Annotated in this window: 123 protein-coding genes, 1 tRNA gene and 8 pseudogenes (2 of these 132 only partly in view); 117 read left to right on the top strand and 15 right to left on the bottom strand. The window is 46.1% G+C overall.

From position 1 onward, the window contains the following. The 8 genes from rnpA to C7U56_RS16130 all read left to right on the top strand — a co-directional run. Window positions 1-81: the 3' end of a ribonuclease P protein component gene (rnpA, locus tag C7U56_RS09245; protein WP_107000958.1), read on the top strand. It extends 279 nt beyond the left edge of the window; only the last 81 of its 360 coding nucleotides appear in the window; its start codon lies off the left edge, out of view; the stop codon is at window positions 79-81. Further along, complete coding sequence (yidD, locus tag C7U56_RS09240; protein ID WP_107000957.1) at window positions 74-286, top strand: membrane protein insertion efficiency factor YidD; 213 nt, start codon at window positions 74-76, stop codon at window positions 284-286. The genes rnpA and yidD overlap by 8 nt, the downstream gene beginning before the upstream one ends. A 19-nt stretch (window positions 287-305) precedes the next feature. Then, window positions 306-1559, top strand: a complete 1254-nt coding sequence (locus C7U56_RS09235; RefSeq protein ID WP_333489788.1) for a YidC/Oxa1 family membrane protein insertase — start codon at window positions 306-308, stop codon at window positions 1557-1559. Window positions 1560-1573: 14 nt separating this feature from the next. Beyond that, complete coding sequence (gene jag / locus C7U56_RS09230; RefSeq protein WP_107000956.1) at window positions 1574-2242, top strand: RNA-binding cell elongation regulator Jag/EloR; 669 nt, start codon at window positions 1574-1576, stop codon at window positions 2240-2242. A 189-nt stretch (window positions 2243-2431) separates the two neighbouring features. Further along, on the top strand, window positions 2432-3811 hold the full coding sequence (mnmE, locus tag C7U56_RS09225; RefSeq protein WP_107000955.1) for a tRNA uridine-5-carboxymethylaminomethyl(34) synthesis GTPase MnmE: 1380 nt from the start codon (window positions 2432-2434) through the stop codon (window positions 3809-3811). Window positions 3812-4169: 358 nt separating this feature from the next. Continuing rightward, window positions 4170-6077 (top strand): tRNA uridine-5-carboxymethylaminomethyl(34) synthesis enzyme MnmG, encoded by a 1908-nt coding sequence (mnmG, locus tag C7U56_RS09220; RefSeq protein WP_107000954.1) that lies wholly within the window; start codon window positions 4170-4172, stop codon window positions 6075-6077. A gap of 260 nt (window positions 6078-6337) precedes the next feature. Next, window positions 6338-7105 carry a 16S rRNA (guanine(527)-N(7))-methyltransferase RsmG gene (gene rsmG, locus C7U56_RS09215; protein WP_107000953.1) on the top strand — a complete coding sequence of 256 codons (768 nt, stop codon included), beginning with the start codon at window positions 6338-6340 and terminating at the stop codon, window positions 7103-7105. A gap of 94 nt (window positions 7106-7199) precedes the next feature. After that, window positions 7200-7328: a hypothetical protein gene (locus C7U56_RS16130; protein WP_267895311.1), complete on the top strand. Its 129-nt coding sequence runs from the start codon at window positions 7200-7202 to the stop codon at window positions 7326-7328. A gap of 453 nt (window positions 7329-7781) precedes the next feature. Here C7U56_RS16130 and C7U56_RS09210 read toward each other — a convergent pair whose 3' ends face one another. Both C7U56_RS09210 and C7U56_RS09205 read right to left on the bottom strand, forming a co-directional pair. After that, window positions 7782-8732, bottom strand: coding sequence for an alpha/beta fold hydrolase (locus tag C7U56_RS09210; RefSeq protein ID WP_022358786.1), 951 nt, complete (start codon window positions 8730-8732; stop codon window positions 7782-7784). Between the two features lie 219 nt (window positions 8733-8951). Then, entirely contained in the window at window positions 8952-9155 is a 204-nt protein-coding gene (locus tag C7U56_RS09205) for a hypothetical protein (protein ID WP_107000952.1), read from the bottom strand. 294 nt (window positions 9156-9449) lie between these two features. Here C7U56_RS09205 and C7U56_RS09200 point away from each other — a divergent pair, with 294 nt between their 5' ends. The 18 genes and pseudogenes from C7U56_RS09200 to C7U56_RS09115 all read left to right on the top strand — a co-directional run bounded on the left by C7U56_RS09200 (window position 9450) and on the right by C7U56_RS09115 (window position 23374). Then, window positions 9450-9989 carry an HD domain-containing protein gene (locus C7U56_RS09200; RefSeq protein WP_233430227.1) on the top strand — a complete coding sequence of 180 codons (540 nt, stop codon included), beginning with the start codon at window positions 9450-9452 and terminating at the stop codon, window positions 9987-9989. A 158-nt stretch (window positions 9990-10147) separates the two neighbouring features. Further along, window positions 10148-10918, top strand: a complete 771-nt coding sequence (locus tag C7U56_RS09195; protein ID WP_107000951.1) for a ParA family protein — start codon at window positions 10148-10150, stop codon at window positions 10916-10918. Window positions 10919-10995: 77 nt separating this feature from the next. Next, complete coding sequence (locus tag C7U56_RS09190; RefSeq protein WP_233430226.1) at window positions 10996-12171, top strand: ParB/RepB/Spo0J family partition protein; 1176 nt, start codon at window positions 10996-10998, stop codon at window positions 12169-12171. 51 nt (window positions 12172-12222) lie between these two features. Beyond that, the gene (locus tag C7U56_RS09185; protein WP_107000950.1) at window positions 12223-12726 is read left to right on the top strand and encodes a DUF4446 family protein; all 504 of its coding nucleotides are present in this window, start codon (window positions 12223-12225) and stop codon (window positions 12724-12726) included. A gap of 74 nt (window positions 12727-12800) precedes the next feature. Then, window positions 12801-13679 carry a DUF3881 family protein gene (locus C7U56_RS09180; RefSeq protein ID WP_107000949.1) on the top strand — a complete coding sequence of 293 codons (879 nt, stop codon included), beginning with the start codon at window positions 12801-12803 and terminating at the stop codon, window positions 13677-13679. A 509-nt stretch (window positions 13680-14188) separates the two neighbouring features. Then, window positions 14189-14265 (top strand) — tRNA-Arg (locus C7U56_RS09175). Between the two features lie 569 nt (window positions 14266-14834). Next, window positions 14835-15038 carry a hypothetical protein gene (locus C7U56_RS09165; protein WP_223385014.1) on the top strand — a complete coding sequence of 68 codons (204 nt, stop codon included), beginning with the start codon at window positions 14835-14837 and terminating at the stop codon, window positions 15036-15038. After that, window positions 15035-15964 (top strand): DUF6017 domain-containing protein, encoded by a 930-nt coding sequence (locus C7U56_RS09160; RefSeq protein WP_002304312.1) that lies wholly within the window; start codon window positions 15035-15037, stop codon window positions 15962-15964. Before C7U56_RS09165 ends, C7U56_RS09160 begins: the two co-directional genes overlap by 4 nt. Window positions 15965-15970: 6 nt before the next feature. Further along, window positions 15971-16798 carry a ParA family protein gene (locus C7U56_RS09155; RefSeq protein WP_002304313.1) on the top strand — a complete coding sequence of 276 codons (828 nt, stop codon included), beginning with the start codon at window positions 15971-15973 and terminating at the stop codon, window positions 16796-16798. Next, window positions 16755-17681, top strand: coding sequence for a ParB/RepB/Spo0J family partition protein (locus tag C7U56_RS09150; RefSeq protein WP_002304314.1), 927 nt, complete (start codon window positions 16755-16757; stop codon window positions 17679-17681). Before C7U56_RS09155 ends, C7U56_RS09150 begins: the two co-directional genes overlap by 44 nt. Before the next feature lie 8 nt (window positions 17682-17689). Beyond that, on the top strand, window positions 17690-18217 hold the full coding sequence (locus C7U56_RS09145; RefSeq protein WP_002304315.1) for a hypothetical protein: 528 nt from the start codon (window positions 17690-17692) through the stop codon (window positions 18215-18217). Window positions 18218-18271: 54 nt separating this feature from the next. Next, complete coding sequence (locus tag C7U56_RS09140) at window positions 18272-18913, top strand: DUF3846 domain-containing protein (protein WP_002588969.1); 642 nt, start codon at window positions 18272-18274, stop codon at window positions 18911-18913. A 10-nt stretch (window positions 18914-18923) separates the two neighbouring features. Beyond that, window positions 18924-19235, top strand: coding sequence for a DUF5720 family protein (locus C7U56_RS09135; protein ID WP_002304317.1), 312 nt, complete (start codon window positions 18924-18926; stop codon window positions 19233-19235). A 36-nt stretch (window positions 19236-19271) separates the two neighbouring features. Continuing rightward, window positions 19272-19754: a PcfB family protein gene (locus C7U56_RS09130; protein WP_002304320.1), complete on the top strand. Its 483-nt coding sequence runs from the start codon at window positions 19272-19274 to the stop codon at window positions 19752-19754. Next, window positions 19754-20707, top strand: a pseudogene (locus tag C7U56_RS15980) (type IV secretory system conjugative DNA transfer family protein); the annotation flags it as partial. The gene C7U56_RS09130 and the pseudogene C7U56_RS15980, both read left to right, overlap by 1 nt. A 90-nt stretch (window positions 20708-20797) precedes the next feature. Next, window positions 20798-22678, top strand: coding sequence for a DUF4368 domain-containing protein (locus tag C7U56_RS15975; protein WP_233430225.1), 1881 nt, complete (start codon window positions 20798-20800; stop codon window positions 22676-22678). Window positions 22679-22704: 26 nt separating this feature from the next. Next, window positions 22705-23058, top strand: a complete 354-nt coding sequence (locus tag C7U56_RS09120) for a TnpV protein (protein WP_035394338.1) — start codon at window positions 22705-22707, stop codon at window positions 23056-23058. A gap of 16 nt (window positions 23059-23074) precedes the next feature. Next, complete coding sequence (locus C7U56_RS09115; RefSeq protein ID WP_005933668.1) at window positions 23075-23374, top strand: hypothetical protein; 300 nt, start codon at window positions 23075-23077, stop codon at window positions 23372-23374. A 27-nt stretch (window positions 23375-23401) separates the two neighbouring features. Here C7U56_RS09115 and C7U56_RS09110 read toward each other — a convergent pair whose 3' ends face one another. Further along, complete coding sequence (locus C7U56_RS09110; protein ID WP_005933665.1) at window positions 23402-23770, bottom strand: helix-turn-helix transcriptional regulator; 369 nt, start codon at window positions 23768-23770, stop codon at window positions 23402-23404. 144 nt (window positions 23771-23914) lie between these two features. On the opposite strand from C7U56_RS09110, the gene C7U56_RS09105 reads away from it, so the two are divergent. From C7U56_RS09105 to mobQ, 12 genes are all read left to right on the top strand, one after another. Next, complete coding sequence (locus tag C7U56_RS09105; RefSeq protein ID WP_005933662.1) at window positions 23915-24103, top strand: helix-turn-helix domain-containing protein; 189 nt, start codon at window positions 23915-23917, stop codon at window positions 24101-24103. Further along, window positions 24096-24788 carry a response regulator transcription factor gene (locus tag C7U56_RS09100; protein ID WP_007037412.1) on the top strand — a complete coding sequence of 231 codons (693 nt, stop codon included), beginning with the start codon at window positions 24096-24098 and terminating at the stop codon, window positions 24786-24788. Before C7U56_RS09105 ends, C7U56_RS09100 begins: the two co-directional genes overlap by 8 nt. Before the next feature lie 5 nt (window positions 24789-24793). After that, on the top strand, window positions 24794-25711 hold the full coding sequence (locus tag C7U56_RS09095; RefSeq protein WP_002596319.1) for a sensor histidine kinase: 918 nt from the start codon (window positions 24794-24796) through the stop codon (window positions 25709-25711). A 135-nt stretch (window positions 25712-25846) separates the two neighbouring features. Beyond that, the gene (locus C7U56_RS09090; RefSeq protein ID WP_002594743.1) at window positions 25847-26773 is read left to right on the top strand and encodes an ABC transporter ATP-binding protein; all 927 of its coding nucleotides are present in this window, start codon (window positions 25847-25849) and stop codon (window positions 26771-26773) included. After that, window positions 26766-27560: an ABC transporter permease gene (locus C7U56_RS09085; RefSeq protein WP_107000948.1), complete on the top strand. Its 795-nt coding sequence runs from the start codon at window positions 26766-26768 to the stop codon at window positions 27558-27560. Before C7U56_RS09090 ends, C7U56_RS09085 begins: the two co-directional genes overlap by 8 nt. A 12-nt stretch (window positions 27561-27572) precedes the next feature. After that, the gene (locus C7U56_RS09080) at window positions 27573-28388 is read left to right on the top strand and encodes an ABC transporter permease (protein WP_002596321.1); all 816 of its coding nucleotides are present in this window, start codon (window positions 27573-27575) and stop codon (window positions 28386-28388) included. A 5-nt stretch (window positions 28389-28393) separates the two neighbouring features. Further along, window positions 28394-28855 carry a hypothetical protein gene (locus C7U56_RS09075; protein ID WP_038259777.1) on the top strand — a complete coding sequence of 154 codons (462 nt, stop codon included), beginning with the start codon at window positions 28394-28396 and terminating at the stop codon, window positions 28853-28855. Window positions 28856-29308: 453 nt separating this feature from the next. After that, on the top strand, window positions 29309-29722 hold the full coding sequence (locus tag C7U56_RS09070) for an RNA polymerase sigma factor (protein WP_035394329.1): 414 nt from the start codon (window positions 29309-29311) through the stop codon (window positions 29720-29722). A gap of 103 nt (window positions 29723-29825) precedes the next feature. Further along, window positions 29826-30278: a hypothetical protein gene (locus C7U56_RS09065; protein ID WP_005933558.1), complete on the top strand. Its 453-nt coding sequence runs from the start codon at window positions 29826-29828 to the stop codon at window positions 30276-30278. A 10-nt stretch (window positions 30279-30288) separates the two neighbouring features. Continuing rightward, on the top strand, window positions 30289-30750 hold the full coding sequence (locus tag C7U56_RS09060; protein ID WP_035394327.1) for an RNA polymerase sigma factor: 462 nt from the start codon (window positions 30289-30291) through the stop codon (window positions 30748-30750). A 28-nt stretch (window positions 30751-30778) separates the two neighbouring features. Continuing rightward, window positions 30779-31069: a DUF3847 domain-containing protein gene (locus C7U56_RS09055; protein ID WP_107000947.1), complete on the top strand. Its 291-nt coding sequence runs from the start codon at window positions 30779-30781 to the stop codon at window positions 31067-31069. Between the two features lie 186 nt (window positions 31070-31255). Then, window positions 31256-32701 (top strand): MobQ family relaxase, encoded by a 1446-nt coding sequence (mobQ, locus tag C7U56_RS09050; RefSeq protein WP_007037415.1) that lies wholly within the window; start codon window positions 31256-31258, stop codon window positions 32699-32701. A 107-nt stretch (window positions 32702-32808) separates the two neighbouring features. Here mobQ and C7U56_RS09045 read toward each other — a convergent pair whose 3' ends face one another. Both C7U56_RS09045 and C7U56_RS09040 read right to left on the bottom strand, forming a co-directional pair. Next, window positions 32809-33099: a type II toxin-antitoxin system YafQ family toxin gene (locus C7U56_RS09045; RefSeq protein WP_002596328.1), complete on the bottom strand. Its 291-nt coding sequence runs from the start codon at window positions 33097-33099 to the stop codon at window positions 32809-32811. Continuing rightward, window positions 33096-33374 (bottom strand): type II toxin-antitoxin system RelB/DinJ family antitoxin, encoded by a 279-nt coding sequence (locus C7U56_RS09040; protein WP_005924829.1) that lies wholly within the window; start codon window positions 33372-33374, stop codon window positions 33096-33098. Before C7U56_RS09040 ends, C7U56_RS09045 begins: the two co-directional genes overlap by 4 nt. 126 nt (window positions 33375-33500) lie before the next feature. On the opposite strand from C7U56_RS09040, the gene C7U56_RS09035 reads away from it, so the two are divergent. The 47 genes and pseudogenes from C7U56_RS09035 to C7U56_RS08795 all read left to right on the top strand — a co-directional run bounded on the left by C7U56_RS09035 (window position 33501) and on the right by C7U56_RS08795 (window position 78808). After that, the gene (locus tag C7U56_RS09035) at window positions 33501-33899 is read left to right on the top strand and encodes a cysteine-rich VLP domain-containing protein (protein WP_005933550.1); all 399 of its coding nucleotides are present in this window, start codon (window positions 33501-33503) and stop codon (window positions 33897-33899) included. Between the two features lie 113 nt (window positions 33900-34012). After that, entirely contained in the window at window positions 34013-34762 is a 750-nt protein-coding gene (locus tag C7U56_RS09030; RefSeq protein WP_005933547.1) for a phage replisome organizer N-terminal domain-containing protein, read from the top strand. Next, window positions 34759-35622 (top strand): ATP-binding protein, encoded by an 864-nt coding sequence (locus C7U56_RS09025; protein ID WP_005933545.1) that lies wholly within the window; start codon window positions 34759-34761, stop codon window positions 35620-35622. The genes C7U56_RS09030 and C7U56_RS09025 overlap by 4 nt, the downstream gene beginning before the upstream one ends. A 64-nt stretch (window positions 35623-35686) precedes the next feature. Then, window positions 35687-35860 (top strand): transposon-encoded TnpW family protein, encoded by a 174-nt coding sequence (locus tag C7U56_RS09020; protein WP_015521917.1) that lies wholly within the window; start codon window positions 35687-35689, stop codon window positions 35858-35860. A 77-nt stretch (window positions 35861-35937) separates the two neighbouring features. Beyond that, window positions 35938-36303 (top strand): hypothetical protein, encoded by a 366-nt coding sequence (locus C7U56_RS09015; protein WP_107000946.1) that lies wholly within the window; start codon window positions 35938-35940, stop codon window positions 36301-36303. An 86-nt stretch (window positions 36304-36389) separates the two neighbouring features. Then, a pseudogene (locus tag C7U56_RS09010) lies at window positions 36390-37202 on the top strand (VirD4-like conjugal transfer protein, CD1115 family); the annotation flags it as partial. A gap of 12 nt (window positions 37203-37214) precedes the next feature. Next, entirely contained in the window at window positions 37215-37535 is a 321-nt protein-coding gene (locus tag C7U56_RS09005) for a hypothetical protein (RefSeq protein WP_002304332.1), read from the top strand. 5 nt (window positions 37536-37540) lie between these two features. Next, window positions 37541-37933: a helix-turn-helix domain-containing protein gene (locus C7U56_RS09000; protein ID WP_002304334.1), complete on the top strand. Its 393-nt coding sequence runs from the start codon at window positions 37541-37543 to the stop codon at window positions 37931-37933. An 83-nt stretch (window positions 37934-38016) separates the two neighbouring features. Further along, window positions 38017-38145 (top strand): annotated as a pseudogene (locus tag C7U56_RS08995) (Maff2 family mobile element protein); the annotation flags it as partial. Between the two features lie 175 nt (window positions 38146-38320). Continuing rightward, window positions 38321-38509, top strand: a complete 189-nt coding sequence (locus C7U56_RS15970; RefSeq protein ID WP_233430224.1) for a hypothetical protein — start codon at window positions 38321-38323, stop codon at window positions 38507-38509. A gap of 231 nt (window positions 38510-38740) precedes the next feature. Beyond that, complete coding sequence (locus C7U56_RS08985) at window positions 38741-39229, top strand: hypothetical protein (RefSeq protein ID WP_002569239.1); 489 nt, start codon at window positions 38741-38743, stop codon at window positions 39227-39229. Between the two features lie 627 nt (window positions 39230-39856). Continuing rightward, complete coding sequence (locus C7U56_RS08975; RefSeq protein WP_002594236.1) at window positions 39857-40252, top strand: plasmid mobilization protein; 396 nt, start codon at window positions 39857-39859, stop codon at window positions 40250-40252. Further along, window positions 40224-41849, top strand: a complete 1626-nt coding sequence (locus C7U56_RS08970) for a relaxase/mobilization nuclease domain-containing protein (RefSeq protein ID WP_002594235.1) — start codon at window positions 40224-40226, stop codon at window positions 41847-41849. Before C7U56_RS08975 ends, C7U56_RS08970 begins: the two co-directional genes overlap by 29 nt. After that, complete coding sequence (locus tag C7U56_RS08965; RefSeq protein ID WP_002594234.1) at window positions 41839-42225, top strand: cysteine-rich VLP domain-containing protein; 387 nt, start codon at window positions 41839-41841, stop codon at window positions 42223-42225. The genes C7U56_RS08970 and C7U56_RS08965 overlap by 11 nt, the downstream gene beginning before the upstream one ends. Before the next feature lie 130 nt (window positions 42226-42355). Beyond that, window positions 42356-43096 (top strand): replication initiator protein A, encoded by a 741-nt coding sequence (locus C7U56_RS08960; RefSeq protein WP_002594233.1) that lies wholly within the window; start codon window positions 42356-42358, stop codon window positions 43094-43096. Continuing rightward, window positions 43093-43947 carry an ATP-binding protein gene (locus C7U56_RS08955; protein WP_002594232.1) on the top strand — a complete coding sequence of 285 codons (855 nt, stop codon included), beginning with the start codon at window positions 43093-43095 and terminating at the stop codon, window positions 43945-43947. Before C7U56_RS08960 ends, C7U56_RS08955 begins: the two co-directional genes overlap by 4 nt. Then, window positions 43944-44138, top strand: coding sequence for a transposon-encoded TnpW family protein (locus C7U56_RS08950; protein WP_002594231.1), 195 nt, complete (start codon window positions 43944-43946; stop codon window positions 44136-44138). Before C7U56_RS08955 ends, C7U56_RS08950 begins: the two co-directional genes overlap by 4 nt. A gap of 127 nt (window positions 44139-44265) precedes the next feature. Next, window positions 44266-45891 carry a recombinase family protein gene (locus tag C7U56_RS08945; protein WP_002594230.1) on the top strand — a complete coding sequence of 542 codons (1626 nt, stop codon included), beginning with the start codon at window positions 44266-44268 and terminating at the stop codon, window positions 45889-45891. Between the two features lie 85 nt (window positions 45892-45976). Next, a pseudogene (locus tag C7U56_RS16225) lies at window positions 45977-46072 on the top strand (Maff2 family mobile element protein); the annotation flags it as partial. 25 nt (window positions 46073-46097) lie between these two features. Beyond that, window positions 46098-46964, top strand: a complete 867-nt coding sequence (locus C7U56_RS08935; RefSeq protein WP_002304374.1) for a VirB6/TrbL-like conjugal transfer protein, CD1112 family — start codon at window positions 46098-46100, stop codon at window positions 46962-46964. A 17-nt stretch (window positions 46965-46981) separates the two neighbouring features. Continuing rightward, window positions 46982-47416, top strand: coding sequence for a PrgI family protein (locus C7U56_RS08930; protein WP_002304375.1), 435 nt, complete (start codon window positions 46982-46984; stop codon window positions 47414-47416). Then, a complete protein-coding gene (locus C7U56_RS08925) occupies window positions 47376-49763 on the top strand; it encodes a VirB4-like conjugal transfer ATPase, CD1110 family (RefSeq protein ID WP_107000945.1) in 2388 nt (795 codons plus the stop codon). Before C7U56_RS08930 ends, C7U56_RS08925 begins: the two co-directional genes overlap by 41 nt. Window positions 49764-49766: 3 nt before the next feature. Then, on the top strand, window positions 49767-51503 hold the full coding sequence (locus C7U56_RS08920) for a C40 family peptidase (protein ID WP_002304377.1): 1737 nt from the start codon (window positions 49767-49769) through the stop codon (window positions 51501-51503). A gap of 14 nt (window positions 51504-51517) precedes the next feature. Continuing rightward, the gene (locus tag C7U56_RS08915; RefSeq protein ID WP_002304378.1) at window positions 51518-51775 is read left to right on the top strand and encodes a DUF4315 family protein; all 258 of its coding nucleotides are present in this window, start codon (window positions 51518-51520) and stop codon (window positions 51773-51775) included. Further along, on the top strand, window positions 51765-52448 hold the full coding sequence (locus tag C7U56_RS08910) for a DUF4366 domain-containing protein (RefSeq protein WP_002578950.1): 684 nt from the start codon (window positions 51765-51767) through the stop codon (window positions 52446-52448). The genes C7U56_RS08915 and C7U56_RS08910 overlap by 11 nt, the downstream gene beginning before the upstream one ends. 151 nt (window positions 52449-52599) lie before the next feature. Beyond that, entirely contained in the window at window positions 52600-53832 is a 1233-nt protein-coding gene (locus C7U56_RS08905; RefSeq protein WP_002304383.1) for an ATP-binding protein, read from the top strand. A gap of 177 nt (window positions 53833-54009) precedes the next feature. Continuing rightward, the gene (locus tag C7U56_RS08900) at window positions 54010-55461 is read left to right on the top strand and encodes a DNA topoisomerase (protein WP_107000944.1); all 1452 of its coding nucleotides are present in this window, start codon (window positions 54010-54012) and stop codon (window positions 55459-55461) included. Further along, entirely contained in the window at window positions 55458-57380 is a 1923-nt protein-coding gene (locus C7U56_RS08895) for a recombinase family protein (RefSeq protein WP_107000943.1), read from the top strand. The genes C7U56_RS08900 and C7U56_RS08895 overlap by 4 nt, the downstream gene beginning before the upstream one ends. Continuing rightward, window positions 57377-57760 carry a TnpV protein gene (locus C7U56_RS08890; protein WP_005930786.1) on the top strand — a complete coding sequence of 128 codons (384 nt, stop codon included), beginning with the start codon at window positions 57377-57379 and terminating at the stop codon, window positions 57758-57760. Before C7U56_RS08895 ends, C7U56_RS08890 begins: the two co-directional genes overlap by 4 nt. A gap of 109 nt (window positions 57761-57869) precedes the next feature. Beyond that, window positions 57870-58118, top strand: coding sequence for a hypothetical protein (locus C7U56_RS08885; RefSeq protein WP_005930789.1), 249 nt, complete (start codon window positions 57870-57872; stop codon window positions 58116-58118). Then, a complete protein-coding gene (locus tag C7U56_RS08880) occupies window positions 58096-58386 on the top strand; it encodes a hypothetical protein (RefSeq protein ID WP_005930793.1) in 291 nt (96 codons plus the stop codon). The genes C7U56_RS08885 and C7U56_RS08880 overlap by 23 nt, the downstream gene beginning before the upstream one ends. A gap of 264 nt (window positions 58387-58650) precedes the next feature. Further along, complete coding sequence (locus C7U56_RS08875) at window positions 58651-59220, top strand: DUF6560 family protein (protein ID WP_035393633.1); 570 nt, start codon at window positions 58651-58653, stop codon at window positions 59218-59220. Between the two features lie 287 nt (window positions 59221-59507). Further along, window positions 59508-60257 carry a hypothetical protein gene (locus C7U56_RS08870; protein WP_005930799.1) on the top strand — a complete coding sequence of 250 codons (750 nt, stop codon included), beginning with the start codon at window positions 59508-59510 and terminating at the stop codon, window positions 60255-60257. Between the two features lie 387 nt (window positions 60258-60644). Next, a complete protein-coding gene (locus C7U56_RS08865; RefSeq protein WP_025579931.1) occupies window positions 60645-61877 on the top strand; it encodes a plasmid recombination protein in 1233 nt (410 codons plus the stop codon). A 167-nt stretch (window positions 61878-62044) separates the two neighbouring features. Beyond that, window positions 62045-62554, top strand: coding sequence for a DUF5104 domain-containing protein (locus tag C7U56_RS08860; protein WP_008394495.1), 510 nt, complete (start codon window positions 62045-62047; stop codon window positions 62552-62554). A 273-nt stretch (window positions 62555-62827) separates the two neighbouring features. Then, complete coding sequence (locus C7U56_RS08855; RefSeq protein WP_008394496.1) at window positions 62828-63298, top strand: hypothetical protein; 471 nt, start codon at window positions 62828-62830, stop codon at window positions 63296-63298. 197 nt (window positions 63299-63495) lie between these two features. Next, on the top strand, window positions 63496-64134 hold the full coding sequence (locus C7U56_RS08850) for a CHC2 zinc finger domain-containing protein (RefSeq protein WP_107000942.1): 639 nt from the start codon (window positions 63496-63498) through the stop codon (window positions 64132-64134). Next, window positions 64058-65422: a virulence-associated E family protein gene (locus C7U56_RS08845; protein ID WP_029677266.1), complete on the top strand. Its 1365-nt coding sequence runs from the start codon at window positions 64058-64060 to the stop codon at window positions 65420-65422. The genes C7U56_RS08850 and C7U56_RS08845 overlap by 77 nt, the downstream gene beginning before the upstream one ends. Further along, on the top strand, window positions 65404-65868 hold the full coding sequence (locus C7U56_RS15960) for a transposon-encoded TnpW family protein (protein ID WP_233430223.1): 465 nt from the start codon (window positions 65404-65406) through the stop codon (window positions 65866-65868). The genes C7U56_RS08845 and C7U56_RS15960 overlap by 19 nt, the downstream gene beginning before the upstream one ends. A gap of 47 nt (window positions 65869-65915) precedes the next feature. Next, window positions 65916-66596, top strand: a pseudogene (locus C7U56_RS08830) (DNA topoisomerase); the annotation flags it as partial. Beyond that, window positions 66593-67438 carry an LPD16 domain-containing protein gene (locus C7U56_RS08825; RefSeq protein WP_002304387.1) on the top strand — a complete coding sequence of 282 codons (846 nt, stop codon included), beginning with the start codon at window positions 66593-66595 and terminating at the stop codon, window positions 67436-67438. The pseudogene C7U56_RS08830 and the gene C7U56_RS08825, both read left to right, overlap by 4 nt. Window positions 67439-67451: 13 nt before the next feature. Next, a complete protein-coding gene (locus C7U56_RS08820) occupies window positions 67452-68048 on the top strand; it encodes a YodL domain-containing protein (protein WP_002304389.1) in 597 nt (198 codons plus the stop codon). Beyond that, window positions 68045-68251 carry a transposon-transfer assisting family protein gene (locus C7U56_RS08815; RefSeq protein ID WP_002578948.1) on the top strand — a complete coding sequence of 69 codons (207 nt, stop codon included), beginning with the start codon at window positions 68045-68047 and terminating at the stop codon, window positions 68249-68251. Before C7U56_RS08820 ends, C7U56_RS08815 begins: the two co-directional genes overlap by 4 nt. An 18-nt stretch (window positions 68252-68269) precedes the next feature. Then, window positions 68270-76600, top strand: a complete 8331-nt coding sequence (locus C7U56_RS08810) for an LPD11 domain-containing protein (protein ID WP_002304391.1) — start codon at window positions 68270-68272, stop codon at window positions 76598-76600. Next, the gene (locus C7U56_RS08805; protein WP_002578947.1) at window positions 76600-76932 is read left to right on the top strand and encodes a plasmid mobilization protein; all 333 of its coding nucleotides are present in this window, start codon (window positions 76600-76602) and stop codon (window positions 76930-76932) included. Before C7U56_RS08810 ends, C7U56_RS08805 begins: the two co-directional genes overlap by 1 nt. A gap of 116 nt (window positions 76933-77048) precedes the next feature. Beyond that, window positions 77049-77333 carry a hypothetical protein gene (locus tag C7U56_RS08800; RefSeq protein ID WP_002578946.1) on the top strand — a complete coding sequence of 95 codons (285 nt, stop codon included), beginning with the start codon at window positions 77049-77051 and terminating at the stop codon, window positions 77331-77333. A 62-nt stretch (window positions 77334-77395) separates the two neighbouring features. Beyond that, window positions 77396-78808, top strand: coding sequence for a relaxase/mobilization nuclease domain-containing protein (locus tag C7U56_RS08795; RefSeq protein ID WP_002578945.1), 1413 nt, complete (start codon window positions 77396-77398; stop codon window positions 78806-78808). A 356-nt stretch (window positions 78809-79164) separates the two neighbouring features. Here the strand turns inward: C7U56_RS08795 and C7U56_RS08790 are convergent, their stop codons facing one another. The 4 genes from C7U56_RS08790 to C7U56_RS08765 form a co-directional block, all read right to left on the bottom strand. Then, on the bottom strand, window positions 79165-79449 hold the full coding sequence (locus tag C7U56_RS08790) for a topoisomerase C-terminal repeat-containing protein (protein ID WP_073459356.1): 285 nt from the start codon (window positions 79447-79449) through the stop codon (window positions 79165-79167). A gap of 145 nt (window positions 79450-79594) precedes the next feature. Next, window positions 79595-80332: a 23S rRNA (adenine(2058)-N(6))-methyltransferase Erm(B) gene (gene erm(B), locus C7U56_RS08780; RefSeq protein WP_002292226.1), complete on the bottom strand. Its 738-nt coding sequence runs from the start codon at window positions 80330-80332 to the stop codon at window positions 79595-79597. A 107-nt stretch (window positions 80333-80439) separates the two neighbouring features. Further along, window positions 80440-80823 carry a helix-turn-helix domain-containing protein gene (locus C7U56_RS08770; protein WP_099323097.1) on the bottom strand — a complete coding sequence of 128 codons (384 nt, stop codon included), beginning with the start codon at window positions 80821-80823 and terminating at the stop codon, window positions 80440-80442. Window positions 80824-80857: 34 nt separating this feature from the next. After that, entirely contained in the window at window positions 80858-81994 is a 1137-nt protein-coding gene (locus tag C7U56_RS08765) for a tyrosine-type recombinase/integrase (protein ID WP_002304408.1), read from the bottom strand. A 382-nt stretch (window positions 81995-82376) separates the two neighbouring features. Between C7U56_RS08765 and C7U56_RS08760 the strand changes: the two genes are divergently transcribed. Continuing rightward, entirely contained in the window at window positions 82377-82754 is a 378-nt protein-coding gene (locus C7U56_RS08760) for a helix-turn-helix domain-containing protein (RefSeq protein ID WP_002578940.1), read from the top strand. Between the two features lie 162 nt (window positions 82755-82916). Here the strand turns inward: C7U56_RS08760 and C7U56_RS08755 are convergent, their stop codons facing one another. Further along, window positions 82917-83471 carry an ImmA/IrrE family metallo-endopeptidase gene (locus C7U56_RS08755; RefSeq protein WP_002304410.1) on the bottom strand — a complete coding sequence of 185 codons (555 nt, stop codon included), beginning with the start codon at window positions 83469-83471 and terminating at the stop codon, window positions 82917-82919. A 51-nt stretch (window positions 83472-83522) separates the two neighbouring features. After that, a complete protein-coding gene (locus C7U56_RS08750) occupies window positions 83523-83972 on the bottom strand; it encodes a helix-turn-helix domain-containing protein (RefSeq protein WP_002304411.1) in 450 nt (149 codons plus the stop codon). Window positions 83973-84258: 286 nt separating this feature from the next. Between C7U56_RS08750 and C7U56_RS08745 the strand changes: the two genes are divergently transcribed. The 29 genes and pseudogenes from C7U56_RS08745 to C7U56_RS08600 all read left to right on the top strand — a co-directional run bounded on the left by C7U56_RS08745 (window position 84259) and on the right by C7U56_RS08600 (window position 105862). Next, a complete protein-coding gene (locus C7U56_RS08745; protein ID WP_002304412.1) occupies window positions 84259-84822 on the top strand; it encodes a hypothetical protein in 564 nt (187 codons plus the stop codon). A gap of 262 nt (window positions 84823-85084) precedes the next feature. Further along, window positions 85085-85390, top strand: a complete 306-nt coding sequence (locus C7U56_RS08740; RefSeq protein ID WP_002304413.1) for a helix-turn-helix transcriptional regulator — start codon at window positions 85085-85087, stop codon at window positions 85388-85390. A 517-nt stretch (window positions 85391-85907) separates the two neighbouring features. After that, window positions 85908-86312, top strand: coding sequence for a type II toxin-antitoxin system PemK/MazF family toxin (locus C7U56_RS08735; RefSeq protein WP_002304415.1), 405 nt, complete (start codon window positions 85908-85910; stop codon window positions 86310-86312). Window positions 86313-86342: 30 nt separating this feature from the next. Beyond that, window positions 86343-86555, top strand: a complete 213-nt coding sequence (locus C7U56_RS08730; RefSeq protein ID WP_477100006.1) for a helix-turn-helix domain-containing protein — start codon at window positions 86343-86345, stop codon at window positions 86553-86555. A gap of 117 nt (window positions 86556-86672) precedes the next feature. Continuing rightward, a complete protein-coding gene (locus C7U56_RS08725; RefSeq protein WP_002304420.1) occupies window positions 86673-87296 on the top strand; it encodes a helix-turn-helix domain-containing protein in 624 nt (207 codons plus the stop codon). Between the two features lie 4 nt (window positions 87297-87300). Beyond that, complete coding sequence (locus C7U56_RS08720) at window positions 87301-88674, top strand: site-specific integrase (protein ID WP_002304423.1); 1374 nt, start codon at window positions 87301-87303, stop codon at window positions 88672-88674. 85 nt (window positions 88675-88759) lie between these two features. Beyond that, window positions 88760-89065, top strand: coding sequence for a hypothetical protein (locus C7U56_RS08715; protein ID WP_002304425.1), 306 nt, complete (start codon window positions 88760-88762; stop codon window positions 89063-89065). 751 nt (window positions 89066-89816) lie between these two features. Further along, a complete protein-coding gene (locus C7U56_RS08710; protein ID WP_233430222.1) occupies window positions 89817-90263 on the top strand; it encodes a ParB/RepB/Spo0J family partition protein in 447 nt (148 codons plus the stop codon). 12 nt (window positions 90264-90275) lie between these two features. Then, window positions 90276-90692 carry a ParA family protein gene (locus C7U56_RS08705; RefSeq protein WP_477100004.1) on the top strand — a complete coding sequence of 139 codons (417 nt, stop codon included), beginning with the start codon at window positions 90276-90278 and terminating at the stop codon, window positions 90690-90692. Then, window positions 90677-90979 (top strand): annotated as a pseudogene (locus tag C7U56_RS08700) (NifB/NifX family molybdenum-iron cluster-binding protein); the annotation flags it as partial. The gene C7U56_RS08705 and the pseudogene C7U56_RS08700, both read left to right, overlap by 16 nt. A 264-nt stretch (window positions 90980-91243) precedes the next feature. After that, window positions 91244-91453: a DUF6219 family protein gene (locus tag C7U56_RS08695; protein ID WP_015516636.1), complete on the top strand. Its 210-nt coding sequence runs from the start codon at window positions 91244-91246 to the stop codon at window positions 91451-91453. Window positions 91454-91456: 3 nt separating this feature from the next. Continuing rightward, a complete protein-coding gene (gene bcp / locus C7U56_RS08690; protein WP_107000940.1) occupies window positions 91457-91912 on the top strand; it encodes a thioredoxin-dependent thiol peroxidase in 456 nt (151 codons plus the stop codon). Then, complete coding sequence (gene yaaA, locus C7U56_RS08685) at window positions 91912-92661, top strand: peroxide stress protein YaaA (RefSeq protein WP_107000939.1); 750 nt, start codon at window positions 91912-91914, stop codon at window positions 92659-92661. Before bcp ends, yaaA begins: the two co-directional genes overlap by 1 nt. A gap of 127 nt (window positions 92662-92788) precedes the next feature. Next, the gene (locus C7U56_RS08680) at window positions 92789-93196 is read left to right on the top strand and encodes a Fur family transcriptional regulator (RefSeq protein ID WP_107000938.1); all 408 of its coding nucleotides are present in this window, start codon (window positions 92789-92791) and stop codon (window positions 93194-93196) included. Next, window positions 93189-93638: pseudogene (locus tag C7U56_RS16385) on the top strand (flavin reductase family protein); the annotation flags it as partial. The gene C7U56_RS08680 and the pseudogene C7U56_RS16385, both read left to right, overlap by 8 nt. A gap of 60 nt (window positions 93639-93698) precedes the next feature. Continuing rightward, complete coding sequence (gene rbr, locus C7U56_RS16380) at window positions 93699-94370, top strand: rubrerythrin (protein WP_333489801.1); 672 nt, start codon at window positions 93699-93701, stop codon at window positions 94368-94370. Continuing rightward, a complete protein-coding gene (locus tag C7U56_RS08670; protein WP_366469736.1) occupies window positions 94354-94686 on the top strand; it encodes a Rossmann-fold NAD(P)-binding domain-containing protein in 333 nt (110 codons plus the stop codon). The genes rbr and C7U56_RS08670 overlap by 17 nt, the downstream gene beginning before the upstream one ends. Window positions 94687-94713: 27 nt before the next feature. Continuing rightward, entirely contained in the window at window positions 94714-95088 is a 375-nt protein-coding gene (locus C7U56_RS08665) for a desulfoferrodoxin family protein (RefSeq protein ID WP_107000936.1), read from the top strand. 90 nt (window positions 95089-95178) lie between these two features. After that, entirely contained in the window at window positions 95179-95337 is a 159-nt protein-coding gene (locus C7U56_RS08660) for a rubredoxin (RefSeq protein WP_107000935.1), read from the top strand. Between the two features lie 573 nt (window positions 95338-95910). Then, window positions 95911-96183 (top strand): annotated as a pseudogene (locus tag C7U56_RS08650) (antirestriction protein ArdA); the annotation flags it as partial. Window positions 96184-96299: 116 nt separating this feature from the next. Then, window positions 96300-97733 carry a phospholipase D family protein gene (locus tag C7U56_RS08645; RefSeq protein WP_107000934.1) on the top strand — a complete coding sequence of 478 codons (1434 nt, stop codon included), beginning with the start codon at window positions 96300-96302 and terminating at the stop codon, window positions 97731-97733. Between the two features lie 18 nt (window positions 97734-97751). Beyond that, window positions 97752-98423 carry a response regulator transcription factor gene (locus tag C7U56_RS08640; protein WP_107000933.1) on the top strand — a complete coding sequence of 224 codons (672 nt, stop codon included), beginning with the start codon at window positions 97752-97754 and terminating at the stop codon, window positions 98421-98423. Beyond that, the gene (locus C7U56_RS08635) at window positions 98423-99466 is read left to right on the top strand and encodes a HAMP domain-containing sensor histidine kinase (protein ID WP_107000932.1); all 1044 of its coding nucleotides are present in this window, start codon (window positions 98423-98425) and stop codon (window positions 99464-99466) included. The genes C7U56_RS08640 and C7U56_RS08635 overlap by 1 nt, the downstream gene beginning before the upstream one ends. Window positions 99467-99498: 32 nt before the next feature. Continuing rightward, window positions 99499-100560 (top strand): FUSC family protein, encoded by a 1062-nt coding sequence (locus C7U56_RS08630; protein ID WP_107000931.1) that lies wholly within the window; start codon window positions 99499-99501, stop codon window positions 100558-100560. Between the two features lie 120 nt (window positions 100561-100680). Beyond that, on the top strand, window positions 100681-100902 hold the full coding sequence (locus tag C7U56_RS08625) for a calreticulin (RefSeq protein ID WP_227589456.1): 222 nt from the start codon (window positions 100681-100683) through the stop codon (window positions 100900-100902). A gap of 151 nt (window positions 100903-101053) precedes the next feature. Continuing rightward, window positions 101054-102283, top strand: coding sequence for an ATP-binding protein (locus C7U56_RS08620; RefSeq protein ID WP_107000930.1), 1230 nt, complete (start codon window positions 101054-101056; stop codon window positions 102281-102283). Window positions 102284-102564: 281 nt separating this feature from the next. Further along, window positions 102565-104205 (top strand): hydroxylamine reductase, encoded by a 1641-nt coding sequence (gene hcp / locus C7U56_RS08610; protein WP_107000928.1) that lies wholly within the window; start codon window positions 102565-102567, stop codon window positions 104203-104205. Window positions 104206-104513: 308 nt separating this feature from the next. Continuing rightward, window positions 104514-104999 carry a YbaK/EbsC family protein gene (locus tag C7U56_RS08605; protein ID WP_107000927.1) on the top strand — a complete coding sequence of 162 codons (486 nt, stop codon included), beginning with the start codon at window positions 104514-104516 and terminating at the stop codon, window positions 104997-104999. A 26-nt stretch (window positions 105000-105025) separates the two neighbouring features. After that, window positions 105026-105862, top strand: coding sequence for a Tim44 domain-containing protein (locus C7U56_RS08600; RefSeq protein ID WP_107000926.1), 837 nt, complete (start codon window positions 105026-105028; stop codon window positions 105860-105862). Between the two features lie 129 nt (window positions 105863-105991). Here C7U56_RS08600 and C7U56_RS08595 read toward each other — a convergent pair whose 3' ends face one another. After that, complete coding sequence (locus C7U56_RS08595) at window positions 105992-106945, bottom strand: alpha/beta fold hydrolase (protein WP_107000925.1); 954 nt, start codon at window positions 106943-106945, stop codon at window positions 105992-105994. Window positions 106946-107016: 71 nt separating this feature from the next. Continuing rightward, on the bottom strand, window positions 107017-108825 hold the full coding sequence (locus C7U56_RS08590) for a bifunctional lysylphosphatidylglycerol flippase/synthetase MprF (protein ID WP_107000924.1): 1809 nt from the start codon (window positions 108823-108825) through the stop codon (window positions 107017-107019). A 489-nt stretch (window positions 108826-109314) separates the two neighbouring features. On the opposite strand from C7U56_RS08590, the gene C7U56_RS08585 reads away from it, so the two are divergent. Further along, window positions 109315-110505 (top strand): iron-containing alcohol dehydrogenase, encoded by a 1191-nt coding sequence (locus C7U56_RS08585; RefSeq protein ID WP_022359140.1) that lies wholly within the window; start codon window positions 109315-109317, stop codon window positions 110503-110505. A 189-nt stretch (window positions 110506-110694) separates the two neighbouring features. Here C7U56_RS08585 and C7U56_RS08580 read toward each other — a convergent pair whose 3' ends face one another. Then, window positions 110695-111984 (bottom strand): RelA/SpoT domain-containing protein, encoded by a 1290-nt coding sequence (locus tag C7U56_RS08580; RefSeq protein ID WP_107000923.1) that lies wholly within the window; start codon window positions 111982-111984, stop codon window positions 110695-110697. Between the two features lie 413 nt (window positions 111985-112397). Here C7U56_RS08580 and C7U56_RS08575 point away from each other — a divergent pair, with 413 nt between their 5' ends. Continuing rightward, window positions 112398-113381: a 3'-5' exonuclease gene (locus tag C7U56_RS08575; RefSeq protein WP_022359138.1), complete on the top strand. Its 984-nt coding sequence runs from the start codon at window positions 112398-112400 to the stop codon at window positions 113379-113381. A gap of 158 nt (window positions 113382-113539) precedes the next feature. Here C7U56_RS08575 and C7U56_RS16220 read toward each other — a convergent pair whose 3' ends face one another. Further along, window positions 113540-115343 carry the 3' portion of a TIGR01906 family membrane protein gene (locus C7U56_RS16220; RefSeq protein ID WP_338108858.1) on the bottom strand. It continues 566 nt past the right edge of the window, so 1804 of the gene's 2370 nt are visible here — the last part of the coding sequence; its start codon lies beyond the right edge, outside the window; it ends in the stop codon at window positions 113540-113542.

Here is a 115343-nt window from a genome sequence, read left to right as displayed (position 1 = left end):
TTCAAAAAAATTGAGAGTGCATACCTGCACTTATGCGGACTGCATAACATTCTGGAGAATCGAAGTGAGAATATTGATTAAGAAGATCTTGATAAAGATGATTCGGGGATATCAGCTCTATATTTCCCCTATGACAGGACCTCACTGCAAGTACACGCCGACGTGCTCGGAGTACGCCATCCAGGCACTTAAAAAGTACGGCGCTGTAAAAGGTATGATTTTGGCATGTAAGCGGATTCTTCGCTGTAATCCATTTGCAGAAGGCGGTTATGATCCAGTTCCGTAAAGGATGAGGAGGTAGTTCATTGGACGTTAGCGTTTTAGTTGCGACAAAGGCAGGTTCGATCATGGGACCGATCGCCAGCGTGTTTGGTTATATCATGGACTTTTTATTCCGGATTACCAGCAGCATGGGGATCATGAATATCGGTCTGTGTATCATCCTGTTTACCATTATCACAAAGTTACTGTTATTTCCTCTGACGATCAAACAGCAGGAATCGTCAAAACTTATGTCGCTTATGAACCCTGAAATCAAGGCGGTTCAGAATAGGTATAAGGGAAAAACCGATCAGGCATCGATGGCTAAACAACAGGTCGAGATGCAGGCAGTTTATGAGAAATATGGCTCGAATCCGATGGCAGGATGTCTGCCGATGGCGATTCAGCTTCCGATTATCTTCGCTTTGTACCGGGTTATCTACAACATTCCGGCATACGTACCGTCAGTACGTGTCTTTTTTGACAACGTAGCGAACCCGCTGATGGAGCAGCCGGATTACGTCAACAAGATTTCCGAGCTGGCAAGCGGTGTCGGCATGGCGGTGGACAAGGTAGACTACACCGTGGCAAACAAAGTCGTAGATATGTTATATAAGTTGACACCGGCTGGATGGGATACGCTGGAAAGTTTATTCCCGCAGATCTCTTCGACGATCGCAGAAAATGCGGGCAAGATTGAGCAGATGAACTATTTCTTCGGCATCAATCTGGCAACTCCGCCGTTTACCGGTTTTAACCACATCACGATCGCATGGATCATCCCGATCCTCGCAGGTCTGACCCAGTGGCTCTCCACCAAGCTGATTTCCAATTTACAGCAGGTGGATCAGGACGCGCCGGGCGCGAGCATGATGAACAGCATGATGATCACGATGCCGCTGATGTCCGTATTCTTCTGTTTCTCCCTGCCGTCCGCGATCGGTATCTACTGGGTCGTTCAGGGTGCATTCCAGCTCGTTCAGCAGCTGATCGTAAATGCACATATGAACAAGATCGATGTCGATGATCTGATCCGCCGCAACGTGGAGAAGATGAACAAGAAGAGAGCGAGAAAAGGTCTGCCGCCGGCCAATGTCAGCGAGAAGGCAAGCGTGAATTTAAAGGCGCTTCAGGCACGCGAGGATGCGGAAAGCAAGGCGAAAGAGGACAAGATCTCCCGCAATAAAAAGCAGATGGAGGCGTCTGAAGCATTTTACAATTCCGATCCGAAGCCGGGCAGTCTGGCTTCCAAGGCCAAGATGGTGCAGAAGTACAACGATAAGCACGCGAAAAAATAGAAGGAGGGCGCAGGATGGATATGATTACGGTTACCGCTAAGACAGTCGATGAGGCAGTAACAAAGGCACTGATTGAACTGGAAACCACCAGTGATAAATTAGAGTACGAAGTGGTCGAAAAAGGAAGCGCCGGATTTCTGGGGATCGGCGCGAAACCGGCGATCATCCGTGCTAAGAAAAAAGAGACGCTCGAGGATCGTGCGATCGACTTTTTAAGCCAGGTATTTGATGCGATGAACTTAGATGTGAAGATCGCAGCGGCTTTCAATGAGGAAGAGTGCGAGATGAACATTGACCTCTCCGGCGAGGACATGGGTATTTTGATCGGTAAGAGAGGTCAGACCCTGGATTCTCTCCAGTATCTGGTCAGCCTGGTTGTCAACAAGAAGAGCGAGAATTACGTCCGCGTGAAGCTCGATACCGAGAATTACCGCGAGAGACGGAAAGAGACGCTTGAGACACTGGCAAAGAACATTGCTTACAAGGTAAAGAGAACGAAACGTTCCGTATCTTTGGAGCCGATGAACCCGTATGAGAGACGGATCATTCATGCAGCGCTGCAGAATGACAAGTATGTCACCACCCGCAGCGAGGGCGAGGATCCGTTCCGGCATGTGATTATTTCGCTGAAGCGTGAGGGCAGACGCGAGAGAAGTGACGGGTATGGGAGATATGAGAAGTAAATAAGTATGACGAAGAAGGTCTGGAGGTATCTAGACCTTCTTTTTTGTGGGGGATCGAGCGCGAGAGGTTTATCGTGAAAACATGAAAAAAGAAATAAATATTAGACTAGATTTGTAAATAAAGATGGGAAAATGCTTCCATATGGTATAGAATAAGAAGATAAAAAGCAAGGAAGGATTTATATATATATGGTATATACAGATACAATCGCCGCGATCGCGACGGCGCTTTCGAGTTCGGGGATTGGGATTATCCGGATTAGCGGTTCGGACGCAGTTGCGGTGGCGGAGCGGATGTTTGAACCGGCGGTGGCGGGGAAGAGGCTTTCGGAGCAGAAAACGTATACGATTCATTATGGATATATTCGGGATGGAGAGGAACGGATCGATGAAGTGCTGCTTCTTTTGATGCGCGGTCCGCACAGTTATACGGCGGAGGACACGGTAGAGATTGACTGTCACGGAGGCGTGCTGGTGATGAAGCGGATTCTGGAGCTGGCGGTAAAATGTGGGGCGCGGCTGGCGGAACCAGGCGAATTTACGAAGCGGGCGTTTTTAAATGGCAGAATTGATCTTTCGCAGGCGGAAGCCGTGATCGATGTGATCCAGTCGAAAAATGAGTATGCGCTGCAGTCTTCGGTCAGCCAGTTGAGCGGTTCAATGTCGCGGAAAGTGCGGGAACTCCGCGAAAAACTAATCTATGAGATCGCCTTTATTGAGTCCGCACTTGATGATCCGGAGCATATTTCCCTGGACGGATACCCGGAGCGCCTTCGGGAGACGCTGCAGCCGATTGAGATGGAACTGGAGGCGTCGATCGGGACGTTTGACAACGGGCGTATCATGACGGAGGGGATCAAAACCGTGATCTTAGGTAAGCCGAATGCAGGAAAATCGTCCCTGATGAATGTACTGCTGGGAGAGGAGCGCGCGATTGTGACAGAGATCGCCGGTACGACACGCGATACGCTGGAGGAAAATATCCGTCTGCGCGGGCTTAGCTTAAATTTGATCGATACGGCGGGCATCCGGGAAACGGAGGATATCGTTGAAAAGATTGGCGTGGAACGGGCGAGAAAGATTGCGGATGAGGCAGATTTGATCTTGTATGTGGTCGATGGATCAAGGGAGCTGGATGAAAATGACCGTCAGATCCTCGATTTGATCCGGGGACGGAAGGTGATCGTCCTCTTAAATAAGACAGATCTGGAACCGGTTCTCACAGAAGAAGCGCTTCGCGAAGCGTGCGGGCAGGAAGTGATCCCGGTATCGGCGAAGGAACAGCAGGGAATTGATCGATTGGAGGAAAAAATTCAGACGATGTTCTTGCAGGGAAACCTGAATTTCAACGATCAGGTCATGCTGACAAACGTCCGTCACAAGACGGCGATGGAGCAGGCGCTGAAAAGCCTGCGTCTGGTCGAGACAAGCATCGACAATGCGATGCCGGAGGATTTTTTCTCGATTGATCTGATGGATGCCTATGAACATCTTGGAACGATCCTTGGGGAATCACTGGAAGAGGATCTGGTAAATGAAATTTTCAGCCATTTTTGTATGGGGAAATAGATCAATTTTTTTGCAAGGTTTCTTTCCTTGTGGTATGATAGGGTGGATCTGAAAACAAGAAAGAATATAAGGCGTTTGATCGAATTGAAATGTGCAGCTGCAGTAAAATCGGCTGCGAAACATACGGCGCATGAGCCGCAGCGTTTATCTCAGTCGAGAAGACTCCCACCTCTTCAGGTGGTGAGTAATAGCAAATTTGTCTCAGTGGAAGCCTTGTCTCCGACTGAGATAAACGCTCCGCGAGGATGCGCAGTGATTCTGTAAAGAATATGTCAGCTTACGCTGACCAGAATCACGCGCCAAGTCTCACGGACGTTCGACTTGAATAGAACACAGAGATAGAGAGGAAAGAGGAAACATGCCCTGTTTAACAGAAAATTATGATGTAGCGGTCGTCGGGGCGGGACACGCCGGCTGTGAGGCGGCGCTGGCAAGCGCGAGACTGGGACTCGAGACGATCGTGTTTACCGTCAGCGTGGACAGCATCGCCCTGATGCCGTGCAACCCGAATGTCGGCGGAAGCTCGAAGGGCCACTTGGTGCGCGAGCTGGATGCGCTCGGCGGCGAGATGGGAAAAAATATAGATAAAACCTTTATACAGTCCAAGATGCTCAACCAGTCTAAGGGACCGGCGGTGCATTCGCTCCGCGCGCAGGCGGACAAGCAGGAATACACCCGCCAGATGCGCCGTACCATGGAAAATACCGATCACCTGACGATCCGTCAGGGAGAGGTGGCAGAGCTGATCGTGGAAGAAGGTCAGATCAAAGGACTGAAAACGTACTCCGGCGCGACGTATTACTGCAAGGCGGTGGTGCTGGCAACGGGAACGTACCTGAAAGCGAGATGTATCTATGGTGATGTGAGCAATCCGACCGGACCGAATGGTCTGCAGGCGGCAAACCATCTGACAGATTCCCTGAAAAAGCTGGGAATCGAGATGTTCCGTTTCAAGACGGGCACACCGGCGCGTGTTGATAAGCGCAGCATCGATTTTTCTAAGATGGAAGAGCAGTTCGGCGATGAGAGGGTTGTGCCATTTTCTTTTTCCACAGATCCGGAGTCGGTGCAGAAGGAGCAGGTGTCCTGCTGGCTGACCTATACCAATGAGAAAACACATGAGATCATTCGCAACAACCTGGATCGATCGCCCCTCTTTTCGGGCGCGATCGAGGGAACAGGTCCGCGTTACTGTCCATCGATCGAGGATAAGGTGGTAAAATTTCCAGATAAGAACCGTCATCAGGTTTTTGTCGAGCCGGAGGGAATTTATACGAATGAAATGTATCTGGGCGGTATGTCCAGTTCCCTGCCGGAGGATGTGCAGTACGCGATGTACCGTACCGTGCCGGGACTCGAAAATGTAAAAATTGTTCGAAATGCATATGCAATTGAGTACGATTGTATCAATGCACGCCAGTTAAAGGCATCGCTGGAATTTAAGGAGATCCGGGGATTGTTCAGCGGCGGTCAGTTTAACGGAAGCTCCGGTTATGAGGAAGCGGCGGTACAGGGCTTTATGGCGGGTGTCAATGCGGCGCGCGAAGTGCTGGGAAAAGAACCGATCATCCTCGACCGTTCCCAGGCATATATCGGTGTCTTGATCGACGATCTGGTTACCAAAGAAAACCATGAACCGTACCGGATGATGACGTCGCGTGCGGAATACCGCCTGCTTTTGCGTCAGGACAACGCGGATCTGCGTCTTTCCCCGATCGGGCATGAGATTGGACTGGTCAGTGATGCGATGTATGAGCGTGTCCTCTGGAAAGAAAAAATGATCGAGGAAGAGGCAAAGCGTCTGGAGAAGATCAACATTGGCGCTGGAAAAGAAGTGCAGGAATTTTTAGAGCGCCACGGAAGCACCCCGCTCAAGACCGCGGCAACGCTGGCAGAGCTGGTACGCCGTCCGGAGTTAAGCTATGAAGCACTGGCAGAGCTGGATCCGAACCGTCCGGAACTTCCGGAAGATGTGATCGAGCAGATCAACATCAACATCAAGTATGACGGCTATATCCGCCGCCAGCTGCAGCAGGTTGCACAGTTCAAGAAGATGGAGAGCCGGAAGCTGGATGAAAACTTCGACTATTCCACGGTCGGAAGCCTGCGCCGTGAGGCAGTACAGAAATTAAATCTCTATAAACCGGCAAATATCGGTCAGGCATCCCGAATCGCGGGCGTGTCACCGGCGGATATTTCGGTGCTGCTGGTACACTTAGAGCAGAGCCGCCATGCGGGGCATGGGGAAGAGAAGAAAGAACTGTAAATATAGAAACGAGCGGATTCAGAGTTACTGTACACGGGCAGGCACTTTTGGAACCGAAAGTGCCGTAAGAAAACCTGGTGGCAGGAGGAATTTGCCGTATTTAAATGCGAAGCCACGGCAAATTCCGTTACTGGGCACGTATGCGTGAACAGTAACGAGTCAGAGACTGCATGGAAACAGGTAAACGCATTGCAGCAACTCAAAGTGTAAGATAGATAAGAACCTGAGAAAAAATAAAACATATCATGAAGGATATATTTATGGCAGAAGAAAATAAAGTAGAAAGCGGTGTGGTTCTGCCTCCGGCAGACTTTACCGAGCAGCTTCAGAAAGAAGCGCAGGAGATGGGCGTCACGTTAAATGAACACCAGATCAAGCAGTTCTACGATTACTATGAACTGTTGATTCATTGGAATACGATGGTGAATCTGACAGCGATCACGGAACAGAAGGAAGTTGTGACCAAACATTTTTCGGATAGTCTGGCACTTGTGAAAGCGGTACCGGATCTGGCAGAGAAAGAGTATACGTTGATCGATGTTGGAACGGGAGCTGGATTTCCGGGTATCCCGTTAAAGATTGCATTTCCAAATTTAAAGGTCACGCTTCTCGATTCTTTAAATAAGCGGATCAACTTTCTGAACGAGGTAATTCAGGCATTGGAACTGGAAAAAATTCAGGCGGTTCACGGACGGGCGGAGGATGCGGCACATGATAATGTTTCACGTGAAACATTTGATTTCTGCGTTTCACGCGCGGTGGCAAATCTGTCCACGCTGTCGGAATACTGCCTGCCATTTGTCAAGGTGGGAGGCTGGTTTGTACCGTACAAATCAGGCAAACTGGAGGAAGAGATGAAGACGGGAAAAGGTGCAATCCGCAAGCTGGGCGGCGAGCTGGAGGATGTGATTTCCTTCCACCTTGCCAATGAGGATGAGCGTAACCTGGTCCGGATTCGTAAGACAGAGAAGACGGGAAAGAAGTATCCGAGAAAAGCGGGAACGCCGTCGCGGGAGCCGTTGAAATAAAGCAATCAAAAGGTGGATAGAGAAAGACTGTATATGGAACACGTAGGGTATGCAGTCTTTCTTTTTCATATAGGCGGGGTTTAAACAAAAATGTATGACTGAACATTTGTCCTGGAAGATTGTGTTCCAGAAGCCGTATCAGGCATATGGCAGAGGAAATCTGGAGAAACAGGTAGAGGCGATGGCAGAGCTGGAAATAATAGGGAAAATTTATAAAATTTGAGTTTTCGTTACAGAATATAGTTTTTTGTGCGAAAGCCGAGGAGATCGAGTGGGAATAATGCAGAATAAAGAGGAGCATTCCGGGGGTTTTGTTTGTATATAGATAGTACGGCGGGACCTGGATGAAACATTAGGACCGTTCCTATCAAGAAGAAACAAACAAGGCGCACGGAAGGATGACGCTGTGAATATGAAAGATACTGGAAAAATGGTATCTGCATCATGGTAAGAGTATGAAAAAGCAATTTTTATGGAGATGTGGGAAAGAGAGAGTAACTGTTGACGGGGAGGCACTTTTGAAACCGAAAGTGCCGTAAGAAAACGCGGTGGCAGCAGGAATTTGCCGTATTTAAATGCGGCAAATTCCGTCACTGGGCACGTATGCGTGAACAGTAATAAGCTTCGTCCTATGACGAAAAAAACGCTCCGCGGTATGCATACTCATTATCCTTTTTTAAGAAAAAAACATATGGATCGCATCCATCACGGCATCCGGCTGTTCTAACTGCGGCAGATGTTTGGTCTTTGGGATGATAGAGGACTCGATTGCGGAATTATAAATCTTGTAATCCTGAATCGTCGCCTCGATCATCGGTTCCTCGGAACCGCCGATGATGAAGATGCTGTTGTCGATCTTCCTGAGAGCATTGGAAATATTGCACTTGGTATAGCGGCATTCAATACTGGAGAAGATCGCTTTCGGACATTCACCGAGATGTGCGGCTTCGTGGCTGCGGTCGATCTGAACCGGTTTTACGGTATACGGATTGTAAAAATATTTGGTGCGGAATGCCTCTTCGATCATAGAGCGGCTGCACGCAATGTGGTAAATGAGCGTTCCAGCCAGCGGGAGATCCAGAAGAAGCTTATAAAGCTTGGCATTTTTACCCGGAAGCTGACAACAGTCGGTAAGGCTGCTCGGGTTGATGAGCATGATCTGATCAAACAGTTCTGGAGAGTTGCTGCACGCCATGATAGACAGTGCAGCTGAATCACCGGTGGAGAGAATGTTGGTCCGATGTCCGATCTCAGATTTGATAAAATCACAGATCAGCTGGACAAACAGGTAATTTGTGTAGGTCAGGTTCGGCTTCTCGGAACGTCCGCAGCCGAGAAGGTCGAGCGTGTAGACGGTGTAGGAGCGGCTGAGCTGTTCGCGGATGGATTCCCACTCATAGCCGCTCGATGCAAAGTGCAGATCGTGAATCAACAGAAGCGGTTTGCCGGAACCGCATTTTGTATAGTAGATATTTCCCAGCCGCCATTTGTAGCAGAGAGAATTCTCTTCCCGGGTCAGACCGCGGGAGGTGGCAGAAAATTGAATATATTTATTTAAAAGTGCCAGTGAAACTGCGCCGCCGGCGGACAGCATCAGGCAGGTCATGATCTTGTTTTTTGTGTTCATATAGAAAGCTCCTTTTGAATCGAAAAATTAAACTCGAAAATATCTCATCAAGTAATTCTATTATACCATAAATACTAAATTCAGCTATCGCCTTTGGCTTGGCTTCATTAAGTATTTAGGTATGACTCGCACTAGGATCGAAAATGCATCGCTAAGTGTTCATATATATCATATGAACGTATTCTCACCCGTCCACTCACGAACCCGCGCTATCGCGCTCTACCGCCCTGCTTCGCATGGCTGTTCGTTCCTTAATGGCGCAAGAAAAGAATATGTCTGCTTCGCAGCCGCATTCTTTTCTTCTGCGCTCATTATATCACGATTCGCATCTTCGATGCTTACCGCTGCTGACGCAGCTATCGTGATCGCCATTTGCCGTTCGCCATAAATCTGCAAGCAGCTTTCTGGTTCACTTGCGCTCATTATATCATATTTTCCTGTATTACAGTTCAGCTATTTCCAGCGTGGTTTTCACAGAATATCTGTTCACAGATGTGTGCCCAAGTAACGGAATTTTGCCGATGCTTCGCATTTCAAATCGGAAAAATCTGCAACCAGAACGGTAGCGTTCGGAATTTTCAGTTCAGAAAATTTCTACCTGTGAACAGTTATGAATATGCCATTTTATGTAAACAAAATTTTATTGAAAATCGATATTAAATTCATTATAATGTTCACGTATCAAAAAATCAATCGATGGGGAAAGAAATGCGCGATATGATAAAGAAGGAAAATAAGTTATGCTTTCAGCATCGTATGGAACGGAAGACAGAGAAATCTTTTCAGTTGTCGGCGGGCAGGCAGCGGCTGCTGGCGGAAACGATACGCGAACTGAAGCAGGAAGGGCGCTTAGACGAGGAGAAGCTGGCGATGCAGCATGGTACGACATCCATTTACCGCCACAGCCTCAATGTTGCCTACACAAGCCTTTGGATGATGGAACGGTGGCAGATTCGCTTGGAACCAAAATCACTTGTGAGAGGGGCACTGCTGCATGATTATTTTTTGTATGACTGGCATCAGAAGGATTCCGCGCACCGCCTGCACGGCTTCCGTCACCCGAAAACAGCGCTTGGAAATGCACAGAGAGATTACCATTTAAATTGGAAGGAAAAAAATATCATCGCACGTCATATGTTTCCGCTGATACCGGTGCCGCCTCAGTGCCGCGAGGCATGGATTGTGTGTCTGGCAGATAAATGGTGTGCTCTGGGGGAGACGGTGGAGCCGATGTTTCACGTGAAACATTTTAAATGAAATTTTTCTAAAAAAGTAGGAAATGAGTTTTAAGTGTGTTATACTATTAGGCAAGACAAGAACGGGAAAAAGCTGGAAATCGCTGTGCGGATGCTTGCGGGAAGGCTTTTTCCTGTCTTTCATGTGAGATAAAACCGAGGAAATGGAAGGAATACGGTATGGGACGAACGATTGCGATTGCAAATCAGAAGGGCGGCGTAGGTAAAACGACAACGGCGATCAACCTGTCGGCATGCCTGGCAGAGGCGGGACAGAGGGTTCTGACGATCGATTTTGATCCGCAGGGAAATGCAACCACTGGTTTGGGATTGGAAAAAGAACAGATTGAAGATACAGTCTATGAGCTGCTTTTGGGCGATTGCACACTGGAGGACTGTCTGATGCGCGATGTTCAGGAAAATCTGGATGTTCTTCCTTCGGATTCGAATCTGGCAGGAGCTGAGATTGAACTTCTGGATGTGGAAAATAAAGAGTCGGTGTTAAACGGTTATCTGGAGACAATCCGCGATCAGTATGATTTTATTATCATCGACTGCCCGCCGTCGCTGAGTCTTTTGACGATCAATGCGCTGGTAGCGGCAGATACGGTGCTGGTGCCAATCCAGTGCGAATATTATGCGCTGGAAGGACTGAGCCAGGTACTCCGGACGATCGGTCTGGTCCGGAAAAAGATGAATCCGTCGCTGGAGCTGGAGGGCGTGGTATTTACCATGTATGATGCGAGAACGAATCTCTCCCTGCAGGTCGTAGAGAATGTAAAACAGAACTTAAATGAGCGGATTTACAAGACGATCATACCGAGAAATGTGCGACTGGCGGAGGCGCCGAGCCACGGAATGCCGATCAACCTGTACGACAGCCGTTCGACCGGTGCAGAGAGCTACCGTCTGCTGGCAGCAGAGGTGATCAGCCGGGGAGAAGAGCTGTAGGCAGGAAAATAACGGTGAAGTGAAATTCAGAAAGGATGCCTGCCGGGGGCGTCGGGAGGTTCGTGAGGAGGAAGGAAATGTCAAAGAGAACGGGGCTTGGCAGAGGACTGGGAGCTTTTTTTGGAAATGATTACGAGAATGCAGAAGCGGGAAAAAGCAGCGCAAAGCCATCGGATGAAGCCGGAAAAAAGACTTCCGTTCGTGAGACGGAACAGGAGATAGAGAAAAAGAGCCTGGAAGAGCTGGATATGGTGCTTCCGGGATCTAAAAAACAGAAAAAATCGGCGTCTGCCGGAAAGACAGCTGCGAAAACAGTGGGAAAAGGCAGCCGCGTGGGAGTTGCAAAGGCATCCGGAAAGACGACGGCAGAAGGAAAAACCCGCACAGCCGGGGAGACGGCGGCAAAATCGAAGACACAGACGGCAAAAGCGGAGCCGGTCGTAAAGATCGTTGAGGTGGAAAAAGAGAAATTTCTAAATATTTCGGAGATTGAGCCAAATGTCAGCCAGCCGCGTAAGATGTTTGATGAAGAACAGCTCGGAGAGCTGGCAGAATCCATCCGCCGTTACGGCGTGCTGCAGCCGCTTCTGGTTCAGAAAAAGGGCGATCGTTATGAGCTGATTGCCGGAGAGCGCCGGTGGAGAGCTGCCAAATTGGCAGGATTTCGGGAAGTTCCGGTGATCGTGCGCGAGTATACGAGACAGCAGACGATGGAGATCGCCCTGATCGAGAATGTACAGCGTGCAGATTTAAATCCGATTGAGGAGGCGAAAGCCTACCAGATGCTGATTCAGGAGTTTGGGCTGCGTCAGGAGGATGTGGCAGAGCGCGTAGCGAAGAACCGTGCGACGATCACGAACAGCATGCGTCTTTTGAAACTGGATGAGAGAGTGCAGGAGATGCTGATTCAGGACCGGCTTACCGGAGGTCATGCGAGAGCGCTTCTTTCGCTGGAAGATGGTGAAAAACAGTACCAGTTGGCGCTTAAAACAGTAGAAAATCATTTGAGCGTCCGCGAGGTCGAGCGTCTGGTGAAAGAGCTTTTGAAGCCGAAAAAGGCGAAAAAGAAAGCAGAGCCGGAACGCGATATGGAGGTCTTTTTCAAGGATCTGGAAGAGAAGCTGAAAGGAGTTATGGGAACGAAGGTTTCGATCAACCGCAAGGATAAGAATAAAGGTAGAATCGAGATCGAATACTATTCATCAGCGGAACTGGAACGTCTGATTGAGCTTTTGGAGTCATTAAGACAGTAATCACACAAAATTCGTCCCAGGGGACGGATGATGGGAAATGAGGAATGAAAGATGGAGAGCAGTATTTTTAGCGGGATTGGCATCGATCCGGGGGTTATCGTGATCGTTCTGGCGATCCTGACACTCATATCATTTATTGCATCCGTCATCTGTTTTTCGCAGTATAGGAAGTTGTATCGCAGATATGATATGTTTATGCGGGGAAAAGATGCGGAGACGCTCGAAGACACGATCATGGAACTGGTGGATGAGACCGAGTATCTGCGGGCAAAGGACGGAGATACAAAACGCCTGGTGGATTCGGTTGTCTCCAAGGCGCAGGCTGGATACCAGAAAACCGGTATTGTCAAGTACAATGCGTTTAAGGGCATGGGCGGCAATCTGAGTTTTGTCATTGCCATGCTGGATGATAACAACACGGGATTTGTGCTGAATTCTGTTCACAGCCGTGAAGGCTGTTACCTGTATCTGAAGGATGTCGTAGAGGGCAAGACCGAGGTGCTTTTAGGAAGTGAAGAGAAGGAAGCACTGGAGCGTGCGCTTGGGTATAAGTAAGGAAAATAAAGGATAGAAATGAGGCGGCTGTATGTATTGGCAGCAGCTGCGGATTGTAGTTAGAAGGAGTCAATATGCATCGTTTTTTGCGAGCTGCCGGATTTAGTATGTATCAGAAGAAGAAGGACATCCGTGCCCTGCTTCGCTGTCTGGCGAGAGAGGCAGGAACCTCCAGCTGTCTTCAGCTTGACAGGGAGACCGAATTATATGAGATCAAGACAGAAGTTGCGCCGGGGATCGGCGTGGCGATGTATGGGGAGCTGAATGAGCAGGATGAGATGGAGATAGAGTATTATTATCCCTATATCCTGAACGATGAGGTAACCTCGCGGGCAGAATGTTCCATTCAGCGTCATACGGAGAAGGAAACCTATGCAGGGCTTCTGGATGAGTATAAGGTAGGGCTTTCGCTGATCTTTTATCTCTTGAATCCGATCGAATACAGGGAGTGTTACCGGAAAGAGCGCGAGCGCTTACAGGTGACTTCGGTCAGCCTGGCAGGATTTGCCAATCGGGGCAAGGTGCTTCTTCCGATCAAAAAGACGGCGCTGCAGATTGAAAAAGCCAAAGTGGCGGCGAAAAACCGGGATGAACTTTTGGAAGCGGCAAAAAATGGCGACGAGGATGCGATGGAGTCCTTAACAATCGAGGATCTGGATCTCTATTCGATGGCATCGCGCCGGGCGACTAGAGAGGATATTTATTCGATCGTCGATACAACTTTTATGCCAAGCGGGATCGAGTGCGATCAGTATTCGATTTTAGGCGAGATCAAAGAGGTTATATGTAAGAAAAACCGGTTTACCGGCGAGGAAATCTATGATCTCAAGGTGGAATGCAACGATCTGTATTTCCGTGTGGGTATCAATAAGATGGACCTGCTTGGAGAACCGCTTCCGGGACGTCGGTTTAAAGGAAAAATATGGATGATGGGAACGGCTCATTTTGCGTAAAGGTCTATAAAAAATCGTCGGTTCCAAAAGTGCCTACCCGTGAACAGTTACACAGAAATTACATACGGAGCAGGCAGGAAGAGAAAATAGTTGCGGAACACATGAAAATGAATTATAATAAAATGCAGTATGAAAATACGATATATGTTTCACGTGAAACATATAAATCTCTGTAGCTCAGTAGGATAGAGTATTCGCCTCCTAAGGTAGAACCATGGCGGAACCTTTTTGAAGAAAAAGGGTAGCGTTTGAGGGTCACTTAAGGAAGCGAAATCTGAAAAATTAGAAGAGATAAGAAAGAGATAATTCATCACGAAAGTGATTGAGTTCATAAAGTTGGTCGCCGTGACCGAAAAGGCTGAAAAAGCCCGAAAATACGGCATTTGTTCCCATAGTTAAATGGATATAACAAGCGCCTCCTAAGGTTGCGTTACAACGGCCACCTCAAAAAAAACTAAATAAGGGATTGCAGTTCGACTTTGATCGGGCTATAATCATATATCAGACACGTCCATATAGCTCAGCTGGATAGAGCACACGCCTCCTAAGCGTGGGGTCGGAGGTTCAAATCCTCTTATGGACGCCAGTGAACAACGCCGAAAGCCTTTGTTTTCAAGGGTTTTCGGCTTTTCTTATATAAAAAGCTACGAAAAAGCTCTTTCACTGTATGAGATAAAATTCTACTCCAAAATTTGATTTTTGACAACCCCTCCAGAATCGAACGGTTGTTATAAGACAAAATCGCCAGCTAATTTTTAGCAGAAAACGGGCTGTTCTTGCTAATGAAAATGCCCTTCCTGCTAATCAGCCCCAAAATCGTGCCAAAAATCCAGCTAATCAAAAAAGGCGGATGTTTTGAATACCATGCAGTTATAGCAGATAAAATTAAATATCGTTATGTACATAGAGCGTCTATTTGCCCCGCATTGGGGATGGATAGGCGCTCTTTTTTTATGCCCAAACCCATGGGCAAATACAAGAGATTGGAGGTGTTTTATTTGAGCAAGCCTGTTTATACCGCAGACAAGCCGAGCGACTGTCATTACTGCTACTTCTGGACGAATGGCAGAAAGGGCTGCCGTCTGGGTAGAAATAATTGCTACTACTTAATCTCTTTGCCGCCGAAACCCAAGTCGGAATGTGATGGCTGTCCCTATGGGCGAGATCACCCGTGCATTGGTTGGTGTACGAAGAAGGTTATGCGTGAAGTGGGGCTTCGTTGATATGGATGTGTATGAACAGGAATACCGCTTCTACTATTTTGCCCGATGTCCTTACGAAAAGACGGATACGACTTTCCGCAGCATTCCGCTGACAACAGAAAGTTTTCCGCAGAAAGAAGGTGGTGAAGCCGTGTGAGTTTTGATTATTTTTACGGTCAGCAATCCGATCTATTCACATTCTATCGAGTTCCGAAGGTGTTGTTCACGAACGAGAGGTTCTGGAATATTTCTGCCGATGCCAAGATGCTGTATGGCATTTTGCTTGACCGCATGAGCCTGTCTGCCAAGAATGGTTGGATAGATAAAAACGGTAGAGTGTATATCATTTTTACAATCGACGAAGCGAAGATGGCTCTGAACTGTGCTGAACAAAAGGCTATCAAGCTGCTCAGTGAACTTGAGAAGAAAGCAGGATTGATTGAACGTAAGCGCCAGGGTTTGGGAAAGCCCAACCTGATCTATGTGAAGAACTTTATCTCTGCTGTGGATTCACAACTCTTGAATTGTGAAAATCACAATTCTGGAACAATGGAAATCACAACTCAAGAACTTCCGAAATCACAATGTAATAATACTGATATTAAAAATACTGAATTTAGTGATACTGATTCTATCTTTCCTTCCGGAAATGGTGGAATGATGGACGAGAATGACCGGTATCAAGAATACTTTGATTATTTCTCGGATCAGCTTAGTATGGATTTGTTGAAGAAGGATTACCCTTACGATTCCGAAATGCTGGATAACATTCTGGAGTTGATCGTTGAAACAGTTTGCACGAAGCGACCGTTGATTCGCATTGGTGCAGAGGAGCGTCCGGCAGAAATTGTCCGCAGTCGGTTTATGAAACTGAATGCCGAACACATTCGATATGTTATGGACTGCTTCAAGGAGAACACCACAAAGATTAGAAATATCCGTCAGTATATGCTGACTACGATATACAATGCGCCGACGACAATAGACACCTACTACGATGCTCTTGTTCGGCACGATATGTCACACGGATATTTGGAAGGAGGATTTAAGAAATTGAAAATGAAGCGAGAGGAAGGAGAGTGACGATAAATGTCGAAAAAAGCAACCATCATTGCGGTGGTCAATCAGAAAGGAGGCACTGGAAAGACCACCACCACCGAGAATCTGGGCGTTGGCTTGGCTCTTGAAGGAAAAAAGGTGCTTCTGGTAGACACCGATCCCCAGGCTTCCCTGACGGTCAGTTTGGGCAATCCCTGCCCGGATGATCTGTCTCCGACACTTTCCGATCTGATGGGAAAGATTATGATGGAAAACCCTATTACTCCCGATGAAGGGATTCTTCATCATCCGGAGGGCGTTGATTTGGTGCCGTCCAACATCGAACTCTCAGGTATGGAGGTAGCACTGGTCAATGCCATGAGCCGGGAAACCATTCTCCGGCAATACCTGGATACAGTCAAACAGAATTATGATTACATTCTTCTTGACTGTATGCCGTCTTTGGGTATGCTGACCGTCAATGCGTTGGCAGCTGCCGACAATGTGCTGATACCGGTTCAGGCAGCATACCTTCCTGCAAAGGGTCTGGAACAGCTGCTTGGAACCATCAACAAGGTCAAGAGGCAAATCAACCCGAAACTGAGGATTGAAGGGATTCTTCTGACGATGGTGGACAGCCGCACCAACTACTCCAAAGACATCAGCAATCTGATTCGGGAGAGCTACGGCGGAAAGCTGAAGGTTTACAAGACCGACATTCCCCGCTCTGTCCGTGCAGAGGAAATCAGCGCAGAGGGAACCAGTATCTTCAAGCATGATCCCAAAGGCAAAGTTGCCGAAGCCTATAAAATTCTGACGAAGGAGGTGTTAAACAATGCAGAAAAAAGGCGCAAACATCAGCTTGAAGGGGTACGATGATATTTTCTCCACCGATCAATCCAGAGCTGAAGCCCAGCAGGAGCGTGTGCAGGAAATTCCGCTTTCTGAGCTACACCCCTTTGAGGGACACCCCTTCCGTGTGGTTGATGATGAAGAAATGATGAAAACGGCAGAGAGCGTCCGAGATTTCGGAGTTCTCACTCCTGCGATTGTCCGTCCTGACCCCGACGGTGGTTATGAAATCGTTTCTGGTCACAGGCGGCACCGGGCATCGGAGCTTGCGGGTAAGGAAACCATGCCTGCGATTGTTCGTGACCTGGACGATGATGCAGCCATTATTTTGATGGTTGATGCGAATTTGCAGAGGGAGAGTATCCTGCCGAGTGAAAGAGCATTTGCTTATAAGATGAAGCTGGATGCGATTAAACATCAAGGTCAACGCACCGATTTAACTTCATCCCAAGTTGGGATGAAGTTGCAGGCAATGGATATAGTCGGTCAGGAGGCAGGAGAAAGCAGAAATCAGGTACACCGTTATATCCGTCTGACCGAACTGATTCCGGAACTGCTGGATATGGTAGATACGGGTCAGATCAAATTCAATCCTGCGGTGGAGCTTTCCTATCTGGCAAGTGAAGAACAGAAGGATTTTCTTTCTGCAATGGATTATGCTCAAGCAGCTCCTTCCCTTTCGCAAGCACAGCGAATTAAAAAGCTCGCACAGGAGGGCGAGTGTACGCTGGATGCGATGTGCGAGATTATGAATGAAATCAAGAAGGGAGAGCTGGACAGAGTAACCTTCAAAACGGATTCGTTGCGAAAATACTTCCCGAAGTCCTATACCAACAAGCAGATGGAGGATAAAATCATTCAGCTTTTGGAGCAATGGCAGAAAAAAAGAGAAAAATCAATGGAAAGGTAAGGTAAAAAATGTTTACACCCAAAAACATTCAGGGCGCTTTGGAAGAACTCTACGACCTTTGCGATCCTGATTATATGGTAGATATGCTCGTAAACTACAGTGAGGAGTTCGATGATATTTCTCCTGCGCTTCTGGCAAAGTCGTTTCAGAAAAATGCCGAGATGATTAGCGAGTATCGAGTATTGTCCTCTGCTGGTGAGGGTATCGACTATCAGGGAAAGGTACTTCTGAACAGCAGAGCCGTGCGGCTTCTGTCCTATGTAGAAGATATGAGCGGCGATGAAAAAGTTCGCACGATTCAGAGCAAGGAGCTGTGGTTAGCAGAAGATATGACATTCTATGTGGTGTCCTGTATGTCTACGATCACGATGGACAAGGAAGAAGCCATTTGTCTTAACGAACACCGCAGCGTGGTTACTACGGTGGAATGCGAGGACGATATTTTCTTCGACATGGGTTCCCTGATTTGCGAACTGGACGATATTTGCTTGTTCGAGCTTTTAGCCGATGTGGATGCGACTATTTATGAACTGTAACAGGTTCATGGATGGTCGCTTTTCTTATTTCCAAAGAAACGGAGGTATCGAAACTTGAAAGAATACGATGTGAAGATCACCGAAACCTTGGAGAAAACGGTTACGGTGCAAGCAGAATCTCACGATGCGGCAGAGGAACAGGTTAGAGCCGCTTATTACAATTCGGAGTACATTCTGGACTCCGAAAACTTTACCGGTGTTGCGTTCGGCACGACCGAGGAACGGGAGGTTCAGAAAGAACAGGCAGATACCATGAATGTGTTGCTGGTAAAGCCGTTCATGTATCCGCAGGCTGTGCAGATCGGCTGTGAGCTGGAGGATTTGCAGAAAGCCGTAGGTGGCGATATTGAGGCAACTTATCCGTTCAATGAGCCGGTTGCACTGGTGATGCACGACGAAGGTAAACTCGTAGGCAAAGAACTGAACCGTGCGCTGCGTGATGATGACGGCGATATTTATGACATTATCGCCGGTGATTTTCTGGTTGTGGGATTGGGCGAGGATGATTTTTGTTCTCTGTCCCCGGAACTGATGAAGCAGTTTGAGGAACACTTTCATCAGCCTGAGACTTTTGTACGCATGGGGCGCAGCATTATGGCGCTTCCCCTGCCGGATGACATGGTGAAGAAAGAAGATGCACCTGTCAAAGCTGATTCGGTTCCCCACAAAAGTAACCCTGACCGAGATGTTCTGTAAGGAGGTTCTTATGCAAAGAAATTCGACGATTGGAGAGCTGATGGAGCGAAAGCGGATTCAGGATGGTGCCAAGGAGTACCAGGGACATACCTATATGGACTTGGCACGATTTGATGACGCCACCAAGCACATGATTATTTTCGATGTGCTGACCGATGAATCGCCTGTCGGTTGGAAAGGCGAAAGAAATCGCCTGTATTTGAGCGATGTGGGTTATCAGAAGGCTCTGGATAACCAGAAAGCTGGCAATATCAAGATTATCAGCCATGCCGCAGTTGCCAAGGGCAATCTGTATTACGACCACAGAGATATGGCACGATAATCTGTTCACTCTACTGCTTGCAGGAGGTGATGAATCATGCAGGAAGAAGTTGAAAACAGAACAGTAAACCTGGCGATCAGCACAACCAAGCTGACGGGGCGCACTATCATTGCCGGTATCCGCAAGTATTTGCAGCACCGGGAAAAAGTGAAGATGAAAAAGGCACGAGACCCTGCCGTTCATGGAAAGCAATCCGTGAAACAGCTTTTGGGACAGAATCAGGGTGCTACGAATGTTGAGATCGACAAAGAGAGTATCCGTGATTTTGAAAAGCTCGCCAAGAAGTATGGCGTGGACTTTGCCGTAAGAAAAGATAAGTCCGTTGATCCTCCCCGGTTTCTTGTTTTTGTCCGTTCTAAAGATGCAGATGCTTTGGATGCAATCTGCAAGGAACATCAGGCAAGGGCATTAACCAAGAATGAAAAGCCGAGCGTTCTGGCGCAGCTGAAGAAGTTCAAGGAAATTGTCGCAGCGATTCCGAAGAAGGTTCGAGAGAAGAAACAGGAGCGTGATCTGTGATGGATAAGAGAAAAATGAAAAAGCTCCTGATTCTGAATTTACCGTATTTTCTGGTAGGGTTGTTCGCTACGAATTTAGGAGAAGCATGGAGATTGGCTGAGGGGGCAGATTCATCTGCGAAAATCCTCAGCTTTTTTCATGCCCTTCCGATAGCCCTGAACAATCCGTTTCCCAGCTTTCACCCGTTGGATTTGCTGATTGGTATTCTCTGCGGCGCAGGACTTCGGCTGGCTGTCTATCTAAAAGGCAAAAACGCAAAGAAGTACCGACACAATGTTGAGTACGGTTCTGCTCGTTGGGGAACGGCAAAAGATATTGAGCCGTTTATTGCACCAAAGTTCGAGGACAATGTGATCCTGACGAAAACGGAGCGGCTGATGATGAGCAATCGCCCGAAGAATCCTGCCAATGCCCGAAATAAGAATGTTCTGATTATCGGCGGTTCGGGTTCCGGTAAAACTCGCTTTTGGTTGAAGCCAAACCTTCTCCAGATGCACAGTTCCTATGTGGTCACTGACCCGAAAGGCAGCATCGTGATTGAGTGCGGCAACGCCCTTTTGAAGCATGGCTACACCATCAAGATTTTCAACACCATCAACTTTCAGAAGTCGATGCACTATAACCCATTTGCCTATATCCATTCAGAAAAAGACATTCTGAAACTGGTGACAACGCTGATTGCCAACACAAAGGGTGATGGAAAAGCCGGTGATGAGTTCTGGACGAAGGCGGAAACGCTGCTCTACTGTGCCTTGATCGGATATATCCACTATGAAGCTCCGGTTGAGGAACAGAATTTCTCCACCCTGATTGAGTTCCTGAACGCAATGGAGGTGCGGGAAGATGATGAGGAGTTCCAGAACCCGGTGGATCTGATGTTTGAAGCCCTGGAAAAGAAAAAGCCGAATCACTTTGCAGTCCGTCAGTATAAAAAATACAAGCTGGCTGCCGGTGATATATGCTCTAAGTGACTTCTTAATCATGATTGTGTCATGGTTAGTGAAGCAATCACTTAGAGCATTTTTGTTTCAGGAGGTACAGCTATGAGAAACGAAAAAATTACCCCACTGTACGAGCGCCTGAGCCGGGACGATGAGTTACAGGGCGAGAGCAATTCCATTTCCAATCAAAAGCAGATGTTAGAGGATTTTGCCCGCCGGAATGGGCTGCCAAACCCTACGCACTTTACCGATGATGGTATCTCAGGTACCCGTTTTGACCGTCCCGGATTTTTGGCGATGATGGAGGAAGTGGAGGCAGGGCGTGTAGAGGCAATCGTCATCAAGGACATGAGCCGGTTGGGGCGCGACTATCTAAAGGTCGGTCAAGTTATGGAGGTTTTGCGGCAGCGCGGAGTTCGGCTGATTGCGATCAATGATGGTGTGGACAGTCTGAAAGGTGATGACGATTTTACCCCGTTCCGCAACATCATGAATGAATTTTACGCCCGTGATACCAGCCGGAAAATCCGCTCTGTGTTTAAGTCAAAAGGCATGAGCGGTAAGCACCTGACAGGCACCGTGATTTACGGCTACTTGTGGGATGAAAACCGGGAACATTGGCTGGTAGATGAGGAAGCCGCCGAAGTGGTACGCCGTATCTTTTCCCTTACGCTGGAGGGATATGGGCCTTATCAGATTGCCTACAAATTATCCGCAGACCGGATTGAAATTCCTGTCGTACACCTTGCTCGCTTCAACGAGGGTGTGAACCGTTCAAAGCCGGTCAAAGACCCCTATGGATGGGGATCATCTACCATCGTGAACATTTTGAAAAAACGAGAGTATTTGGGGCACACCATCAATTTCAAGACCCGCAAGCACTTTAAGGACAAGAAAAGCCACTATGTTTCTGAGGACGAGTGGACGATCTTTGAGAATACCCATGAAGCCATTATCGACCAGCAGACCTTTGATCTGGTGCAGAAAATCCGCAGCAATGTACGGCGTTATCCAAACGGCTGGGGCGAAGCAGCTCCCCTCACAGGCTTACTCTATTGTGCCGATTGCGGCGGTAAGATGTATGTACACCGCACCAACAATGGCAAGCGGATTTCTCAATATACCTGTTCCAATTATACCAAAGTTCCGTGTGGGACACTATGCCCTACACAACATCGTATCAATGAGAGTGCTGTTCTGACATTGGTTTCCGACACACTCCGGGCTATCGCTGAATATTCGAGAAATGACCGGACGGAATTTATTCACACTGTTCAGGAGACGCAGGTTGCTCAACAGAGTGCCGATATATCGAAAAAGCGCAGGCATCTGGCTACTGCCCAAAAGAGAGCCGGAGAACTGGAAAAACTGATTTGCAAAATCTATGAGGATAACGCCCTCGGCAAGCTGCCGGATACACGATATAAGGCGCTTGATGCACAGTATGCCAAAGAGCAGGACGCACTTGAGATTGAAATTGCGGAGTTGGAAAAGGCTGTTACCGGCTATGAGCAGAGCCAGAAATCAGCAGAGAAATTTATAGCCCTGATTGATAAGTACGAGAATTTTGACACGCTGACAAATACCATGCTCAACGAGTTTGTAGAGAAAATCCTTGTCCATGAACGCTCCCGAAAAGGCAGTCAGGATACCACGCAGGAAATTGAAATCTACTTTAATTTTTTAGGACGCTATATTCCACCATCCTTACAGCCGGTTCCTTTAACCCCAGAGGAACAGGAAGAATTGCGGAAAAGAGAAGAACGCAAGGACAGGCTCCATCAGAACTATTTGAAGCGGAAAGCCAGCGGCGCACAGAAACGGTATGAGGACAAAATCAAGGCGAAGAAAAAAGCGGAAATGGACGCTAAGAAAGCCCTGATCCGGGCTGAGGATATGAAAAAAGGTGTTTTTTCTACTATCGGGCAGCTACCAAAAGAAGAACCGCGCAAAGGCAGCATAGCAGCCAGCGCAGCAGTCTAATCATCACGGAGCAAAGGAGCATGAATATGAGTAAGTTGACTTACATTCGTTGTGGAGATTATGATATACCCAACCTAAAACTTTCTGAACAGCCGGAAACTTCTATCGGCAAGTACGGCAGGATGCGAAAGTCCTACCTGAAGGAACACCGTCCTATTCTCTACAACCAACTGCTGATGAGCGAGAAACTGTATCCGCACCTGTTAGAGATTGATTGGACAGCGCAGGAGCGCGTGGACACCATGTTGCCTCACATGATGGAGGCTGCGGGTGTCACTGAGGAACTGAAAGCCTGTGATCCTATGCGCTGGGTAGGACTGATGAACACATTAACGGCACAGATTGAGGAAATTTTAATCAGGGAACTGATTTGCAGTTGAATGGGAGGTGTGGGAAATGCTGACCTTTGAAAAGGTTCTGGAAGTGTTTCAGGCATATCTGGATGATGATCCTCTGTATGAGGTGGTGCAGACCAGCCACGGTTATACATTGATGGCATGGGAACCTCACCGGAATGACTGGTACAGCGCCGAAATACAGAAAACTCCGGAGGATTTGCGAAACGCCTTGCTGGATACATACGCCAACTTTCTGGAAGATAAGATTACCGGAAATGACCGCGATCTGACTGTGACAGAAACCGGAGAAATCCAGCAGAGGTGCCGGGAACTTTGGGAAAAGTGCCGGGAAACTTGATATAGAAACGCCAGAAGGAGGCCGCGATTATGCGTCCTCCTTCTGCTTCGCAGTCTGTTCCATTTTGAGCGCCCCGTCTATGGCACCTTCGATAATCGGCAGGTATTCTTCAGGGCAAAGCTTCAGCTTGTGGCTGACTCGTTGCCGCTGTTCGCTTTCTTCCCGCATGATCTCCGGGTTAAAATACCGTTCCACGGGAAGTCCGCAGACCTTAATCAACTGGATCATCACAGGCAGGCTCGGAATCGCACCTTGATTCTCAATGTTGGCAAGATACCGCCATTCAATCCCAACCATTTCTGCCAATGTTTTTCGTGCCAGACGCTTTGCCTCTCGTGCGGCTTTGACATCTGCGCCGAAGGTTTCAAAACCGGGACAATCTTCAACTTTCGCCATATAACATCACCCAGTTACATTGTATAATTCATACTTTGCCTGTGGAATGTTGCTATATGCAGGTTGGTTGAAGTTTATAATTCACATTCCGTTTCTTGCATTGTTCGAGAAAGAGAACTATAATGTACTCTGTGGAGGTGCGAAATGGACTATATGACATTGAAAGAGGCCGCCGAGAAATGGGGCGTGACACCTCGTAGGGTAAATTATTATTGTGCCGGTGGGCGTATCCCCGGCGCTGTGAAAATGGCCGGTGTTTGGCTGCTCCCTAAAACTGCGGAGAAGCCGCTTGATGGCCGGACAAAACAAGGAAAGGAACTACGCCATGAATAAAATTTTGATTATAGATGATGACAGAGAACTGTGCGCTTTGATTAAACGCAGCGTACAATCGGAACATATAGAAGCCGATTTTTGTAATACCGGAAAAGAGGGCTTGCAGAAATTAAAAGAGCAGGAGTATCAGCTTGTGGTGCTGGATGTGATGATGCCCGGTATGGATGGCTTTGAAACGCTGGAAGAAATCCGCAAAGAGAACAGCCTGCCGATTTTGATGTTTACATCCAAAAATGACAGCATTTCTAAAGTGCGGGGCTTACGGGCCGGGGCGGACGATTATCTGACAAAACCGTTTGATATGGACGAACTGATTGCCCGTATTGCGTCCCTCATTCGCCGCTACACCCGCTTTAATCATCAAGCCGGAGCTGTGCAAAAACTGGATTTTGATGGATTGCAAATTGACCTTGAAAATCGTTCTGTTACGACGGAAAATGGCACTTTTGAACTTCCACCAAAGGAATTTGATCTGCTCCTGTACTGCGCAAAGCATCAAGGAAAAATTTTGACAAAACAGCAGATTTATGAGGAAGTTTGGGGCGAAGAATATTTCTATGATGACAGTAACATTATGGCGATTATCAGCCGGCTTCGTAAAAAATTAGAAGTCAATCCTTCAAGCCCAAAGTATATCCAAACGGTCAAAGGGATTGGCTACCGCTTTAATAAGGAGGTATAGCCAATATGGAAATCATCGTTTTCTTGTCCATTGTGATTGCTGTTGTGGCTGTGCTGACTTCCATCGTTCTCGTTCGGCGCGTAAAAAAACAAATCGCAGAAATGACCGATGTGCTGGTTGATGTGAAAAACGGAAATGGCAACCGGCGTATTCTGTCTGCAACAAATGAATTGACAGCACCTCTTGCCTATGAAATCAATGAGATTGTTGTGTCCTATGAAAGCAGACTTTCAACTGTACGGCAGACAGAAGAAACCAACCGCCAGCTTATGACGAGCCTTTCCCATGATGTTCGGACACCCCTTACCACTCTGATTGGGTATCTTGACGCTGCACACAAAGGACTGGTCACAGGAAAAGACCGGGATGATTATATTGAAACCGCCCGACGGAAAGCCCATGATCTGAAAGAATATATTGATGTGCTCTTTGACTGGTTCAAGTTAAATTCCAATGAGTTTGCTTTGGAAATCCAGAGCGTTGAGGCCGCAGAGCTGACAAGAAATATCCTGATTGACTGGATACCGATTTTTGAGGATAAACAGGTTGATTATGACATTGATATTCCCGAACAGCCTGTCCGGGTAAGATTGGATATGGACAGCTATATGAGGATCGTCAACAATCTCATTCAAAATGTAATCGCTCACAGCCATGCAGACAAAATCAAAATTGTCCTGTCAAAGAAGGAAAATAACATGGAGCTGCTGCTGGCGGATAATGGAGTAGGAATTGAGAAAGACGATTTGAAACACATATTTGAACGGCTTTATAAGTGTGATAAAGGACGCTCCGAAAAAGGAAGCGGACTTGGTCTTTCTATTGTCCATCAGCTTGTAGAAAAGATGGGTGGAAGCATAACAGTTGAAAGCTTTCCGGGAGAAGGAACTGAATTTATGTTGCTTTTTCCTTTGGAGATTTAAGCGGGTTCCCGTCTTTATGGCGGGAACCTTTGTCATTTTTGCCGGATTTCAAATTGCAAGGTTAATGCAAGGTTGCGGCAAGGTTAATGCAAGGTTGGCGTGATAGAATACCTTACAGAACAGGAGGTTTTGAATATGGATACAAATTACATCATTGAAACAAAAAATCTGACGAAGCAATATGGCTCACAAAAGAGTGTGGCTGACTTAAATATCCATGTGAAGCGTGGGAGAATTTATGGTCTGCTGGGCAGAAACGGAGCCGGAAAAACCACTACCATGAAAATGCTGTTGGGCTTAACGAAGCCGACTTCCGGGGAGGTCAAAATCTGGGGGAAACCCTTGCAGGGGAATGAAAAGAAATTGCTGCCCCGTATTGGTAGCTTGATTGAGTCTCCCGGCTTTTATCCCAATCTGACCGGCACAGAGAACCTGCGTATCTTTGCTACCCTGCGGGGCGTACCAAACAATCATGCCATCAAAGATGCTCTGGATCTGGTAGGACTGCCTTACAAAGATAAAAAGCTCTTTTCACAGTATTCTCTTGGTATGAAGCAGCGGCTTGCCATCGCCCTTGCCGTTATGCACGATCCAGAACTTTTAATTTTGGATGAGCCGATCAACGGTCTCGATCCTATCGGTATTGCAGAAGTACGCTCCTTTATTCGGGAGCTTTGCGACGCAAGAGGAAAAACCATTTTGATTTCCAGTCACATTCTTTCGGAGATTTCCTTGCTGGCTGACGATATTGGAATTATCGACCACGGCGCATTGCTGGAAGAAGAAAGCCTTGCTGAACTGGAGCAAAAAAGCAGTAAGCATATCCGGTTTACACTCTCTGATACTGCACAGGCGGCAAGAATTTTGGAACGCAATTTCCATGAAAACCATTTTTCCATACAGGACGACCACAATCTGCGCCTGCACAACCTTGATCTGCCTGTGGGGAAAATTGTAACTGCCTTTGTAGAAAACGGATTGGAGGTATCGGAGGCGCATACTTGTGAAGAAAGTCTTGAAGATTACTTCAAGCGTGTGACAGGGGGCGAAGGAATTGCTTAAACTAATCAAATGCGAATTTTTGAAATTAAAACGGAAGCCCTTGGTATTTATTTCTCTGCTGCTTTCTGTTTTCATGCCATTGGCTTATGCTTTCTTTCTGGCAGATGTAAACACTGATGTGGATGCTGTAAATGGAGTGATGTCCAGCCTGTTCCAGCTCAGTGCTTATTTGCTTTTGATGCCGCTCCTTGTGATACTGGCTTCCAATCTGCTGTTTGAGGAGCTGGACAATGACACACTAAAAAACCTTGTTACCATACCGATAAACAGAACCAAGTTGGTGCTGTCCAAGATGCTGGTTTTGCTATTGTTTGCCGTTGGCTTTATGGCAGTTGGAGGATTGGTAAATCTTGCGGTTTTGCTGTTTCAGGGCTGGGAGCCGGTTGGGTTTTGGACCTTGTTTGGCGTTGGGATAGAAGAAGGGCTGATTATGTGGGTAGGCGCACTTCCATGTATCCTGCTCGTTGTTCTTCTTAATAAAAACTATATCGTGTCGGTCGTGATTACCTTTTTCTATACGACTGCAAATTATATCCTTTTGATGAGCGATGCGTTCCTCACACAGCCTTTTGGTTTGAATATCGGAACCCTGTTTCCGGGACCGCTGGCTTTCCGCTGGACCTTCCAATTTTATGACCAAAGCCAGACCAGTGCGGAATTGGCAGACTTGTTGGAACGGATCAGTCCGTATTTTCTGAATGGTGTTCAGGTGTTCGGTGTGATTGTTGGGGAAGCCGTTGTATTTCTTGCGCTGATTGCGTTGGTTTACCGGCGCCAGGAAATCTAAGGGGGTGTAATTATGTGGAATTTATTAAAAGCAGAATTGCTCAAGCTACGCCGGTGCCAAATACTTTGGGTGGGGCTGGTGGCGCTTGCACTCTGTCCGTTGGTGCAATATGGGAGCCAGCTGATTGTGGAGGCGGAGTACCGAAATCCAAACTATGATTTTTCCACTCTGTTTGAGAATGTTGTCTGGGGCAATACGCAGATGTTTTTTCCGATTTCACTGGTGATGATTGGCAGCTGGCTGATTGACAGAGAATCCACCCATGATACGCTGAAAAACATCATGACAATTCCTGTTTCCATGCCGAAAATGCTGGGAGCTAAGCTCTTTTGGGTCGGGATTTTTGCAGTCCTGCTGGGAATATACAGCGTTGGCGTTACCTTGATTACTGGATTGACGGTTGGATTATCGGGACTGACAGTGGAAGTGTTTTTTCATGGAGGTACACAGATCGTGTTGGCAGCTCTGACGACCTATTTGGTCTGTATGCCGCTGATCTTGATTTTTGGGCAGATCCGAGGGGCATATCTGGGAGGTTCCATTCTGGCGTTTTTCCTTGGATATAGCATGCTGTTCTTCAAAGGCGGTATCCTTGCCAGCATCTATCCGTTTTCTGCTGCGCTGATTTTAGTGGGCTTTGACATGAGTGGATATGCCGGAACAACCACAGCCCCGAATCCTTTGCTGGCAGTCATTGGGGTTGGCATCATGGTTCTCTGGGCGGTGCTGTTGTTACTGATGTCCAGTAACAAAAAAGAAATAAAATCCCGTAAACAGGCAAATTCCAAGGGAAAAGGAAAGCGTGCTGTACGCAGGAAAGGAAGGTGATACCTGTGAAGAAAATAGTTCTATCATTATGCTTGATACTGTTGGGCGCTTCTGTGCTTTCCGGTTGTACAAAAGATGAAGTTCTCGATCAGTATAACAATATTGTTCAGTCTGCTGGTTCCATAGCACTTACCGGAAATTCATCCTTACAAGGTACGAAAGAAAAAGGAATTGATGATTATACAGGAAGCTATACAGCCAACTATGAGGATTTTTCAGATACAGAGTATTTGTTCGGCGGAACTTCCATAAAGCGTGAAGCGGGTAAGGATCTGTCTATTGACTGCGCGCTGGAGGTTACGGATGGAACTGCAAAAGTATTTTGGATTTCTGGAGCTGATGAAGAAGTCACTTTGCTTGAAACAACCGGAACATATAGTGATACAATTACACTCCCTGAAGGTGGAAACTATATCGGCATTGAATGTGAAAATTTCACTGGAAGCATTGAATTGAATATGGAGTAACATTCTGCCGGACGACGGCAAAAGAAAAAAAGCCGTCGTAAAGCAGACACATTTCCACGCGCCTATGAAGCGGTGGCTTTGATTTCAGAGCCGCCGTTTCTTTTCGTTTATCCTAAACCAACGACGACCTAACACCGTGTAAATCCACGGCGGCACATAGGAGGATGCCGCCGTGTCTATGTTTGCCTTTTTTCACAGTACCCATGACCTGCACCAGCTAAAAAAAGCCTGTTCCCAGCAGCGGAGCAATGCGGTCAGAAGTATGCACTATACCATGTAATTAAACAGCAAAATATATTCCATGACGCTCGTATGGCTTTATGCCGTCCGGGCGCTTTTTTGTCCCTATGGAGCCGGAACATCGGGTCAGCATGGCCCGAACTTTATCCCCGGTGCCGCGCCCCACCACCCCATTCAGATTTTCCCAAAAAAGTCTGAATGGAGGAAGGACAGATGGAAGTTACCATCAATTATAACGGACAAGCTGTGGCCGTGGAGGTCACGCTGGAAGTCTATGAATTTCTTGATCGGGCAGATCACAAAACGGAGAACCTGTTCCATGAACAGCGGCGGCATTGGGATGGCCGGGAGTTTGACGAGTACATCATTACCACCGAGGGTGTAGGAGCCTACGGCGAAACGCCGGAAGAATACCTTTGCCGCATGGAAACGCTACATGAGCTGATGGCAGTTCTGGACACCTGTACCGAGGCCCAGCGCCGCCGGTTCCTGCTCTATGCGCTTGACGGGCTGAGCCTTGCAGAGATCGGTGTGCTGTGCGGCTGCTCCAAAGTGGCTGTGTATCAAAGTGTGGAGGCGGTCAGAAAAAAATTTATAAATTTCTTTGAGAGCAGGCTTAACGAATGACCTGTTTTCTGGCTACCAAGTGAAAGGGATCATTTCCCTTATCTCAGCGAGGGGCGGACAGCGGACGAGCTGCCCGCCTCTCCGATTTTCAGGAGGTAAGCCTATGAAAACAATCAATCTGCGGTGGATGTATCCCCACTACCGGCATGACGAGTTTGTGGATGTTACGGACGAGGTATGGGCAGCGATGTATCAGGCCCAGCGGGAGATGGAGAACTATGAGCGTCGGAAAGTCTACCACCGCGCCTACTACTCTCTAGAGGCATACAGCTGGCTGGAAAATTACGCACTGGAACACAGCAGATCGCCGGAAGATATTTTGCTGGAACGAGAAGAAATGACCACCCGCCTGCACCTGATAGCAGCTCTGCCGGTGGCTCTGGCTCATGCCACTCCGACACAGGCCCGCCGTGTTCACGCCTACTACATTGCCGGTATCAAGCAGCCGGAAATCTCCCGGAGAGAGGGCGTCCACAGCAGCAAGGTCAGCGTTTCCATCCGTCGGGGTCTGCGGAATATGCGCCGCTGCTATGATGACCTTTTTCAAACAGAGTGAGGGCGTGCCTATGCAGACCATCAATCTCAAACAATATTATCCATTTTGCAAAGAGGACATTTTTGTGGAGGTGTCCGATGAGATCGTCGAAGCGTTTCTTCTGGATAAGAGAGCCGAGGCCGCCAGAGAACGCAAGATGTTCCGGTATAAGGCGTTTTACTCCCTCGATTGTAACGATGGAATCGAAAATGCTGCAATCGGCTGGGCGCAGCCATCGCCGGAGGATCATCTGATAGAAAAAGAAGAATTAGCCGAATACGAAGAACTGATACGGCGATTGTATGAAGCCATTTCTTCCCTGCCGCCTATGCAGGCTCGCCGTGTCCACGCCCGCTATATGCTGGGTATGAAAGTGAAAGATATTGCCGCAATGGAGGGTATCACACCATCACAGGCGGGAAAATCCATCCACGCTGCACTGCGGAGGCTGCGCCGGTACTTTGCGCGTCAGAAATGGACGGTCAATCTATAAGCGTTTCCAAAGAAAAGAGGTGCATGACATGAACGAAAAAATTACAGCCCAACCCCCAAAAGAAGAACGGCAGGAAGTCCTGAAGGAGATCCGGCAGCTTGAAAACCGCAAGAAGATTTTGGAGAACAAGCAACGAAACGAAGAACGCAGGGTTCGCACCCGCCGCCTGATTGAGCGCGGAGCCATTTTGGAGGGGATTTTCCCGCTGGCTTCCAGCCTTTCCGGCGCAGAGGTCAAAGCATTTCTGATTGCCCTGTCCTATCTTCCGGGGGCTGTGGAATTGACTGCAAACCTGCCAAAATCCGGGGATATGCCATAAGTCCCTTGTTTACAAGGGCGCACTTATACACCGTTGCCGGTGCTGTGCGCCCTGCCGGGGGCGTTGCGTACTTCGTCCGCGATGGGAAGCTACGCTCCCCAAACCCCTTGTGTGCTCTGCGCAGCCAAACACCCGCTTTGCGTTTGTCCGGCTCCACAGAGCCTGTTATCCCCTCACTGAAAGGAGGTGTTCCCCATAGATTTCTGTCATATCCCCGTCAGTATCATCAAGCGCAGCGCAGGCCGTTCAGCCGTTGCCGCAGCTGCTTACCGCAGTGGAACCAAGCTGACAAATGAATGGGACGGAATGATCCACGACTACACCCGGAAAGGCGGCATTGTCCATGCGGAGATCATGCTGCCTGCCCACGCCCCGCCGGAATTTGCAGACCGTTCTATCCTCTGGAACAGCGTGGAGCAAATCGAGAAAGCAAGAGACAGCCAGCTTGCCCGCGAGATTGAGGCAGCTTTACCCCGTGAACTGTCCGGCGAACAACAGCTTGCCCTTGTGCGTGCCTATGTGAAGGACAACTTTGTAGACAAAGGAATGTGCGCCGACTTTGCTATCCATGACAAGGGAACCGGCAACCCTCATGTCCATATCATGCTGACGCTCCGGCCGTTGAAAGAAAATGGACAGTGGGGCGCAAAGTGCCGCAAGGCATACGATCTGGACGAGAATGGACAGCGTATCCCGGATGGGAAAGGCGGCTGGAAAAATCATCGGGAGGATACGACCGACTGGAACGATAAAGGAAATGTGGAGATTTGGCGGGCAGCGTGGGCAGCCTACACCAACCGGGCACTGGAATCTGCCGGTAGACCGGAGCGTATTGACCACCGCAGCTACAAGCGGCAGGGCATTGATAAAATTCCCTCTGTCCATCTGGGGCCAGCTGCCAGCCAAATGGAAAAGCGCGGTATCCGCACCGACAAGGGGGAAGTAAACCGACAGATCGTCGCCGACAACAAGCTGCTGAAAGAAATCAAAGCTCGCATTACCCGTCTTTATCGCTGGTCGAAAGCGGAAGCGGAAAAACCACAAACGCAGCAAAGCAGCTTGACCGCCTTGTGGGAAGCCCAACAGCAGTTGAACGCTCCCCGCACCCGCACCGGCAAAATCCGGGCTTTGCAGGAAAGCGCTGCACTATTCAGCTTTTTGCAGGTAAACGGCATCCAGTCTATGCAGCAGCTTCATGAAAAAATCGCTGATATGAACAGCTGTTACTATGACCTGCGGGGAAAGATCGTCAAGGCTGAGCGCCGGATCGCCATTCTTACCGAACGCGGGGAGATGTGGGAACAGTACAACCAGTACAAGTCCATCCACAAGCAGCTTGCCAAAGTAAAACCGGAAAAACGGGAACAGTTTGAGCAGCGCCACAGCCGGGAACTGATCCTGTATGATGCAGCAGCCCGGTATCTGAAAGAACTGAAAGACAGCGGCGAGGGGATCACCCCGAAGGCATGGCAGCGGGAAATCGACCAGCTGGCCGCCGGAAAGCAGACGGACACGCTTGCCATGAAATCCATGCGGGAGGAGTTGAAAGCAGTGGAACGGCTCCGCAAAACCGCCGAGCAGCTGTCCCGACAGGAAAGGGACAAGTCTCACGACCGTGGGCCGGAGCGGTAAAGGCTACCGCGTTTTGGCGTACCCCTGTCAAGTGCGTCGCGTTTCACGACATACTTTTGCATACAGAAAAACCGTCGTACAGGTTTCCCCATACGGCGGCAGACTGTTTATTTGCCGAACAAGTCGCTGTGTGTGCCGGTGCGGGCCAGCGTCAGCACCAGAACATCATCCTCTATGCGATAGACAAGCAGCCAGTCCGGGAGAATATGACATTCCCGATGACCTGCCCAATCGCCGGACAGGTCATGGTCACGGTTCTTATCCGGCAGCGGTTCGCCCATTGCCAGCAATGCTACGACCTGCTCCAGCAGCTCAATCTTCAAGCCACGCTTGATGGCTCGTTTGTAGTCCTTTTTGAAACTGGTCGTGTACTTGACGGTATATTTGGTTTCTTTCATCTTTTCAGGTCAGCAAATAACTCGTCAAGGTCATTGTAGCCCTTTACAGACGGGTCTTTTGCAATCCTTTCCGCTTCCAGCATGGCAGCAACCGTTTCTTTGTTCGGCTGTTCCAGCCTTACTTCAAAGGGAATGCCGCCTTCACGAAGCGACTGGCGCACAAAGATGTTAAACGCCGTAGTCAGGTTCATGCCAAGTTCCGTAAACAGTGCGTCCGCCTGCGCTTTCAAATCTGCGTCCATGCGGATACTGATGTTTGTGGTATTTCCAGCCATACGATCAACCCCTTTCTGCTGGCAATTATAGTATATGCCATTTGCACGAAGAAAACAATACTTTGCACGAATATTTAACAATAAATTCATTCAAGGAGGTTACCTGCTTTATGAAAGAAATCATTTATGAAGAACAACAAGACTGAACCTATCCCTGTCATGGATTACCGCCAGTACCGCAGAGCGCGGAAACTGGTGCATGAGTGCTGCAACTACATTGCCGGAAACTGTATCGCCCTGGACGATGGGGAGGAATGTATCTGTGTCCAGTCCATTTCCTACTCCCTGTTGTGCAGGTGGTTTCGGGCGGCGGTATTGCCGCAGGATAAGGAACTGGAAACGGCGCTGTTCCACCGGCTGAATGCTAAGAAATGCGCCGTATGCGGGGCGCTGTTTACCCCCGGTTCTAACCGGGCTAAATACTGCCCGGAATGTGCCGCACGCATGAAGCGGATTAACGCCGCAAAGCGCAAGCGGAAACAACGGGAGAAATGTCACGCTTTAGGGGCTGAAAAACCCTTGTAAATCAAGGCTTTTTTTGAGGGTGTCAAAGGCAGTCTGATAGATTTATCCTCTGACCCCTAAAATAGCCTTAAAATGCGTACAGAATCCCAAAAGAACCCCTAAGGAGGAACCCTATGTCAGACAATCGAAAATATTATTACCTGAAACTCAAAGAAAACTATTTTGATGATGATTCCATCGTGCTGCTGGAAAGTATGCAGGACGGTGTGCTGTATTCCAACATTCTGCTCAAGCTGTACCTGAAATCGCTGAAACATGGCGGGCGGCTCCAGCTTGACGAGGACATCCCTTACACAGCGCAGATGATCGCTACCATTACCCGCCAGCAGATCGGCACTGTGGAGAGAGCCTTGCAGATCTTTTTGAAGCTGGGTCTTGTGGAAGTGCTGGACAGCGGCACATTCTACATGAGCAACATCGAACTTTTAATAGGCCAGTCCTCTACCGAGGCCGAGCGAAAGCGGGCTGCAAGGCTTCAAAATAAGGCTCTTTCTGCGCTCCGGACAAGTGGCGGACATTTGTCCGACATTCGTCCACCAGAGATAGAGATAGAGTTAGAGAAAGAGATAGAGATAAAGAGAGAGATAGAGAAGGTACGCCCTGAAACGGGGCACCCTTCCCACACCTATGGCCGTTACCAGAATGTTTTCCTGACGGATGAAGAACTGGCAGACTTGCAGGTCAGCTTTCCTGCTGTATGGGAACAGTACATCGAAAAGCTGTCCGAGTACATGGCTTCTACTGGCAAGCGTTATCAGAGCCATGCAGCGACCATCCGGCGTTGGGCCGGTGAGGACGCTAAAAAAACGGTCACACCCTCACGCAACCGGGATTACAGCGTAAAGGAGGATGAAACTGTATGATTGAGATTACCGCAGAAATCCGGGCATTCATCGACAAGGCAGCTGCCGGTGTGGAATTGGCTGAGGACGAGTATATAGACCCGTCAGACGGGCTCATTCACTGTAAGAAATGCGGCGGCCAGAGGCAGACCGTTGTGCCATGCTTCGGGAAATCCGGCTACTTTATGCCGCACTGCATCTGCCAGTGCCAGCGGGAGGCTGAGGAGCAGCGCAAGGCTGCTGAAGAACGGCAGCGCCGCATGGAGCGTATCAAACGCCGAAAGGCACAGGGCCTGCAAGACCGTTATCTGTACGACTACACATTTTCCAATGATAACAGGCAAAACCCATTGATGGACAAGGCTCATGCCTATGTGGAGAACTGGAAAGAGGCATATAAGAGCAATATCGGGCTTTTACTGTTTGGAGATGTGGGAACCGGCAAGTCTTTTTTCGCCGGATGTATTGCCAACGCTCTACTTGACCAGGATGTGCCGGTGCTGATGACGAACTTCCCCACCATTCTGAACCGCCTGACAGGGATGTTCTCTGAGGACAGGTCAGAGTTTATTGCCAGCTTTGACGAATATGACCTGCTTATCATTGACGATCTGGGTGTAGAGCGCAGTACCGAATATGCTATGGAGCAGATGTTTTTCGTCATCGACAGCCGCTATCGCAGCCGAAGACCCATGATTATCACAACAAACTTGAAACTGTCCGAGCTGAAAAATCCGCCTGATCTGGCCCACGCCCGTATCTATGACCGTATTTTGGAACGGTGTGCGCCGATCCTCTTTGACGGGAAGAATTTCCGGGAAGAAAATGCCGGTGTCACCCGACAGGCAGCAAAAGACATTGTAAACAGTAAGCACGATTGATTTTTTACCGGGCGGCACAGACCCGTTCGGAGAAAGGAGCGCTATGAACAAAGAACCCCGTACTATGCAGATGGCAGACGCCGCTGCTGCGGCCAGAGCGCCGGAAAACACGCCAGCGATGGTAAAGAAAATCGGCAAGACGACCTACAAGGTTCATGTCCATTTCAGCAATACCAGCACAGAAACCATGAGCGATAAAATCAAGCGTATGCTCAAAAATGAAATTCAGCAGATGTGACAGACTGATAAACTAAGCCGCCTTGTGCTAAACTGATGATGGTACGCACCAAAATTTTTGTCAAGGAGGACATGAAAATGCTTTACACAGAAAAAGAGAAACATGAAATTGAGCGAGTAAAGGAAGTCTTTGCGGAACATCTGCGGCAAAGCCCTGATTTTGAATTGCTCTGGTCGGACAAGGTGGGCTATGTCTGGCTGACGATTGGCGTAAATCCAGTCTATGTGGATACCGGTATCAGGATAGAATCTGCCGCCGATCTCTGCGGCAAGTGTTTGGATGATGTTGCTACGGATGTTTTATATATGACTGGCAACGATCATGCACTGGAAGCAGCCGACCCGCTGGAGTTAGCCGAAATCAAGCGGCGCTGGGAGCCATATATCAACCAGCTGCCAGACTATGCGTATCTCTGCAAAGACCTGCTGAACGGAAAAATGTAATCTATCAAACAAGGTGTCAGGAGCCATACAGTGCTTCTGGCACCTTTTTTGTGGATTTTTTGTGAATTTGATTAAAAAGTCCTTGACAATTTGTCTCTGGCAAGACCGCTAAGTCGATTTTGATTTCCTGCGGCGCTCGTCTGGCTCCTTTTGATATTCAGGAGGTCAGAGATGTGACTGCCTATGACGAGTTGCAGTTGGATACTCTCGGAGATAAGAAAACGGCGCTCTTTCTGATTATGTCAGATACGGATGCGACGTTTAATTTTTTGATCTCCATGATTTACACACAGCTGTTCAACTTGTTGTGCGAGAAAGCAGATGATGTGTACGGCGGCAGACTGCCGGTTCATGTGCGCTGCTTGATTGATGAGATGGCAAACATCGGTCAGATTCCCAATCTGGAAAAACTGGTAGCGACAATCCGAAGCCGTGAAATATCGGCTTGCCTTGTTCTCCAGGCACAATCACAGCTGAAAGCCATTTATAAAGACAATGCCGATACCATCATCGGCAACATGGATTCCCGAATTTTCCTGGGTGGTTCTGAGCCAACCACGCTCAAAGAACTGAATCAGGCATTGGGAAAAGAAACTATCGACACCTACAACACCTCCAACACCAGAGGTAACAGCCCGTCTTACGGCTTGAATTATCAGAAGTTAGGCAAAGACCTTGCGAGCGTAGATGAGCTTGCGGTTCTGGATGGCAGCAAGTGTATTTTGCAGTTGCGTGGTGTCAGACCGTTTCTTTCTGACAAGTACGATCTGACGCAGCACCCCAATTATAAGTACACATCAGACTTTGATAAGAGAAATGAGTTCAACATTGAGCAGTTTCTGAGTCGAAGGTTGAAGCTCAAGGCAGGTGATGAGTTTGTGGTAGTCGATGCGGATTAAGGAGGTTTCTGTTTGGAAAATCTGAAAACGGTATCTGCCCTGGTTAAGAACATCTTGGAACACGACCACAAGGCAAGAAATACCGACAATCATTTGTACCTGATGGTACTGGAACACTATTCCGGTCTGCGTGGCATCGACATTCATGCCATGACGGTTCCTGTGTTTTTGAAGGAACTGGATAGACGCAGCTTTCCGGGGTTTGAAACTGTCCGCAGAAGCAGACAGAAAGTGCAGGCAACCTACCCTGACCTTGCTCCCAGTGAAGCCGTAGGCAAGCGCAGAGCAAAAAATGAGGTTGTATATCGAGAATTTGCAGAAAGCGAGGTGTAAAAAAAATGACTTGGTGGATCACGGATACCTCTATTGGGCAGCGATTGAAGTTCGTTAGACGATTTCGCCGCCTTACCCAGAAAGAGCTTGGACTCCTGATGGGGTATTCCGAGAAAACAGCGGATGTCCGTATTGCTCAGTATGAGAAAAACGCTCGAACCCCTAATGCAGAAACCACAGCGAAACTCGCAGAGGTTCTGAAGGTTTCACCTGTCGTTTTTTCACCGACAATCTGTGCTTCTCGTGAAGATTTGTTGCAGTCAATGTATTGGCTGTTTCTTATGAAAGGTGGTGGTGATATATATGATTGTGAAACTGAATATGCAAGAAGCAGAATGGAACAGAAACTTGGCGTGATAACCGTCGAGGAGTTCCTTGAAAAGATTCTCGTAAACTAAGCCTTCCGTCCGGTTTTGATGCCGGTAGTACGGAGGGCTTTTTCTATTCTCAAAACAATTTCAAATTTTAGGAGGAAAATATTATGGCATTTTTCAATAGCGCAGTAACCGTTCTTCAGACTCTCGTTATCGCTCTGGGCGCAGGTCTTGGCATCTGGGGTGCAATCAATCTGCTTGAGGGCTACGGCAACGATAACCCCGGCGCAAATGCTCATGTGCGGTAAAGTAATAAAAAGATTTAGGTAGCCGCCTTAACTATTCCTAAATAAGATAATATGCACAGTATTTTCTCGTAAATAGAAAATAAATTATTGCATTTTACCAATTATTATGTTAAAATGACAATGTAACAAAGAGCTATGTATTTTTAAGGAAAGGGAGGAACTTATGAATTTAAGAAAATCTATTTTAGCACTTTCAGTAGTAGCTGGAATTGTAGCTGCTCCAATGACTGTATTTGCCGCTCATACTCATAGTTGGGGTTCTCCCCAGTACTATGGATATGAAGATGAAATGCCTGGTATATATGATGACTGGGATAAATGTGCGACACGTCATGTATATAATTACAAATAATGTTTAATTTGTGGAGAAGTAAGCATTTATGAAGTTGAGACGATTGAAATGTCTCACAAATGGGTGAATGGTGCATGTGTATATTGCAACAAAGGTTACGCGAAAGAGATAAATTAACATAGTATCATTACCGGCAAGTTTATAATCAAAAAATAGAAAGCATTGAGAATATTTCATAATTTCTTGAAAGTACTCTCAGTGCTTTCTTTGATAATATGAAAGGAGAAATAAATGCAAAAAAAACAACTTTCTGTATTAGTACTAATTATTTTATGCTTTTTATTAGGATGTAACAGAGAAACACCAAAAGATGAATCTCAACAAAATTATGAAGATGAATCTAATATTTCTAAAACAAATGGAGAAGAACTTGTAAATATAAACAGTGAATTGTTAGGTTCGACTCCTTTTGATATCCAAATCGATAAAACAGCATTGCAGACTAGAAAAGAAACAGAAACAGAAGTTACAATAAAGACAAATTTAACAGACTGGGGTTATACTGTTTCTTCTGAAAAAGGGAAAATATCTGATATAAATAAAAATTCATTCATATATATAGCACCTAAAGATGAGAGGGATGATACTATAAAAATACAATTATCGGACTATGAAAATGGCATATCATATGAATATACAATTCCACTTATTTTTGCGGGAAACAATGAACATTCTTTAGATAAATTCAAGGAAAATCTTTCAAGATTACCTAATAGTTAGTAAAGAGTCGATAGACTAAAGTACCACCATCCTCTTTTATTTCAACTGAATATCCATCCCGCCGCACCGCAGCGGCACATGAAGCAGTAAATCCGAAAAAGATTTGCTGCTTTTTTTGCGTCCATTTTTGGCAAATTTCCAAAAGTTCCGTATTAGACAGTGAAACCAAAAAAGGCTGCCATTTTTTTCAGACAGCGGGCAAAACGCAGCTTCCGAAACGCCTTATTGTCGGGAAAGACCGAGCCGCCGGAAAAGTTCTTGCCGGAAAGTCCGTCCATTCTGCTCTTTTGTGGTTTGTAGGGAGTAAGGGAAAAACGCCAGCCCGCAGCCTTTTATAAAAAAAGCTGGTTATAGATTTTCTGAAAAAGTGGCAGTAGCAAGTGAACGGCAGGCCGGCAGTTTCTTAGAGCAAGATTCTACCGAGGTGCCAAAATTCGCTTATCGCTCATTTTGCCCCTGCGGGAATCTTGTTGGGGAGTGCCTTCCCCAAACCCTGCTTATGCGGCTTGCGCCGCTGAAAAACCCCTCAAAATATTTTTCGGATTTTTCAAAAACAGTTCCGCTTCACACCCTGTTTTTCTCCTATTAGTGAGAGGACACCACGCACAGAAAGGAGGTCAACCACCTATGAAACGATACAACACGCCGCACCGCAGCCGGGTAGTCAAAACACGCATGACCGAGGAAGAATACGCCGAGTTTGCCCAGCGGCTTTCTGCTTACCACATGAGCCAAGCCGAGTTTATCCGGCAAGCCATAACCGGGGCAGCCATACGCCCCATCATAACCGTTTCCCCCATCAATGACGAGCTGCTTGCCGCTGTCGGGAAGCTGACCGCCGAATACGGGAGGATCGGCGGCAACTTAAACCAGATAGCCCGGACGCTGAACGAGTGGCACAGTCCCTATCCGCAGCTTGCCGGGGAGGTACGGGCGGCGGTTTCCGACCTTGCTGCCCTAAAGTTTGAAGTCTTGCAGAAAGTGGGTGACGCTGTTGGCAACATTCAAACATATCAGCTCTAAAAACGCCGACTATGGCGCAGCGGAAGCCTATCTCACATTTGAGCATGACGAGTTTACCATGAAAGCCACCCTTGATGAAAACGGGCGGCTGATACCGAGGGAGGATTACCGCATTTCTTCCCTCAACTGCGGGGGCGAGGATTTCGCTGTTGCCTGTATGCGAGCCAATCTCCGCTATGAGAAAAACCAAAAACGGGAAGATGTGAAAAGCCACCACTATATCATCAGCTTTGACCCACGGGACGGGACAGACAACGGCTTGACCGTAGACCGGGCGCAGGAGCTGGGCGAGCAGTTCTGCAAGGAGCATTTCCCCGGACACCAAGCCCTAATCTGCACCCACCCGGACGGGCATAACCACAGCGGGAATATCCATGTGCATATCGTCATCAACTCCCTGCGGATTTACGAAGTCCCGCTTCTGCCCTACATGGACAGACCAGCCGACACGCTGGAGGGCTGCAAGCACCGCTGCACCAACGCCGCTATGGAATATTTCAAGAGCGAAGTCATGGAAATGTGCCACCGGGAGGGGCTTTACCAAATCGACCTCTTGAACGGCAGCAAGGAACGGATAACCGAACGGGAATACTGGGCGGCAAAGAAAGGGCAGCTTGCCCTTGACAAAGAGAACGCCGCCAGAGAAGCCGCCGGACAGCCGACCAAGCCCACCAAGTTTGAAACGGACAAGGCGAAGCTGCGCCGGACGATACGGCAGGCACTTTCCCAAGCTGGCAGCTTTGACGAGTTTTCTTCCCTTTTGCTGCGGGAGGGTGTGACCGTCAAGGAGAGCCGGGGGCGGCTTTCCTACCTCACGCCGGACAGGACAAAGCCTATCACAGCCCGAAAGCTGGGGGACGATTTTGACAAGGCTGCTGTCCTTGCCCTGCTCACGCAGAACGCCCACAGAGCTGCCGAACAGACCAAAGCCATACCCGAATACCCTGCCGCAGTTAAAAAGCCGTTACAAGGGGAAAAAGCTGCAAAAACCACCCCGGCAGACAACACCTTGCAGCGCATGGTTGACCGGGAAGCCAAGCGAGCCGAGGGCAAGGGCGTGGGCTATGACCGCTGGGCGGCAAAGCACAACCTAAAGCAAATGGCAGCTACCGTTACCGCCTATCAGCAGTACGGCTTTTCCTCCCCGGAGGAACTGGACGAAGCCTGTTCTGCCGCCTATGCCGCCATGCAGGAAAGCCTTGCGTGGTTGAAGCAGGTGGAAAAGACGCTGAACGGGAAAAAGGAGCTGCAACGGCAGGTGCTTGCCTATTCCAAGACCCGCCCTGTCCGGGACGGGCTGAAACAGCAGAAAAACGCCAAAGCAAAAGCAGCCTACCGTCAGAAGCATGAAAGTGACTTTATCATAGCAGACGCAGCCGCCCGCTATTTCAGGGAGAACGGCATTTCCAAGCTGCCGAGCTATAAATCCCTGCAAGCAGAGATTGAAAGCCTTATCAAAGAGAAAAACAGCGGCTACAACGATTACCGGGCAAAACGGGAGGAGTACCGCCGCTTGCAGACTGTCAAGGGCAATATCGACCAGATTTTACGCCGGAGCGAGCCGCAGCGCAGAAAGGAGCAGAGCCATGAACGGTAATATCCCCCGCATGGACTACCGCCAGTACCGGGCAGCCCGCCGCCTTGTGCATGAGTGCTGCAACTATGACAGCGGGAACTGCCTGCTGTTGGAGGACGGCGAGCCTTGCGTGTGTGTACAGAGTATCAGCTATTCGCTGCTCTGCCGCTGGTTTACCGCCGCTGTCCTGCCCCTTGATGAAGCACTGGAAGCCGCCCTCTTGCGCCGGGGAAGCCGGAAACGCTGCGCTGTCTGCGGGGCGTTCTTCTTCCCAAAATCCAACCGGGGGAAATACTGCCCGGACTGCGCCGGACGCATGAAGCGGATAAACGCCGCCAAACGGAAGCGGAAACAAAGGGAGAAATGTCACGCTTTAGGGCATTTCAAACCCGCATAAATCAAGGCTTTTTTGGAGGGTGTCAAAGGGTGCGTGATACATTTATCCTTTTCCCTTAAAAACGCCCCCTAAAAGCGTAACAGAACCCACAGACAGACACCACAAGGAGGTGAACCCTATCGCTGATTATATGACCGCAGGAACGGAGCTGCCCGCTTACCTGCCTTACCCCCGTTTCCTGCTGGAAACAGACCTATCCCACACCGCAAGAGAGTTATATGCGCTGCTGTTAGACCGTTCCACCCTTTCGCAGAAGAACGGCTGGCAGGACAGCGAGGGACGGACATACATTGTCTACCCCATAGCAGAGATAGCGGAAATGCTGGATAAAGGCTGCACCACCATAAAGGGCGCACTGAACGAACTGGACGCTGCCGGGCTGCTGGAACGCAGACGGACGGGCTTTTCTGCCGCCAACCGTCTGTATGTGAAAGTGCCGCCTATCCCAGTGGTACAGTTTTCCGACCAACTGACGGACGGAAAACCGCCCCTCATAAGGGCGGGAAACCGACCAACTGACAGCCGGAAAACTGACCTTATGACGGTCGGAAAACCGTCCCCTAACCAAACTAATATAAACAACCTAATAGAGAGCCAAACAAAAGGAGCGAGTGAGGGGCAGCCCCCCGCCGCTTATGGCAGATATAAAAATGTATTTCTTTCTGACACAGAACTTTTGGAGCTGGAACAGGACTTCCCCGGCAAGTGGGAGTATTACCTTGACCGCCTTTCCTGCCACATCGCTTCCACCGGGAAGCAGTACCAGAGCCATGCAGCCACCATTTACAAGTGGGCGCAGGAGGACGCTGCCAAAGAGAAGCCAAAGAAAGGCATACCGGACTATTCATTCAAGGAGGGAGAAAGCCTATGACCGATACAATCCACAACACCATACTGCCTATGACCGACACCACAGCCGAGCCGGAGGATTACACCGGGGAGGACGGGCTTTTATACTGCGGCAAATGCCGGAAACCCAAAGAAGCCTATTTCCCGGAGGGCAAGACCTTTTTCGGGCGTGACCGCCACCCGTCAGAGTGCGACTGCCAGCGGGCAGCCCGTAAGGAACGGGAAGCCGCCGAGAAGCGGCGCAGCCACCTTGAAACGGTGGAACGGCTGAAACGGCAGGGCTTTACAGACAAGACCATGCAGGACTGGACATTTGCCAACGATAACGGCAGCTGCCCGCAGATGAAGAACGCCGCCGGATATGTGGCACGCTGGGAACAGATAAAGGACGGGAACTACGGGCTGCTCTTGTGGGGCAGGGTAGGCACTGGGAAAAGCTATTTTGCCGGGTGTATTGCAAACGCCCTCATGGAGCAGGAAGTCCCGGTGTGCATGACAAACTTTGCAGCAATATTAAACGACCTTGCCGCCAGCTTTGCGGGCAGGAACGAATATATTTCCCGCCTTTGCAGCTTCCCCCTGCTCATCATTGACGATTTTGGAATGGAGCGTGGCACAGAATACGGTCTGGAACAGGTCTACAATGTGATTGACAGCCGCTACCGGAGCAGGAAGCCGCTGATTGTGACGACCAACCTCACGCTGGAGGAATTGCAGCACCCGGAGGACACCGCCCACGCCCGGATTTATGACCGCCTGCTTGAAATGTGTTCCCCTCTCTGCTTTACCGGGGAGAATTTGAGGAAAGCCGCCGCACAGGGAAAAATGGAACAGCTGAAACGGCTGCTTGCCGGAAAGGAGATTTGCCTATGACCGACACCCAGAGAAACAAACGCCCTGCCCGCCGCCCGGACTGCGTGACCGAAACGAGGATAGGCAACACAATCCTTGTGGTGTCTGGCTTTTTCAAGGAGGGGGCGACCGACACCGCCGCTGACAAGATGATGAAAGTGCTGGAAGCAGAAGCCGCCGCCGGATATTTGACCTGTGATAAGCCTGATTGAAAAACCGTCATTTTTACCGACCGTAAAGAAGCAGATTTGACGCTTTTGCCGCTATACAGACAGCCGCCCCATGTGGTACAATCAAGGTACGGAATAGTGGGGCTGGCTGTCGGAAACGGAGGAATTTATGTTAAGACAGACCACCCAGCAACTCATTACCGCCCTTTACCCAAGACTGTCCCATGAGGACGAGCTGCAAGGCGAGAGCAATTCCATTTCCAACCAAAAGAGGATTTTGGAAACCTATGCCAAACAGAATGGATTTTCTAATCTGCGCTGGTACACCGACGACGGTTATTCCGGTGCGAACTTTCAAAGACCCGGATTTCAAGCCATGCTTGCAGACATTGAAGCAGGGAAAGTCGGGACAGTTATCGTCAAGGATATGTCGAGGTTAGGGCGAAACTACTTACAGGTGGGAATGTACACAGAAATGATTTTCCCACAGAAAGGTGTCCGCTTCATCGCTATCAATGACGGAGTGGACAGCGCACAGGGGGAAAATGATTTTGCCCCGCTGCGGAACATTTTTAACGAATGGCTGGTGAGAGATACGAGCAAGAAAATCAAGGCAGTAAAACGCTCTAAGGGCATGAGCGGAAAGCCCATCACAAGCAAGCCCGTCTATGGCTACCTCATGGACGAGGACGAAAACTTTATCATTGACGAGGAAGCCGCCCCGGTGGTACGGCAGATTTACAGCCTTTGCCTTGCCGGGAACGGTCCGACCAAGATAGCCCGTATGCTGACCGAGCAGCAAATCCCCACGCCGGGGACGCTGGAATACCGCAGGACGGGCAGCACCCGCCGCTACCACCCCGGCTATGAGTGCAAGTGGGCGACCAATACCGTGGTTCATCTGCTGGAAAACCGGGAATATACGGGCTGTCTGGTAAACTTTAAGACCGAGAAGCCGTCCTACAAGCTGAAACACAGCATAGAAAATCCCCCGGAAAAGCAGGCGGTTTTTGAGAACCACCATGAGCCTATCATTGACCGGGAAACGTGGGAACGGGTGCAGGAGTTACGCAAGCAGCGCAAACGCCCCAACCGTTATGACGAAGTGGGCTTGTTCTCCGGCATACTCTTTTGTGCCGACTGCGGCAGCGTCATGTACCAGCAGCGATACCAGACGGACAAGCGCAAGCAGGACTGTTATATCTGCGGAAGCTACAAGAAACGCACCGCCGACTGCACAGCGCACTTTATCCGCACTGACCTCTTGACCGCTGGCGTACTCTCCAATCTGCGGAAAGTTACCAGCTATGCGGCAAAGCATGAAGCCCGGTTTATGAAGCTTTTAATCGAGCAGAATGAGGACGGGGACAGACGCAGGAACGCCGCCAAGAAAAAGGAGCTGGAAGCCGCCGAGAAACGCATAGCCGAGTTATCTGCTATCTTCAAGCGGCTGTATGAGGACAGCGTAACCGGGCGCATATCGGACGAGCGTTTCACAGAGCTGTCGGCAGACTATGAAGCCGAGCAGAAAGAACTGAAAGAACGTGCCGCCAGACTGCGGGAAGAACTTTCCAAAGCGCAGGAAGCCACCGCAAACGCTGAAAAGTTTATGAATGTGGTACGCAGGCACACTACCATTGAAGAACTTACCCCTACTCTGCTGCGGGAGTTTGTGGAGAAAATCGTTGTCCATGAAAGCGTTGCCCTTGACGGGAAACGCCGGGGCAAGTTACGCAGACAGGAAATCGAAATCTATTATTCTTTTGTCGGCAAGGTAGAACTGCCCGACACCTAACCGCCCGACCTATCCGACATACCTCATGTGCCGGATAGGAACGGCAAAATTTTTTACACTTCTATTACTTCTTTATCACACATAAGCAAAGTCCCAGGGCATGAAGCAGCTCATGGCTGGCGGCGGTGTTGCCCTCATCGGCACCACCCTTGTACCTCTGCTCTCCGGACTGTTCGGTTAATCACAAAACAAGGAGGTAATCGCCTTTGGACAGCATACTCCAACAGATCACAGACTGGCTGAAAGAAATGCTCGTTTCAGCTATTATGGGAAATCTGTCGGGGATGTTTGAGTCCGTCAACAACCAGGTTGGCGAGATAGCAACCTCCGTTGGCATGACCCCGGCGAATTTTTCGCCGGGTGTCTTTGCCATGGTACGAAACATCTCCGAGTCAGTGATTATCCCAATCGCAGGCTTGATTCTGACCTTCATTGCCTGTTATGAGCTAATTCAGATGATTATTGACCACAACAATCTGGCAAATTTTGAAACCTGGATCTTCTTCAAATGGGTGTTCAAGACTTTTGTTGCGGTCATGTTAATCACAAACACATTCAATATCACGATGGCTGTGTTTGATGTGACACAGCACGTTATAAACGCAAGCGCCGGTATCATATCCGGAAATACTGCCATAGATGCTTCGGCATTGGAAACAATGGAAGAAACGCTGATGGCAATGGATTTGGGTCCTTTGCTCGGCTTGTTCCTGCAATCCTTTATCGTGCAGGTCACGATGTCCGCTTTGGCAATCATCATCTTTGTGATCGTCTACGGTCGAATGATTGAAATTTATCTGATGGTCAGCCTTGCCCCGATTCCGCTTTCCACTTTTGGAAACAGAGAACAGAGCAATATCGGACAGAATTATCTGCGTTCGCTGTTTGCAATCGGATTCCAGGGATTCCTGATTATGATCTGCGTGGGCATTTATGCGGTGCTGATTCAGTCTATCGCATTCAGTGATGACATCATCGGTTCTATCTGGGGTGTTATGGGCTACACCGTCCTTTTGTGCTTCACCCTGTTTAAGACTGGTTCGCTTGCGAAGGGTGTATTCAGCGCTCACTAAGGGAAGGAGGAAATTGTTTGGCAGCGTATATTCCCGTACCTCGTGACCTGACGAGGGTAAAAACAAAAGTGTTCTTCAATCTGACGAAACGGCAGTTACTTTGCTTTGGTGCGGCGGCGCTCATCGGAGTGCCGATTTTCTTTCTGGTCAAAGCAACCGGAAATGTGAGCCTTGCAGCACTGTCCATGATGATCGTCATGTTACCGTTGTTCTTTCTGGCAATGTATGAAAAGGATAGTCAGCCGTTGGAAGTGGTTGTAGAACACTTCATTCAGACCAAATTCGTTCGTCCCAAGGTTCGCCCTTATCAGACGGACAACTATTATGACGCTTTGATGCGTCAGTACAAACTGGAAAAGGAGGTTGAACGAATTGTTTTTCAAAAAGAAGCCACAGGCAAGAAACATCAAAATGCCTGCAAATCTGAATCGGAAGCAGCAGCGAGAAATTAAAGCTGTTGTGGAACGGGCAAAGAAGGACAACGGTATTCCGCAGACTGCACAGCAGTCCATTCCCTTTCAGAGAATGTTCCCGGATGGCATCTGCCGTGTCACTGACAGTTATTACACCAAGACCATTCAGTTTCAGGACATCAACTATCAGCTGGCACAGCAGGAAGATAAGACTGCCATCTTCGATGAGTGGTGCAGTTTCCTGAATTTCTTTGACAGCTCCATTCACTTTGAGCTTTCCTTTATGAACCTGAGTACCGATGCTGAAAGCTTTGAAAAGAGTATCCGTATCCCGTTCAAGAAGGACAGCTTCAATCCCGTCCGTGCCGAGTATAGCCAGATGCTGAAAAAGCAGTTGGCGCAGGGCAACAACGGCTTGACCAAAACCAAGTACCTGACATTCGGCATTGAAGCCGAATCCATGCGGCAGGCAAAGCCGAGACTCAACCATATCGAAAACGATCTGCTCAATAACTTTCGGCGTTTGGGTGTCATTGCCACTACCATGAACGGCAAAGAGCGGCTGCATCTGATGCACTCTATGTTCCACATGGGTGATAATGATAAGTTCTTCTTCGATTGGAAGTATCTTGTGGAATCCGGGCTGTCCGTAAAGGACTTCATTGCTCCGACGGCGTTTGCCTTTAAGACCAACCGCACCTTCCAGATGGGCAGTATCTTCGGTTCGATGTCTTATCTGGCAATTACGGCATCAGACCTGTCTGATCGTATGCTGGCGGATTTTCTGGATATGGAATCCACGCAGATCGTGACCATGCACATCCAGTCGGTTGACCAGACTGCGGCGATTAAGACCATCAAGAGAATCATCACCGAGCTTGACCGTTCCAAAATCGAGGAACAGAAAAAGGCTGTGCGTTCTGGCTATGACATGGACATTATCCCATCTGACCTTGCTACCTATGGTAAAGATGCGAAGTCACTTCTGAAAGAATTGCAGAGCCAGAATGAGCGAATGTTCATGGTGACATTTCTGGTGCTGAACACCGGGCGCACCGAGCAGGAACTGGAGAACAATGTGTTCCAGGCACAGAGCATCGCCCAGAAGCATAACTGCAATCTGCGTCGTTTGGATTTTCAGCAGGAATCCGGACTGATGAGCAGCCTGCCTTTGGCACAAAACCTGATTGAGATTCGTCGTGGCCTGACTACCAGTTCCACGGCTATTTTTGTGCCTTTCACCACGCAGGAGCTGTTCCAGAATGGTGGAGAAACGCTCTATTACGGGCTGAATGCTCTGTCGAACAACCTTATCATGGTGGACAGAAAGAAGCTCAAGAACCCCAACGGACTGATTCTGGGTACTCCCGGTTCCGGTAAATCCTTTTCCGCAAAGCGTGAAATCACCAATGCGTTCCTGGTTACGGATGACGATATTATCATCTGCGACCCCGAAGCGGAATATGCGGCTCTGGTTCACAAGTTCAATGGTCAGGTGGTAAAAATCAGCTCCTCCAGTACCAACTATATCAACCCTATGGACATCAACCTGAACTACTCTGAGGATGACAACCCGGTAGCACTGAAAGCTGATTTTATCCTGTCCCTCTGTGAGTTGATTATGGGCAGTAAGGATGGCTTGCAGCCTATCGAAAAGACGGTTATCGACCGTTGTGTGCATCAGATTTACCAGAGATATTTCGACAATCCTGCCCCTGAGAATATGCCGATCCTTGAGGATTTGTATGATGCCCTTCTGAAACAGGACGAAAAGGAAGCCCACCATGTAGCGACCGCCTTGGAAATCTATGTTAAGGGTTCTCTGAAACTGTTTAACAACAGAACCAATGTGGATATTCAGAATCGTCTGGTGTGCTTCGACATTAAGGAGCTGGGCAATCAGCTGAAAAAAATCGGTATGCTGATCGTTCAGGATCAGGTCTGGGGGCGTGTAACTGCCAACCGTTCTGCCGGTAAATCGACCAGATATTATATTGACGAGTTCCATCTGCTTCTGAAGGAAGAACAGACGGCAACCTATTCCGTAGAAATCTGGAAGCGATTCCGTAAATGGGGCGGCTTGCCGACCGGTATTACTCAGAATGTCAAAGACCTGCTTCGTTCCCCGGAGATTGTCAACATCCTCGAAAACTCTGATTTCATCTATATGCTGAATCAGGCAAGCGATGACCGAAGTATTCTGGCACAGCGGTTGAACATTTCGCCGCATCAGCTGTCCTATGTAACCAACTCCGGTGAGGGCGAAGGACTTCTGTTCTATGGCAATGTGATTCTGCCGTTCATTGACCGATTCCCGACAGATCTGGAACTGTATCGCATTATGACCACGAAGTTAAACGAGGTGGCACAGGAAAAGGAGGCGTAATGTATGGCGAAAAGACCTACACGACTCCGTTTTACCGAAGATGACCTTGCAGATTCTCATGTGAAGAAAGCTGCCGACCGTGCAGATAAGGCGGTTGATAGGGCTGAAAAAGCGGCAGACAAATTGGCTTCTAAAAAGGCAAAGCCGAAGCTAAAGCTGGAAACAGATGCAGCCGGTTCCCGTAAAGCAAAGCTCCGTTTTGAAAAAGCGGAGTTTACGGAAATCGAGCGCCCATCTGTGGCAAAGCACATGGCAAGCCGTGGTGCCGCAGTCACGCTCACATCCAAAGCACATCGGGCGGTGTCAGAATATGAGGATGATAATATCGGCGTTCAGGCTGTGCAGGAAACGACCAAGGCTGTTGAATCCACTGTCTATACCGTCGATCATGCCGTTTACAGTCACAAGCTGAAAGCCTACGACAAGGCGGAAAAGCTGGTTGAGAAGTCAGATAAAGCAAATGTAAATGCCCTGTATGAGAAGTTCAAAAAGGACAACCCCGATGCCGGTTCCAATCCCTTTTCCCGTTGGCAACAGAAAAGGGCAATCAAGAAAGAATATGCTGCCGCCAAAGCCGGTAAGAATACCGCTTCGACAACGGCTTCTGCATCTAAGGGTGCAGGCAAGGCAACGGGCAAAGCAGCTCAGGGAGCCAAGAACATCACAGAAAGAGTAACGGAGTTCTGCACCACACACTCTAAAACGATTCTGTTTGTTTTGATTGCCGGACTGCTTTTTATGATACTCTCAGGGATGTTCTCGTCTTGTTCGGCTATGTTCCAAGGCGGCACACAGATCATTCTGGGAACTTCTTTTACTGCAAAAGAGGAAGATATTATTGGTGCGGACAATGATTACAAGGCTTTGGAAGCTGCGCTCCGCAATAAAATCAATAATATCGAGCGTACTCATAGCGGATATGACGAGTACCGGTATGACCTTGATGAAATCAACCACAATCCTTATGAGCTGGCGGCGTATTTGACGGTGAAGTTTGAGGATTACACCAGAGATGAGGTGCAGGCTACCCTGCAATGGCTATTTGAGCAACAATATGAGCTGACCCTGACGGAAGTAGTAGAGATTCGTACACGAACAACATCTTCTACTGATCCCGAAACGGGAGAGACAACAACAGAGGAAGAAGATTACGAATATTATATTCTGAATGTGAAGCTCAGAAATAAGGGCTTGAACAGTGTGATTTCAAATTCCGGCTTGTCGGAAGATGATATGGAGCGATATAGAATTTTGCTTCAGACAAGGGGCAACAGACCGGATATTTTCGGAAATGACATTTACGCCACCCCTGGCGGCGAGTACACCGATTATGATATTCCGGGCGAAGCGCTGACAGACACAAGATTTGCCAATATGATTCGGGAAGCTGAAAAATATCTGGGATACCCGTATGTGTGGGGCGGCAGCAGCCCGTCTACCTCCTTTGACTGCTCCGGATTTGTTTCCTATGTAATCAATCACTGCGGAAACGGTTGGAGTGTTGGTCGTTTGACCGCAAACGGTTTGATGGGCGTATGCGACATTATCCCGAAAAGCTCTGCCAAACCGGGAGATTTGATTTTCTTCCAAGGCACTTATGATACCTCCGGTGCATCACACGTTGGTATCTATGTTGGCAATGGTATGATGATCCACTGCGGAAACCCCATTTCCTACGCTTCTATCGAATCGAATTACTGGCAACAGCATTTTTACTGCTTCGGCAGAATCAGAAACTAAAGGAGGGATGGCGATTGAGTGCCAAGTTAGACAGAATAGGTGCAGACCTTGAAAAAGCCCGTAAGAAACGGGCAGAATGGGATGCTAAGGTGAAAGACCTGGAACGCAGATACCGTGAGGAGGAAAATTCCGAAATCCATGAGATGGTTCATGCTGCGAACCTGAATCCCGAACAGCTTTCCGAGCTGCTCCGTATGTTTGCTGCGGATATGGCTCCGAAGCCTGATACGATCAATACTATGAATGAGGAGGAAACGCAGAATGAGATTTAAGAAAATTGGAGCCGCATTGCTGGCGTGTGCAATGTGTTTTGGCGTGTTTTCTACAACGGCATTTGCCTATGTAGATGAAAGCGTAGCGACTGAAGAACCTGCGGTCGAAGAAAAAGTTCCCGAAACAGAGCCGGAGGAGCCGATGCTACCGCTTACTCCCGACGGCAATCTGACTTTGGTTGATGACGCTGGCTCGCCTACGAAAAGCGGAAAGCAGTTCATTACCGCTGTAACCAAAAACGGAAACTACTTCTATATCATCATTGACCGTGATGATAAGGGCGAGGAAACCGTGCATTTTCTGAATCAGGTGGATGAAGCCGACCTGCTCAAGCTGATGGACGAGGAAGAAGTTGCAGAGTTCACCAAGCCGGTTGAGGAAACAAAGCCGGAAGTAGTTGAAACAGTTCCTGAAATTACAGAACCGACACCGGAGGAAAAGCCGAAATCCACAAATATGCTCCCGGCGATTCTTACTCTGATTGTGCTTGCCTGTGGTGGTGGATTCTTCGTATTTAAGAAAGTCCAGGAAAAGAAGAAGGCACAGGAAGCGGCAAAGCCTGACCCAGATGCTGATTATGTGGACGATGACGAGGACTATGGGTACGATCCGGAGTTTGAGGACGACGATGAAGATAGCTCCGTCGATGAAGATGATAATGAACCTGTGTAAACAGGATAGGCTTGATGCCTGGGGCAGCCTTCGGGTTGCCTTTACATAGTTTCCGCTTTCAAAAAATAAAAAAATTTGCGTTTTTGAAAGTGACATCTTGCATATACTATTAGCAGACAGTATAATAAGTACAGCGAAGCGGTTTCGAGAAATGAAAAAACTTCAATTTTTGAAAGCGGGTGACTATATGAAAACAATCACGAGAGCAAAATATCTCGATAGAATCATTGAACTGAATGGTACTCCTGACATCAAGATCATCACGGGCATTCGTCGATCTGGTAAGTCCAAATTGATGCAGGCGTATATTGCGTATCTGAAAAGCAATTTTGAAAACATCAATATTATCTTCATCGACTTCATGGATTTGGCGTATGAAGAAATCAAGGAATACCATGCCTTACACGCCTATGTGGAAGAACATTATCAGGAAGGAAAAACGAACTACCTGTTTGTAGACGAGGTTCAGATGTGTCCCAAGTTTGAGTTGGCAATCAATAGCCTGTACTCTAAGGGAAAATACGACATCTATGTAACAGGCTCTAATGCTTTCCTGTTGAGTGCAGATCTGGCAACTCTGTTTACCGGACGCTATATTGAAATTCATGTGTTTCCTTTCAGCTTCCAGGAATATTGCCAGTATTATGATGATATTAGTGACAAAGATAAGCTCTTTGATGAGTACGCTATCAAGGGCGGTTTAGCAGGTTCCTATGCTTATAGAACCGAAAAAGACAGAACAAACTATATCAAAGAGGTCTACGAAACGATTGTTACAAGGGATTTGGTACAGAAATATACTCTCCCGGACACTTTGGTTTTACAACGTCTGAGCGAGTTCCTTATGGATAATATCAGCAACCTGACTTCTCCGAATAAGGTCAGTCAGCTACTGACAGCAAATGAGACTCCAACCAATCATGTAACCGTCGGCAAGTACATTAAGTATTTGTGCAATGCTTTTGTATTTTATGATATTAAGAGATATGACATCCGAGGTAAGAAATACCTTGAAAGCTCTGAAAAGTTCTATTTGTGTGACAGCGGTATTCGATATGCAATACTGGGAAGCAGAAATATAGACTATGGCAGAGTATATGAAAACGTTGTTTGTATCGAGCTTCTTCGCCGTGGATATGATGTCTATGTCGGCAAGCTCTATCAAAAGGAAATCGACTTTGTTGCTCAGAGAGGTAGCGAAAAGATTTATATTCAGGTCAGCGACAACATTTCCGGGCAGGAAACATTTGAGAGAGAATGCTCTCCTCTGCTTCAGATTCGAGACGCTTATCCGAAAATGATTATTGCCAGAACCAAACATCCCCAATATAGCTATGAAGGAATCGAAATTCACGATATAGCCGATTGGTTGCTACAAGAATAAGCAAGGTGAAATATCTCCGTCATTCTCTTTTGAAATGATGGAGATATTTTTATTATGACGGAGATTGTAGAACAGAAAATTGTATCAGGTTGCAAAAATCCTTTCCGAACTTTTTACATAGCAGTCATGCACTACGGTGTGTGGCTGCTTATTTTTTTGTGAAAGGAGCAGATGCAAATGAAATTAGTTTTGGCTGAAAAGCCTTCGGTTGCACAGAGTATTGCCAAAGTGTTAGGTGCTGCCAAGCGTGAGGATGGCTACTTAGAGGGAAACGGATATGTGGTCAGCTGGTGTGTAGGGCATTTGGTGGAGCTGGCACAGCCGGAAGTCTATGATGCGAAGTACAGCAAATGGGCTTATGCAGACCTTCCTATCTTCCCGATGGACTGGCAGTATGAGGTTTCTGCCGGTACGAAAAAACAGTTTGGGATTCTGAAAAAGCTCATGGCCAGAGAAGATGTTGCGAGTCTTGTGTGTGCAACAGATGCCGGTCGTGAGGGCGAGCTGATCTTTCGGTTGGTGTACCACAAAGCCGGGTGCAGAAAGCCGTTTGAGCGGCTTTGGATTTCCTCGATGGAAGATGTAGCAATCAAGGAGGGCTTTGAAAATCTCAGGTCTGGAACGGAATATGATGCTTTGTATGAAGCAGCACTGTGTCGAGAACGAGCCGACTGGATTGTTGGTATTAACGCTACTCGACTTTTTTCGACCCTTTACGGGCAGACCCTGAATGTTGGTCGTGTTATGACCCCTACCCTTGCTATGGCTGTTATGCGAGAAGCTGCCATTTCCGCATTCAAGCCTGAACTGTTCTACACAGTTCAGATTGGATTGGATGGTTTTACGGCTGCAAGCGAACGCTTCAAAACCAAGGCAGCAGCCGAAGCTGTCAAACAAAGCTGTTCGGTGGCAATCGTTCAGAAAGCTGAATGTAAGGAGAAAACAGAAAAGCCGCCTGCGCTCTATGACCTGACCAGTTTACAGAGAGAAGCCAACCGTGTGCTTGGCTACACGGCACAGCAGACCTTGGACTACACGCAGAACCTCTATGAAAAGAAACTGGTCACTTATCCCCGTACCGACAGCAGGTTTCTGACGGAAGATATGGCACATAGCCTGACCGACCTCGTAAAGCTGGCTTTCCACACATTCCCCGTGGAGGATGTGGATAACATACCAGTTCATGCAGAGCAGGTTGTGAATAACAAAAAGGTCACAGATCACCATGCCATCATTCCGACCAGAGAATTGCAGAAATGCAATCTGAGCGAACTTCCCAAGGGTGAACTTGCAATTTTGCAACTGATCTCGAATCGGTTGTGCGTAGCTGTTGGCGATCCGCACCGATACGCAGAGACAGTTATTGAGCTGGACTGTGGCGGTACCGTGTTTTCCACCAAAGGCAAAACTGTTGTGCAGGATGGATGGAAAGCTCTGGTTCAGAAAAATGATTCGACAAAATCCGACGAAAACGTGCAGACACTCCCTTCTGTTTCCGTTGGTGACGAAATGACCGTCAGCGGCACGGAAATCAAGGAAGGGAAAACATCTCCCCCTAAACACTTTACCGATGTGATATTTTGTGAGCGTAAGGAGTGGATAGGAATTGAAGAAAGGAGTTCAGCATGAGAAGAAAAAAAGATAAAAGCAATGGCATTACTGCTTTGTATGAAAGACTGTCTCGTGATGATGATAATGCTGGAGAGAGTAACAGTATAGTTCATCAAAAGCAAATGCTTGAAGATTATGCTATGAAACATGGTTTTACGAATCTTGTTCATTTTACCGATGATGGTTGGAGTGGAGCGACCTTTGACAGACCTTCATGGAACAGACTTGTTGAAGGTGTTAAAAACGGAGAAATCACTGCCTGTATCTGCAAAGATATGTCCAGAATCGGCAGAGACCATTTGCAAGTAGGTTTTTTCACTGACATTCTGTTTAGAGAAAAGGAAGTTCGATTTATAGCAATCAATAATGGTATTGACAGTGACCGTCAAGAAACCAGTGAGTTTGCCCCTTTTCTGAATATCATGAATGAGTGGTTTGTCAGGGACACAAGTAAGAAAATTAAAGCTGTACTGAAATCCAGAGGTTCTTCCGGCAACGCTCATACAAGTAATATCCCACCATACGGCTATTTGAAAGACCCCGAAAACCCCGACCATTGGATTATTGATGAAGAAGCTGCTGAAGTAGTCCGCAGAATTTATCGCATGACTATTGAGGGAAAAGGACCTTATCAGATAGCAAGAGAACTTTCAGAAGAAAAAATTGAAAGACCATCTTATTATCTTGGCAAAAAGGGACTTGGAAATCATGCAAGCAACTATGACAAAGAAAATCCGTATATGTGGCGAGGAAATCAGGTTACTACTCTGATTGCCCGACCAGAGTATATCGGAAAGACTGTCAACTTCAGGACATTCAAAAATTCCTATAAGGACAAAAAGACGAAAAGGGCAGATAAGGAAGATTGGGTGGTTTTTGATGATACACAAGAGCCTATTGTCGATGAAGAAACATGGCTGCTTGCTCAAAAGTTAAGACAGAATGTAAGAAAAGCAGATCCTATGGGCGAGCCTAATGTTCTGACCGGAAAGATTTACTGTGCTGATTGTGGTGCGCCGATGTATAATCACAGGCAGCGGAAAGGGCGAGAAAGAATATACTATACTGCCAAAGGCGAAAAAAGGACAAGTTATTCCAATCCGGCAGATTGTTATGAATGTTCCACATATAATCTTGCTTATCAGAAGTATGACCGACATTGTACTTGCCACCATATTTCAACAAAAGCACTTAAAAGCATCATTCTGAAAACCATACAGGAGACTTGCCATTATGTTTCTTTGAATGAGCGGGAGTTTGTTTATTCTCTGCAAGAAGAATCGGCGATGAAAGATATTGCTGTTTCTGAAACTGTAAAAAACCGCATTGAAAGAAATCAGAAGCGAGTTCACGAACTGGATATGCTTATCAGGAAAATCTATGAAGATAATGTGATTGGAAGATTGCCGGACAGACTTTTTCAGAGTATGCTTACTGATTATGAAAATGAGCAGAACGAGCTGAACAAGATTATTGAGACTGACACCGCTGATATGCAACGGATTATAGGCGGTCAAAATAATGTGGAGCGTTTTCTAAAGCTGGTTAAAAAGTATGAGAATATTACAGAACTTACTCCTGCCATGATAAATGAATTTATCGACAAAATTCTGGTTCACGAGCCACAAGGAAAAGGTGCAGACCGCACCACAGAGGTGGAGATATATCTTAACTATGTCGGGCAATTTCAAGTACCTGTGGAGCAGCATGAACCAACAGAGGAAGAAAGGATTGCTGCTGAAAAAGAGGCGGAACGACTTCGCAGAAAACGAGAATCCAATCGTAAGTATATGAAAAAGATTCGTGAGAAATCAAAAGAATTTGCGGAGCATGAGCGTATAGCAGAAGAAAAAAGTTCTGATAGCAATGTGTGTGTTGAACAGAACGTCACAAGCAAATCAAAGCGGCAAAAAGTGAAAGGAGAAAAAATAGCATGACAGAATTGAAATCACGAATCCATGACAAAAGCAACGGTCTGGACTATGTTCTTGTGGGCGATTACTATGTGCCGGACTTGAAGCTACCGGAGGAACACCGCCCTATCGGTATGTGGGGCAGACTGCACAGGACATATTTGGAGCAGTACCGCCCTACAAGGTTCTCTGCCCTCTGTTTATCCGGCGAACTGCATACTTACCTTGCTGACCTGGACGAACAGGCAACGGAAAGGTGCAGCCTTATCATTGAGCAGATGAAACAAGCCGAGGGCGTGACCGAAACCATGAAAGCAGACAATCAGATGTTGTGGGTACAGTCCATGAACTCTATCCGTAACCGAGCCGAAGAAATCATCAGACAGGAAATGATTTACTGCTGATTTTATCAAGTCCAAAACCAACAAATTTGTATCGTAAACGAAGCGACAGGTATTTCCTTATGAAGTGTCTGTCGCTTTTCATTTATCAAACTTTAAGGAGGAAAACACAATGAAGATGAACCGGAATGAAATGGAAGCCCTTTATGCCTTTGGCTGTCCGAACCTGAAAGCAACTGTCGAGCGTTTGCGTATGGTAGCTGCCCTTGCACCCGATCCAGTGGCGAAGAAGCTGTTTTATATGCTTTCCGTCAAGCTGAGTGCTGAGGGTGTTGAAAGGTGGTATCGCTGCTTTTACTGCAAGCTGCGTGTGTTGAAAAACCATAGGGAGGGCTGCTATGACGAGACTGACGAAGATTGAGAAAGAAACAATCGTTCTCTTTAATGAGGGCGAGGACAAGGCAAATATCTACACCCACAACGCCGGATTGAAAAAGAGGTTGGCTGCTTTTGCTAAGAAGTACCCTGACCTTTGCCGACTGGAAAAATCCAATGTTCAAGGCGGTGTTTCTTATGAGCTGGCAAAGTCCCGTCTGTCTATCCGTTTCCTGCCGCCTTACAGTGAGGAACGCAGACAGAAAGCCAGCGAATATGCGAAAAAGCATGGGCTGAACAGCCAGCAGGGATAATGTGATAATCAGGGCTGATATGCGGTTAAAATGTCAGGTGCAGACCTGATGTTTTGACCGTTGCCTATCGCCTGTGAGGAAAGTATCGGGGACTATGGATTTTGCGGAAATGTGCGTTACAAGGCTTGAACAGGAACTCTGTACACAAAATTTTTTCTTCCATTCTTTAAGTTGATGAAGTATAATGAGATATGAAAAATTGAGGTTTTTAATACTCGATTTCAAACAATCATTTTTATATAGCTGGAACTATGGAGGGCAAAAATGAATAATTTTTTACGAATGTGTTTGAATATAATTACACAAATAGGTCCCTATTTAGTTGTACTTCTTCTTTTGAAATATCTTGTAAATCTTCAACAAAAGAGAGCTAAAGAACGAGAGGAAGAACAGAAAAAGGGAATAATTAGGACGCATTATATAATAAAAACCGAAAAAGTACTTACTATGTTTTTTGTATTGGCGGTGTTTCTTTTTGGGGGAGCTACGGTAGCCAGTGCTATTCAACAAGATGATTTATTGCCACCAATTGGTTTTAGTATTTTCTTTATTGTTTCTTTAATCGGCTCATTGAACATGATTATGTGGAAACTGGAAGTGAACGGAGATGAAATCACATGGCGTTCAACTTTTGGAAGAAAGAGAACTTTTCACTTTGAAGATATTACCTATTGCGAGAGAAAGAAAGGTTCTATGCGTGTATATGTAAATGGAGAAAAATTATTTACCATTGATAGTAATATTGACAAAGAAGAATTTATGGAGGACATAAAAAGAAGAAGAATCCCTGTAAAATCTTACTGGGCAAATCAGCATAAGAAAAATCGTAAATGACATAGATTTTATAACAGTACGATGTTAGACAACTGAATATGACCGTCAAGGTCAGATGAAGAAACCGATGTATTGAGCGTAAAGCGATCATGCGTCGGTTTTTCTTATTTCATGAGCTGACAGAATTCCGACTGTATATCACCCGTGAGGAAAGTATCGGGGACTATGGATTTTGCAGAAATGTGCGTTACAGGTAAGTAAAAAAACTACTTGATAGAGTGTAAATTGAATTGTTCATATCGGTATGATATAATTTACTGAAATGAAGCAAGAAGGTGGACTTTTGTATGAAAAAATTTTTGAAAATATTGCTAATCGTTATAGGAATAGTTTTTTTGATTTTTGCAGCGCTGATATGTATTGGACTGTTTGTTGATTATGATGACCATATTGAAAATGGTCGTTATACTTATGTTCCGGAAGAAGAAAACAAAGGAAATGAGTATATCGAGTTTAAGTTGACAGATAATGGAAAAGACGATTCTAAACTTACATATTATAATTCTATCGAAGAAGCTATTTTGAATTCCCCCTTAAAAGCAGAACATGAAGATTTATCAGCTCCAGAAGATTTTCTTAATCATGTTGATGAAATATTGCATATATGGAATGGCAAACAGTATGATACGATTTTCTATCGAGCAGGAAGTGATAACGATCCCGTTCAAGGTTTTGTGATTGCACGCTGCAAAAAACAGATAGAAAATGAAAGTACACAATATGCGTTTGTAAATGCCACACCATCTGCCACTACACCAGATACCACTTATGGGGGAGACTTCAAAAAATTTATCCATTTATCTTTAACAATAAGTGATATTCAACAAGACTTAAATCCAAATTATCCAGATACCAGATTCGTTTTTGGCTATGCACATGATAAAGAAATTTACTCATTAGAAGTAGAGGGTCAAAAGCCAGATGGAATTATAGAATATGAAGAATATGGTAGAACGATGTATATGTGGTATTATAACGATTTGGAAAGCAATAAAAGAGGCGATTGTCTGAGCTACTCAGTAGATGTGCCAGAATAATTTTTCAAATTGGCTAATCCGCCACAACTGAATATGACCGTTAAGGTCAGATGAAGAAACCGATGTATTGAGCGTAAAGCGATCATGCGTCGGTTTTTCTTTTTGCAAAATAGTCCGGTGGACTGTTTTGCAAAACCGAAGGAACTGACAGAGCTTGAGACGGGGCGAAGTCAGTTTGTTCGGGCGGGAGTACAGAGGGTGCAACCCTTTGTGCATGGGTACAGGGAATGCAATACCCCTGTGCAGGTCAAGGGCGGCAGCCTTGCCCAGTTAAGTGGCGTTTCGCCACTTAGTACTGGGTATTACTTGACGCAGAAAGCCGCAAGGAATCAGCTTCGCTGCCCTTCTCCCCTGTCGGGGAAATCAAAAAGAAAAGGAGGAACTCATGTGAAATTAACAAGGCACAATGGACGAGCTGGAAAGAATGGCGTTTATAATCCGAAGCACAATGACCGCAGTTTTGACATTGCCAACAGCGAACACATTGACGAAGAACGAGCCAAACAAAATCTCTATTGGGACTGTTACAATGGCTTCCGCAATTTCAAAAATCCCGATAAGGAAAATGAGCTGTCTGCCACTTTTGAAGATGTGGAACAGCTTTTTTATCGTCAGCGGTATCGTGATTTTGTAACCGGACAGAACGAAAGAAATGTGAAGAACCGACACCCTGAAAGGAATAAGGAAACCGGTGATTTGCTCAAAAGCAAAAAGACCTGTCCAGAGGAAACGGTCTATCAGATTGGAACACTTGATAATCATGTTCCACCGGAACTGCTCATTGAGATTGTCACAGAATTTATGGAAATCGTAAATGAGCGTTTCGGCTCTCATGTCCATATCCTGAATTGGGCGCTGCACTTGGATGAAAGCACCCCTCATATTCACGAGCGTCATGTGTTCGACTGTGAAAATCAATATGGGGAGATTGCCCCACAACAGGAAAAGGCTTTGGAAGCACTGGGATTTGAACTGCCGGAACCGGAGAAGCCTGTCGGAAGAAAAAATAACCGCAAGATGACTTTCGATTCAGCCTGCCGAGTGTTGCTGTTCGATGTGGCGAAAAAGCATGGCTTACAACTGGAAGAAGAACCCGAATATGGTGGTCGTGCTTATCTGGAAAAACAGGACTATATTCTTTTCAAGCAAAAGGAGCAACTGGCAGCACAGGAGCAAAAGTTGGAAGAACTCACGATGAAGATTGAAGATGTGGAAGCTCTGGTGGACGAGGTTGCCGATATTGCCTATGACAAGGCGGTTGAGGTCGTTGCTGATACTGTAAAACTGGAAACGCACAAGGAGGATATTAAGCTGGTGGAGCAGTCTAAAGCGTGGGTTCTCTCCCCTGAGCGTAAGGCTTCAAAGAAAGAAGTTGAGTATGCAGTGAAACGATTGGATGGCGTGATTGCCAGAATCACAAACGCTATGAAATCAACCATTCAGAAAATCCAAACCACGCTGATGAAACCGGAGGTCAAAAAAGCCGGAACGGAGCAAATCAAGAAGAAAGCTAAAAGTTCCATTATAGAGCAGTTGAGCCGCAAAAAGAAAGAAATAGCAGAGCGTGAAGTCAGCCGGACGGATCAGGCAAAAAGCAAAAAACAGGATATGGAACTCTAAAGCACTTGCTGTTTTCACTTTGAAAATGACAGGTGCTTTTGCTTTAGGGAGTAAGAAAATATCTTCCATTCTTTAGGTTGATGAAGTATAATGATAGTAAGAAATTTTTTGTAATGACCTTAATCCAATAAGTGATTTTGCAATTATTCAGTAAAGGATGTAATTATATGAAAAAAGTATTGTTGCTTTCCAGTGTGATTATTATACTCGGTTTAACAGGCTGCTCTAACAAATATTTCAATGACTGGTTTAGCTCTGAACAAAATGAAACGGATAAGATGTGTCAACAAATTATCGAGGCATGTAAGCAACAGGATTCAGAGAAACTAAAATCTCTATTTTCCGAAGAAAGCAAAAAGAACATTGAGAATTTAGACACTGAAATCTCTGCTTTTTTCGATTATATTGAGGGCAGTATCCAAAGGTTTGAGGGCGATTGTGCATCATCAAGTGAAAGCAACTATGGTAAAAGGAAAACGGAATTGGATGGTATGTATCTCATATTGACAGAGAAGGAAAGGTATTGTATGAATTTTTATATGTATAGTCAGGATGATGAAAATGCCCAAAATGTGGGGATATATAAAATTGAAATTGCATTGGAGAGCGAAGTGGCTGAGGATAATTTTATATGGGATAATCCCCCAAACGGTATTTTTGTTGGAGGACAAAATTGATTTTTGTTATGAGAGAACATTAAAGTATAAATTTCGGATGGTATAAGAAAAACTGACTACAATTAAATCTTCACAGCTTTACTAAGCAGGAAATCTGAAAAGTTCTCCTGCTTTTTTGCACTCAAAATAGAATGTGGAACTCTAAGACACTTGCTGTCTTCGTTTTGAAAATGACAGGTGCTTTTGCTTTGGGAGGCAAGAAAAAATCTTCCATTCTTTAGGTTGATGAAGTATAATGTAAGCAACAAACTTGAAGTTTAAGGGGATGATATTATGGATTTTGCTATATTTAGATTGTTTATAAGAGTTTCATTATTTGTTATAGCGTTAATTGCTTGCATTATCTATCTAATTAAAAAAAGAAAACTTATCTATTCGATATTTTTTGATAAAGAAGCGATAAAAAAAGAATATACTGGAAAAAATGATATAATATTTCTTCGATTGGCTAATACCATTCTTGTTATAGTAGCTATTCTTTTAATCTTATATTTGAAAGATTTTGTTTTAGATATGCCTTACATCATAAACAAACAGTATAGTTATGCAGAAGGATATGTAACTGAACAATCTCATGGTGGTGCAGATATATCTTCTGAAAGAAGAAGTGTTTTTCTATATGATAAAGTTAAAGATGATGAAATCGAAATCACAGTATTTTCAAGGTATATTGATAAAAATACTTATTTAAAGGTACAATATCTTCCGCATACGAAATATGGTGCTATTGTAGAAATTAAATAATTCATTCTAAAAAGAAAATTTCCAGTTTGTATAACTGGCAACCCAACCACAATTAAATCTTCACAGCTTTGCTAAGCAGGAAATCTGAAAAGGTCTCCTGCTTTTTTGCACCTAAAATTAAATATGGAACTCTAAGGCACTTGCTGTTTTCGTTTTGAAAATGACAGGTGCTTTTTTCGTTTCAGGAAAGGAGTCACATGAATGTATTTGAAGTTGTAAAAGAAAATGTTACTGCCCGACAAGCCGCAGAAGCCTATGGCTTGAAAGTGGGTCGCACAGGTATGGCGTGCTGTCCGTTTCACTCAGATAAGTCCCCCAGTATGAAGCTGGATGAACGCTATTACTGTTTTGGCTGCGGAGCAACCGGAGACGCTGTTGATCTCACAGCGAAGCTATTCGGTATCGGGCTGAGGGAAGCTGCTGTCAAACTTGCTGAAGATTTTGGTCTTAACTATGACAGGCGACAAAAGCCCAGTGTCCGCCCTCGTATTCGTGAGCCGACACCGGAACAGAAGTATCAAAAAGGAGAAAATCATTGCTACAAGGTGCTGACGGATTATTTTCATCTTCTTAGAGAATGGGAAAAGAAATACGCTCCTAAACAGCCGGATGAGGAATGGAATCCCCTGTTTGCAGAAGCACTGCATAAGAAGAACTATATCGAATATCTGCTTGATATTCTTCTGTATGGTTCATTGGAGGAACGAAAAGCACTTGTGGCAGAACAGAGAAAGGAGGTGTTAAAACTTGAACAGCGAATTGCAGAACTGTCAGCAGACAGAACCATGCACAGTAGAAGAAATCCGAAACAGCTTAGAGCAGAGCGAGAAAGGTAAGGTTTATAATACTGCCGCAAATTATAAGCGTGTTCTGCAATATGACCCGCTTTTGAAAGGGGCTATCCGAAAAAATCTTCTGACCGAAAGAATCGACATTGTGAAGCCCCTCGGTTGGTATCGTGACAGCCCGACATTGACGGATGTGGATGTGAAATATCTGCTCCTATATTTTGAAGAAAACTATGGATTGACCGTAGAGAAGAAAATCATAGACGCAGTTGCGGTTATTGCCAATGAAAACCGTTACCACCCTGTCTGTGATTTTCTCAATGCCTTGCAATGGGACGGAACGGAACGCATACGCTTCTGTCTGCACCGCTTTCTCGGTTCTGATACAGATGATTACACCTATGAAGCATTGAAGTTGTTTCTGTTGGGTGCTATCTCACGAGCCTTTAAGCCGGGGTGTAAATTTGAGGTAATGCTCTGTCTTGTAGGCGGTCAGGGAGCCGGAAAGTCCTCTTTCTTCCGTTTGCTTGCGGTCAATGATGACTGGTTCTCTGATGATTTGAAAAAGCTGGATGATGAAAATGTGTACCGCAAAATGCAGGGGCATTGGATTATTGAAATGTCGGAAATGATTGCAACTGCCAACGCTAAGAGCATTGAAGAAATCAAGTCCTTTCTGAGCCGACAAAAGGAAACCTATAAGATACCCTATGAAACACATCCGGCAGACAGAAAACGACAATGTGTGTTTGGAGGTTCTTCTAATACCCTTGACTTTCTTCCCCTTGACCGAACAGGCAACCGCCGCTTCGTTCCGGTTATGGTCTATCCTGAAAGGGCTGAGGTTCATATTTTGGCGGATGAACAGGCTTCCAGAGAGTATATCAATCAGATGTGGGCAGAAGCTATGGAGATTTACAGAAGCGGCAATTTCCGTCTGAGATTCAGTCCGGCTATGAACGCTTATCTGAAAGCCCACCAAAAGGACTTTATGCCGGAGGACACAAAGGCAGGACAGATTTTAGATTATCTGGAACGCTATTCCGGCAGCATAGTCTGCTCCAAACAGCTTTACAAAGAAGCACTGGGGCATGATTATGACGAACCGAAACAATGGGAACTGCGAGAGATCAATGACATTATGAATAACGCTGTCACAGGCTGGAGGGCGTTCAGCAATCCGAGGTATTTTCCAGAGCCTTACCGCAGACAAAAAGGCTGGGAGCGTATCAGGAACGACAACGAGCCTGACAACAGCATGGATGGTTTTCAAGAAATCCCGACAGAGGAAATGGAACAGTTAGGGCTTCCGGAAGAATGGTTGAAGCAAAAATAAAAGCCAGTTGTCGCTTCGGTTGTCGAGCCGGTTGTCGGTCTGGTTGTCGGGTAAAAATCCCGAAAGCCTTGATATTGCGGCACTTTTCCCTCTCTGACAACCATGACAACCAATATTATAAAGAAAAAGGAAATAGTAAAAAGATAGTATCGCCCGATAAAGAAAAAAGGTTTTCTGATGTCCGTTGTCGGAACTTCGTTGTCAGACCTTTCCTTGTCGGGCTTTTTTCATTTAAGGAGGAATATCGTATGACAAATATTGTGAACAGTACACTACCCACCCAAAATAACCATTCGGAGAAAAACAAACCGGATGGAGTTTTTGTGATTAAGCAAGGCAAAACAAATTATAAAGTCAAAGTGTTTTTTGACTATAGTAGCGGTTTGACTGCGGAGGACAGGTTGAAACGCATTATTCAGGCAGAAGCAGAGAGAGAATCTGCGTAAGTAATATGAAAAATATCCACGCACCCCCTTGACAAAAGCTTTCAGAGGATACTCTGCTTTCTGCTATGGAAACTGCCGGTGCGGACGAAATGCCTGATGAGGTGGAGCGCAAAGGTTTGGGAACGCCTGCGACCCGTGCCGGTATCATTGAGAAGCTGGTTCGCATCGGTTTTCTGGAGCGTAAGGGTGATAAGAAAACCAAACACCTGATTCCGACCCACAAGGGTACGGCTCTGGTAACAGTCATGCCGGAACAGATTCAGTCCCCATCCATGACGGCGGATTGGGAAGAAAAATTGTTGCTCATTGAGAAAGGCGAATATGCCAGCGAGGACTTTATGGACGAGATCAAAGATGTGATTGCCGGTCTGATTCAGAACTATGAAGTAATCCGTGATTCCGAGGTTATGATGTCGAAAGAAGCCAATTCTATCGGCAAATGCCCGCTCTGCGGCAGTGCTGTAGAGGACAAAGCCAAGGCATTTTTCTGTTCCAACAGAGCTTGCAAATTTGCCCTCTGGAAAAACAATCGCTACTTTGCGAGCATCGGCAAGAGCATGACTTCTGCCACGGCGCAGAAATTGCTTGGTTCCGGCAAGGTAAAGCTCAAGAATTGCAAGTCCGAAAGAACGGGCAACACCTTTGATGCCACCGTCTTTATGGAGGTATCAGATGATGGCAAAACGAAGTTCAGTATGGAATTTGAAAATGGAGGAAAGCGCAAATGACAAATGAGTACAACCCGGATGGTAAGGAAATCCGATTTATCGACAGCCATTATAAGGATTTGTTTCATATCCCCGATGGCAGCTGTGTGCAGATTCACTACCCGGATGAAATGGTTGTGAAGCCCTGCACCTTCATTGACGAGTATCATACGCAGATCGGATACAATGTGTTTCATATCTGCCAGTTTGCAGAAATTATGGAGCGCAACGGCGCAAGCTATATGCCGGAGCCTGAGATTATGGGCGATGAAGCCGCATGGAAGGTCGGAAAGGATAGAATCCTTGCGGTGCAGACCTGCGAAGATGGTTACGACTACACCCTGTTGGATGAAAACTACAACGAGATTGATGGCGGTCAGGTTGATAACCCTGAACTGTCCATGCTCGAAGTCCGCCGGGATATTCTGGAATCCTTCGGGCTGGAGCGCCGGGAACTGCGGGCAATGTTCTATGAGGATGTCATGGAGCAGGCTTTTGAAGTCGGCAGACAGGCGGTGGTGGTCAATGACCCTATCGCTGAGCTTGCTTTTAAGCTCGACCGTTTTGCAGAGAACTTCGACCCCTATGAATATATGGATCAGGTCGATGATGTGCAGGCGCATATCCAAGAAATCAAGGCAGATCTTGCCGCTGGTAATACGGCTCCGTATCGTGAGTTCCTGAATACAGCCATTGAAGAAGCCCGTGAGGAAACTGCGGTTGAGGTTGCCAAAGTGCTGAAAAGTCAGCTGGATAAGCTCGACTCTCCGAAGCGTGAGTCGGTCATGGAAAAACTGGCACAGGCCGCAGAAAAAGCTGCGCCTGCCAGTCCCTCTCCCAAACGCAAAGAGCCTGAACGATAAGGAGGACACGGATATGAAAAACGAAAAATGGGATGATGTTCACGGAAATACCACCCCGGATGACAGAATGGTTGCTTTTCTGGAAAGCCCCACGGATTCCTATGCGATTCTTCAGCTGCGGGAAGATGTAGACGATAATATCCCGCTCATGTTTGCAAATTACAGCTACCTTCAGAAGAAAGAAATGGAGCCTGAGATTGACCGTTACGAGGTGGTCTATCATGGCTCCATTTCTATGTCCGAGGATGTGAATCGGCAGCTGGAAGATTTGTATGTAAAGTTCAATATTGACCACCCGGATGATTTCCGTGGTCACAGTATGTCGGTCAGCGACATCGTAGCCTTAAAGGTAGTCGGTGAGGTATCCTTTCACTATGTAGATTCTGTTGGGTTTCAGAAGCTGGAAAACTTTATGAAGTCCGAAAACTACCTGAAAAACGCAGAGATGGCAATGGAAGATGATTATGGGATGATTGACGGTATCATCAATAACGGAAAAGCGTCCGGATTAGAGGAACGTCCTTCGGTGTTGGAGCAGTTAAAGGAAAAGCCCGTGCCGGATGTTTCCCATAAGCCGCCCAAGAGCCACCCGGAAAGGGAGATTGAATGATGGATTTCACACAGGATGAGCGGAACATGATGATGCTTTACAGCCCTGGCACAAGGTCAGGGCTGTGTGAAGCACTGACACTGATGAAGGAACAGCTTTCGGAGGACGAGTCAGAGCTTTTTGCTTTGGCAGACTCGGTTCTCCGTAAAGTTTCAGCCATGGACGATGCCGCCTTTGAGAAGCTGAACCTTTATCCGGATTGATAGGATTGGAGGGATACAATGAACGCAAAAGAGCGATTTTATTCCGGATTAGCAAAAGAAACGATTGGGAAAATCACCTCGAACACAGATAACTGGACTTCGTTTTTGAGAACGATGTCCCGCAACTATGAGTTCACCTATCCGGAACAGGTGATGATTTATGCTCAGCGCCCCAATGCGACCTTTTGCAAGCCCTATGAGGACTGGAACGCTGAAAATTACCGCAGATATGTAAAGCGTGGCTCTACCGGCATTGCTCTGTTTGTGATGAACAGGGATAAACCGTATCTGCGCTATGTGTTTGATGTGGCGGATACCGGCGTTCGCCGTTCTTCCCCGGAACTGAAACCGTGGGAGGTGACGCCTGAAAACCGCTCCTATGTCATGGAAGCGATGGAGCGTACCTTCGGTGTTGCCGCTGACGGGGTACTGGAAGCACAGCTTGAAGATATTGCATCCGCACTGGCGGCTGAGTATTGGGACGATTACAAAAAGCAGTTCCTCGACATCGTTGCCAACAGCTTCCTTGAGGAGTATGATGAACTCAACATCGAAGTAGCTTTCAAAAATGCGGTGGCAAACAGCGTATCCTATACGATGTATTGCCGGTTCGTGGAAAGTCCCGACAACTACTTCGAGCATGAGGATTTCCAGAAGGTGTTTGATTTTAACACCAGACAGACGGTAAATGCCCTTGGTACTGCGGTGAATGCCATCAGCACAAGGATGTTTCAGGAAATCGAAAAAGCGATTGGAGAACATGAGCAGATTAAAGCTACCGAAAGGAGTACAGATTATGAGCGAGATGACTTACAGACAGGCCGGAGATTATCAGATTCCGAACCTTCAGTTGGAGAACGAGGGAGAGAAACCTCTGGGCAAGTACGGCAGGATGCGTCGAGCATTTTTGGAACAGAACAATCCGATGCTCCTGAACGACATGATTCTGACGGAGAGCCTGTTCCCGCACCTGTGGGAGATCGAGGAAACAGCGAAAGCCAGAGTGGAGTTTCTGATGGAGCAGTACCTGAAGGACAGCCCCGCACCGGACAAGGAAACGCAGCAGATGGCGTGGGTGCAGCACATGAACAGCCTGAAAGCACAGGCGGAGGAAGTCGTGATGACGGAGCTTATCAACAGCTGAGTCTGAACCTTTTCCTCTCCGAAAATGAACAAATCAGTTTTATCGACCGAGCAGAGAGCTTTACGCCCTCTGCTTTTTCTTTTGCCCAGGAAGAAATCGACCACTTCCTTCTGCTTGGTAGCAATACCGATGAAGCCCGAAAAGTCGTAGCGCTGGAATATATGAAGCAGAAGCCGTTGGAAGAAATCGTTCAGACCTTAAAGCAGGTCTATCACGGCGGCTATGGTCTGAAAGAAGATAGCGGGAATATCTGTGCGTGGTATGCCGAGGACGGTATCCACCTTGCCAAAGGTTCCTCTGCCATTGACAGCCCCAGAGCGCAGATCGTTTCTTGGGAAACGGTTGCCGAGCGCATTGGAGAACTGCTTGAAAATGGTCGGTTCGCAACTAATGTGGAACTGGTAGAAGCATCCGGATATGAGCGTCAGAAGTTGGCAGAATCCCTGTGGCATCTTTATCACGATTTGAGTGAAGAAGCCCGTTCCAGCAACTATCTGGCAATTCTTCATCAGGAACCGTTTCGTGGTTTCCCTGACGAAACCGCAGACTTGGCTGAAAAGTTGGATGACCCTCGTTTCCACGCAACCTTGGTACAGCAGTATTCGGAATTTAGAAAAACCCTTGCGGAAAATCCCGATCTGCTTCGTTTTCACTATCACAAGCTGAATCTCATTCAGAAACAGCTGTATGAGTTGAATATGCCTTTGCGTGAGTATCAGACCGATATGATGCAGATGCCCCTTGTCCGCCAGTTCATTACGGATGATGAAGTCAATGCAGACTTGACCCGTGGAAGCGGCTTTTCCGGTGGTAAAGCCCGTATTTATAACTACTGGCAGGAGAATCATTCTGCCAAGGAAAAGATGGACTTCCTGAAGCATGAATACGGAACCGGTGGTCATTCCCATGCCTGCTCTGGTGCAACGCACAGCGGTCAGGATCACGATGCCAAGGGTGTTGCTTACACCAAGAGCGGTTGCGATAAATTGCAGATGTCCTGGGCGCAGGTGGTGCAGAGAATCGACGGTCTGATACGAAAGGGACGCTACCTCAGCCCGGAGGAAGAAGCGGAACGACAGGCTATCGAAGAAGCTAAAACTGATCCGTTGGAAGATGTTTATGACCGTTTCGCAGTGATTGATACCGAGGATGGCGAGTATGCGATCTGGGATAATCAGACCGATGACTACTATGTAGACCCGGAAGGCGTTACGGAATACTTCACGGACGAATGGCTTGCCAATGACTATTTGGAGGAAGTTCGTCAGTCCGTAGCTGCGATGGAGTCGGTTCAGCCAGAAGCGCCTGTGGCAGAGCCTGCCGAAGTTGTGGAAGCATCTGCTTCCGAGGAACCGAAATGGAATTATCAGGTCGGTGACACGGTATATCTGGACGATACAGCTTTCCGTGTGGAGCAGATCACGGACAGAGAAGTTCAGCTGCGTGACCCTACGCTTGCTTATCCCATCTTCCGTGCCGAGAATCGTGAGAATTTCGAGCGTATGCTCTCTCAGGACGAAAGAAACCATGCGGTAAGGGTTGATGCCCAAACCGAAGAAAAGCCCGTTACAGAGGATTTTCTGGGCAAAACCGAACCGAGGGACTACACCCCTGAGTATCAGCTGTTAGACCGTCTGCGTATGGACTGCGAATACTTCCTTGGTGCAGGACAGCACAGCGAAAAGCATCTGTGGGCAGGCAACCGCCATGCACAGATTGCCAAGATGCGTGAGCTGTATGAAATGATTCCCGACAAACCAGAATGGCTGACACCTGAGATGATTAACAGCTACGAGGAGCGCATGGCTCCCCGCTATCTGGTTGCCGCCTACCATCACTTTGAAAACGGCTTCGATGATAAACTGGACTACTACACTCTGGAAGAAGCGGAAAAAGCTGCCCAGGGCTATGTGGACGGAACCATGGAGGATGACGGATTCAAGTACGATGGTGCTGCCGTTTACGATCAGCAGGAGCATAAGTGCATCCGTATCTATGGGGACTACCCTGACGAAAAGGCACACGCACAGGTCAGAGCCAGTGCGGAACCCGAACAGCAGGAACCGGAACACTTCATCGATCATTTTTATGTTGCCGAGGACATTCAGAAGCGGGGTGCGCTGGACATCAAGGAATACAGTTCCTTTGATGATGCCCTGCGAGCCTACTATGCACTTCCTGACACGCAGAGAAAAGCCCTGGGTGCAATGAATACCAGAGATCTGCCGGGTAGTCTGGACTTCGTACAGTGCGTAGATGGAAAGGACACCATCATTCAGGATTATGCCCAGGTGGACGGATGGCAGAATGCCGAAGTCATGGACATTATCGCTCAGCTTGAGCAGTCCATCACCACCAGAGAAATCCCACCTGTTCCTGCGGTGAACTTCCACATCACGGATGACAACATCGGTGAAGGTGGACCGAAGCAGAAATTCGCAAGAAACATCGCAGCCATTGAAACTCTGTTCAAACTGGAAAGCGAGAACAGGAACGCCACTACCGAAGAACAGGAGATTTTGTCGAATTATGTCGGTTGGGGCGGTCTGGCAGATGCCTTTGACCCGGACAAGGGAAATTGGGCGAAGGAGTATCAGACACTGAAAAACCTGCTTTCCGAAGATGAATATGCTGCGGCAAGAGCTTCCACCCTGAACGCACATTACACCAGCCCTACGGTCATTCGCTCCATCTACGATGCGGTCGGACAGATGGGCTTTGAAACAGGAAATATTCTGGAGCCTGCTATGGGTATCGGCAACTTCTTTGGTATGCTCCCTCCTGAAATGCAGAGCAGCCGTTTGTATGGTGTGGAACTGGATTCCATCACCGGCAGAATTGCTCAGAAGCTCTATCCCAACGCAGAAATCAAAGTAGCCGGTTTTGAAACGACAGACCGCCGAGACTTTTACGATCTGGCTGTGGGTAATGTCCCTTTCGGCAACTACAAAGTGTCCGACAAGCCGTATGACAAGCTGGGATTCTCCATTCACAACTATTTCTTTGCCAAGGCTTTGGATCAGGTTCGTCCCGGTGGTGTGGTCGCTTTTGTGACAAGCCGTTACACCATGGATTCCAAGAACTCTGACGCAAGGCGATATATGGCGCAGAGGGCGGAACTGCTTGGTGCAATCCGTCTGCCAAACGATGCCTTTAAGAAAAACGCAGGCACGGAAGTCGTGTCCGACATCCTGTTCCTGCAAAAGCGTGACCATCCGATTGACATTGTACCGGAATGGGTAAACCTTGACCGCACCGAAGAAGGACACACCATGAACAGCTACTTTGTCGCTCATCCTGAAATGGTTCTGGGCGATACGGTGGAAGAAAGTACCGCCTACGGCATGGACATTACAGTGCGTCCCATTGAGGGCATGGAACTGTCCGAACTTCTGAAAGAAGCAGTTTCCCACATCCAAGGAACCTATCAGGCTGTGGAGCTTCCCGAAGCTGACAAGGGTAAGGAAATCGAAACCATTCCTGCAACCCCGGATGTAAAGAATTTCTCTTATACCGTGGTGGATGGCAATGTGTACTTCCGTGAAAACTCCCTGATGCGCCGTGTAGACCTGAATGAGAAAGCAAAAGACCGTGTGATGGGCATGGTGGAACTTCGTGGTATCGTCAACGAGCTGATCGAATATCAGCTTGAGGATTACCCGGATGAAATGATTACTCAGAAACAGGCAGAACTGAATGATGCCTACGATGCGTTTGCCGCAAAGAACGGGCTTATCAATAATCGAGCCAATGGTCAGGCATTTGCTGACGATTCCTCCTACTATCTCCTGTGTTCTCTGGAAAATGTGGATGAGGACGGCAATCTGAAAAGCAAGGCGGATATGTTCACCAAGCGAACCATCAAGCCGGAACGCAGAGTGACGAGCGTGGATACGCCGTCCGAAGCTCTGGCAATCTCTATCGGTGAGCGTGGCAAGGTGGATTTGCCGTTTATGGCACAGCTGCTTGGAACACCTGGAGAATACGATGCGATTCAGGCAGAGCTTCGAGGGGTGATCTTCAAAGACCCGATGGCTCCCGATGCTGTGGAAGTTGGATGGCAGACTGCCGATGATTACCTTTCCGGTGATGTAAGAAGCAAGCTGCGTGTCGCACAGATGGCGGCAGACAGGGATTCTTCCTTCCACATCAATGTGGAAGCCTTGCAGAAAGCACAGCCGAAGGACTTGGATGCGTCCGAGATTGATGTGCGTTTGGGTGCAACATGGATTGATGCCGATTATATTCAGCAGTTCATGGAGGAAACCTTTGAAACGCCGTATTACTTGCGCCGTTCCATTGAGGTCAAGTTCTCCGAGCTGACCGCAGAGTGGCGCATCAACGGTAAGAGTTCTCCCAACTACAACGATGTGGCGGCGTATGTCACCTACGGTACAGAGCGAGCCAACGCATATCGGATTCTGGAGGAAACGCTGAATCTGAAGGATATTCGTATCTATGATACGATTGAAGATGCAGATGGTAAGCAGAAGCGTGTCCTCAATAAAAAAGAAACTACCCTGGCACAGCAGAAACAGCAGGCAATCAAGGATGCGTTCCGAGATTGGATTTGGAGAGATCCGCACAGACGAGAAACCCTTTCCACCAAGTACAACGAACTTTTTAACTCCACCAGACCTCGTGAGTATGATGGCTCTCATATCCGTTTCGGCGGCATGAACCCGGATATTACCCTCCGTGAACACCAGAGAAATGCTATCGCTCATGTGCTATATGGTGGAAATACGCTGCTTGCACACGAAGTTGGTGCGGGCAAGACCTTCGAGATGGCTGCATCGGCTATGGAGAGTAAACGGCTTGGATTGAGCCAGAAATCCCTGTTCGTTGTGCCGAATCACTTGACCTTACAGTGGGCAAACGAGTTCCTGCACCTCTATCCGAGTGCCAAGCTCCTTGTTGCCACCAAGAAGGATTTTGAAACAGCAAACCGTAAGAAGTTCTGCGCTCGTATCGCAACGGGTGACTATGATGCAGTCATCATCGGTCACAGCCAGTTTGAAAAAATCCCGCTTTCTGCCGAACGACAGGAACGGCAGCTGCGGGAGCAGATTGATGAGATCGAGGGTGCGATTGCGGAGCTGAAATGGCAGCGTGGCGAAAACTTCACGATCAAGCAGATGGAGAAAACACGAAAATCATTGGAAGCCAGACTGGACAAGCTCCTTGCCGCTGACAAGAAAGATGATGTCATTACCTTTGAGCAGTTGGGTGTAGACCGGCTGTTTGTGGACGAAAGCCATGCGTTCAAGAATTTGTTCCTCTACACAAAAATGCGAAATGTGGCAGGTCTGTCCACCTCCGAAGCCCAGAAATCTTCGGATATGTTTATGAAGTGCCGCTATATGGATGAGCTGACCGGCGGGCGTGGTGTGATCTTTGCAACCGGTACTCCAGTAAGTAACTCGATGACCGAGCTTTATACGGTCATGCGCTATCTCCAGTACAGTACGCTCCAGCAAAAGAACCTGACCCATTTTGATTCCTGGGCATCGACCTTCGGAGAAACAACAACTGCGATTGAGCTTGCACCGGAGGGAACCGGCTATCGTGCCAGAACCCGATTTGCGAAGTTCTTCAACCTGCCTGAACTGATGAATATGTTCAAGGAGGTTGCCGACATCAAGACCTCTGACCAGTTGCATCTCCCTGTTCCCGAAGCAAAGTTTGAAACGGTTGTGGTTCAGCCCTCTGAGTACCAGAAGGATATGGTGGCTTCCCTTTCAGAGAGAGCAGCAGATGTTCATGCCGGTATTGTAGACCCGTCCGTCGATAATATGCTCAAGATTACCAGCGACGGACGAAAATTGGGACTGGATCAGCGGCTAATGAACACCCTGTTACCCGATGACCCTGACAGCAAGCTCAATGCCTGCGTGGGAAATATCCTGCGTATCTGGCAGGACGGTCAGGCTGACAAATTGACCCAGTTGGTGTTCTGCGACCTTAGCACACCGAAAAATGATGGAACCTTCAATGTCTATGATGATGTCAAAACCAAGCTGATTGCAAACGGTGTGCCTGCGGAAGAAGTTGCCTTTATCCATGATGCAGATACCGAGGCAAAGAAAAAAGACCTCTTTGCCAAGGTTCGTACCGGGCAGGTGCGAGTGCTTCTTGGCAGTACGCAAAAGATGGGTGCAGGAACCAACGTCCAGGACAAATTGGTGGCAGTTCACCACTTGGATGTGGGTTGGCGTCCGTCTGATATGACCCAGAGAAACGGTCGTATCATCCGTCAGGGCAACCGGAACAAAGAGGTTCAGGTGTATCAGTATGTGACCGAGGGAACCTTCGATGCCTACCTGTATCAGACCTTGGAAAACAAGCAGAAGTTTATTTCTCAGATTATGACCTCCAAATCACCGGTTCGCTCCTGTGACGATGTGGATGAGCAGGCGCTGTCCTATGCGGAGATCAAGGCGCTGTGTGCCGGCAATCCGCTTATCAAGGAAAAGATGGACTTGGACATTGATGTGGCAAGGCTGAAGGTGCTGAAAGCTGACCACCAGAGCCAGCAGTACCGTATGGAAGATAAGCTTCTGAAATACTTCCCGGCTGAGATTGAAAAGCAGACAGGCTATATTCATGGCTTTGAAGCTGATATTAAAACCGTGGAAGCACACCCGCAGATTGCCGATGGCTTTTGCGGCATGGAAATCATGGGCAAAGCCTACACCGAAAAGGCAGATGCCGGTGAAATCCTCCTTGCGGCTTGTAAGGACACGAAAAGTGCCGATCCGGTTCCTCTTGGCAGTTACCGTGGCTTTCAGATGGAGCTTTCGTTTGACAGTTTCCGGAACGAGTTCGATGTGACCCTGAAGGGCGCTGTGAGCCACAGAGTAGCCCTTGGAACGGACGCACGAGGAAATATCACCCGACTGGACAATGCCCTTGCAGGCATCCTTGAGCGCTTAGAACGAGCCAATGAGCAGTTGAATAATCTCTACAATCAGCAGGAAGCAGCCAAGGCGGAGGTTGGAAAACCGTTCCCGCAGGAAGCAGAGCTGACAGCCAAAAGTCAGCGACTGGCAGAACTGGATGCAGCCCTGAATATGGAGGACTCTGTGGAAAATCGTGACGAAAGAAGCGAGTCAGAGCGTCCTTCTGTGTTGGCTGATCTGAAATCCAAAGCGGAGCATATCCCGCCTGCAAAATACTCTGAAACCCGTGAGGAGGTGTTGTAATGGCAAAGCGAGATCAGGATGTTCATTTCCTTGCATCCAAGGAGGAGGTCGAGCGAATCCATGAGAAGATGGACGAGCTTGGCATCCGCAGCATGGGAGCCTATCTGCGGAAAATGGCTCTGGATGGTTACTGTATCAGACTGGATTTGCAGGATGTGAAAGCCCTGGTTTCGCTCCTGCGAATCTGCTCCAACAACCTGAACCAGTACGCAAAGCGAGCGAACGAAACAGGCAGCATCTATCGTGCTGACATTGAGGATTTGCAAAAACGGCTGGAGGAGATCTGGACGGACATGAGAGAAGTTCTTGTTCGCCTGTCCTCAATCCAGTAATCCGACAACTTGTTGGGAAGTCGCAGTTTCGGCTGCGGCTTTTACATAAGGGTTGACATCATTGCGTTATGGCAGATACCCTTGTACAATATAATTAAAAGAAAGGGGTTGAGCCTATGAAGCTGGTATTGAAGATATTGGCACTGCCGGTGCTGTTCGTTGTAAAAGTGATTTGCATTCTTGGAAATCTGCTTACAAATGTTGTGTCCTATGTAATTGGTTTATTGCTCTTGGTCATTGGCGGATCTGCGATTTACTGCATTGTAAAGGCTTTGTGGCAGTCCCTGCTTATTCTTGTGGTTCTTGGAATTGCGACAATAGCAGCGGTGTTCTTGCTCGTCTGGGCTGTTATGAAAGTCGAGAATATTGGAGAAAGTCTGGGAGCATTTATCAGGTCATAAGATAATATCAGAGAAAAGTCACCGACCGGTGGCTTTTTCTTTTTGGGAAGGAAGTGATGGGAATGGCAGCGACAAGATTGATTGCACTCCATGTGAATAAGGGAAAGACGGTCGCTCAATGTTTGGCAGACAGAACCGACTACTCACAAAATGCCGCAAAAACCAATGATGGCGAATTTATCAGTTCCTATGAGTGTGATCCAAAGACAGCAGATGAGGAATTTCTGCTTTCCAAACGGCAGTATCAGCATATTACCGGCAGACAGCAGAAGAACAATATCATCGCATACCAGATACGCCAGTCCTTTAAGCCGGGAGAAATCACCCCGGAAGAAGCGAACCAAGTCGGCTATGAAACAGCGATGCGATGGACAAAGGGAAAACACGCTTTCATCGTTGCGACCCACATCGACAAATCCCACATTCACAATCATATCATTTATAATTCGACCTCGCTGGATGCCACACGGAAATTCAAAAACTTCTTTCTTTCCGGTCTGGCGGTGCAAAGACTCAGTGATATGGTTTGCCTGGAACACGGGCTGTCCATTATTACACCGAAGCCGTATCGGGAGCGCCAGAAAAGAACTGTTTATCCCAAGAAGCGTACCCAGCGTGACGAATTATGTGATGCGATTGATGCGGTGCTGAAGCAGAAACCAAAGAGCTTTGATGGCTTTGTTCAGGCTCTGGCTGACATGGGATTTGAGTTCAAGGATGGAAAGCAGCCTGCGTTCAAGGGCGAGAATCAGAAGCGTTTCATTCGGCTGCGTTCCCTGGGCGAAGGATATAGCAAAGAGGAAATTCAAGCGGTTATCTCCGGCAAGAACCTGCACAAATCAAAAGGCGGCTCTGCCAAGGCTCCTGCCCCGAAGCAGTTCCAGATGCTGATTGATATTCAGGCAAAGATGGCCGAGGGCAAGACGGTCGGTTATGAAAAGTGGGCGAAGAAGTTCAACCGAAAAGAAGCTGCCCGAACGGTAATCCTACTGAAAGAAAAAGGCTTGGGCAACTACGACGATCTGACTGCTCATATTGAAAATCTGTCTGCCCGGTTCGATGCGCTTTCTGATTCTATCAAGGTCGCAGAGAAACGTATGGTTGAGGTTCAGGCGTTGCAGCAGCACATCAAAAATTATCGCAACACAAGGCAAATTTATATCGAGTACCGCAAGTCTGGATATAGCAAAAAATTCTTTGAAGAACACCGTCAGGAAATCACAATTCATAAAGCGGCGAAGCAAGCCTTTGATGAATTGCAGATTACAAAGCTCCCGTCCATGCAATCATTGTATGAGGAGTTTCATCAGCTGGCAGTCCAGAAAAAGCAGGACTACGCTGAGTACCGTCAGATCAGAAAAGAGAAAGAAGAACTGCTGATTGCCAAACGGACGGTTGAAACGATTTTGAATATCGACAGGCAGAAAGAGCAGGAAAAAGAGAAAGAGAAAGAGGAAAAGAAGAACTTCCGTTAAAGCAAAAAGCCACGGTCTGCACTCCCCAAAGGGTGCGGATCGTGGCTGCTTTTTTGCTTTTCGATTTCGGTGCTTTCAACCATGGGCAAATTTTTATTCTACTGTTCTTTGAGAAACGATTGAAAATCGTGTAGCCATCATCGGCAGATGATGTTCAAAGGGGATTGGGGATGCTTCCCCAACAAGCAAATTTGCGAAGATTGCACCGAAGGGAAAATCGAGAAAATGAGTGAACCTGTACAGGTTTACACTGCTTGCCAATTTGTGAGATTATGAATTTAGTATCGAGAATAGGGTACACCTAAATTTTGCAATGCTGCAACCCTATCATCGTTGCATGGATGAGTTGAGTATGCTTATTTTGAAAAAGAGATAAAATCAATATATCCCTTTTCTCCGATTTTTACAACGGCATTGTAGGACTTTCTATCTTTCGTTTTGATTCCTTTTACCAGGGTTTCTTTTCCCTCTAGTAATTCTTTTACATTTGTTTTGGTGAGTTTTTTCTTTCTAAAATGTTCAGCTAAAGTGAAGGTACATTCAGGATAATTTGAACAACCATAAAACGATTTTTTTAATACAATATTGTTGCCACACTTAGGACATTTTCCTACAAGGGGTCCCGAGCGCTTAGTGGGAATTTGTACCCCTTATCGATACAAATTCCCCGTAGGCGCTAGGGACCTCTTTAGCTCCTTGGAAGCTGTCAGTAGTATACCTAATAATTTATCTACATTCCCTTTAGTAACGTGTAACTTTCCAAATTTACAAAAGCGACTCATAGAATTATTTCCTCCCGTTAAATAATAGATAACTATTAAAAATAGACAATACTTGCTCATAAGTAACGGTACTTAAATTGTTTACTTTGGCGTGTTTCATTGCTTGATGAAACTGATTTTTAGTAAACAGTTGACGATATTCTCGATTGACCCATTTTGAAACAAAGTACGTATATAGCTTCCAATATTTATCTGGAACATCTGTGGTATGGCGGGTAAGTTTTATTAAGACACTGTTTACTTTTGGTTTAGGATGAAAGCATTCCGCTGGCAGCTTAAGCAATTGCTGAATCGAGACTTGAGTGTGCAAGAGCAACCCTAGTGTTCGGTGAATATCCAAGGTACGCTTGTAGAATCCTTCTTCAACAATCAGATAGATGTCAGACGCATGGCTTTCAAAAACCACTTTTTTAATAATTTGTGTGCTTAAATGGTAAGGAATACTCCCAACAATTTTATACCTCTGTTTGTTAGGGAATTGAAACTGTAGAATATCTTGGTGAATTAAAGTGACACGAGTATTCAGTTTTAATTTTTCTGACGATAAGTTGAATAGATGACTGTCTAATTCAATAGACGTTACCTGTTTACTTATTTTAGCCAGTTTCGTCGTTAAATGCCCTTTACCTGTTCCAATTTCGTAAACGGTATCGGTTTCTTTTAAATTCAATTGTTTTATTATTTGGTTGAGTACTTTTTCACTCGTTAAAAAGTTTTGAGAATATTTTATATTTTTGTTCATGTAATCACTCCTTCTTAATTACAAATTTTTAGCATCTAATTTAACTTCAATTCCTATTATACAAAATTTTAAGATACTGCACTATCAACACACTCTTAAGTTTGCTTCTAAGTCTTATTTCCATAACTTCTTTCATTTGGGAATAATTCAAGCTGGCGAATCATATAATGTGTACTTGGAATGTAATCAAAATAAAACAATAGTGCTAGATATAAACTCCATGGAATTGGGCGTGTCCGATTTTCGTAGGCACTATAAGTTTGTCGTGAAATACCAACAGCCGAAGCAATTTCTTCTTGTGATGCACCAACTTTTCCTCTGAGTGCGGGTAACTCAATCGCCAATTGAGTGGCCAAGTTCTCTTTCTCATCTTTACTAAAATTCCAAAACTGCTTATAAGCATCTCGCCCTACAAATTGAATCAATAAATCTCCTCCTGGGTATACTCTTTCGTAGAGTACATTACTCCACGAAAAAACACCGCCAAACACTGAAAACTCAGCATTATTTGACGGTGTTGACAATTTATTTGACGGCTAATAAATCAGAAAGCCGTTGCATATTTTCTCTTTTTAAATCCATGGATGGGTGTACATAGCGATTCATTGTAATATTCACGCTGGCATGACCCAATATTTCGCTGAGACTTTTTACATCGAATCCAAGCTCTATGCACCTTGTAGCAAATGTATGACGTAACGAGTGATAATTTGCGGAGGTGATTCCGCTGTTTTTCAATACCTTCTTAAAATGATTTTGCATGGTTCTTGGTTCTAATGGATTCTGATCGCTATTGGTTAGGATGTAGCCAGTAGAAGAAGCTTTGTGTGCTGTAAGAATAGTCATTAAGCCATGGGGTACTGGAATAGTACGGATGGAGCAAGCACTTTTTGGTGTGGTAACAACAATCCTTGTCTTGTATTCACTGTTGGTTCTATCTTGGATTCTCTGGAGCGTTTGATGCACGTGGATTGTGTAATCTGAGAATGAAACATCTTCCCATCGTAACGCACAAATTTCACCTACTCTGAGACCAGTGAATAAACATACTAATATACCAATATTGCAGGAATCAAGATTAGAATACAAGTATTGGCATAATTTTTCCTGTTCAGCACGACTCAAAACTCTCATTTCCTTCGTTTGACGTTTTATCTGTATAGATCGTGCGTCACAAGAAATGGCTTTCCCGTTTCGGGTGGCAAATTGTAAGACATTTCGAATTAGAGATAAAATATCTGAAACAGTTTTAGAGGAAAGTCCATTCTCCTTTAATCCACCAGAAACAAGGAAAAAATTACACTGCGTTTCAATAAACTCGTGTGTTATATCACGCAATTGTTTGCTTCCGAACACAGGAAGTATATACGAGCTGAGAAGATTCCTATATTTGTTGCTTGTAGATTCCTTCACTTTAGGACATATAGCTTGAAACCATTCCATAGCAACCTGTTCAAATTGATCTGAGCTAATTTCTGGATCGACAGTGACAGAATTACTCGTGCACGAACTTTGACTGATAAGTTTTGCCTTGACTTCTCGATATGACTTTGCATAAACATAACCGTAATTGGCTTTGCCTGTAGAAGATCGGGACTTAATGTATCTTCCTTCCCATCTGCCGTCTTTCCTTTTGTAAATATTTTCTCCTTTTCGTGCCATAAGGTACACCTCCTTCAATATGACTATAATTCTGACGGCAAATTGTGACTTTGGAACTTTCTAAGATGGATTTTTGTGCAAAACCTCGTGTTTTATGTCCCTAACATATTGACAAACAGTGCGACAATTTGTAAAATAAAGATATAAACTAAAAAAAACAGAGAAGAATGCGATTCGTGGAGTAATGTACTCTACGAATTTTTTATTTTAAAGAACCTCAAGATAGCTCATATTGTCGTCTTGGGGTTCTTTTCATTCTATCATTTAATGCAATCTGCCTATAAAATTTTATCATATTGCATTTATAAATGCAACTTGCACCCGATGTTGGTTGTTGAGATTTTTGGTACATTTTATAATGTATAGCAGAATCATACACAGCATGGAGGTGATTGAAACGCAACCGGAAATTGATTACGTTAAGATTGGTCAGCGCATTAGAGCTGCCCGACTGGAAAAGGGTTATAGTCAGGCTGATTTGGGTGCGTTGGTTGGTTGCTCGAACAATCATATGAGCCATGTTGAAGTTGGACAGACGAAAGTTTCTTTGGCAATGCTTCTAAAACTGGCATTCGTCTTGGAAAAGAACTTTGACTATTTTTTACTGGATACCCCATATGCAAAATGCGACAGCATCATTGATAATGAGATTGCTGCAAAACTGAAAAAGTGTAATGTAACAACATTGATAACCGTAGGAAAGTTGATTGATGTCTTGATTGACCAGCAAGAGATGATAAAAAAAGCGGAGCTTGATTGATATAATGAAAAAGAAGCCCATTGACGGTACAGAGTGAACTGCTATGGGGTTCTTTTTTGCAGCACAATATACTGATTCTTTAAGAAGCAAAAAGTCCACCAGTCATGATGCACTACGCATCGTACTGGTGGACTTTTTCTGTAAAGATATAAAAATAGATATTCATATATCGCCATAACCAATGTCGTTATCGTAGGCATGAAGATCTTCTTTCAGGAAATCTGCTTTACGAATATACATCGAATTTACCAGCTCTCCTTTTTCGTGGAGCAGGCTGAATTTGTAGTCTAATAATGCTGCCGGTACATAGAGCATTTTAGCCGTTTCAAAAAATGTGTGTTCCGAAAGGCATTCCAGGACTTTCCCATCTTCTAACAGAAGCTCCGCCGCAAAGAAGTTTGCTTCATTTTCTTCGATTGATCTATCATCAAAAACTTCCATTTCTTGAAAGCCGTGCATCATAGCGATTTTTGTATGCAGGACAGCGTGTCCTAATTCATGTGCGACTAATATACGCTCCAGGATACCGTTCACATTGTGATCTATCACGATATTCTTTTGTCTGGACTGGTAATAGAAGAAGCCCTTCAATTTCTTCTGTAAATCGTAATAGTGGATTTTGATACCTAACAGCTGACATAGCTCGTAAGGGTCTCTGGTGTGATATTTTCGCACAAGCTTATCGACAGTTTCAATGATATGCTCTGCCGTTTTCATTTGCTTCACCTCCGAATCGCACACAGAAAACATATTCTGTGCTTGAGGATTTTACTCTTTATCTTTATGCTTTCTGTATTTCTTCGGAGTGTACTTTTCCCGTGCTGTTTTCTTAGAGTCCATATAAACTGACATAATCGCCTGGAAGAATACATCTTTTGCGTCCTCGTCCAATTCTCCACCGGCAAACAGAGAATTTACACGACCCAACACTTCCTGAGCTTCTTTTGCTCCTTTTGAACCGAAGTTTTCCTTTGCCTCTAAAATAAACATATCCTGATCTATATGGCTCTGGCTATCCGTTTCAGATTCGTCCAAAAGATAGGACACAGAGATATGCAGTGCTTCAGCAAGTTTTCTGATGTTGCTTTTTCTGGGGAGTGTTCCGAGCTGCTCATAGGTGTAAAGGGATCTTTCGGAAATGCCGGTCATCTGGGCAAGCTCCGTTTGAGATAGGTTCATAGCCAAACGAGCTTCTTTAATTTTTTCTCCAAATGTCATGGTAGTATCCTTCCTTTCAAAAAATATTTATTCGTAACTTCCGATTATTTGTTGACAAACTTCTGGAAAATGCTATAATAAGAATCATAACAGAAGTTTTAATTCCACTTAATTATATATCGGAACTTTTATAAAGTCAAGAACTTCCGATTTCACTTCTGTTATTTTAATCAAATATCGGAAGTTATAGTCATTCTTGTCCCATGGTATTTGTTTCCCTTTAGCCAAGTGACAGGAGTTAGAAAGGAATTCTTATTTTATGGATTAGGCTGAAAGGAGATTCTGAATGAGCAGATATAATACACAGGTATTAAGCAGTATTCGAATGCTTTGCCGGATGCAGAACATTGACGAGAAGGTTCTGTATGAAAGAGCAAAGCTGATTTTATCCATATATCGAGAGGTGTGCTGGTCTACCATTGATCGTGCGAATGATGTATGTGATACCCTTATTTGTACTTACGGTGACAGCTTAGATGGTGCATTGATTTATCTGGAGAACTTTGCTCCGGATGAAGCGAGAGAACGATTTGAAGAACGCATTCGCAGCTTATTTGAGACAAAGTGGATCATTGAACTGGTAGATATGGCTATGTTGAAAATCAGAGAATATCCAGATAAAGGCGCTCTGTACTGTGAGATTATCTCAAAGGCATATCTCAACCGCTTCAAGTACAGGGAATCAGAAATGCTGGAGGTTTTGAATATGGAACGCAGCACCTACTATGACCGAAAGAAAGAAGCGATACTGTTATTTGGTCTGTCACTTTGGGGAACAGCCATTCCTAAATTGAAAGATTTCCTGGAAAGTGCCCGGGAGGAAGAAGCATTGTGTTATTGTGAATGCTAAGACAGGATTTTAGTCCGACTAAAATCCGATGAAAATACGACGGTTCCCCTACTGAAAGTCCGACTTGTCCAGTGTTAAAATGGCTATGCTGGGAGATAGCGGCATAAAATTGAATAGAGAGAGTTACGCCTCGTGCCTGTAATGGGTACGGGGCTTTTTTTATACCTGCCTATTTTCCCCCATAATTAACACAAAGGCATGAACGAGAGCTTGGAGTAATTTACTCCGGCTCTTTTTTTATGCCTGCAAGGAGGACAGGCAGATGGCAAAGGGTATTGAGAATCGGGCACGATCTCCTCCCGCTGTTTTTGATTTTGCAACTTCACAAATTCAAAAACACGGAGGAACGAAAATGTATTACGACTTGGTTGAAAGCGGAAAAAGAATTAAAGCCTTGAGAAAGGAACATGGGCTTACACAGGAACAGCTTGCGGAGCAGTTAGGTGTTGCCGCAAACACCATTGCACGAATTGAAACCGGCAACAGAGGTATCTCTATTGATTTGGCAATCGAACTGGTTGTGCGCTTTGAGACAACCCTTGATTACATATTTTTAGGTCGTGAATAACCTCAAAACTATACCTACGAGGCAATAAAAACTTGCATGAGGAACAGGTACAATTTAGATACAGCCAAAGAAAATCGGCTGCTTGATCCTTGAAAACTGAATACACAGTCATCGAATACGTTCCTGTTGCCGGTGCGAGAGCATCAGCCACATCAGCGGTACGCCGAGACGTATCGGATAGAGAAACAGAACGACTTTCTTCTATAAATTAAGCGCTTGTCTCTCTCCCGATGCCAGCGATCAATACTGGCTTGTAAATATTGGGTTGCTCCCAATACGGCCATGAAAGCAACAGGATTAAAGATACTTCTCTACGGAGCTGGCGGAGAACCCGGCAGAGGTTAGATTCCTATGGAACTGATTCGCAATCAGTCGTTCGGTGATTCCCTGAGGGCGTAAGCCCTCTTTCCCAGGGGTGCGTGGCAAATATGGGACACATAGACTTTTGGACTGACTGCCTGATTCCTTTCTGGCAGTCAGTTATTACATAGCCAACGAAAGGAGGTCATGGCACATGATGAAAGAAAATTGGGTATATTGCCGTGGTGATATTTATTGCGCCAAGCTGGACCCGGTAGTTGGGTCGGAACAAGGCGGCATCCGTCCGGTTATCGTCATTCAGAACGATACCGGTAATAAACACGCTCCCACATTGATTGTGGCAACGGTCACCACCAGAATCCATAAGAAAGCGAATATGCCGACGCACTTTGTTATTTACGACAATCCTGCATTCAAAGAAGCGTCCGTTGTTCAGCTGGAACAGATTCGTACCATTGATAAAAGCAGGATTGATAATTACTTAGGTAAGGTAACGCCCCGTGAAATGGTAGCGATTGAGAAAGCCTTATCTGTCAGCCTGGCAATGGAACAGCTGAAAAAGCGTTCCCCAAAACATAAAGCAAAGAGAGCGAAGGAGTGAACATAAATGTTTGAAGAAAGAATCGCTGCCATGAATCAGCGCACCGAAGAAGCGATGGCTGCTAACGCAGTTCAGTTTGATAAGAGAACCTATACGGTTGATGAGATTCAGGATATTCTGGGCATCAGCAGAACCAGCGCATACAACCTTGTGAAAAAGAAAGTTTTCCATAGCGTCCGCATCGGTGGCAGTATCAGAATCTCCAAAAAGAGTTTTGATGAGTGGTTGGATCATCAAATGTAAGATTTGTCAAGGGCGTCGTACAACCCGGCGACAAACTTCAAAACATATTGAGAGTTCGATAAAATGTAGCCATGACAAGAAACACATGGCTACATTTTTTACATAGGAGGTTGTACGATGGCGGAAATGAGAAAACGCACGAGTATGTCTGTTCTGGAAATGGGCAGGATGCTCGGTCTTGGTAAAACGGAGTCATACTGGCTCATTAAGAAGAATTACTTCAAAACCATTCTTGTCGGCAACACCATGAGGGTGATGATCGACAGCTTTGAAGAATGGTATGCCAATCAGTTCAAATACCAGAAGGTCGATGGAACCCCTCCCGGCGAGGAATTGAAGAAAACTACATATTCAATGGAGGAGCTTGGACAGCGCCTTGGGCTGAAAGAAGCGACTGCTTACGAACTGGTTGCCAAAGGGCATTTTGATGTGGTCGATGTCCTGGGCAAGCGCAGAGTGACAAAGGAGAGCTTTGAAAGATGGTATGCTTCTCAAACCGATTACCGCACGGTAGAGGATCAGGAACTGGATGCAGATATTATGGCATCCACCTACGGTCTGCCGGAAATGGCAAGAATGCTTGGGGTACATCGTCAGACCATTTACTATATCGTTGCCAATGAAGATTTTGAGCTTATCAAGGTTGGCAGGTATAAGCGAGCTACCAAAGAGAGCTTTGAAAAATGGTATCACAATCAGACCCGCTACCAGTTAGCGGAAGATAGACAGGAAAGGAGCTGATTACATGGCATCTATCGTTAAGAGAAAAAAGAAGTATTCTGTGGTTTATACATACACCGATGAGAACGGCAACAAGCGTCAGAAGTGGGAAACCTTTGAAACGAATGCCGAAGCAAAGAAAAGGAAGTTGCAGGTTGAATATGAGCAGGAGTCCGGAACCTTTATTCCCCCTTCTGCTAAAACCGTCAATGATCTTTTGGATGAGTATATGTCAATCTATGGTGTGAACACCTGGGCGATGTCTACCTATGAAAGCAGAAAGAGCCTGATTGCAAACTATATTCGTCCCCTCATCGGTGATATGAAGCTGGAGGATGTCACGCCGAGAATCATGGACAAGTATTACCGAGATTTGCTTTCTGTCAAAGCGGTTTCTTCTAAGTATGTAAAAGCCCGTACAGAATATCTGACTCCGCATACTGTCCGAGAGGTTCACAAGACATTGCGAAATGCTTTCAATCAAGCGGTCAAGTGGGAATTGATGACCAGAAACCCTGTGGAGCACGCTACGCTGCCGAAAGAAGAACACAAGACCAGGGATATCTGGACAGCAGAAGTGCTCCAGAAGGCTCTGGAAGCCTGTGACGATGATATTCTTCGTCTGGCTATTAACCTTGCCTTCTCCTGTTCCCTGCGAATGGGCGAGCTTCTGGGGCTTACCTGGGACTGTATTGACATTTCCCCCACCAGTATTGAACTTGGTCAGGCAAGCATCTTCGTTGAAAAGGAGTTGCAGAGAGTAAATCGTGAAGCGATGGCAGATCTGGACGGTAAGGACATCATGTTCAAGTTCCCACCGACCTTCGCCAGTACGCATACCGCATTGGTTCTCAAAACTCCTAAGACCAAAACAAGTGTCCGCAAGGTGTTCTTACCGAAAACCGTAGCGGAAATGTTGGTACAGCGAAAGGCTGACATCGAAGAACTGAAAGACCTTTTCGGTGACGAGTTCGTAGACTTCAATCTGGTTTTCTGTTCTTCCAATGGCAAGCCGATTGAGGGGCAGGTTATCAACCGTGCTTTCAATAAGCTGATTGAGGAGAAGGGACTGCCGAAAGTGGTTTTCCATAGTCTCCGACATTCCAGTATCACTTACAAGCTGAAGCTGAACGGCGGCGATATGAAATCCGTTCAAGGCGATTCCGGTCATGCACAGGTCAAGATGGTAGCGGATGTTTACTCCCATATCATCGACGATGACCGCAGACTGAACGCTGAAAGAATGGAAGCTGCGTTCTACTCAGGCAGACAGGCAACGCCTGAGCCGGTTCAACCAGCCGCAACGGAAAGCTCCGCTGATGATAAAGAACTTCTTCTGAAGCTTCTGCAAAATCCGGAAATGGCAGCACTCCTGAAGTCGCTGGCAAAAACATTATAGTAACTGCAAGGGCAGATCCTTTTACATAGCTACAATAGCTGTAAAAGGGTCTGCCCTTATTTTTTTGTTATGGAGGTCAACGAGTATGGATAGAATCTTTATGGACGAGTATTACGAGCATCTGAGAGCTGACAATATCGAGGCATTTTCCAAGGAAAGGAACGACGAATATGTTGGCAGAGCTGAGGAATACAAAGCAGCAAAGTCGGCATTGCTTGAAGGATTGGGACTTGAGCATTTGTTTGACCATAGCCATGAACTGACTCCGAAAGAGAAAGAAATATGGATGCTGTTCGATAGGGTTGATGTAGCAGAGCTTCTTGCAAGGGATGCTTTTGCCAAGGGTGCTTATATGCTCGGCGCTGAGGATAGAGAGATTATGCTGAAATAAAAAAAGACCTGCTTCGGCGGGTCTAAATTACATAGAATCATTGAGTCTGAAAAACCTTTGAAATTCTTAATAATTCTGGTTGAAAAATTCATTTTGAAATGATATATAAAACAGACTGAAATCTGTGTCTAAGGACACCCGCACCCTCACACGAGAATGAATAGGATTTCCTATCATTTCGCATCACGAGAAGTTACATAGTGACATTTACTTGCACTTGCAACGTCCACCAAAAATCGAAAGACTTGCTAATTTCGAGCCAATCGGACGGTGTAAAATCCCTCTGAATTAGCTATCACAGCGTAGTATCAGATGGGATTTGAAATGCTGAAAAACCTTGTATTTCCAAGCATTTTTAAGCATTAGATGCCACTTCCCGATGTCGTATCGGGTCTACTCCTAAGCACTAGTTGAGGGTTCGATTCCCCCTGGGAACGTGCATTTTTTGCAGCAATGATCGTAAAAGTTCATTGCTGCTTTTTCTTTTTTCCGATGCTCGTGAGCACCGAGAGAACACTTAAACGCAGATATTGAGCACCGAAATTTCTTAACGGGCACCAATGCAATAATTCAATCCTGGTACCGAATGGAGATAACTACAGCGTAGGATAAGGATTGGGGTGTCAATGAATGTAAATATGGTTTTCTTGCCTGAACAAAACAGGCCTGACGGATCTATCCGCCCAGATTAGATTAAGAATCTATTCTGGGCGGATTTTTTCGTTACAGATATTTTAGAGGAGGATAGCTTATGGATAAAAAAACGGATGTAAGAGATCCGGATGAAAAAGTTGTTGAGATTGAAATGGAACGGTTAAGAGCATTTCCAAATCATCCATTTAAAGTGATCGGAGACAGTCAGATGATTGAGCTGCAGGACAGCATAAAAAAGTATGGTGTACTGAATCCATTGATTGTTCGTCCAAAGATTGAAGGCTACTACGAAATTATTTCTGGCCACAGAAGAAAATATGCGGCTGAGAAGCTGGGATATAAGAAAATTCCGGTAATCATTCGTATGTTGCAGGATGATGAAGCAGTAGTGATCATGGTCGATTCCAATTTGCAGAGAGAGCAAATTACACCAAGTGAAAAGGCCTATGCCTATAAGATGAAATATGATGCCATCAAAAAAAGGCAGGCAGAAAGAATTGTAGTCAAGTTGACCACAATACAGGAAAGAGGAGTATTGACGTAATCGGAGAACTTTGTGGTGACAGTGCGAAGCAGGTGCATAGCAGTATCAAATCAAAAAGGTGGAGTTGGAAAGACGGTATCGTGCGTGAATTTAGGAATCGGACTGGCACAGGAAGGGAAAAAGGTTCTTCTGATAGATGCAGATCCGCAGGGCAGTCTCACAATTAGTTTAGGGTATGAGGAACCGGATGAAATGGAGTATTCTCTTGCAACGCTGATGCTAAATATTGTGAATGATGAAAAACTGAACATGGAAAAAACAATCCTTCATCATAAGGAAGGTGTGGATCTGATACCGGCCAATATAGAATTATCAGCGATTGAGGTATCTTTGGTAAACGCAATGAGCAAGGAACTGATTATGAGGTCACTTATTGAGAGATTAAGGGAATTTTATGATTTTATCATTATAGATTGTATTCAGAAGTAGTAGATACGAATGGAAGCGGACATGGTGCATTGGCAGGAGTTCTTAATGCATTAAATGCCGATGTTTTGATCTGCGGCGGAATAGGAGGAGGTGCCCAGACTGCGTTAGCGGTAGCAGGCATTAAGCTTTTTGGCGGAGTTTCAGGAGATGCAGATAAAGCAGTAGAAGCTTTTATCAATGATACACTTGATTATAATCCAGATGTTAAGTGTTCTCACCATGAGCACAGCCACGGAGAGGGACATACATGTGGTAAACATGGATGTGGAAACCATAGCTGTCATTAAGAAGAATAGCAAAAAATACAATACGAAAGGATGCGTCAAGGTAATGGGAGAATTATCGTGATACATCCTTTTGTATTATTTGATAAGATGGCAGATTACATTTTCAATAAGGCGGTTAAAAACTGTGAATGCTACATCGATCTCTACATGGATTGAGTATTTTTCTTTTCTTACTTGTAGAAAGTGATGAATGGAAGGTATAATATTGTTAATGATCCAGAGATATTTATTTTGGAAACAGCTTAATCAATTTGGAGGTATAAAATGAAAGCACATAAATATTGGTCAATCGGAGCAATAGTTACAATGGTTGGAACTTTTTATACAGGATATAAAGGGTTAAAAGCAGCACACAAATACTTTGCATTTGGCTCTCTGATATGCATGATTATGGCAGTCTATTCTGGTCATAAAATGATTTCAGGTAATAAAAGAACAAGAAAACAGGTGGAAAATACAAAAGCGGAGGAATAGTAAATGTTAGAGATAGGAACAAAAGCACCGGATTTTGAATTGCCGGCTCAGAACGGAGAAGTGCATAAATTAAGTGATTATTTAGGTAAAAAAATAATTTTATATTTTTATCCAAAGGATAATACACCAGGATGTACGAAGCAGGCATGTGGCTTTTCTGAGCGTTATCCACAATTCACCGAGAAAGGTGCGGTGATCCTTGGAGTCAGTAAGGATTCTGTAGCCTCTCACAAGAAATTTGAGGAAAAATATGGATTGGCATTTACACTTTTGGCAGATCCGGAGCGTAAGGTGATCGAAGCATATGATGTCTGGAAAGAAAAGAAAAACTATGGCAAGGTTTCTATGGGTGTGGTAAGAACCACATATCTTATTGACGAGCAGGGAATCATTAGAAAGGCAAATGATAAAGTCAAGGCGGCAGATGATCCTGAAAATATGCTTAAGGAATTAAATTGATGAAGATTATATTGTCACCTGCAAAAAAGATGATTGTAGATACAGATAACATAGCACCGGTTGAACTGCCTGCCTTTATTGATAAGACAGCAGAGATATTAAGCTGGATGAAAAGCAAATCAAAAGAGGAACTGAAAGCTATCTGGAAATGTAATGACAAGATTGCAGAGCAGAACGTTAACAGATTGGAAAATATGGATCTTTATAACAGACTTACTCCGGCTGTTTTAGCATATGAAGGAATTGCATTTCAATATATGGCACCAGCTGTGTTTGAAATCCAGCAGTTTGAGTATCTGCAAAATCATTTAAGAATCCTGTCTGCGTTTTATGGCATTTTAAAACCACTGGATGGTGTGACTCCTTATCGCCTTGAAATGCAGGCAAAAGCTGAGATTGAAGAAACAACAAATCTATATGATTACTGGGGGGACCGGTTATATCATTCAGTAATTGATGACAGCAGGATTATCATTAATCTTGCATCAAAAGAATACTCGAAATGTATAGAAAAGTATCTGACACCACAGGACAGATATATTACGATTGTATTTTGTGAGTTATCCGGAGATAAATTGGTAACAAAAGGTACCTATGCCAAGATGGCTCGTGGTGAAATGGTCAGATTCATAGCGGAAAATAATATTGAAAATCCGGTGGAGATTCAGAAATTTGACAGACTCGGATATTCGTTTAGGTCTGATTTATCTTCAGATTCAGAATATGTATTTGAACGCAAAATAAAATAGTTATTCAGGTAAAAGATGCTCAGTTTAGCACCTTTTATAATAATGAGAATCATTACTATTTTTATTGACAACAGGATGATAGTGGTATATAATCCTTATTAAGAACTAATCCTAATAAGGAGGACGGATGACAAGTAGGAGAAATACCATTCAAAAAGATCTCGTAAGAAATACCGTATACGAAATGAGAAGACACGTTACGGCAATTGAAGTGTATGAATTTATAAAAGAAGCATATCCATCAATTGGAAAAGGAACTGTATATAGAAATCTTGATATATTGGTAGAGGAAGGTGCATTAAGAAAGGTTGAAGTTCCGAATGGACCGAACCGATTTGATTTTACATTGAAAAATCATTACCATGTAAGATGTATAAAGTGCGGTGAAATTTTTGATGTGGATATGGATCAAATACCGGATTTGCTGGAAAGAATTCATAACACTCATGGAATTGAATTTGTGGATTACGATATTTCATTTAAAGGCATTTGCCCGAAATGCAGGGAGAAGGTAAAGGAGGAACAGCATGGATAGGAAAGCAATGTATAAGTTGAGTTATGGACTGTTTATATTGACCGCTAAAGAAGCAGAAAAAGATAACGGATGCATCATTAATACAGCCATTCAGGCAGCTTCGGAACCAAACCAGTTAAGTATCTGTGTAAATAAGGCAAATTATACGCATGATATGATTCAAAGAACCGGAAAATTTACTGTATCAGTCTTAAGTCAGAAGGCACAATTTGAATTGTTCAAACATTTTGGCTTCCAATCAGGAAGAGATACCAATAAGTTTGAAGCATTTGAGCAGTGTGCCAGGGGCACGAATGGTATTTATTATATTACAGAAGGTACAAATGCATACATTTCTGTGACAGTTACTAAAACAGAGGACTTAGGTTCACATACGATGTTTATCGGTGAGATAACCGATATGGAAGTTTTAAGCAATGTTCCTTCAGTAACATATGATTATTATCAGAATAACATTAAGCCTAAGCCACAGGAGGTTGGAAAAACAGAGGACAGTCAGACAATATGGCGTTGCAGAATTTGCGGATATGAATATGTAGGCGAGGAATTACCGGATGACTTTATATGTCCTTTGTGCAAGCACCCGGCATCAGATTTTGAAAAAGTAGTAAAGAAAACGGAGGTAAAAGAGATGGCAGAAAACAAATATGTAGGAACACAGACAGAGAAGAATTTACAGGAGGCATTTGCGGGGGAATCACAGGCAAGAAATAAGTATACCTATTTTGCTTCTGTAGCGAAAAAGGAAGGTTACGAGCAGATGTCAGCATTGTTTTTAAAGACTGCAGATAATGAGAAAGAACATGCAAAGATGTGGTTCAAGGAATTAGCAGGAATTGGTGATACAAAGGAAAACCTGGCGGCAGCGGCAGAAGGCGAAAATTATGAGTGGACAGATATGTATGACGGCTTTGCTAAAACAGCTGAGGAAGAAGGATTCCCTGAGCTTGCAGCAAAATTCAGGGCAGTAGGTGAGATTGAGAAGCACCATGAGGAAAGATATCGTGCACTTCTTAAGAATATTGAAACTGCACAGGTATTTGAAAAGAGCGAAGTTAAGGTATGGGAATGCCGTAACTGCGGACATATTGTGGTAGGAACAAAGGCTCCTGAGGTATGTCCGGTATGTAACCATCCACAAAGCTATTTTGAAGTACATGAAGAGAATTATTAAGGAGATAAGATTATTAGCAGTCAAGAACAGTGCTTATGAAATAATAAATAAAAAGCACGCTACATATTATGGAATGGCAATGTCTGTAAAAAGAATCTGTGAAGTAATTATGAGAAATGAAAAATCAATACTTCCGGTATCGCACATAATTCATGGCGTATATGATATTGACGGAGTATCGTTAAGTATGCCAGTTATTGTAGGTGTTGATGGTATTGAGTCTAATATACCTATTAATTTAAGTGGTGAGGAAGCATTAAAGCTTAAGAAATCTGCAGATTCTTTGAAAAAGATTATAGAGACAATTGAACTATAAATTATACACATGGAAGGAGATAAAAGCATGGAAGTAAAGTATTATATATGTAAGCATTGTGGAAACATTGTTGAAAAGGTAAAGGATAAAGGTGTTCCTGTAATTTGTTGCGGAGAACCTATGCAGGAATTAAAAGCCGGTGTGACAGATGCGGCTGTTGAGAAGCACGTGCCTGTATATACAGTGGAAGGCAATTATGTTCATGTCGTGGTCGGAGAGACAAAACATCCAATGCTTGAAGAACATTTCATTGAGTGGATTACATTAAATACCAATCAGGGAATATACAGAAAACAGTTAAATCCAGGGCAGGAGCCGATAGCAGATTTTTGTCTTTGCGATGGTGAACAGGTAGAAGAAGTATATGCATATTGTAACCTGCATGGATTATGGAAATGCTAAAAGCATTTATACATATTAAGATTTAAGAACAACACAAATATAACCGTAATATAGGCTGTGTATTAATGTATTTACAAGGAGGAACAACAAATGAAATATGTATGTGATGTTTGCGGATGGGAATACGATGAGGAGAAGGGATATCCAGAAGGTGGTATTGCACCTGGTACAAAGTGGGAGGATATTCCGGAAGATTTTGAATGTCCGTTATGTTTTGTAGGCAAAGACCAGTTTTCAAAGGCTGAATAAAAATGAAAGCAGGACTAATGGATGTATGAAATGAAACCAGAATATTATATTGGAATAAATATGATAGAATTGACATAATATTGGAAAATCTTCGTGATTATACAGTAAAACACTTTACTGATGAAGAGCAGTATATGGAATCTATTAATTATAAGAAGTTATTTACACAGAAAGTTCAACATCTGAAATTTATACACAAACTTGATGAATTTATAGAACATCATAATGATGAGATAGAAGATCAAGATGAACAGATTATGGTTATATGTGTAGAGTCTGCGGATAGAGGATAGGGGAATGTGCAGCATGTTTCCGTATTACTCCCATGTTGTTACCAATTGCTATCCTTTTGCTACCATTCTACCTCTTTTTTTCAGAATTGACCTGTGCTAATATTATCATAGACAAATGAGACATGAGCTATAAACTTACATTTCATTTGTTTCTCTTTTGCAAAAGAATACGGACAAAATATAAAGCGTCTGCTCATTGCCGGAATGGTGATGAGTATGGCGCTTTTTTTGATGCCGAAAACCGGGTGATGACCTGAAAAATGAAACAGGAGGAAATAGCATGGCATATGAATATGGCCACGATTGCCCATTTGAAGCTTACATCACGAATCTCGGAAAATATAACGAAGGGGAGTTGGTAGGCGAATGGGTAAAGTTTCCTACCACATCAGAAGATCTGAAAAAAGTATTTGAACGAATTGGAATCGGTTCAAAAGATGACTTTGGTAATCCTTATGAAGAATGGTTCATAAGTGATTATGACTGTTATGTCGATGGGCTGTATGAAATGCTGGGAGAATACGAAAGTCTGGATGAACTCAATTATCTGGCTTTCTTTAAAAAGAAGCCGGTCATATTTTTTTATGAAAAATAAATTTTGTTGAGGTTAAATTGAGATTGACTTTGTATTGTATAAGTATGAAATAAAAAGGAATCAGGTGCTGTACAATGAAAAAGCATAAAATATGTAAAATCCTTCTTGTTATACTGTCAATTTTTTTATGTGTGTTTTTTTATGAATTATTTGGAATCTGTATTGCATATAAAAAGCAGCCGGAAGTGTCTAATACCATCAAAAAAGAAACACAAAATGATTCGTGGAACGAACGCAGCGAGAATATGGAACGGGCAGTAATCATAGAAAAGAATCCAGAAGCACTTTTACAAAGAGTGCGTTTGATCCGAAATGCAAAAGAAGACATTATTCTTTCTACTTTTGCATTTCAATCCGATGAAAGTGGAAAATTGATCTTAGGAGCACTGCATGATGCGGCAGACAGAGGTGTGCATGTTCGTCTGTTAGTAGATGGAATGGAGAGCTGGGTTGATATGGAAGGCAATCCGTATTTCTATGGATTATCTTCCCATGAGAATGTTGAAATTAAACTGTATAATAAGGCCAATCCGTTGAAACCATGGAAGATGATGGGGAGAATGCATGATAAATATTTGATTGCAGATGGTAAGACATATATTCTTGGGGGAAGAAATACATACAATTATTTCCTGGGTGATTTTCCGGGAAATAAGAACTATGACAGAGACGTGTTAGTGGTTTGCGATGAACCTGAGAAAGAAAATTCAGTTAACCAGTTGTCAGAGTATTTTGAAACCATATGGAATCAGGAAGACAGTGGTTATTTTCATGACAATAAAAAACTGGCAAATAGAAAATCTGTAAAGAACGCAGTTTTAGAGCTGCAGAACGGCTATCAGAAATATTTTGAAGAGAATAAGGAAAGAATCTGCGATACCGATTACACGGACGAAACTTTTGAGACAGAAAAGATTGCATTAGTGTCAAATCCTATCCACACAGGTCCCAAGGAACCAGTAGTCTGGTATCAACTGGGAGAACTAATGAAAAATGCAAAAGAGCGCGTGAAAATTCATACACCATATATTATCTGCAATGATATGATGTATAATACATGGAAAGAGATTGCGGAGAGAGTTCCGGACTTTTCTATCATGACCAATTCGGTTGCCAACAATGGAAATCCGTTTGGTTCTGCTGATTATGCGAGAAACAGAAACAGAATTTTAAATACAGGAATTGATATCTGGGAGTATGAAGGCGGCTATTCTTACCACGGAAAAAACATCCTGATCGATGATGATCTATCCGTAATCGGTTCCTTTAACATGGATATGAGAAGCACGTATCTGGATACGGAACTGATGCTTGTAATACGTAGCAAAGAGATTAATAAACAGTTGGAAGAAGGCATGATGGAATATGAAAGAGTGTCCCGACAGGTATTGGAAGATGGAACCTATCGTGATCCGTATCATGTAGAGCCAATTGAATTGACAAAGAAGCGTCAGAGAAACGTACTTTTGGTACAGCATCTGCTTGGATGGGCAAGATATCTGTTCTGATAAAGGAGGAAGAAGATCGTGTTTCAAATATTAATTGTAGAAGATGATAAAGAATTAAGCCAGCTATTCCAAAAAGTGCTTGAGAAGAATGGATATCAGGTCAAAAGTGCATCGGATGGAGCACTGGCATTAGAAATATTGGATAAAGAGTATATTGATCTGATCATTTCCGATATTATGATGCCGGTTATGGATGGTTATGAACTGGTGTCGAAACTCCGTTCAGCAGGATATCAGATACCGGTACTTATGATCACTGCGAAAGGTTCCTTTGATGATATGCGCCAGGGATTTCTTTCGGGAAGTGACGATTATATGGTAAAACCGGTAAATGTGAATGAAATGGTTTTAAGAGTCGGAGCACTGCTTCGCCGTGCACAGATACTGAATGAACACAAAATTGTGATCGGTTCAACAGAGTTTGATTATGATGCAATGACGGTTACAACTGATAAGGAAAGTCTTGTTTTGCCTAAAAAAGAATTCCTGCTTTTATATAAGCTTGCAGCTTCACCAGGCAGAACATTTACAAAACAACAGTTGATGGATGAAGTATGGGGATACGAGACGGAGGCAGACCCACATACGATAGAGGTACATATAGGAAGAATCAGGGAGCGTTTGAAAGATAACCCGGATTTTGAAATCGTAACAATGCGTGGAATTGGATACAAGGTGGTGAAAAAATAATGGAACAAAAGAAAGAAAAAGGATTGCGGATCCGATCCTGTCTGACTGGTGCAATCTGGCTGGCACTTGTATTTTCAACAGTCATATCTGCGTTATTATTTGCTTTTTTGAATCATTTTTTTAATCTGCCTGGTAGCATACCTGTGCTTGGCTGGCTTTTGATTTTTAATACATTGATTGCAGGGCTGATTACTTCCTTTATCAATGCAAGGTTGCTGGAACCAATTACCAGACTCAGTAAAGCAATGAAGGAAGTTTCGCAGGGAGATTTTGAACAGCACTTGGAAACGAACAGCCGTATCGCAGAAGTTGGAGAATCTTACCAGAGTTTTAATGTGATGACAAAAGAGCTTCGTGCAACAGAAGTACTACAGATGGATTTTGTCTCCAATGTTTCTCATGAGTTTAAGACCCCGATCAATGCCATTGAAGGATATACAATGCTGCTTCAGGGAGAAGAACTGTCTCCGGATCAAGAGGAATATGTAGAAAAAATCTTATTTAACACCCAAAGACTTTCTGAATTGGTTGGTAATATTTTGCTGTTATCCAAGTTAGAGAATCAGAATATACCAATGAAAAAAACAGAATATCGTCTGGATGAACAGATCCGCCAGGCATTTCTTTCATTGGAAACAAAATGGACAGAAAAAGAAATTGGTTTTCAGGTAGAATTGGAGGAAGTTAAATATACTGGGAATGAAGGACTTTTTATGCATATCTGGATAAATCTTTTGGATAATGCGATTAAGTTCAGCCCTTCAAAGGGGACAATTACGATGTTTCTGAAACAAGAACAGGATTCTGTTAAGTTCATTCTGGAAGATGAAGGACCGGGAATAGAAGATGATGTAAAATCCAGAATATTTGACAAGTTCTATCAGGCAGACGGTTCTCACAAAGCAGAAGGAAATGGTCTCGGCCTTGCACTTGTGAAACGGATCGTAGATAGTGCTGGCGGGACGATCAAGGCAGAAAACCGGGAATATGGTGGATGCAGATTTGTTGTAGAGCTTCCAATACAGAAAGATGAGGCCATATAAAGTTTAAGAAAAACAGATAGAGGAGGAATTACATGACATTTTATCAGGAATTGCAGTTAAATCAGGCAGGTTCTAAAAACTTGTTGAAAAAGAGTGAAACAGTGAAAGAAAAATCATATCATATGCTGGTATATTTGGTAAAGATAGCTGTTACAATGGCATTTTGTTTTTTATTTGTTACTATTTTCAGTATCTTATTTGGAAATGAGAATAGTATTGTGGGTGTAGTAGTTTTATTATGCCTTATGGTATTTCGGAATGCGGATCTGGGGATCCACACCGGACAATCTACGATGCTTTTGGCTTTGTTCTTTGTAATTATGACTGTATGTCCGCATTTAGCAAACCAGCTTTCACCGGTACTTGGAATGCTGTTAAACATTGCTGCACTGGCAGTACTGATTCTGTTCGGATGTCATAACCCATTCATGTTTAATCAATCTACATTGGTTCTTGGGTATCTGCTGCTATATGGTTATGATGTTACGGGAAAAAGCTATCAGATGCGATTAGTCGGAATGGCTTTAGGTGCAGCACTTACCTGCTTCGTATTTTATCGAAATCATAAAAACAGAACTTATAAAAGAAATCTGAAAGATCTGATACAAGAATTTGATATCACTTCTTCCAGAACAAAATGGCAGATATGTCAGATTTTATGCGTACCGATTGTCCTTTGCATTGCAGAACTTTGTAATATGCCACGGGCAATGTGGGCTGGAATTGCGGCCATGTCCGCGATTTTGCCGTTTATGGAAGATATGCACTACAGAGTCCGCAAAAGGATTGTCGGAAATATTGCAGGTGTAATATGCTTTACAGTACTATATTTTCTGCTTCCGTCATCCATCTATACATACATAGGAATCCTTGGCGGAATTGGTGTAGGACTTTCTGCAAAATATGGCTGGCAGGCAGTATTTAACACATTTGGTGCTTTGGCCATTGCTACAGAGAGTTATGGACTAAAAGGAGCAGTTGGTCTTAGAGTGATTCAGAATGTTTTTGGCGTTGTATTTGCATTAATATTTTGTGCTGTGTTTTATTGGCTTATGTCAAAAAAAGGAAACGTGGTAACCGTAGATGCAGAATAACGTGGGATGGAAAGAAAAAGGGTTAATCCGGAAATGGCAGCTTTGCTGACGAGTCTGGCGAAGAGTATGAAGATGTAAGGGAAAATTTAAGATCTGTTGGCTTTGGGAAGAATCCTAAGGGTGACAGATCTTTTTTTATACCTGCCTATCTTCCTTCATTTTAACACAAAGGTATTCTTCGTATTTAAAAAAGTCCAGGAAAAGAAGAAGGAACAGGAAGCGGCAAAGCCTGATCCGGATGCTGATTATGTGGACGATGACGAGGACTATGGGTACGATCCGGAGTTTGAGAACGATGATGCAGATAGCTCTGTCGATGAAGATGATAATGAACCTGTGTAAACAGGATAGGCTTGATGCCTAGGGCAGCCTTCGGGTTGCCTTTACATAATTTCCACTTTCAAAAAATAAAAAATTTTATGTTTTTGAAAGCGACATCTTGCATATACTATTAGCAGACAGTATAATAAGTACAGTGAAGCGGTTTCGAGAAATGAAAAAATTTCAATTTTTGAAAGCGGGTGACGATATGAAAACAATTACGAGAGCAAAATATCTCAATAGAATCATTGAACTGAATGACACTCCTGACATCAAGATCATCACGGGCATTCGTCGATCCGGTAAGTCCAAGCTGATGCAGGCGTATATTGAGTATCTGAAAAGCCATTTTGAAAACATCAATATTATCTTCATTGACTTCATGGATTTGGCGTATGAAGAAATCAAGGAATACCATGCCTTACACGCCTATGTGGAAGAACATTATCAGGAAGGTAAAACGAACTACCTGTTTGTAGACGAGGTTCAGATGTGTCCCAAGTTTGAGTTGGCAATCAACAGCCTGTACTCTAAGGGAAAATACGACATCTATGTAACCGGCTCCAATGCTTTCCTGTTGAGTGCGGATCTGGCAACTCTGTTTACCGGACGCTATATTGAAATTCATGTGTTTCCTTTCAGCTTCCAAGAATATTGTCAGTATTATGATGATGTTAGTGATAAAGATAAGCTCTTTGATGATTACGCTATCAAGGGCGGTTTAGCAGGTTCTTACGCTTACAGAACCGAAAAAGACAGAACAAACTATATCAAAGAGGTCTACGAAACGATTGTTACAAGGGATTTGGTGCAGAAATATGCGCTCCCGGACACTTTGGTTTTACAGCGTCTGAGCGAGTTCCTTATGGATAATATCAGCAACCTGACTTCTCCTAATAAGGTCAGTCAGCTACTGACAGCAAATGAGACTCCGACCAATCATGTAACCGTCGGCAAGTACATTAAGTATTTGTGCAATGCTTTTGTATTTTATGATATTAAGAGATACGACATCCGAGGCAAGAAATACCTTGAAAGCTCTGAAAAGTTCTATTTGTGTGACAGCGGTATTCGATATGCAATACTGGGAAGCAGAAATATGGATTATGGCAGAGTATATGAAAACATCGTTTGCATCGAACTTCTTCGCCGTGGATACGATGTCTATGTCGGCAAGCTCTATCAAAAGGAGATCGACTTTGTTGCTCAGAGAGGCAGCGAGAAGATTTATATTCAGGTCAGTGACATTTCCGGGCAGGAAACATTTGAGAGAGAATGCTCTTCTCTGCTTCAGATCCGAGATGCTTATCCGAAAATGATTATTGCCAGAACCAAACATCCAAAATATAGTTATGAAGGAATCGAAATCCATGATATAGCCGATTGGTTGCTACAAGAATAAGCAGGGCGAAATATCTCCGTCATTCTCTTTTGAAATGATGGAGATATTTTTATTATGGCGGAGATTACAGAAAATTGTATCAGGCTGCAAAAATCCTTCCGGAACTTTTAAATCAGATGACAAATAGCACCACGGATGACGCTATTCTTGACGCTGATGGCGCTAATCATGGCGCTGATAATATGGAAGGCAGCTTCGTTATCTATCCCTATCAAGAATATAAATCATGCGAAATGCAGATTATATCTAAGACACGATAGATGCGATAGGAGGAGCGAACAATGGATCAGAAAATGTTTTGTTATCAATGTCAGGAAACGGCCGGATGCAAGGGCTGTACGGTGGTCGGTGTCTGCGGTAAGCAGCCGGATGTGGCGGCAATGCAGGATTTGCTTGTGTGGGTGACGAAGGGTATCAGCGCGGTGACGACACGGCTTCGCGAGGAGGGACGTGCGGTGGCAGATGAGGTCAATCATCTGGTTACCGAAAATCTGTTTACGACGATCACGAATGCCAATTTTGATAAGGCGGCGATTGAAAAAAGAATTGAAAAGACGCTGGAAATGAAGACGGCACTGTGGGAGCAGTTGGAACGTCGGGACAATCTGCCGGAGGCGGCTGGCTGGACAGGTGAGCCGTCTGAATTTATAAAAAAAGCGTCGGAAGCGGGCGTTCTGATCGGGCAGAACGAGGATATTATTTCCCTTCGCAGCTTGATTACGTATGGCTTGAAAGGTTTGTCTGCCTATACCCGGCATGCGAACGTCCTGCTGCAGGAGGACCGGGAGGCGGATGCATTTTTACAGCGGGCGCTTGCGGCGACGCTGGATGACGGTCTGAGTGTGGATGATTTGATTCACCTGACGCTGGAAACCGGCGAATATGGTGTCCGGGGAATGGCGCTTTTGGATCGAGCAAACACCGAGACTTATGGAAATCCGGAGATTACTACGGTTGATATCGGTGTCGGAAGTAATCCGGGCATTCTTGTTTCAGGACATGATCTGCGCGATATGGAAATGCTTCTGGAGCAAACGCAGGGAACCGGCGTCGATGTATATACACACTCAGAGATGCTTCCGGCGCAGTATTATCCGGCATTTAAGAAATATCCGAATTTTAAGGGTAATTACGGCAATGCATGGTGGCGTCAGAAGGAGGAATTTGAGACGTTCAACGGACCGATCCTGATGACGACGAACTGCATCGTGCCGCCGAAGGATAGCTACAAGGATCGTCTCTACACAACCGGTGCGGCGGGATATCCGGGCTGCACGTATATCAACGGTGGAATCGGAGGAAAGAAGGATTTTTCAGTGATCATCCAGCATGCGAAGCGCTGTGAGCCGCCGACCGGGATTGAGCAGGGGCAGATTGTCGGAGGCTTCGCCCATGCACAGGTGCTGGCGCTGGCAGATAAGGTAGTGGATGCGGTCAAATCGGGAAAAATCCGAAAGTTTGTCGTCATGGCGGGGTGTGATGGGCGTGCTAAGAGCCGCATTTACTACACCGATTTTGCAAAGGCGCTGCCGGAGGACACGGTAATTCTGACGGCTGGCTGTGCGAAATACCGCTACAATAAGCTGAATCTGGGCGATATTGAAGGAATTCCGCGTGTCCTGGATGCGGGGCAGTGCAATGATTCATATTCTCTGGCGGTCATTGCGATGAAGCTGCAGGAGATTTTTGGGCTGGATGACATCAACGACCTGCCGATTATTTACAACATTGCATGGTATGAGCAGAAGGCGGTCATTGTTCTTCTGGCGCTTCTCTCACTCGGTATCAAGAATATCCATCTTGGACCGACGCTTCCAGCATTTTTAAGTCCGAACGTGGTAAATGTATTGGTGGAAAAGTTTGGAATCGCGGGGATTGACAGCGTGGAGAGCGATGTGGAATTATTTTTCGGGGAGAAGTGATAAATACAGGACGGAACTGGATAAGAGGGAATCGAACAAAGCCGGGATTTGGATCTGAAATCTGGAGATAGATTTGCAAAAAATCTGTGTTGGTTTTACAAAAAGCGGTCGGAACGATCTTGAAAATAGGAATTAATGAAATAGGGGGCGGTTCTCTGGCAAATGCAGGGAACCGTCTTTTTTCGTCTATAGAAATATTGATATGGAAAATGAAAGTGTGATATGATGGGAAAGATGAATGAGTTCTAAAATATAAAAGAAATTGATACGGCAGATCAATTGATAGAAGATACGGGAGGAAAACAACCATGTCACTGGAAAAAGCAGAAAATTACTTAAAGGAAGCCGGATTTTTGGATCATGTTATTGAGTTAAAAGAGTCCACAGCGACGGTTGCGCTGGCAGCGGAGGCATTAGGCGTGGAGCCGGGGATGATTGCGAAAACGATGTCTTTTTTGCAGGGAGAACAGCCGGTATTGATTTTGACAGAAGGTACTGCGAAAGTGGATAACCGGAAATATAAAGATACGTTTCACGTGAAAGCAAAGATGATCCCGTTTGAGCAGGTGGAGGAGGTTACCGGTCATGCGCCGGGTGGGGTCTGCCCGTTTGGTATCAAGGATGGAATTGAAGTGTATCTGGATGAGAGTCTGAAGCGTTTTGAGACGGTTTATCCGGCAGCAGGAGACGACCACAGTGCGGTACGTCTCACGATCCCAGAGTTGGAAAAAGTGTCCGGAGCGAAAGGCTGGGTGGATGTCTGCAGGGAGCCGGAGGATCAGCAGCACGAGTAGGTGTGGGAGATTTTAGGAGAATTCATATGAGAGATGTGAAAGCAACGGGGAGAAGCAGGGGAGAAAATGAAAACGGCGGAATCAGGGTGGGTTCCAGATTGGGAAAGAAAGGTCGCCTGTGCCGGAAAACGTTCGTCCGCCTGCTTTGCCTGACAGCAGCCATGATGGTTCTTGGATCTTTTACCGCCTTTGCCAGAGCGGGAGGTGCTTCCGGCGGCGGAGGCGGCGGAGGTGGCGGAGGTAGTTCTTCCCATCATCATACAAGCAGCAGCCGGGGACAAGGCGGACGGGCGGGTGCGTTTCAGGCGCTTTTGCTTACGGGAACCTTTGTGATTCTGGGAAGTGCCGGAACCATTACATACCTGCACCGGGCAAAAAAGAAACAGGCGGCAGCCCGTGAAAAATTGAAAGAATTTTCCATCGGAGAAGATCATTGGGATCGGAGTGAGATACAGGAGCGGGTGCGGGAATCATATTACCGGATTCAGGAATGCTGGCGGGATCGTGATCTGGAAAAAGGGCATCCTTACCTGAGCCAGAAGATGCAGCAGGAGTTTCAGACGAAATTTGAGTGGAGCAGGATGCGCCATGAGGTGTTTGTCATGGAAGGGATCCAGCTTCTGGATGCGATTTTGGTGGAAGCGGAGAATGAGGACGGCGACGACCGCGACTATATCTGGTATTTGATCCATGGAAAGATGATCGACTATGTGTATCACGAAGAAACCGGAGAACTTTTGAAGGGTTCCCGGAAAATGGAAGATTTCTTCGAATATTGGAAGTTTGTTCTGGAAGATGGAAACTGGGTGCTGGATGAGATCTGCCAGAAGGAAGAAGTGGATAATGGGCGGAAGTTGTGCTGAGAGGTGCTTTGAGTGCTCGAACACGGCAGCTGCAGATGCTGTCCGGTAGATATGCTTGAAGAGGAAAAGTATAGAACCTAAAAGTGAATGGAGCAAGGAAAGCGGAGCAGCAGGAAGAGTGAGGAGACTTTAGCTGCGGCGCAGAAATGCCAGAATTGCGCGCAGATAAGGCGCCGGTGTCCGGAATATGGAAGTATGCCGCCCCCCGGTCATTAAAAGAAGCCGACTGGTTGGAATCTGCCTTGCTAACCAGCGGGAGTGTGAGGGCTTAATGAGATCCCGGGTTCCGGCGATCAGCAGCACAGGAACGGAGATGGTTTGCAATTTCCGGGCACTTAAACGGGGCGAGTGAAGTAAAAGAGAAGTCAGATTTCGACGGCGGAGGACGCGGTGCGTCAGCCGGGTAAGAAAGTCAGGCTTCTTTTTTTGTTCTGCCGGAATCCGGGGGAAAATTGACCCGAAATGGCATTGCCTTTCTTTGTCGGCACAAACTGCGGATGTGGCGGAAACAGAGAGATTCTTCTGAAATGGCAGGGAAACTTTCGGGGTGGACAGTGCAGAGACCGCAGAGGACCCGGAGGATGCAGAGGCAGAAGAAAAGCTGCTTTTTAAAACAGGCAGCAGGAGATTCCCCAGGAGATTTAAAATGCTGTGCAGCATTTGGGCGGCAAGGTGCAGCGGCGTGAGCAGCCCGTCCGGTGAGGCGTTGGCGCTGATACAGATGAGCGTTTTCAGCCGCTCCGGGTATTTGCATGCGATCTCCAGCCCGATATTGGCACCATCGCTGAATCCCAGCAGGTGGACGGAGGAAAGATGTAAGTGGTTAAGCAGGGCGATAACGTCGTCTGCCATATCCTCTGTAGAGAACCCGTGGAGCGCTGTGTGGACAGACAGCCGGGAACGCCCATGTCCCCGGCTGTCCATCAGAATCACCTGAAAATCGGGCAGAAACGTGCGCAGAAATGGGTAAAAGACGGCAAGGGACTGGCTGTTTCCATGCAGGATAAGGAGCGGTGTGCCGCTGCCGTACTGTTCATAGTAGATTTCTGCGCCGGAGGTGGTGAGATAGCCAGAATGTTTCATCGTAAGAGCGCCTCTTTTCTGGTAAAAAAATGAAATTTATCAGGCTGCATCCAGCATGATAAAAGCTGAGTTTAGTCTGCCTTTTTATCTGCATCTGTCTGCTTTCTTGTGTCGGGCTGCTTCGTGCTGGAAGAAGCAGCCCAACTTACCTGGCGAGATGGTTTACTCTGATGTGTCAGGGAAGTCCTCTTGTTTCTCAGTCGCTGAGCCCATCCTTTTACCAGATCCTCCGCTGCCTCGCGGATCTGATGCGGATTCTGAATCGTCACAAGGGCATAAAACATGTCTGGTGTTGGAATCTTCGGCAGGTAAATATAATAAGAAGGAACCCATTCGGTCGGGCTGTATTTTTCCTTGGCACGGTAGAGGTCGCGGAATCCATAACAGTCGTTCAGGTGGTTGTAAGCGAAGCAGAGCAGCTTTTCGACCGGATTAGAGCTGTCATTTTCCAAGCCAGCGAGCGGGGCAACACCGAGGCTGCCATACTCAATGCCCTCGTCTTTGAAAACCTGAAATGCGTCGTAAAGAATCGTCTCCATCACGCCGCTCGGTGCGCCGGTTCCGTGGCGGGTGACGTCCGCCATGTAGCCTCTTTTGCCGAGAAATGGGACAAACACGATGAATGCCACGATTTTTCCGTCGGCGTCGGTGGCGTAGAAATATCGCTTGTCCATCGGATTTTCCAGCTCGACAGTTCCCATAACGAAAGTCAGCATCGAACTCTTTTTCTGTTGCAGCCATTCGTTCGTGATGCGGTTCAGATCTGCCTCAATCTGTGCATCCCGCTGCTTCAGCGGGCAGTATTCATGGACGACGACCCCGGCTTTCCGGGCGTGGTTGATGTTCATCCGCATCTTGGCGCCTTTTTTGCCAGAGATTTCATAGTCCGCAAGGTGGAAACGGGCTTCCTCCCCGTTTTTGACCCATCCAAAGCCCTGCTTCTTATATTCTTCCAGAAAATGGTCAGTGACGCTGATAAAAAACAGGTTGTGAGCGCTGCGCTGGCAAAATTCTTTAAATTCTGCCAGGAGAACCGGAAAATCGCTGTCCGCGCAGATGGGATCGCCGTTGATAACGATGGTGCTGCCAACGACTCCGTAGGGGATGACGCCGTCCACCTTCTGACCGAAATATAGGAGCTTGTCATCCTCCAGCGTCAGGTAGGCGCTGGGATTCTGGCTGTACAGGTTGACGAGGGTGCGGGCATGCATCAAATCCGAAGCATGGCTGACTGGACGAAGCAGCCATGGGCGGACCGCATACAGAATGGAGGCGAGGATGCAGCCCCAGCTGAACCAGAATGTAACCAGTTCGACTACATGTGTTTCACGTGAAACATTGCCCGGATTTCCCATGCCGAAAATCATGGCAGTTCCCTGAATGAGACTATCCATCAGCGAATCAAGAGAGGTTTCTCCCAGCGGTTTTACCGAAAAATGATAGCTGATACCGGCATTGACGATGATGCCTGCCAGTGCCAGCAGTAGAAACAGGAGAGAGCGTCCGAGGCTGCGCCGGTCAGACGGGCAGCAGAAGTCCTTCCGAAAACACAGGAGAAGCAGAAATAATACGGCTTCTGCCAGGTGAAACGGAAGATACGAAGGCGAAGAAAGTGCTGTCAGCCCGCGTAAAAAGCTTAAAAACAGCAGGAGAACAGCAATGTTCCAGGCGGCGCGCTTCCGTTTCCAAAGCTGGAAGGTCAGGATGAAGAGCACGACAGAAAAGGCACGCTGTACCATGTGCCCCATTTCCAGAAGGATACCGACGCGGTTTGCCAGTCCCAGCCCTGGCAGGAAGCTGAGAATAAAAAGTACAAGGGAAAGAACGCCAAGTGCGCCGATCAAGGTGTTTTCCAGTTGGATTCGTGAGTTCTGTTTCATATTATAATGTCCTCCGTGTCAGTCTTGTACAGATATAATCTGTAAGGTGCTATGAAACGGGCATAAGCGCACAGGCGGCTTATGCTTGCCCTTGTTATAGTACGGAAAAACAGGGATGTCAAGATAAGATTTTGCATGGAAATAGGAGTGGAGAAATTCCGTTACTGTTTACGGGTAGGCACTTTTGGAACCGAAGGTGCCGTAAGAAAACATGGTGGCAGCAGGAATTCTTTGTGATAGAGGCAAAGGCACAGGGGGATTATGCAGACAGAAAAGGAACGGTTCAAAATGGAGAAAAGAAGCAGTTTGTTGGATGATTGACAAGCGAGGAACGCAGTTTCTATGGAAATCAAAGTAATAAAATGTAAAATTTTTGAAAAATACACAAATATATCAAAAGTGAATAGTTAAAACAGTTGAAATCCACCAGAATGCGTGCTATAATCTGGGTATAGGGTGGTTAAAAAATTAACAGGAGGTAGTATCAATATGGCTAGATTTACATTACCGAGGGATCTCTATCATGGAGAAGGATCTTTAGCGGAACTGAAAAATCTGAAAGGCAAAAAGGCAGTCGTTGTCGTTGGCGGTGGTTCCATGAAACGCTTCGGTTTCCTTCAGAAAGTAGAAGATTATCTGAAAGAAGCTGGCATGGAAGTGGCTCTGTTTGAGGGAGTAGAGCCAGATCCGAGCGTTGAGACCGTTATGAAGGGCGCAAAGCTTATGCAGGAATTTGGTCCGGACTGGATCGTAGCGATCGGCGGTGGTTCTCCAATTGATGCAGCGAAAGCGATGTGGGCATTCTACGAGTATCCAGATACCAAGTTTGAGGATCTGATCACTCCGTTCAATTTCCCGACACTGCGTACAAAAGCAAAATTCTGCGCGATTCCGTCTACTTCTGGTACAGCAACTGAGGTTACGGCATTCAGCGTTATTACCGATTATCATAAGGGTATCAAATATCCGTTAGCAGATTTCAATATCACACCAGATGTAGCGATCGTGGATCCGGAGCTGGCTGAGACCATGCCGCAGAAGCTGACCGCAAACACCGGTATGGATGCGATGACCCATGCGATCGAGGCGTATGTATCCACACTTCATTGTGATTACACCGACCCGCTGGCACTTCACGCAATCAAGATGATTCATACCTATCTGGTTAAATCTTACAATGGCGACAAAGAAGCGAGAGCACGTATGCACAACGCACAATGCCTGGCAGGTATGGCATTCTCCAATGCACTGCTTGGTATCGTCCATTCCATGGCACACAAGACAGGTGCAGCTTACTCCGGCGGACATATCGTTCACGGTGCAGCGAATGCGATGTATCTTCCGAAGGTTATTAAATTTAACTCCAAGGAACCGGAGGCAGCTTCCCGTTATGCAGATATCGCGAAGTTCATCGGTTTACAGGGAGACAGCGACGAGGCTCTGGTTGACGCTCTGATCGCTGAGATCAAAGAGATGAACAAGCAGTTAAATATCGCTCCGAGCATTAAGCTCTATGAGGGCGGAATCATTGACGAGAAAGAATTCAATGATAAACTGGCAACCGTAGCAGAGCTGGCAGTTGGCGATGCATGTACCGGTTCCAACCCGCGTTCGATCAATCCGGAGCAGATGGCGAAACTTCTGACCTGCTGCTTCTATGATACAGAGGTTGATTTCTAATTTAAGAAGCTTCTGAATTTAGAATGCAAAATTAGAATGTAAAACATCGTGTTTCGATGTTGGAAGCGGTTCTGAAAAGAATCAAATATGTAAAATAAAAAGCCATCCGGCTAAAAACTGGATGGCTTTTATCGTTGTTTTTTTTGTTATCTGATGTTTTGCATTTTTGGTGATTGGCGCGTTTGTGTCCTATGCGTTTTCTGCGTGGCTGTTTTTCTCACCGTTTTCTCCGTCTGCCATTGCGTCATGCTGTCCGGTCAGCTGCGCCAGAAGTGCTTTCGCTTCCTCCGTACAGCGGAGAATCTGTGCCTGGTCCGGCAGCTCGATGTCGTGGATCAGGACATTCCGCAGCTTGCGGAGCTGGACAATCTGGTTGATCATTTCTTTGTCAAAGAGATCCATCCGCTTGAGTGTATTGATATTGAAGGCACCGCGGGAACGCGTCGAGGTGCGCCGTGCAGTCTTGTTGAGCAGGCGCTCTAATGGCACCCACTCCTCGAGAAACTGGTTGACTGCCTGCAGGGTTTCCGGTGAGGCGGTCTCCGGTTCCGTCCGCAGCTCCTGATAGCACTGGTAGCGCTTTTCATTGCCGGAGATAATCTGATCGATGATCTGCTGGGAAATGGTGCGCCGATCCTTTTCAAATTTGACAGACCGCAGAATCGGGGTAATATCTTTGAGACCGGTGAGCTGTAAACGCTGCAAAAGCCGGTAGAGCAGGGCAATATTTCCCATTCGAAGCTCGATGTCCTCGGTTTTGAGATGGCTGCTCAGGAAATTATAGAGATAGGACGCCAGCTCGTACTGGCTTCCAAACGCGGCATTGCGGCTGCGGAGCCGCTCATTTCCGGCTGCCTGTAGGCGTTCCAGCGCGATCTCGCCGGCAAGGACCAGACCATTTAACTCATCTAAGATCGACAGCTCTTCCTCGGATAAAGTTCCCTGCATTGGCTTGTAAATCAGATCATGCTCAACCTCGGACCAGGCGTGCATGATCAGGGATGCCACCTGGATCTCGATGCGCGCCGATCCGTATTTTTTCTGTGATTCATTCAAAATTTCATCGCGCATCCGCGCGCGGTAATGGTTCGCCCAATAGCCGGAAAACCGTTTGTGGTAAGTCGGGGGTTTCGACTGTTCCGGGAACTGTTTAAATTCCAGGATGTTGAAAAGCTCCGAGATGATCGCATCTACCTTGCCGCGATCACCGGGGAAATACAGGGAGACGCGTACACCGGACAGATCGGCAATGTCGTCGTAGATTTCCTCGAGTGTCTGGTATGGTTCTTCACGTCTGGAATTGCGCCGCTGCACTTTTGTGCGGAGTCTGGCGGGATTCTTGGCGCGAGAGGTCACGATCGCCCGGATACCGGCATTTTGCAGGGCGAGCTGGAGTTTCTCTGCCGCGAGCCGCCCGGCTGCGTCGTAGAACGTCCATTTCATCTTGTATGTATCGATAAATTGTTGTATTAAATCCATAAGCAGCTCCTCCCAAGGTGCATAATAAAGCTTAGAAGAAAGCATTCTGATAAAAGAAATGCTTCTTCGTTCTATCATGAAGTATAGCAAAGATGGAGGCACTCTGCCAGTGGTTCTATGTAAAAAATATGTTACTGTACACGCATACGTGTCCAGTAACGGAATTTGCCGTGGCTTCGCATTTAAATACGGCAAATTCCTGCTGCCACCACGTTTTCTTACGGCACTTTCGGTTCCAAAAGTGCCTACCCGTGTATAGTAACAAAAATATTACTGTCCCCGCATGTGTGCCCGGTAACCTGATATGGACTTATACACAGATTTGTGGTAAAGTTATGGACAGTGACAACGTGAAGAAAGAAAAGTAAGAGGTAACGCGGAGAAAACGGAACCGTTACAAAGAGACGAGAATTATGGGACAGTTTATAGTATTGGATCTGGAATGGAACCAGAGTCCGGCGGGCAAGGAAGGCTCGATGAACCGGCTTCCATTTGAGATTATTGAGATAGGCGCGGTAAAATTAAATAAAAATCTTCAAATCATTTCGGAATTTCGCCGTCTGATCCGCCCGCGGGTGTACCGGCAGATGCATTATAAGATATCAGAAGTGACGCATATGTCGATCGAGCAGCTTGACACAGAAGGCGAGGATTTTGTGCGTGCGATGACCGAATTTTTAGAATGGTGCGGGGATGATTACCGGTTCTGTACGTGGGGCTCGATGGATCTGACCGAATTGCAGCGGAATATGGTATATCACGGGATGGAGCTGCAGTTTCCATCGCCGCTTCTCTATTATGATTTGCAGAAAATCTATGCTCTGATCCACGGCACCAAGCAAAAGGAGTCGTTAGATACCGTGGTAGAGGAATTGCACCTCACGGAAGACCGCCCGTTCCACCGGGCGCTGGATGATGCGTACTACACGGGGCGTGTCATGAGTGAGATGGACTTTTACAGCATGATGGAGTATGTTTCAGTGGATTATTACCAGCCGCCGCTGACGGAGGAGGAAGAGATCTACCTGGAATTTCCAGAATATGCGAAATTTGTGTCGCGTGAGCATGAGACGAAGGAAGAGATTTTGGAGGAACGGCGTGTGGCGGAGATGGTTTGTTACAAATGCCGCCGGACCTTGCGGAAAAAGATCCGCTGGTTTTCCTCAAACCAGAAATTTTACTTCTGTCTGGCGGTCTGCCCGGAGCACGGTTATATGAAGGGAAAGATCCGGATGAAGAAGTCGGAGGACGGCTCGTTCTTTGCTGTTAAGACGACGAAGCTGGTCGGTGAAGAGGGAGCGGCCTACGTGGAGCAGAAGAAGGAGGAAACGAAGAAGAAGCGCGCGGAACGCAACAAGGCGAAGAAGTCTGGAAAGGCGGCAGAAGCAGCCGAGTAGGGTGAAGGCAGCCGGGCGGATGGAGCGTATGAAATAGAAATTAGAGAAAAGAAAAAATTCATAGAAAAGAGTTACTGGATATGGAAATGTTTCTCCTGCCTGTTTAGAGTAAGGTAAAAGAAGAGAATTTCCACATCTGGTAACTCTTTTTGTGTCAGTTATGGGATTTTATGCGATCGTTTCTTCCTTTTTTTCGCCAGCGCCGTTCGGCGGTCCTGCATCATCAGGTCGAAATCTGCTTCGGACATTCCGCTGTCGCGCAGACGTTCCGCGCGCCGTCTGCGGCGTTCTGCGAGGGCGTCCTCCTCCTGGCGGCGCTGCATCTGGAGAAAACGGATGCCGGCGGTGACCGCGCCGATCACGACAAGAATGGCGGTCAGTGCGGCGATGAATGCCGGTGGAACGCGGACGGAAATATGAAACAGCTGTCCAAAGGATTTACCGGTGGAACTATTTTCCTGATTAGCAGCCGATTCGGGCGGATTGGAGAGCGGCAAGGCCTCCGAGGAGCCGTTTGAAAGGGCAGTGTCGGAGCTGTCCTGCGCGGCAGCTGTTGCCGCCTGGGATACAAGCTTTTCGGGAATATCTGCCGCTGTCTGGCTGCTGTCGGTGAGGGTCAGATATGCCTGGCCAACCTTGTGATCCCCGAGCGAATAAGTGACACAGGCGATCGTGCCGTCCGGTGCGCCAGCCGTGATCTCATAGTCGAAGGAGGTCGTTGTCTCCGAGAAATCCGCTGTTTTTGGAAGTACCACGCGGCTATCTGGGTCGATGGACAGGGATTCGCCCCCGGCGGTAGACACATCTGCAATTTTTAAATCTTTTCCGATATTTGAAAAAGTTTGATCATAATCTGCAATTTTGACCGACTGGAAATTGTTAAATCCAAAGTCGAGCAGCCGGCTGGTATCCTCATACTGCGTGTTGTTGCTGTGCAGGATGACGGTAATCAGTGTCGTATCGCCCTGTCTGGCACCATTGACCAGTGTGTTGAGGGCGATGGAGGTATAACCGGTTTTGCCACCGAGGACGTCCGGACGGTAGTACTGCGGCCAGTTCTTTTTGACCAGCTTATTGCCCGGGGAGATGCCCTGTCCCTCGGGATTTTTCTGGTTCGGCGGCAGTTTATAGTAGGTTGTCTCGACGATCTTGGCAAACGTAGGATTTTCAAATGCCGCCCGCGTGATGAGCGCCATGTCGTAGGCGCTGACATAGTGTTCCTCGTTATTCAGACCGCTCGGATTTGCAAAATGCGAATCCTGGCACCCAAGCTCGGCGGCTTTTTCATTCATCAAAACAGCAAATGCATCAGCGGAGCCAGCAACGTGCTCGGCGAGTGCGTTGGCAGCCTCATTGGCTGATTTTAAAAGCAGGGCGTAGAGGCAGTCCTTGACGCTGGCAGTATCGCCTGTATCGTATCCGGCGCTGCTGCTGTTGGACTCCACGTTGTAGACCGCGCTCTCGGAAAAGGTGACTGTCTCATCGAGGGAACAGTGCTCCAGAACGATGAGGGAGGTCAGAACCTTCGTGATACTGGCGGGAGAGTAGGTTTCATGGATGTTTTTTCCATATAAAACGACTCCGGTGTTGGCGTCCATGACGATCCCGGCGTCGGAGTCAATGGAAATGTCCGCTGGCCAGTCGGTGGAGGCAAGCGCCTGCATCGGGGCGGCGAGCAGGGACAGCAAAAGTGTACCAATTAAAAACAAGGACAACTTGCTGCCTGTGCTGCCAGCTATTTTCGTCTTCAAATCCGGAGCAGCCGGGTGGATGGAACTACCTGGAGAGCTGCCGCCTCCGGAATTTCCGGAATTTTCTGCTCCTGATTTGCCCCTGCGGTGTTCCCGCAGGATACATGCAAGACAGAGAAGAAACAGGGCGCTGGTCATCAGGCAGAAGGTGATGCCGATCCGGGCGGCGGTGTCCATGAAAAATGGTTCCGGCACGATGTTGATCAGAAGA

Source organism: Clostridium fessum (genome assembly GCF_003024715.1).
Classification (GTDB): Bacteria; Bacillota; Clostridia; order Lachnospirales; family Lachnospiraceae; genus Otoolea; species Otoolea fessa.
Note: the sequence above shows the minus strand (reverse complement) of the source record. Positions and strands in the feature narration are given on the sequence as shown.

Excerpts from the sequence above, each read along its gene's own strand:
- C7U56_RS08820 (WP_002304389.1), top strand. The coding sequence starts at position 67,452 with ATGAAAAACGAAAAATGGGATGATGTTCACGGAAATACCACCCCGGAT.
- C7U56_RS08870 (WP_005930799.1), top strand. The coding sequence starts at position 59,508 with ATGAAAAAATTTTTGAAAATATTGCTAATCGTTATAGGAATAGTTTTT.
- C7U56_RS09110 (WP_005933665.1), bottom strand. The coding sequence starts at position 23,770 with ATGGCGAAAGTTGAAGATTGTCCCGGTTTTGAAACCTTCGGCGCAGAT.
- mnmE (WP_107000955.1), top strand. The coding sequence starts at position 2,432 with ATGGTATATACAGATACAATCGCCGCGATCGCGACGGCGCTTTCGAGT.
- hcp (WP_107000928.1), top strand. The coding sequence starts at position 102,565 with ATGGATCAGAAAATGTTTTGTTATCAATGTCAGGAAACGGCCGGATGC.
- C7U56_RS08920 (WP_002304377.1), top strand. The coding sequence starts at position 49,767 with ATGGCGAAAAGACCTACACGACTCCGTTTTACCGAAGATGACCTTGCA.
- C7U56_RS09210 (WP_022358786.1), bottom strand. The coding sequence starts at position 8,732 with ATGAACACAAAAAACAAGATCATGACCTGCCTGATGCTGTCCGCCGGC.
- C7U56_RS08965 (WP_002594234.1), top strand. The coding sequence starts at position 41,839 with ATGAACGGTAATATCCCCCGCATGGACTACCGCCAGTACCGGGCAGCC.
- C7U56_RS08715 (WP_002304425.1), top strand. The coding sequence starts at position 88,760 with ATGGATAGAATCTTTATGGACGAGTATTACGAGCATCTGAGAGCTGAC.
- C7U56_RS08900 (WP_107000944.1), top strand. The coding sequence starts at position 54,010 with ATGAAATTAGTTTTGGCTGAAAAGCCTTCGGTTGCACAGAGTATTGCC.
- C7U56_RS08760 (WP_002578940.1), top strand. The coding sequence starts at position 82,377 with ATGGAGGTGATTGAAACGCAACCGGAAATTGATTACGTTAAGATTGGT.
- C7U56_RS09190 (WP_233430226.1), top strand. The coding sequence starts at position 10,996 with ATGTCAAAGAGAACGGGGCTTGGCAGAGGACTGGGAGCTTTTTTTGGA.
- C7U56_RS08955 (WP_002594232.1), top strand. The coding sequence starts at position 43,093 with ATGACCGATACAATCCACAACACCATACTGCCTATGACCGACACCACA.
- C7U56_RS08925 (WP_107000945.1), top strand. The coding sequence starts at position 47,376 with ATGCCTGCAAATCTGAATCGGAAGCAGCAGCGAGAAATTAAAGCTGTT.
- C7U56_RS08795 (WP_002578945.1), top strand. The coding sequence starts at position 77,396 with ATGGCAGCGACAAGATTGATTGCACTCCATGTGAATAAGGGAAAGACG.
- C7U56_RS08735 (WP_002304415.1), top strand. The coding sequence starts at position 85,908 with ATGAAAGAAAATTGGGTATATTGCCGTGGTGATATTTATTGCGCCAAG.
- C7U56_RS08605 (WP_107000927.1), top strand. The coding sequence starts at position 104,514 with ATGTCACTGGAAAAAGCAGAAAATTACTTAAAGGAAGCCGGATTTTTG.
- C7U56_RS08630 (WP_107000931.1), top strand. The coding sequence starts at position 99,499 with ATGACATTTTATCAGGAATTGCAGTTAAATCAGGCAGGTTCTAAAAAC.
- C7U56_RS09115 (WP_005933668.1), top strand. The coding sequence starts at position 23,075 with ATGCTGACCTTTGAAAAGGTTCTGGAAGTGTTTCAGGCATATCTGGAT.
- C7U56_RS08740 (WP_002304413.1), top strand. The coding sequence starts at position 85,085 with ATGGCAAAGGGTATTGAGAATCGGGCACGATCTCCTCCCGCTGTTTTT.
- C7U56_RS08755 (WP_002304410.1), bottom strand. The coding sequence starts at position 83,471 with ATGAAAACGGCAGAGCATATCATTGAAACTGTCGATAAGCTTGTGCGA.
- C7U56_RS09150 (WP_002304314.1), top strand. The coding sequence starts at position 16,755 with ATGCAGAAAAAAGGCGCAAACATCAGCTTGAAGGGGTACGATGATATT.
- C7U56_RS09090 (WP_002594743.1), top strand. The coding sequence starts at position 25,847 with ATGGATACAAATTACATCATTGAAACAAAAAATCTGACGAAGCAATAT.
- mnmG (WP_107000954.1), top strand. The coding sequence starts at position 4,170 with ATGCCCTGTTTAACAGAAAATTATGATGTAGCGGTCGTCGGGGCGGGA.
- C7U56_RS09165 (WP_223385014.1), top strand. The coding sequence starts at position 14,835 with ATGGGCGAGATCACCCGTGCATTGGTTGGTGTACGAAGAAGGTTATGC.
- C7U56_RS08880 (WP_005930793.1), top strand. The coding sequence starts at position 58,096 with ATGACGAGACTGACGAAGATTGAGAAAGAAACAATCGTTCTCTTTAAT.
- C7U56_RS08805 (WP_002578947.1), top strand. The coding sequence starts at position 76,600 with ATGGCAAAGCGAGATCAGGATGTTCATTTCCTTGCATCCAAGGAGGAG.
- C7U56_RS09100 (WP_007037412.1), top strand. The coding sequence starts at position 24,096 with ATGAATAAAATTTTGATTATAGATGATGACAGAGAACTGTGCGCTTTG.
- C7U56_RS09120 (WP_035394338.1), top strand. The coding sequence starts at position 22,705 with ATGAGTAAGTTGACTTACATTCGTTGTGGAGATTATGATATACCCAAC.
- C7U56_RS09025 (WP_005933545.1), top strand. The coding sequence starts at position 34,759 with ATGATTGAGATTACCGCAGAAATCCGGGCATTCATCGACAAGGCAGCT.
- C7U56_RS09070 (WP_035394329.1), top strand. The coding sequence starts at position 29,309 with ATGGAAGTTACCATCAATTATAACGGACAAGCTGTGGCCGTGGAGGTC.
- C7U56_RS08985 (WP_002569239.1), top strand. The coding sequence starts at position 38,741 with ATGCAAAAAAAACAACTTTCTGTATTAGTACTAATTATTTTATGCTTT.
- C7U56_RS08800 (WP_002578946.1), top strand. The coding sequence starts at position 77,049 with ATGAAGCTGGTATTGAAGATATTGGCACTGCCGGTGCTGTTCGTTGTA.
- C7U56_RS08660 (WP_107000935.1), top strand. The coding sequence starts at position 95,179 with ATGAAATATGTATGTGATGTTTGCGGATGGGAATACGATGAGGAGAAG.
- C7U56_RS09020 (WP_015521917.1), top strand. The coding sequence starts at position 35,687 with ATGCAGATGGCAGACGCCGCTGCTGCGGCCAGAGCGCCGGAAAACACG.
- C7U56_RS08695 (WP_015516636.1), top strand. The coding sequence starts at position 91,244 with ATGAAAGCACATAAATATTGGTCAATCGGAGCAATAGTTACAATGGTT.
- C7U56_RS09060 (WP_035394327.1), top strand. The coding sequence starts at position 30,289 with ATGCAGACCATCAATCTCAAACAATATTATCCATTTTGCAAAGAGGAC.
- C7U56_RS09015 (WP_107000946.1), top strand. The coding sequence starts at position 35,938 with ATGCTTTACACAGAAAAAGAGAAACATGAAATTGAGCGAGTAAAGGAA.
- C7U56_RS09045 (WP_002596328.1), bottom strand. The coding sequence starts at position 33,099 with ATGAAAGAAACCAAATATACCGTCAAGTACACGACCAGTTTCAAAAAG.
- C7U56_RS09180 (WP_107000949.1), top strand. The coding sequence starts at position 12,801 with ATGCATCGTTTTTTGCGAGCTGCCGGATTTAGTATGTATCAGAAGAAG.
- C7U56_RS08730 (WP_477100006.1), top strand. The coding sequence starts at position 86,343 with ATGAATCAGCGCACCGAAGAAGCGATGGCTGCTAACGCAGTTCAGTTT.
- C7U56_RS08620 (WP_107000930.1), top strand. The coding sequence starts at position 101,054 with ATGAAAAAATTTCAATTTTTGAAAGCGGGTGACGATATGAAAACAATT.
- C7U56_RS09055 (WP_107000947.1), top strand. The coding sequence starts at position 30,779 with ATGAACGAAAAAATTACAGCCCAACCCCCAAAAGAAGAACGGCAGGAA.
- C7U56_RS08670 (WP_366469736.1), top strand. The coding sequence starts at position 94,354 with ATGAAGAGAATTATTAAGGAGATAAGATTATTAGCAGTCAAGAACAGT.
- C7U56_RS08595 (WP_107000925.1), bottom strand. The coding sequence starts at position 106,945 with ATGAAACATTCTGGCTATCTCACCACCTCCGGCGCAGAAATCTACTAT.
- C7U56_RS08645 (WP_107000934.1), top strand. The coding sequence starts at position 96,300 with ATGAAAAAGCATAAAATATGTAAAATCCTTCTTGTTATACTGTCAATT.
- C7U56_RS08960 (WP_002594233.1), top strand. The coding sequence starts at position 42,356 with ATGACCGCAGGAACGGAGCTGCCCGCTTACCTGCCTTACCCCCGTTTC.
- C7U56_RS08585 (WP_022359140.1), top strand. The coding sequence starts at position 109,315 with ATGGCTAGATTTACATTACCGAGGGATCTCTATCATGGAGAAGGATCT.
- C7U56_RS08600 (WP_107000926.1), top strand. The coding sequence starts at position 105,026 with ATGAGAGATGTGAAAGCAACGGGGAGAAGCAGGGGAGAAAATGAAAAC.
- C7U56_RS09195 (WP_107000951.1), top strand. The coding sequence starts at position 10,148 with ATGGGACGAACGATTGCGATTGCAAATCAGAAGGGCGGCGTAGGTAAA.
- C7U56_RS08855 (WP_008394496.1), top strand. The coding sequence starts at position 62,828 with ATGGATTTTGCTATATTTAGATTGTTTATAAGAGTTTCATTATTTGTT.
- yaaA (WP_107000939.1), top strand. The coding sequence starts at position 91,912 with ATGAAGATTATATTGTCACCTGCAAAAAAGATGATTGTAGATACAGAT.
- C7U56_RS08890 (WP_005930786.1), top strand. The coding sequence starts at position 57,377 with ATGACAGAATTGAAATCACGAATCCATGACAAAAGCAACGGTCTGGAC.
- C7U56_RS08725 (WP_002304420.1), top strand. The coding sequence starts at position 86,673 with ATGGCGGAAATGAGAAAACGCACGAGTATGTCTGTTCTGGAAATGGGC.
- C7U56_RS08635 (WP_107000932.1), top strand. The coding sequence starts at position 98,423 with ATGGAACAAAAGAAAGAAAAAGGATTGCGGATCCGATCCTGTCTGACT.
- C7U56_RS09035 (WP_005933550.1), top strand. The coding sequence starts at position 33,501 with ATGAAGAACAACAAGACTGAACCTATCCCTGTCATGGATTACCGCCAG.
- C7U56_RS09200 (WP_233430227.1), top strand. The coding sequence starts at position 9,450 with ATGATAAAGAAGGAAAATAAGTTATGCTTTCAGCATCGTATGGAACGG.
- C7U56_RS09130 (WP_002304320.1), top strand. The coding sequence starts at position 19,272 with ATGCAGGAAGAAGTTGAAAACAGAACAGTAAACCTGGCGATCAGCACA.
- C7U56_RS15970 (WP_233430224.1), top strand. The coding sequence starts at position 38,321 with ATGAATTTAAGAAAATCTATTTTAGCACTTTCAGTAGTAGCTGGAATT.
- C7U56_RS09095 (WP_002596319.1), top strand. The coding sequence starts at position 24,794 with ATGGAAATCATCGTTTTCTTGTCCATTGTGATTGCTGTTGTGGCTGTG.
- C7U56_RS09040 (WP_005924829.1), bottom strand. The coding sequence starts at position 33,374 with ATGGCTGGAAATACCACAAACATCAGTATCCGCATGGACGCAGATTTG.
- C7U56_RS08885 (WP_005930789.1), top strand. The coding sequence starts at position 57,870 with ATGAAGATGAACCGGAATGAAATGGAAGCCCTTTATGCCTTTGGCTGT.
- C7U56_RS08765 (WP_002304408.1), bottom strand. The coding sequence starts at position 81,994 with ATGGCACGAAAAGGAGAAAATATTTACAAAAGGAAAGACGGCAGATGG.
- C7U56_RS08860 (WP_008394495.1), top strand. The coding sequence starts at position 62,045 with ATGAAAAAAGTATTGTTGCTTTCCAGTGTGATTATTATACTCGGTTTA.
- C7U56_RS09205 (WP_107000952.1), bottom strand. The coding sequence starts at position 9,155 with ATGAGCGCAAGTGAACCAGAAAGCTGCTTGCAGATTTATGGCGAACGG.
- C7U56_RS08815 (WP_002578948.1), top strand. The coding sequence starts at position 68,045 with ATGATGGATTTCACACAGGATGAGCGGAACATGATGATGCTTTACAGC.
- jag (WP_107000956.1), top strand. The coding sequence starts at position 1,574 with ATGGATATGATTACGGTTACCGCTAAGACAGTCGATGAGGCAGTAACA.
- C7U56_RS08850 (WP_107000942.1), top strand. The coding sequence starts at position 63,496 with ATGAATGTATTTGAAGTTGTAAAAGAAAATGTTACTGCCCGACAAGCC.
- C7U56_RS08580 (WP_107000923.1), bottom strand. The coding sequence starts at position 111,984 with ATGGATTTAATACAACAATTTATCGATACATACAAGATGAAATGGACG.
- C7U56_RS08665 (WP_107000936.1), top strand. The coding sequence starts at position 94,714 with ATGGAAGTAAAGTATTATATATGTAAGCATTGTGGAAACATTGTTGAA.
- C7U56_RS08710 (WP_233430222.1), top strand. The coding sequence starts at position 89,817 with ATGGATAAAAAAACGGATGTAAGAGATCCGGATGAAAAAGTTGTTGAG.
- C7U56_RS08895 (WP_107000943.1), top strand. The coding sequence starts at position 55,458 with ATGAGAAGAAAAAAAGATAAAAGCAATGGCATTACTGCTTTGTATGAA.
- C7U56_RS08590 (WP_107000924.1), bottom strand. The coding sequence starts at position 108,825 with ATGAAACAGAACTCACGAATCCAACTGGAAAACACCTTGATCGGCGCA.
- C7U56_RS09155 (WP_002304313.1), top strand. The coding sequence starts at position 15,971 with ATGTCGAAAAAAGCAACCATCATTGCGGTGGTCAATCAGAAAGGAGGC.
- C7U56_RS08950 (WP_002594231.1), top strand. The coding sequence starts at position 43,944 with ATGACCGACACCCAGAGAAACAAACGCCCTGCCCGCCGCCCGGACTGC.
- C7U56_RS09080 (WP_002596321.1), top strand. The coding sequence starts at position 27,573 with ATGTGGAATTTATTAAAAGCAGAATTGCTCAAGCTACGCCGGTGCCAA.
- C7U56_RS08975 (WP_002594236.1), top strand. The coding sequence starts at position 39,857 with ATGAAACGATACAACACGCCGCACCGCAGCCGGGTAGTCAAAACACGC.
- C7U56_RS08680 (WP_107000938.1), top strand. The coding sequence starts at position 92,789 with ATGACAAGTAGGAGAAATACCATTCAAAAAGATCTCGTAAGAAATACC.
- C7U56_RS08875 (WP_035393633.1), top strand. The coding sequence starts at position 58,651 with ATGAATAATTTTTTACGAATGTGTTTGAATATAATTACACAAATAGGT.
- C7U56_RS09065 (WP_005933558.1), top strand. The coding sequence starts at position 29,826 with ATGAAAACAATCAATCTGCGGTGGATGTATCCCCACTACCGGCATGAC.
- C7U56_RS09105 (WP_005933662.1), top strand. The coding sequence starts at position 23,915 with ATGGACTATATGACATTGAAAGAGGCCGCCGAGAAATGGGGCGTGACA.
- C7U56_RS08825 (WP_002304387.1), top strand. The coding sequence starts at position 66,593 with ATGACAAATGAGTACAACCCGGATGGTAAGGAAATCCGATTTATCGAC.
- C7U56_RS15960 (WP_233430223.1), top strand. The coding sequence starts at position 65,404 with ATGGTTGAAGCAAAAATAAAAGCCAGTTGTCGCTTCGGTTGTCGAGCC.
- C7U56_RS08905 (WP_002304383.1), top strand. The coding sequence starts at position 52,600 with ATGAAAAAACTTCAATTTTTGAAAGCGGGTGACTATATGAAAACAATC.
- C7U56_RS16130 (WP_267895311.1), top strand. The coding sequence starts at position 7,200 with ATGACTGAACATTTGTCCTGGAAGATTGTGTTCCAGAAGCCGTATCAG.
- bcp (WP_107000940.1), top strand. The coding sequence starts at position 91,457 with ATGTTAGAGATAGGAACAAAAGCACCGGATTTTGAATTGCCGGCTCAG.
- C7U56_RS08945 (WP_002594230.1), top strand. The coding sequence starts at position 44,266 with ATGTTAAGACAGACCACCCAGCAACTCATTACCGCCCTTTACCCAAGA.
- C7U56_RS08720 (WP_002304423.1), top strand. The coding sequence starts at position 87,301 with ATGGCATCTATCGTTAAGAGAAAAAAGAAGTATTCTGTGGTTTATACA.
- C7U56_RS09145 (WP_002304315.1), top strand. The coding sequence starts at position 17,690 with ATGTTTACACCCAAAAACATTCAGGGCGCTTTGGAAGAACTCTACGAC.
- C7U56_RS08810 (WP_002304391.1), top strand. The coding sequence starts at position 68,270 with ATGAACGCAAAAGAGCGATTTTATTCCGGATTAGCAAAAGAAACGATT.
- C7U56_RS08750 (WP_002304411.1), bottom strand. The coding sequence starts at position 83,972 with ATGACATTTGGAGAAAAAATTAAAGAAGCTCGTTTGGCTATGAACCTA.
- C7U56_RS08745 (WP_002304412.1), top strand. The coding sequence starts at position 84,259 with ATGAGCAGATATAATACACAGGTATTAAGCAGTATTCGAATGCTTTGC.
- C7U56_RS15975 (WP_233430225.1), top strand. The coding sequence starts at position 20,798 with ATGAGAAACGAAAAAATTACCCCACTGTACGAGCGCCTGAGCCGGGAC.
- C7U56_RS08910 (WP_002578950.1), top strand. The coding sequence starts at position 51,765 with ATGAGATTTAAGAAAATTGGAGCCGCATTGCTGGCGTGTGCAATGTGT.
- C7U56_RS09000 (WP_002304334.1), top strand. The coding sequence starts at position 37,541 with ATGACTTGGTGGATCACGGATACCTCTATTGGGCAGCGATTGAAGTTC.
- C7U56_RS08575 (WP_022359138.1), top strand. The coding sequence starts at position 112,398 with ATGGGACAGTTTATAGTATTGGATCTGGAATGGAACCAGAGTCCGGCG.
- C7U56_RS09135 (WP_002304317.1), top strand. The coding sequence starts at position 18,924 with ATGCAAAGAAATTCGACGATTGGAGAGCTGATGGAGCGAAAGCGGATT.
- C7U56_RS09185 (WP_107000950.1), top strand. The coding sequence starts at position 12,223 with ATGGAGAGCAGTATTTTTAGCGGGATTGGCATCGATCCGGGGGTTATC.
- rsmG (WP_107000953.1), top strand. The coding sequence starts at position 6,338 with ATGGCAGAAGAAAATAAAGTAGAAAGCGGTGTGGTTCTGCCTCCGGCA.
- C7U56_RS09030 (WP_005933547.1), top strand. The coding sequence starts at position 34,013 with ATGTCAGACAATCGAAAATATTATTACCTGAAACTCAAAGAAAACTAT.